The sequence below is a fragment of the Roseovarius sp. A-2 genome, from assembly GCF_002072155.1.
Taxonomy (GTDB): domain Bacteria; phylum Pseudomonadota; class Alphaproteobacteria; order Rhodobacterales; family Rhodobacteraceae; genus Roseovarius.
This window is the reverse complement of the sequence record NZ_BDIY01000006.1, coordinates 57,672-170,939: the sequence shown is the minus strand read 5'-3', so window position 1 is coordinate 170,939 and position 113,268 is coordinate 57,672. Positions and strand designations below refer to the sequence as shown.

107 protein-coding genes, 4 tRNA genes and 1 other annotated feature (2 of these 112 running past the window's edge) are annotated in these 113,268 nt (G+C 63.2%); of the genes, 39 read left to right on the top strand and 72 right to left on the bottom strand.

Annotation, left to right across the window (positions count from 1 at the left end; all coding sequences use genetic code 11):
• Both BHD06_RS10055 and BHD06_RS10050 read right to left on the bottom strand, forming a co-directional pair.
• On the bottom strand, nucleotides 1-716 hold the 5' portion of the coding sequence (locus BHD06_RS10055; RefSeq protein ID WP_080456858.1) for an RlmE family RNA methyltransferase. 1 nt of this gene lie to the left of the window's left edge; the window shows 716 of its 717 coding nt (coding positions 1-716); the start codon lies at nucleotides 714-716; only part of the stop codon is in view: it crosses the left edge, with 2 bases visible at nucleotides 1-2.
• Nucleotides 716-1,825, bottom strand: a complete 1,110-nt coding sequence (locus BHD06_RS10050) for a Ppx/GppA phosphatase family protein (RefSeq protein WP_080456857.1) — start codon at nucleotides 1,823-1,825, stop codon at nucleotides 716-718. Before BHD06_RS10050 ends, BHD06_RS10055 begins: the two co-directional genes overlap by 1 nt.
• 235 nt (nucleotides 1,826-2,060) lie before the next feature.
• On the opposite strand from BHD06_RS10050, the gene BHD06_RS10045 reads away from it, so the two are divergent.
• From BHD06_RS10045 to BHD06_RS10035, 3 genes are read left to right on the top strand one after another with little or no spacing between them, the layout of a single operon-like run.
• Entirely contained in the window at nucleotides 2,061-2,357 is a 297-nt protein-coding gene (locus BHD06_RS10045; protein WP_080456856.1) for a virulence factor, read from the top strand.
• Between the two features lie 30 nt (nucleotides 2,358-2,387).
• Entirely contained in the window at nucleotides 2,388-3,314 is a 927-nt protein-coding gene (locus BHD06_RS10040; protein WP_080456886.1) for a 5,10-methylenetetrahydrofolate reductase, read from the top strand.
• A gap of 9 nt (nucleotides 3,315-3,323) precedes the next feature.
• A complete protein-coding gene (locus BHD06_RS10035; RefSeq protein ID WP_080456855.1) occupies nucleotides 3,324-4,388 on the top strand; it encodes a methyltetrahydrofolate cobalamin methyltransferase in 1,065 nt (354 codons plus the stop codon).
• A gap of 171 nt (nucleotides 4,389-4,559) precedes the next feature.
• Here BHD06_RS10035 and BHD06_RS10030 read toward each other — a convergent pair whose 3' ends face one another.
• Nucleotides 4,560-5,165: a response regulator transcription factor gene (locus BHD06_RS10030; RefSeq protein WP_080456854.1), complete on the bottom strand. Its 606-nt coding sequence runs from the start codon at nucleotides 5,163-5,165 to the stop codon at nucleotides 4,560-4,562.
• 546 nt (nucleotides 5,166-5,711) lie between these two features.
• Here BHD06_RS10030 and BHD06_RS10025 point away from each other — a divergent pair.
• From BHD06_RS10025 to BHD06_RS10000, 6 genes are all read left to right on the top strand, one after another.
• Nucleotides 5,712-8,249 (top strand): ATP-binding protein, encoded by a 2,538-nt coding sequence (locus BHD06_RS10025; protein WP_080456853.1) that lies wholly within the window; start codon nucleotides 5,712-5,714, stop codon nucleotides 8,247-8,249.
• A gap of 114 nt (nucleotides 8,250-8,363) precedes the next feature.
• Complete coding sequence (locus tag BHD06_RS10020) at nucleotides 8,364-9,473, top strand: efflux RND transporter periplasmic adaptor subunit (protein WP_080456852.1); 1,110 nt, start codon at nucleotides 8,364-8,366, stop codon at nucleotides 9,471-9,473.
• Nucleotides 9,470-12,565, top strand: a complete 3,096-nt coding sequence (locus BHD06_RS10015; RefSeq protein ID WP_080456851.1) for an efflux RND transporter permease subunit — start codon at nucleotides 9,470-9,472, stop codon at nucleotides 12,563-12,565. The genes BHD06_RS10020 and BHD06_RS10015 overlap by 4 nt, the downstream gene beginning before the upstream one ends.
• A gap of 107 nt (nucleotides 12,566-12,672) precedes the next feature.
• The gene (locus BHD06_RS10010) at nucleotides 12,673-14,481 is read left to right on the top strand and encodes an autotransporter assembly complex family protein (RefSeq protein ID WP_080456885.1); all 1,809 of its coding nucleotides are present in this window, start codon (nucleotides 12,673-12,675) and stop codon (nucleotides 14,479-14,481) included.
• Nucleotides 14,481-18,725: a translocation/assembly module TamB domain-containing protein gene (locus tag BHD06_RS10005; RefSeq protein ID WP_080456850.1), complete on the top strand. Its 4,245-nt coding sequence runs from the start codon at nucleotides 14,481-14,483 to the stop codon at nucleotides 18,723-18,725. Before BHD06_RS10010 ends, BHD06_RS10005 begins: the two co-directional genes overlap by 1 nt.
• A 98-nt stretch (nucleotides 18,726-18,823) precedes the next feature.
• Nucleotides 18,824-20,413: an FMN-binding glutamate synthase family protein gene (locus tag BHD06_RS10000; protein WP_080456849.1), complete on the top strand. Its 1,590-nt coding sequence runs from the start codon at nucleotides 18,824-18,826 to the stop codon at nucleotides 20,411-20,413.
• A gap of 4 nt (nucleotides 20,414-20,417) precedes the next feature.
• On the opposite strand, the gene phoB is transcribed toward BHD06_RS10000, so the two are convergent.
• The 10 genes from phoB to BHD06_RS09950 all read right to left on the bottom strand — a co-directional run bounded on the left by phoB (nucleotide 20,418) and on the right by BHD06_RS09950 (nucleotide 29,795).
• Nucleotides 20,418-21,107 carry a phosphate regulon transcriptional regulator PhoB gene (gene phoB, locus BHD06_RS09995; protein ID WP_080456848.1) on the bottom strand — a complete coding sequence of 230 codons (690 nt, stop codon included), beginning with the start codon at nucleotides 21,105-21,107 and terminating at the stop codon, nucleotides 20,418-20,420.
• A gap of 17 nt (nucleotides 21,108-21,124) precedes the next feature.
• Complete coding sequence (gene phoU, locus BHD06_RS09990) at nucleotides 21,125-21,853, bottom strand: phosphate signaling complex protein PhoU (protein ID WP_080456847.1); 729 nt, start codon at nucleotides 21,851-21,853, stop codon at nucleotides 21,125-21,127.
• 22 nt (nucleotides 21,854-21,875) lie between these two features.
• Nucleotides 21,876-22,676 carry a phosphate ABC transporter ATP-binding protein PstB gene (gene pstB, locus BHD06_RS09985; protein ID WP_080456846.1) on the bottom strand — a complete coding sequence of 267 codons (801 nt, stop codon included), beginning with the start codon at nucleotides 22,674-22,676 and terminating at the stop codon, nucleotides 21,876-21,878.
• A 15-nt stretch (nucleotides 22,677-22,691) separates the two neighbouring features.
• Nucleotides 22,692-23,975 (bottom strand): phosphate ABC transporter permease PstA, encoded by a 1,284-nt coding sequence (gene pstA / locus BHD06_RS09980; RefSeq protein ID WP_080456845.1) that lies wholly within the window; start codon nucleotides 23,973-23,975, stop codon nucleotides 22,692-22,694.
• A gap of 12 nt (nucleotides 23,976-23,987) precedes the next feature.
• Nucleotides 23,988-25,361, bottom strand: coding sequence for a phosphate ABC transporter permease subunit PstC (gene pstC / locus BHD06_RS09975; RefSeq protein ID WP_080456844.1), 1,374 nt, complete (start codon nucleotides 25,359-25,361; stop codon nucleotides 23,988-23,990).
• Between the two features lie 69 nt (nucleotides 25,362-25,430).
• Nucleotides 25,431-26,465, bottom strand: a complete 1,035-nt coding sequence (locus BHD06_RS09970) for a substrate-binding domain-containing protein (RefSeq protein ID WP_080456843.1) — start codon at nucleotides 26,463-26,465, stop codon at nucleotides 25,431-25,433.
• Between the two features lie 149 nt (nucleotides 26,466-26,614).
• Nucleotides 26,615-27,652 (bottom strand): ATP-binding protein, encoded by a 1,038-nt coding sequence (locus tag BHD06_RS09965; RefSeq protein ID WP_080456842.1) that lies wholly within the window; start codon nucleotides 27,650-27,652, stop codon nucleotides 26,615-26,617.
• A gap of 6 nt (nucleotides 27,653-27,658) precedes the next feature.
• On the bottom strand, nucleotides 27,659-28,180 hold the full coding sequence (locus BHD06_RS09960) for a gamma carbonic anhydrase family protein (protein WP_080456841.1): 522 nt from the start codon (nucleotides 28,178-28,180) through the stop codon (nucleotides 27,659-27,661).
• Nucleotides 28,177-28,818: a guanylate kinase gene (gene gmk, locus BHD06_RS09955; RefSeq protein WP_080456840.1), complete on the bottom strand. Its 642-nt coding sequence runs from the start codon at nucleotides 28,816-28,818 to the stop codon at nucleotides 28,177-28,179. The genes BHD06_RS09960 and gmk overlap by 4 nt, the downstream gene beginning before the upstream one ends.
• Before the next feature lie 56 nt (nucleotides 28,819-28,874).
• The gene (locus BHD06_RS09950; protein WP_307718126.1) at nucleotides 28,875-29,795 is read right to left on the bottom strand and encodes a YicC/YloC family endoribonuclease; all 921 of its coding nucleotides are present in this window, start codon (nucleotides 29,793-29,795) and stop codon (nucleotides 28,875-28,877) included.
• A gap of 222 nt (nucleotides 29,796-30,017) precedes the next feature.
• Here BHD06_RS09950 and BHD06_RS09945 point away from each other — a divergent pair, with 222 nt between their 5' ends.
• Nucleotides 30,018-30,653: a PAS domain-containing protein gene (locus BHD06_RS09945; RefSeq protein WP_080456839.1), complete on the top strand. Its 636-nt coding sequence runs from the start codon at nucleotides 30,018-30,020 to the stop codon at nucleotides 30,651-30,653.
• A 100-nt stretch (nucleotides 30,654-30,753) separates the two neighbouring features.
• Here BHD06_RS09945 and BHD06_RS09940 read toward each other — a convergent pair whose 3' ends face one another.
• A complete protein-coding gene (locus tag BHD06_RS09940) occupies nucleotides 30,754-32,124 on the bottom strand; it encodes a class II 3-deoxy-7-phosphoheptulonate synthase (protein WP_080456838.1) in 1,371 nt (456 codons plus the stop codon).
• Nucleotides 32,125-32,298: 174 nt separating this feature from the next.
• Between BHD06_RS09940 and BHD06_RS09935 the strand changes: the two genes are divergently transcribed.
• A complete protein-coding gene (locus tag BHD06_RS09935; RefSeq protein ID WP_080456837.1) occupies nucleotides 32,299-33,300 on the top strand; it encodes a GlxA family transcriptional regulator in 1,002 nt (333 codons plus the stop codon).
• Nucleotides 33,301-33,313: 13 nt separating this feature from the next.
• On the opposite strand, the gene hflX is transcribed toward BHD06_RS09935, so the two are convergent.
• From hflX to trkA, 4 genes are all read right to left on the bottom strand, one after another.
• Nucleotides 33,314-34,591 carry a GTPase HflX gene (hflX, locus tag BHD06_RS09930; RefSeq protein ID WP_080456836.1) on the bottom strand — a complete coding sequence of 426 codons (1,278 nt, stop codon included), beginning with the start codon at nucleotides 34,589-34,591 and terminating at the stop codon, nucleotides 33,314-33,316.
• Nucleotides 34,588-34,827, bottom strand: coding sequence for an RNA chaperone Hfq (gene hfq, locus BHD06_RS09925; protein WP_008283145.1), 240 nt, complete (start codon nucleotides 34,825-34,827; stop codon nucleotides 34,588-34,590). Before hfq ends, hflX begins: the two co-directional genes overlap by 4 nt.
• Before the next feature lie 119 nt (nucleotides 34,828-34,946).
• On the bottom strand, nucleotides 34,947-36,470 hold the full coding sequence (locus tag BHD06_RS09920; RefSeq protein ID WP_080456835.1) for a TrkH family potassium uptake protein: 1,524 nt from the start codon (nucleotides 36,468-36,470) through the stop codon (nucleotides 34,947-34,949).
• 4 nt (nucleotides 36,471-36,474) lie between these two features.
• Nucleotides 36,475-37,854: a Trk system potassium transporter TrkA gene (gene trkA / locus BHD06_RS09915; protein WP_080456834.1), complete on the bottom strand. Its 1,380-nt coding sequence runs from the start codon at nucleotides 37,852-37,854 to the stop codon at nucleotides 36,475-36,477.
• Between the two features lie 32 nt (nucleotides 37,855-37,886).
• Here trkA and BHD06_RS09910 point away from each other — a divergent pair, with 32 nt between their 5' ends.
• The 3 genes from BHD06_RS09910 to BHD06_RS09900 all read left to right on the top strand — a co-directional run bounded on the left by BHD06_RS09910 (nucleotide 37,887) and on the right by BHD06_RS09900 (nucleotide 40,010).
• Complete coding sequence (locus BHD06_RS09910) at nucleotides 37,887-38,420, top strand: hypothetical protein (RefSeq protein WP_080456833.1); 534 nt, start codon at nucleotides 37,887-37,889, stop codon at nucleotides 38,418-38,420.
• Between the two features lie 210 nt (nucleotides 38,421-38,630).
• Nucleotides 38,631-39,542, top strand: a complete 912-nt coding sequence (locus BHD06_RS09905) for a LysR family transcriptional regulator (RefSeq protein ID WP_080456832.1) — start codon at nucleotides 38,631-38,633, stop codon at nucleotides 39,540-39,542.
• A 60-nt stretch (nucleotides 39,543-39,602) separates the two neighbouring features.
• A complete protein-coding gene (locus BHD06_RS09900) occupies nucleotides 39,603-40,010 on the top strand; it encodes a hypothetical protein (protein ID WP_080456831.1) in 408 nt (135 codons plus the stop codon).
• A 76-nt stretch (nucleotides 40,011-40,086) separates the two neighbouring features.
• Here BHD06_RS09900 and BHD06_RS09895 read toward each other — a convergent pair whose 3' ends face one another.
• The 5 genes from BHD06_RS09895 to dusB form a co-directional block, all read right to left on the bottom strand.
• The gene (locus BHD06_RS09895) at nucleotides 40,087-41,499 is read right to left on the bottom strand and encodes a sigma-54 dependent transcriptional regulator (RefSeq protein WP_080456830.1); all 1,413 of its coding nucleotides are present in this window, start codon (nucleotides 41,497-41,499) and stop codon (nucleotides 40,087-40,089) included.
• Between the two features lie 7 nt (nucleotides 41,500-41,506).
• Nucleotides 41,507-43,759 carry a PAS domain-containing sensor histidine kinase gene (locus BHD06_RS09890; protein WP_139784683.1) on the bottom strand — a complete coding sequence of 751 codons (2,253 nt, stop codon included), beginning with the start codon at nucleotides 43,757-43,759 and terminating at the stop codon, nucleotides 41,507-41,509.
• 120 nt (nucleotides 43,760-43,879) lie between these two features.
• Entirely contained in the window at nucleotides 43,880-45,241 is a 1,362-nt protein-coding gene (locus BHD06_RS09885) for a response regulator (protein WP_080456828.1), read from the bottom strand.
• Nucleotides 45,242-45,244: 3 nt separating this feature from the next.
• Entirely contained in the window at nucleotides 45,245-46,321 is a 1,077-nt protein-coding gene (locus tag BHD06_RS09880) for a nitrogen regulation protein NR(II) (RefSeq protein ID WP_080456827.1), read from the bottom strand.
• A complete protein-coding gene (gene dusB / locus BHD06_RS09875; RefSeq protein ID WP_080456826.1) occupies nucleotides 46,318-47,313 on the bottom strand; it encodes a tRNA dihydrouridine synthase DusB in 996 nt (331 codons plus the stop codon). Before dusB ends, BHD06_RS09880 begins: the two co-directional genes overlap by 4 nt.
• A gap of 161 nt (nucleotides 47,314-47,474) precedes the next feature.
• On the opposite strand from dusB, the gene BHD06_RS09870 reads away from it, so the two are divergent.
• Genes BHD06_RS09870 through BHD06_RS09860 form a run of 3 tightly spaced genes read left to right on the top strand, consistent with a single transcriptional unit; the run spans nucleotide 47,475 to nucleotide 49,578 of the window.
• The gene (locus BHD06_RS09870; RefSeq protein ID WP_080456825.1) at nucleotides 47,475-48,614 is read left to right on the top strand and encodes a bifunctional 2-C-methyl-D-erythritol 4-phosphate cytidylyltransferase/2-C-methyl-D-erythritol 2,4-cyclodiphosphate synthase; all 1,140 of its coding nucleotides are present in this window, start codon (nucleotides 47,475-47,477) and stop codon (nucleotides 48,612-48,614) included.
• Entirely contained in the window at nucleotides 48,605-49,102 is a 498-nt protein-coding gene (locus BHD06_RS09865) for a phosphatidylglycerophosphatase A (protein ID WP_080456824.1), read from the top strand. The genes BHD06_RS09870 and BHD06_RS09865 overlap by 10 nt, the downstream gene beginning before the upstream one ends.
• Nucleotides 49,099-49,578 carry a CinA family protein gene (locus BHD06_RS09860; RefSeq protein ID WP_080456823.1) on the top strand — a complete coding sequence of 160 codons (480 nt, stop codon included), beginning with the start codon at nucleotides 49,099-49,101 and terminating at the stop codon, nucleotides 49,576-49,578. The genes BHD06_RS09865 and BHD06_RS09860 overlap by 4 nt, the downstream gene beginning before the upstream one ends.
• Nucleotides 49,579-49,584: 6 nt before the next feature.
• On the opposite strand, the gene BHD06_RS09855 is transcribed toward BHD06_RS09860, so the two are convergent.
• On the bottom strand, nucleotides 49,585-50,037 hold the full coding sequence (locus tag BHD06_RS09855) for a type II toxin-antitoxin system RatA family toxin (RefSeq protein WP_080456883.1): 453 nt from the start codon (nucleotides 50,035-50,037) through the stop codon (nucleotides 49,585-49,587).
• Between the two features lie 71 nt (nucleotides 50,038-50,108).
• On the opposite strand from BHD06_RS09855, the gene hpt reads away from it, so the two are divergent.
• Complete coding sequence (gene hpt / locus BHD06_RS09850) at nucleotides 50,109-50,651, top strand: hypoxanthine phosphoribosyltransferase (RefSeq protein ID WP_080456822.1); 543 nt, start codon at nucleotides 50,109-50,111, stop codon at nucleotides 50,649-50,651.
• 529 nt (nucleotides 50,652-51,180) lie between these two features.
• Here hpt and BHD06_RS09840 read toward each other — a convergent pair.
• The 4 genes from BHD06_RS09840 to BHD06_RS09825 form a co-directional block, all read right to left on the bottom strand.
• Nucleotides 51,181-51,257 (bottom strand) — tRNA-Arg (locus BHD06_RS09840).
• A 56-nt stretch (nucleotides 51,258-51,313) separates the two neighbouring features.
• On the bottom strand, nucleotides 51,314-52,705 hold the full coding sequence (locus BHD06_RS09835) for a HAMP domain-containing sensor histidine kinase (RefSeq protein WP_080456820.1): 1,392 nt from the start codon (nucleotides 52,703-52,705) through the stop codon (nucleotides 51,314-51,316).
• Nucleotides 52,706-52,729: 24 nt separating this feature from the next.
• Nucleotides 52,730-54,148 carry an NAD(P)/FAD-dependent oxidoreductase gene (locus tag BHD06_RS09830; protein ID WP_080456819.1) on the bottom strand — a complete coding sequence of 473 codons (1,419 nt, stop codon included), beginning with the start codon at nucleotides 54,146-54,148 and terminating at the stop codon, nucleotides 52,730-52,732.
• A gap of 2 nt (nucleotides 54,149-54,150) precedes the next feature.
• Entirely contained in the window at nucleotides 54,151-54,882 is a 732-nt protein-coding gene (locus BHD06_RS09825; protein ID WP_254892374.1) for a TVP38/TMEM64 family protein, read from the bottom strand.
• A gap of 296 nt (nucleotides 54,883-55,178) precedes the next feature.
• On the opposite strand from BHD06_RS09825, the gene rpmH reads away from it, so the two are divergent.
• The 4 genes from rpmH (at nucleotide 55,179) to guaB (ending at nucleotide 57,523) form a co-directional block, all read left to right on the top strand.
• Entirely contained in the window at nucleotides 55,179-55,313 is a 135-nt protein-coding gene (rpmH, locus tag BHD06_RS09820; protein ID WP_012177012.1) for a 50S ribosomal protein L34, read from the top strand.
• A gap of 22 nt (nucleotides 55,314-55,335) precedes the next feature.
• Nucleotides 55,336-55,746: a ribonuclease P protein component gene (rnpA, locus tag BHD06_RS09815; RefSeq protein ID WP_080456817.1), complete on the top strand. Its 411-nt coding sequence runs from the start codon at nucleotides 55,336-55,338 to the stop codon at nucleotides 55,744-55,746.
• Nucleotides 55,743-55,976, top strand: a complete 234-nt coding sequence (yidD, locus tag BHD06_RS09810; protein ID WP_080456816.1) for a membrane protein insertion efficiency factor YidD — start codon at nucleotides 55,743-55,745, stop codon at nucleotides 55,974-55,976. The genes rnpA and yidD overlap by 4 nt, the downstream gene beginning before the upstream one ends.
• A gap of 98 nt (nucleotides 55,977-56,074) precedes the next feature.
• Complete coding sequence (guaB, locus tag BHD06_RS09805; RefSeq protein ID WP_080456815.1) at nucleotides 56,075-57,523, top strand: IMP dehydrogenase; 1,449 nt, start codon at nucleotides 56,075-56,077, stop codon at nucleotides 57,521-57,523.
• 600 nt (nucleotides 57,524-58,123) lie between these two features.
• Here the strand turns inward: guaB and BHD06_RS09800 are convergent.
• The 13 genes from BHD06_RS09800 to BHD06_RS09735 form a co-directional block, all read right to left on the bottom strand.
• On the bottom strand, nucleotides 58,124-59,278 hold the full coding sequence (locus tag BHD06_RS09800) for a sensor histidine kinase (RefSeq protein ID WP_080456814.1): 1,155 nt from the start codon (nucleotides 59,276-59,278) through the stop codon (nucleotides 58,124-58,126).
• Nucleotides 59,279-59,772: 494 nt separating this feature from the next.
• Nucleotides 59,773-59,863 (bottom strand) — a sequence feature (AL1L pseudoknot).
• Nucleotides 59,864-60,018: 155 nt separating this feature from the next.
• Nucleotides 60,019-60,972: a FoF1 ATP synthase subunit gamma gene (locus BHD06_RS09790; RefSeq protein WP_080456812.1), complete on the bottom strand. Its 954-nt coding sequence runs from the start codon at nucleotides 60,970-60,972 to the stop codon at nucleotides 60,019-60,021.
• Nucleotides 60,956-62,494: a F0F1 ATP synthase subunit alpha gene (locus tag BHD06_RS09785; protein ID WP_080456811.1), complete on the bottom strand. Its 1,539-nt coding sequence runs from the start codon at nucleotides 62,492-62,494 to the stop codon at nucleotides 60,956-60,958. The genes BHD06_RS09790 and BHD06_RS09785 overlap by 17 nt, the downstream gene beginning before the upstream one ends.
• On the bottom strand, nucleotides 62,484-63,254 hold the full coding sequence (locus BHD06_RS09780; RefSeq protein WP_080456810.1) for a F0F1 ATP synthase subunit B: 771 nt from the start codon (nucleotides 63,252-63,254) through the stop codon (nucleotides 62,484-62,486). Before BHD06_RS09780 ends, BHD06_RS09785 begins: the two co-directional genes overlap by 11 nt.
• Nucleotides 63,255-63,257: 3 nt before the next feature.
• Nucleotides 63,258-63,545, bottom strand: a complete 288-nt coding sequence (locus BHD06_RS09775; protein ID WP_080456809.1) for a F0F1 ATP synthase subunit C — start codon at nucleotides 63,543-63,545, stop codon at nucleotides 63,258-63,260.
• Entirely contained in the window at nucleotides 63,542-64,237 is a 696-nt protein-coding gene (locus BHD06_RS09770) for a F0F1 ATP synthase subunit A (protein WP_080456808.1), read from the bottom strand. The genes BHD06_RS09775 and BHD06_RS09770 overlap by 4 nt, the downstream gene beginning before the upstream one ends.
• Nucleotides 64,234-64,533, bottom strand: a complete 300-nt coding sequence (locus tag BHD06_RS09765; protein WP_217805655.1) for an ATP synthase subunit AtpR — start codon at nucleotides 64,531-64,533, stop codon at nucleotides 64,234-64,236. Before BHD06_RS09765 ends, BHD06_RS09770 begins: the two co-directional genes overlap by 4 nt.
• The gene (locus BHD06_RS09760; protein WP_080456807.1) at nucleotides 64,530-64,817 is read right to left on the bottom strand and encodes an AtpZ/AtpI family protein; all 288 of its coding nucleotides are present in this window, start codon (nucleotides 64,815-64,817) and stop codon (nucleotides 64,530-64,532) included. Before BHD06_RS09760 ends, BHD06_RS09765 begins: the two co-directional genes overlap by 4 nt.
• The gene (locus BHD06_RS09755) at nucleotides 64,814-65,224 is read right to left on the bottom strand and encodes an ATPase (RefSeq protein ID WP_080456806.1); all 411 of its coding nucleotides are present in this window, start codon (nucleotides 65,222-65,224) and stop codon (nucleotides 64,814-64,816) included. The genes BHD06_RS09760 and BHD06_RS09755 overlap by 4 nt, the downstream gene beginning before the upstream one ends.
• Nucleotides 65,221-66,615: a F0F1 ATP synthase subunit beta gene (gene atpD / locus BHD06_RS09750; RefSeq protein WP_080456881.1), complete on the bottom strand. Its 1,395-nt coding sequence runs from the start codon at nucleotides 66,613-66,615 to the stop codon at nucleotides 65,221-65,223. The genes BHD06_RS09755 and atpD overlap by 4 nt, the downstream gene beginning before the upstream one ends.
• Nucleotides 66,616-66,970: 355 nt before the next feature.
• Nucleotides 66,971-68,092 carry an ABC transporter permease gene (locus BHD06_RS09745; protein WP_080456805.1) on the bottom strand — a complete coding sequence of 374 codons (1,122 nt, stop codon included), beginning with the start codon at nucleotides 68,090-68,092 and terminating at the stop codon, nucleotides 66,971-66,973.
• A gap of 1 nt (nucleotide 68,093) precedes the next feature.
• Nucleotides 68,094-70,826: a ribosome-associated ATPase/putative transporter RbbA gene (gene rbbA / locus BHD06_RS09740; RefSeq protein WP_080456804.1), complete on the bottom strand. Its 2,733-nt coding sequence runs from the start codon at nucleotides 70,824-70,826 to the stop codon at nucleotides 68,094-68,096.
• Nucleotides 70,823-71,803 (bottom strand): HlyD family secretion protein, encoded by a 981-nt coding sequence (locus BHD06_RS09735; protein WP_080456880.1) that lies wholly within the window; start codon nucleotides 71,801-71,803, stop codon nucleotides 70,823-70,825. The genes rbbA and BHD06_RS09735 overlap by 4 nt, the downstream gene beginning before the upstream one ends.
• Nucleotides 71,804-72,113: 310 nt before the next feature.
• Here BHD06_RS09735 and BHD06_RS09730 point away from each other — a divergent pair, with 310 nt between their 5' ends.
• From BHD06_RS09730 to BHD06_RS09710, 5 genes are read left to right on the top strand one after another with little or no spacing between them, the layout of a single operon-like run.
• Nucleotides 72,114-73,823 carry an alpha/beta hydrolase gene (locus tag BHD06_RS09730; protein WP_254892375.1) on the top strand — a complete coding sequence of 570 codons (1,710 nt, stop codon included), beginning with the start codon at nucleotides 72,114-72,116 and terminating at the stop codon, nucleotides 73,821-73,823.
• Nucleotides 73,824-73,841: 18 nt separating this feature from the next.
• On the top strand, nucleotides 73,842-74,600 hold the full coding sequence (fabI, locus tag BHD06_RS09725) for an enoyl-ACP reductase FabI (RefSeq protein ID WP_217805657.1): 759 nt from the start codon (nucleotides 73,842-73,844) through the stop codon (nucleotides 74,598-74,600).
• A gap of 43 nt (nucleotides 74,601-74,643) precedes the next feature.
• The gene (locus BHD06_RS09720) at nucleotides 74,644-74,916 is read left to right on the top strand and encodes a hypothetical protein (RefSeq protein ID WP_080456802.1); all 273 of its coding nucleotides are present in this window, start codon (nucleotides 74,644-74,646) and stop codon (nucleotides 74,914-74,916) included.
• A 26-nt stretch (nucleotides 74,917-74,942) separates the two neighbouring features.
• Nucleotides 74,943-76,340: a bifunctional enoyl-CoA hydratase/phosphate acetyltransferase gene (locus BHD06_RS09715; RefSeq protein ID WP_080456801.1), complete on the top strand. Its 1,398-nt coding sequence runs from the start codon at nucleotides 74,943-74,945 to the stop codon at nucleotides 76,338-76,340.
• The gene (locus BHD06_RS09710; protein WP_080456800.1) at nucleotides 76,337-77,527 is read left to right on the top strand and encodes an acetate/propionate family kinase; all 1,191 of its coding nucleotides are present in this window, start codon (nucleotides 76,337-76,339) and stop codon (nucleotides 77,525-77,527) included. Before BHD06_RS09715 ends, BHD06_RS09710 begins: the two co-directional genes overlap by 4 nt.
• A 206-nt stretch (nucleotides 77,528-77,733) precedes the next feature.
• On the opposite strand, the gene BHD06_RS09705 is transcribed toward BHD06_RS09710, so the two are convergent.
• The 5 genes from BHD06_RS09705 to BHD06_RS09685 all read right to left on the bottom strand — a co-directional run bounded on the left by BHD06_RS09705 (nucleotide 77,734) and on the right by BHD06_RS09685 (nucleotide 80,869).
• Complete coding sequence (locus BHD06_RS09705) at nucleotides 77,734-78,300, bottom strand: HdeD family acid-resistance protein (protein WP_080456799.1); 567 nt, start codon at nucleotides 78,298-78,300, stop codon at nucleotides 77,734-77,736.
• A gap of 67 nt (nucleotides 78,301-78,367) precedes the next feature.
• Nucleotides 78,368-78,850, bottom strand: coding sequence for a bacterioferritin (locus BHD06_RS09700; protein ID WP_080456798.1), 483 nt, complete (start codon nucleotides 78,848-78,850; stop codon nucleotides 78,368-78,370).
• Nucleotides 78,851-78,905: 55 nt separating this feature from the next.
• Entirely contained in the window at nucleotides 78,906-79,481 is a 576-nt protein-coding gene (locus BHD06_RS09695; RefSeq protein WP_080456797.1) for a hypothetical protein, read from the bottom strand.
• Between the two features lie 89 nt (nucleotides 79,482-79,570).
• Nucleotides 79,571-79,915, bottom strand: a complete 345-nt coding sequence (locus BHD06_RS09690) for a chaperone modulator CbpM (protein ID WP_080456796.1) — start codon at nucleotides 79,913-79,915, stop codon at nucleotides 79,571-79,573.
• Nucleotides 79,916-79,918: 3 nt separating this feature from the next.
• Complete coding sequence (locus BHD06_RS09685; RefSeq protein ID WP_080456795.1) at nucleotides 79,919-80,869, bottom strand: DnaJ C-terminal domain-containing protein; 951 nt, start codon at nucleotides 80,867-80,869, stop codon at nucleotides 79,919-79,921.
• Nucleotides 80,870-81,187: 318 nt separating this feature from the next.
• Between BHD06_RS09685 and BHD06_RS09680 the strand changes: the two genes are divergently transcribed.
• Genes BHD06_RS09680 through BHD06_RS09670 form a run of 3 tightly spaced genes read left to right on the top strand, consistent with a single transcriptional unit; the run spans nucleotide 81,188 to nucleotide 84,272 of the window.
• Nucleotides 81,188-82,411 (top strand): efflux RND transporter periplasmic adaptor subunit, encoded by a 1,224-nt coding sequence (locus tag BHD06_RS09680; protein ID WP_176214324.1) that lies wholly within the window; start codon nucleotides 81,188-81,190, stop codon nucleotides 82,409-82,411.
• Nucleotides 82,408-83,583 carry an ABC transporter permease DevC gene (devC, locus tag BHD06_RS09675; RefSeq protein ID WP_080456793.1) on the top strand — a complete coding sequence of 392 codons (1,176 nt, stop codon included), beginning with the start codon at nucleotides 82,408-82,410 and terminating at the stop codon, nucleotides 83,581-83,583. Before BHD06_RS09680 ends, devC begins: the two co-directional genes overlap by 4 nt.
• The gene (locus BHD06_RS09670) at nucleotides 83,583-84,272 is read left to right on the top strand and encodes an ATP-binding cassette domain-containing protein (protein WP_080456792.1); all 690 of its coding nucleotides are present in this window, start codon (nucleotides 83,583-83,585) and stop codon (nucleotides 84,270-84,272) included. Before devC ends, BHD06_RS09670 begins: the two co-directional genes overlap by 1 nt.
• 223 nt (nucleotides 84,273-84,495) lie before the next feature.
• On the opposite strand, the gene BHD06_RS09665 is transcribed toward BHD06_RS09670, so the two are convergent.
• The 7 genes from BHD06_RS09665 to hemA form a co-directional block, all read right to left on the bottom strand.
• Nucleotides 84,496-84,570, bottom strand: a tRNA-Val gene (locus BHD06_RS09665).
• 19 nt (nucleotides 84,571-84,589) lie between these two features.
• A complete protein-coding gene (locus tag BHD06_RS09660; RefSeq protein WP_080456878.1) occupies nucleotides 84,590-85,042 on the bottom strand; it encodes an HU family DNA-binding protein in 453 nt (150 codons plus the stop codon).
• A gap of 180 nt (nucleotides 85,043-85,222) precedes the next feature.
• Nucleotides 85,223-86,566, bottom strand: coding sequence for a DNA-packaging protein (locus tag BHD06_RS09655; protein WP_080456791.1), 1,344 nt, complete (start codon nucleotides 86,564-86,566; stop codon nucleotides 85,223-85,225).
• Nucleotides 86,493-86,843 (bottom strand): hypothetical protein, encoded by a 351-nt coding sequence (locus BHD06_RS09650; protein WP_080456790.1) that lies wholly within the window; start codon nucleotides 86,841-86,843, stop codon nucleotides 86,493-86,495. The genes BHD06_RS09655 and BHD06_RS09650 overlap by 74 nt, the downstream gene beginning before the upstream one ends.
• 221 nt (nucleotides 86,844-87,064) lie before the next feature.
• Entirely contained in the window at nucleotides 87,065-88,192 is a 1,128-nt protein-coding gene (gene ispG / locus BHD06_RS09645; RefSeq protein WP_080456789.1) for a flavodoxin-dependent (E)-4-hydroxy-3-methylbut-2-enyl-diphosphate synthase, read from the bottom strand.
• An 85-nt stretch (nucleotides 88,193-88,277) separates the two neighbouring features.
• The gene (locus BHD06_RS09640) at nucleotides 88,278-89,510 is read right to left on the bottom strand and encodes a helix-turn-helix domain-containing protein (RefSeq protein ID WP_080456788.1); all 1,233 of its coding nucleotides are present in this window, start codon (nucleotides 89,508-89,510) and stop codon (nucleotides 88,278-88,280) included.
• A gap of 115 nt (nucleotides 89,511-89,625) precedes the next feature.
• A complete protein-coding gene (gene hemA / locus BHD06_RS09635) occupies nucleotides 89,626-90,855 on the bottom strand; it encodes a 5-aminolevulinate synthase (RefSeq protein ID WP_080456877.1) in 1,230 nt (409 codons plus the stop codon).
• A 233-nt stretch (nucleotides 90,856-91,088) separates the two neighbouring features.
• Here hemA and BHD06_RS09630 point away from each other — a divergent pair, with 233 nt between their 5' ends.
• The 6 genes from BHD06_RS09630 (at nucleotide 91,089) to BHD06_RS09605 (ending at nucleotide 96,952) form a co-directional block, all read left to right on the top strand.
• Nucleotides 91,089-92,477 carry a M20/M25/M40 family metallo-hydrolase gene (locus BHD06_RS09630; RefSeq protein WP_080456787.1) on the top strand — a complete coding sequence of 463 codons (1,389 nt, stop codon included), beginning with the start codon at nucleotides 91,089-91,091 and terminating at the stop codon, nucleotides 92,475-92,477.
• The gene (locus tag BHD06_RS09625; protein WP_080456786.1) at nucleotides 92,474-93,337 is read left to right on the top strand and encodes an alpha/beta fold hydrolase; all 864 of its coding nucleotides are present in this window, start codon (nucleotides 92,474-92,476) and stop codon (nucleotides 93,335-93,337) included. The genes BHD06_RS09630 and BHD06_RS09625 overlap by 4 nt, the downstream gene beginning before the upstream one ends.
• Nucleotides 93,338-93,476: 139 nt before the next feature.
• Nucleotides 93,477-94,496 (top strand): TRAP transporter substrate-binding protein DctP, encoded by a 1,020-nt coding sequence (gene dctP / locus BHD06_RS09620; protein ID WP_080456785.1) that lies wholly within the window; start codon nucleotides 93,477-93,479, stop codon nucleotides 94,494-94,496.
• Nucleotides 94,497-94,637: 141 nt separating this feature from the next.
• A complete protein-coding gene (locus BHD06_RS09615; RefSeq protein WP_080456876.1) occupies nucleotides 94,638-95,207 on the top strand; it encodes a TRAP transporter small permease in 570 nt (189 codons plus the stop codon).
• Between the two features lie 3 nt (nucleotides 95,208-95,210).
• On the top strand, nucleotides 95,211-96,497 hold the full coding sequence (locus BHD06_RS09610) for a TRAP transporter large permease (protein WP_080456784.1): 1,287 nt from the start codon (nucleotides 95,211-95,213) through the stop codon (nucleotides 96,495-96,497).
• A gap of 17 nt (nucleotides 96,498-96,514) precedes the next feature.
• Nucleotides 96,515-96,952 (top strand): universal stress protein, encoded by a 438-nt coding sequence (locus tag BHD06_RS09605; protein ID WP_080456783.1) that lies wholly within the window; start codon nucleotides 96,515-96,517, stop codon nucleotides 96,950-96,952.
• Nucleotides 96,953-96,986: 34 nt separating this feature from the next.
• On the opposite strand, the gene BHD06_RS09600 is transcribed toward BHD06_RS09605, so the two are convergent.
• Together BHD06_RS09600 and BHD06_RS09595 are read right to left on the bottom strand one after the other, a co-directional pair.
• Nucleotides 96,987-97,063, bottom strand: a tRNA-Asp gene (locus BHD06_RS09600).
• A 34-nt stretch (nucleotides 97,064-97,097) separates the two neighbouring features.
• Nucleotides 97,098-97,174: transfer RNA gene (locus BHD06_RS09595), tRNA-Asp, on the bottom strand.
• A 201-nt stretch (nucleotides 97,175-97,375) separates the two neighbouring features.
• Here BHD06_RS09595 and serS point away from each other — a divergent pair.
• Nucleotides 97,376-98,668, top strand: a complete 1,293-nt coding sequence (gene serS, locus BHD06_RS09590) for a serine--tRNA ligase (RefSeq protein ID WP_176214323.1) — start codon at nucleotides 97,376-97,378, stop codon at nucleotides 98,666-98,668.
• A 257-nt stretch (nucleotides 98,669-98,925) separates the two neighbouring features.
• Here serS and BHD06_RS09585 read toward each other — a convergent pair whose 3' ends face one another.
• Nucleotides 98,926-99,717 (bottom strand): hypothetical protein, encoded by a 792-nt coding sequence (locus BHD06_RS09585; protein ID WP_080456781.1) that lies wholly within the window; start codon nucleotides 99,715-99,717, stop codon nucleotides 98,926-98,928.
• Nucleotides 99,711-100,547, bottom strand: coding sequence for a sulfite exporter TauE/SafE family protein (locus tag BHD06_RS09580; RefSeq protein WP_080456780.1), 837 nt, complete (start codon nucleotides 100,545-100,547; stop codon nucleotides 99,711-99,713). The genes BHD06_RS09585 and BHD06_RS09580 overlap by 7 nt, the downstream gene beginning before the upstream one ends.
• Before the next feature lie 136 nt (nucleotides 100,548-100,683).
• On the opposite strand from BHD06_RS09580, the gene truA reads away from it, so the two are divergent.
• Both truA and BHD06_RS09570 read left to right on the top strand, forming a co-directional pair.
• Nucleotides 100,684-101,457 (top strand): tRNA pseudouridine(38-40) synthase TruA, encoded by a 774-nt coding sequence (truA, locus tag BHD06_RS09575; RefSeq protein ID WP_080456779.1) that lies wholly within the window; start codon nucleotides 100,684-100,686, stop codon nucleotides 101,455-101,457.
• Nucleotides 101,458-101,817: 360 nt separating this feature from the next.
• Nucleotides 101,818-102,249 carry a hypothetical protein gene (locus BHD06_RS09570; RefSeq protein ID WP_080456778.1) on the top strand — a complete coding sequence of 144 codons (432 nt, stop codon included), beginning with the start codon at nucleotides 101,818-101,820 and terminating at the stop codon, nucleotides 102,247-102,249.
• Between the two features lie 23 nt (nucleotides 102,250-102,272).
• Here the strand turns inward: BHD06_RS09570 and hypB are convergent, their stop codons facing one another.
• The 15 genes from hypB to BHD06_RS09495 all read right to left on the bottom strand — a co-directional run.
• Nucleotides 102,273-103,073, bottom strand: coding sequence for a hydrogenase nickel incorporation protein HypB (gene hypB / locus BHD06_RS09565; protein WP_254892373.1), 801 nt, complete (start codon nucleotides 103,071-103,073; stop codon nucleotides 102,273-102,275).
• A 44-nt stretch (nucleotides 103,074-103,117) separates the two neighbouring features.
• Nucleotides 103,118-103,360 carry a hydrogenase maturation nickel metallochaperone HypA gene (locus tag BHD06_RS09560; protein WP_080456776.1) on the bottom strand — a complete coding sequence of 81 codons (243 nt, stop codon included), beginning with the start codon at nucleotides 103,358-103,360 and terminating at the stop codon, nucleotides 103,118-103,120.
• Between the two features lie 63 nt (nucleotides 103,361-103,423).
• A complete protein-coding gene (locus BHD06_RS09555) occupies nucleotides 103,424-104,014 on the bottom strand; it encodes a HupE/UreJ family protein (RefSeq protein ID WP_080456775.1) in 591 nt (196 codons plus the stop codon).
• A gap of 30 nt (nucleotides 104,015-104,044) precedes the next feature.
• Nucleotides 104,045-105,082, bottom strand: coding sequence for a hydrogenase expression/formation protein HypE (hypE, locus tag BHD06_RS09550; protein ID WP_376764847.1), 1,038 nt, complete (start codon nucleotides 105,080-105,082; stop codon nucleotides 104,045-104,047).
• Between the two features lie 5 nt (nucleotides 105,083-105,087).
• Nucleotides 105,088-106,227, bottom strand: a complete 1,140-nt coding sequence (gene hypD, locus BHD06_RS09545; protein WP_080456773.1) for a hydrogenase formation protein HypD — start codon at nucleotides 106,225-106,227, stop codon at nucleotides 105,088-105,090.
• A complete protein-coding gene (locus tag BHD06_RS09540; RefSeq protein WP_080456772.1) occupies nucleotides 106,224-106,517 on the bottom strand; it encodes a HypC/HybG/HupF family hydrogenase formation chaperone in 294 nt (97 codons plus the stop codon). Before BHD06_RS09540 ends, hypD begins: the two co-directional genes overlap by 4 nt.
• Nucleotides 106,508-108,853 carry a carbamoyltransferase HypF gene (gene hypF, locus BHD06_RS09535; RefSeq protein WP_080456771.1) on the bottom strand — a complete coding sequence of 782 codons (2,346 nt, stop codon included), beginning with the start codon at nucleotides 108,851-108,853 and terminating at the stop codon, nucleotides 106,508-106,510. Before hypF ends, BHD06_RS09540 begins: the two co-directional genes overlap by 10 nt.
• The gene (locus BHD06_RS09530; RefSeq protein WP_080456770.1) at nucleotides 108,850-110,028 is read right to left on the bottom strand and encodes a hypothetical protein; all 1,179 of its coding nucleotides are present in this window, start codon (nucleotides 110,026-110,028) and stop codon (nucleotides 108,850-108,852) included. The genes hypF and BHD06_RS09530 overlap by 4 nt, the downstream gene beginning before the upstream one ends.
• Nucleotides 110,025-110,894, bottom strand: coding sequence for a NifU family protein (locus BHD06_RS09525; protein ID WP_080456769.1), 870 nt, complete (start codon nucleotides 110,892-110,894; stop codon nucleotides 110,025-110,027). Before BHD06_RS09525 ends, BHD06_RS09530 begins: the two co-directional genes overlap by 4 nt.
• A 3-nt stretch (nucleotides 110,895-110,897) precedes the next feature.
• Nucleotides 110,898-111,119: a hypothetical protein gene (locus BHD06_RS09520; protein ID WP_139784681.1), complete on the bottom strand. Its 222-nt coding sequence runs from the start codon at nucleotides 111,117-111,119 to the stop codon at nucleotides 110,898-110,900.
• Nucleotides 111,120-111,128: 9 nt separating this feature from the next.
• Complete coding sequence (locus BHD06_RS09515) at nucleotides 111,129-111,323, bottom strand: hypothetical protein (RefSeq protein ID WP_080456767.1); 195 nt, start codon at nucleotides 111,321-111,323, stop codon at nucleotides 111,129-111,131.
• Nucleotides 111,324-111,339: 16 nt separating this feature from the next.
• The gene (locus BHD06_RS09510; protein WP_080456766.1) at nucleotides 111,340-112,341 is read right to left on the bottom strand and encodes a hypothetical protein; all 1,002 of its coding nucleotides are present in this window, start codon (nucleotides 112,339-112,341) and stop codon (nucleotides 111,340-111,342) included.
• A gap of 104 nt (nucleotides 112,342-112,445) precedes the next feature.
• A complete protein-coding gene (locus BHD06_RS09505) occupies nucleotides 112,446-112,760 on the bottom strand; it encodes a hypothetical protein (protein WP_080456765.1) in 315 nt (104 codons plus the stop codon).
• Nucleotides 112,757-113,230 (bottom strand): hydrogenase maturation protease, encoded by a 474-nt coding sequence (locus BHD06_RS09500; RefSeq protein WP_080456874.1) that lies wholly within the window; start codon nucleotides 113,228-113,230, stop codon nucleotides 112,757-112,759. Before BHD06_RS09500 ends, BHD06_RS09505 begins: the two co-directional genes overlap by 4 nt.
• On the bottom strand, nucleotides 113,230-113,268 hold the final stretch of the coding sequence (locus BHD06_RS09495; RefSeq protein ID WP_080456764.1) for a hypothetical protein. The gene runs 273 nt beyond the window's last position; the window shows 39 of its 312 coding nt (coding positions 274-312); the start codon falls outside the window, past its right edge; it ends in the stop codon at nucleotides 113,230-113,232. The genes BHD06_RS09500 and BHD06_RS09495 overlap by 1 nt, the downstream gene beginning before the upstream one ends.

Here is a 113,268-nt window from a genome sequence, read left to right as displayed (position 1 = left end):
CACCCCCGAAACCCGGTCGCCACCACGAATTTCTCGGAACTGTCGGACCGCGATGCGGGTGGTTTGACATTTGCCACCTTGGTGAACCGCTGCTTCAACAGCTTCTGCAACTCGCCCTCGGCGCCCCCGGCCAGCACCTTGGAGACGAAGGTGCCGCCCTCTTCCAGCACGTCGAAGGCCAGATAGGCCGCAGCCTCGCAGAGCGCGATAATGCGCAGATGGTCGGTCTGCTTGTGCCCCGAAGAGGAGGCCGCCATGTCCGACATCACCACATCGGCCTTGCCGCCAAGCCAGTCCTTGACCTTGTCGTCGGCACCATCTTCCATGAAATCGAGCTGATGGAATTCGACACCCGCAATCGGCTCCACCTCCTGCAGATCGACCCCCAGAATGCGCCCCTGCGCCTTGCCCGCCTTCTGCCCGAGCGCGTTGACGCGTGGCACCGCCACCTGACACCAGCCCCCCGGCGCGCAGCCCAGATCGACGACCCGCGCGCCCGGCACCAGAAACCGGAACTTGTCATCAAGCTCCATGATCTTGAACGCCGCGCGTCCGCGATAGCCCTCGACCTGCGCGCGCTTGACATAGGGGTCATTCAATTGCCGTTGCAGCCAGCGCGTCGACGAGGCTCGCCGCCCGCGCGCCGTCTTGACCTTGACCGTCAGGTCGCGCTGCCCACGCCCCGAGGTATTCTTGCCGTCCGGCCCCTTCGCCATCACGCATCTCCGTCCATCAATACACCATCCGCCGCCATCTGCGCGTAGAGCATCCCCTCGCGCAGGCCCCGATCCGCCACGCTCAGCCGGTCCGTGGGCCAGCACCTGAGCAGCGCCTGAAGAATCGCCGCCCCCGACATGATCAATGCCTGCCGGTCCTGACCGATCCGTGGATCGCGCCTGCGCCCGACCGGGCCAAGCGCCAGATAACTGCGAATGACCGTGTCGATCTCGTCGCTGGTCATGGTCAGCCCGTCCACCTTGTTGCGGTCATAGCGTTTCAGCCCCAGATGGCTTGCCGCAACGGTGGTCACGGTGCCGGAGGTGCCGACGATCTGAAAGCCCTCGCGCGTCTGCTCGTCCTTGTAGGGGGCGAATTCGGCGAGGTTCTCTTCAAAAAACCAGCTCATCAGCGCAAAGCGCGCGCTGTCATCATCGACGTCGCGGAATTGATCGCGCAGCGTCGCCACGCCCAACGGCACGCTGATCCAGTCCACGACCCGCGCGCCGGGCCGGTCGTCTGTACATTGAAAGCCCAGATGCATACGCATGATCGCGCGGCGGCGTTCTGATTGCGGCACGTCGCGCAGGTCGATCCACACCAGTTCGGTCGATCCGCCGCCGATATCCACCACCAAAAGCTGTTCGGTCCCGGCACTCACCAATGGCGCGCAGGACACAACCGCCAGCCGCGCCTCTTCCTCGGGCTTGATGATATCAAGCCGCAGCCCGGTCTCGCGCTCCACCCGGGTCATGAAATCGGTGCCGTTCGAGGCCCGGCGGCAGGCTTCGGTGGCCACCAGCCGCATTTGCGTGACCTTGTGCCGCTTGAGCTTTTGACGACAGACCCGTAGCGCCTGAATGGTCCTATAGATCGACGCGCGAGAGAGCCTGCCCGAGCGTTCCAGCCCGGCCCCCAGTTGCACCGACTTCGAAAAGCTGTCCACGACTTTGAACTGAGCGCCCTCGGGACGGGCGATCAGCATGCGGCAACTGTTTGTTCCAAGATCCAGCGCCGCATATAGCGACGGCTGATCCGGCAGGCTCAGTGCGGGGCTCTCATCCGGTTTCGGGAACGCGCCCGCACTTTCGGGACGCTTGGGCGCCATGACGACACGCCCTCCATTTCAAGTTGCGTTCAAGGTAATGTCATCGGCACCCGCACGCAAGCGTTGCTATGTGCCGATGAAGATCATGAATCATTTTCCCATTTCCGCCCGTGGCTCTCGGATTGCACCCGGGCTATTCTCGCGACGTCGCATGACGCTTCCGTTCTGTCGAAATCATGCACTGACACGTGCCCGCCCTGCATTAGGTAGGAGCCCAGAGGAGAAAGGAATCAGCATGGTTGACGTCACCATCGTCTTTTGGCGGGACATCCCCGCGCAGGTCATCGTCGGCAAGGCGCGTCGCGGGGCCAAGGTGCAATTGCCCGAACGCTTCGAGCAGGCCATCGACCGGGCCGCGATGAAAACGGGGGCCGCAGGCACCGACGACTACCTCGCCGAATGGCGCAAGGCTGATCCCTATCCTGTAGAAGGCGAACCCGACGCCGTCGCCAAATCCGAGGCGGCGCGGCTCGATGCAGAGTATGATCAGGACCGCATCAAGGCCCTGATCGCCAACAATGGCTGGGCGTGAATGCGCCACGGTTCGATATGGGAGGCCGCAATGGCACTTTTGAACTTCAAGAAGCGTGAGAAAGTCACCCCGGCCAATGCCCAGCTGGAGGCGTTCCTTCAGGGCTATTCCATCGAGGTGATGCCGCGCACCGCCGAGAAGGTCGAGACTTTCCGCGACCTGCTTCCGCAAGGCACCCGCGTCTACATCGCCCATATCGAAGGCACGCCGATTGAGGACATGGTCGCCACCGCCAAGCGTCTGTCGCGCGAAGGTTACCCGGTGATGCCGCACTTCCCGGCGCGCATCATCAAGGACCGCGCCACGCTGGCTGACTGGATCGCTCGCTATCAGGGCGAGGCTGGCGTGGATCAGGCGTTGCTGCTCGCTGGCGGTGTCGAGAAACCGCACGGCGATTTTCACGCCTCCACGCAACTGCTGGAAAGCGGCGAGTTCGATCGCGCGGGCTTCAAGCGCCTGCACGTGGCGGGCCACCCCGAGGGCAACAAGGACATCGATCCCGACGGCAGCCGCCGAAACGTCGACGAGGCACTGCGTTGGAAGCAGAAGTTTTCCGAGACCACCGACGCGCAGATGGCACTTGCCACGCAATTCGCCTTTGACGCGAAACCCATCATCAAATGGGCCGACGCGCTGCGCGAGGCGGGCATCACCCTGCCCATCCATATCGGTATCGCCGGGCCTGCGAAATTGCAGACCCTGATCAAGTTCGCCATTGCCTGCGGTGTCGGCCCCTCTTTGAAGGTTCTGCAGAAACGCGCTATGGATGTCTCCAAGCTGCTCATGCCCTACGAGCCGACCGACGTGCTTACCGAACTCGCGGCCCACAAGGCTGCCAATCCGGATTTCAACATCGAGCATGTGCATTTCTTCCCGCTCGGCGGGATCAAGGCCAATGCCACATGGGCCATCGAAAACGGTGGGGCCGCAGCCGTGCCCGCCAGCAAACAAGGATAACAACAGAACATGACCCGCACCATCGTCGAGAGCAAGACCAAGACCGCCGTGATCGGCTTTGACGAGCCGTTCTGCGTCATTGGCGAACGCATCAACCCCACGGGCCGCAAAAAGCTCGCCGCCGAACTGGAGGCGGGCGATTACTCCACCGTGGAATCCGACGCCATCGCACAAGCCGCCGCCGGGGCCACGGTGCTCGATATCAACGCGGGCGTGGTCTATAATTCCAACCCCAACCCAAACGAGACCGAGCCGCCGCTGATGACCGCTATTGTCGAGCTGGTGCAGGGGTTGGTCGATCTGCCATTGTGCATCGACTCATCGGTTCCCGCCGCCCTCGAGGCCGGGCTTCAGGCCGCCCATGGCCGCCCGCTGCTCAATTCGGTGACCGGTGAGGAAGAGCGTCTCGAATACGTGCTGCCGCTGGTCAAGAAATACAACGTGCCGGTGGTAGCGATCTCCAACGACGACACTGGCATTTCCGAGGATCCCGACGTGCGCTTTGCCGTCGCCAAAAAGATCGTCGAGCGCGCCGCCGATTTCGGCATCCCCGCGCATGACATCGTGGTCGATCCGTTGGTCATGCCGATCGGTGCCATGGCCACCGCCGGTCAGCAGGTCTTCACCCTCGTCCGTCGCCTGCGCGAGGAACTGGGCGTGAATACCACTTGCGGGGCATCGAATATCTCGTTCGGTCTGCCCAACCGTCACGGCATCAACAACGCGTTTTTGCCCATGGCCATGGGCGCGGGCATGACATCCGCCATCATGAACCCGATCGCGCTGCCGGTGAAACAGGCCGAGATCGAGGCAAAAAAGGCCGAGATTACCGCCGCCGGTCTGATCCTGCCCGAGGGCATGGACGACGAAACCTTCTGCCAGCTGTTTGGTCTGGGTTCGATGAAGCCGCGCGCGGGCAAGGAGATGGAGGCGATCATGGCCGCCAATTTCCTGACCAACAACGACCCCCACGGTGGCAATTGGATCAAGTTCAACAAGGCGCCGCCGAAACCCGGCGATGAGGTCCGCACCGGTGGTCGCGCAGGGAGCCGCAGCCGCCGTCGCCGCGCCTGATCAGGGTTTTTTTGACCACACACTGAAAAACCCCGCCGGATGGCGGGGTTTCTCGTTGAGTTCCACACCGAAGAAACCGCATTTGACTGAGCGAGATCCCGACCGTCACACCTGTGGATCAAGGTCGCATCTGCGCCACGTGACGCTCCCGCGCTCGCCCTTATCCGCGTTTCAGGCATAGCCCAGATCGCGGGCGATCATCGCGGCATGGGTGCGGTTGCGCGCGCCCAGTTTGCGCGACAGGGTCTTGAGATGCAGCTTTACCGTCACCTCCTGGATGTCGAGGTCACGGGCGATTTCCTTGTTAGATTTGCCCTCTGACACCGCCACCAGAACCGCGCGCTCGCGCGGTGTCAGCCGCGGGCTGTTCACCTCCGGCTCGCTCTCCAGGAGAAATTCCAACGGCGCGTAGACCTTGCCCGCCAACATGTGATGAACGGCGGCAATCAGCGATTGCGGGTCGAGTGTCTTGGGCAGGAACCCTGCCGCCCCCGCGCGCAGCGCCCGCCGCGCCACGTCGGGCGGTGCCGTGCCCGACAGGATCGCGACCGGACACCCCGCCTGCGCCTGCATCTGCTCCAGCCCGCTCAGCGCCTCCATTCCGGGCATCTGGAAATCCAGCAGCACCAGATCGAACGGCCCCGCCTGTTCCTCCACCGCCAGCGCCACATCCAGACATGCCGCGACATCGACGGAAAACCCGCCCTGCCTGCGCAGGAACTCGGCGATCATCTCGCGGACGAGATCATGATCGTCGGCCAGCAGGAGCCTAGCCATGTCCTTCCCTTTCCTTGTGCCGGAACCGGGCGCGCACAGGGGTCGCGCCATCGAAACCGTCGTGACACTTATGCCTCCGCCCGGAACGATAACAACAACTTGATCACATTTTGTCGTCGCAGCCCATGCAAATGCGGGTTTCGCTCAAGCGGGTATTACCTCGAGAAGGCAGATGTGATCTGTTACAAAAAAACGCGCAATTCAAGCGCAAGTGTAGCATGGATGCAGTCTCTTTTCGGTAACAATCATGGTCTAGCAGGTTTTGAAGGCGGTGCGTTCCGCAGGCACGTCCCGGGACGCCGCGGAAAAACTGGAACTCGGGGCGCAAAACGGCTATTTCAGCGGCATGTCCGTCCCGATATCCTGACAGGCAAGCCGAACAGCGCCCATGCGCGAAATGCCGCAGGGGGAAGACGAGCGGCGTCCGGGCCTGCGCCAACATGTCCGAGCCGACCTTTGGGCCATTGCCGCGCCGACCGGCAATCCCTGACGGCCTGACCGAATCACCGCCCGCCGCGCATGGCGTGCGCCCTGGAATGAAACCGGATGAGTGCCACGACCGATCCAAACGTTCCTGCCCGTGAACGGCTGGTCCTGACCGTCCTGAGCATCTTTGCGGCGGCCTGCATGCTGGCCGCCGCCCTTCTCACGGCGCAGGTTATGGGCAAGCTCGATCAGTATGGCCGCGCCAAGCAGGATAACCTGCACTGGACGATGTCGCAGCTCGAAGTCGATCTCCTGCGCTTTCAGCTGTCGCTCGAACGGTTGCCAGACATCAATCCGGGCTCGTTCGTTCAATTGCGCCGACAGTTCGACCTGCTCTACAGCCGGATCATGACCCTGCAACGCGGCGATGTCTATCCACGGGCGATCCGAGACGCCCTGTTGGAGGACGAGCTGACGCTGATCTTGTCGTTGCTGGCGGAGATGGTTCCAGTCATCGACGCGCCCGACCCGCAATTCGAGGCCGGTCGCGATCGGCTTGCGGCACTTGCCGGTCGCATGATGGCGCCGATCCGCACCGTGGCCACCGAGGCGATCACCGTCGATGCGCGCCGCTCGGATGCGGAGCGCGCGGCGCTTACTTCGCAAATCGTCACCCTGACGATCCTGATCCTGCTGATGGTAACGGCGCTTTTCACCCTTCTGATCACCCTCTGGCGGCTCTACCGGAACCATCGCCTGCGCGCCGAGGACAGCCGCCGCACCTCGAACCGCCTGGCAACGATCCTCAACACCTCGCAGGATGCAATCCTGGTGATCGACAGCCAGGGTCGCCTGCTCGAGAGCAACGGGCGGGCCCGGCGCATGTTCGATCTGCCGCCGCAAGGAGCCGACGATGTCCGGTTCGCCGACCTCGTGACCGAGGCAGAGGATGGGCGCATGGACACCGCGCGACTGATGGAGGCCTGCGCCGAGCGTCCGTTCCGCTCAGACAGACTCACCGGGCACAGCCTGAGCGGGCGCAGCTTCGCGGCGGAGCTCTCCGCCGATCTCGCCGCGCGCGGCGATGCACCGGTCTGTATCTGCTTTGTGCGCGATATCTCGGCACGGCGCGCGGCACATGCGGAAATCGCCTCGGCGCATGACCGCGCGCTTGCGGGCGAGCAGGCCAAGGCGCGTTTTCTCGGTATGATCAGCCACGAGATGCGCACCCCGCTCAACGGCATTCTCGGCGCCCTCGATCTGCTTGAAGATACCGGCATGGACAGCGAACAGCAAAGCTATACGCGGATCATGCGGTCCTCGGGCAAATTGCTCCTGACGCAGATCACCGATGCGCTCGACATCACGCTGGCCGAATCCGGCAAGCTGCGGCTGAATTTCACCGAATTCAATCTCGATCAACTGCTGTCCGATTTGCTCGACAGCCAGTCTACCGCTGCGGCAGCCCGCGGCAACCGCCTTCGCCTTCTGACGCCCGCTGGACAGTTGGGCATGGTCACAGGCGATCCGGATCGCCTGCATCAGGTGCTGCTCAACCTGCTGTCCAACGCGATCAAGTTCACGCGGAACGGAGAGATCACGCTGGAGGCGTGGCGGCAGGATCAGGCGGATGAGGTGGAGTTTCAGGTCGCCGATACCGGCGTCGGAATATCGGAGGTCGATCTGCCGCATGTGTTCGACGATTTCATGCGCGCCGACCCCCCCGGCGAGGAGCAACCCGAAGGAACCGGGCTGGGCCTCGGCATTGCCCGACAGCTGGCGGGGCTGATGGGTGGCAGCGTCGGTGCCGAGAGCGAGCTGGGCGAAGGCAGCCTGTTCTGGCTGCGCCTTCCCCTGCCCTCCCCCGCGGCGCGCCCTGTAACTTCTCCGGTTCGCGCCGATGCATCCCCTGGCCCTGCCATGGCGGCCCGGGTGCTGGTGGTCGAGGACAATCCGAACAACCGGATGGTGGTCGAGACGATGCTCAGCCGCGACGGCCACCAGGTGACCTTGGCGCATGATGGCATCACGGGTGTCGCGGCCGCGCAGGCGGCGTTCCACGACCTGATCCTGATGGATGTGAACATGCCGCGCATGGACGGGATAGAGGCGGCACGCGCGATCCGGTCAGGCGATGGTCCCTGCGCGCAAACCCGGATCGTGGCGCTGACCGCCCATGCCGGGACAGAGGTGGCTGAGACCCTGCTTCAGGCCGGGATCGACGAGGTCCAGACCAAGCCGCTCAGTCGAGAGGCATTGCGCCGGGTCTTGGCGGGCGGTGCGGTCGTGTCACCGGCGCAACCCACCGCCGAGGCGCTGCCCTGTCTCGATCATCACTATCTCGACCAGTTGGGACACAGCATGCCAGACGCGCGCATCGCTGAGATCCTGCGGATGTTCGAAACCGAAGGCGGCGCCCTGATCACCGCGCTCGACCGGGACTATACCCTGCCTGATGATACGCTTGTCGATCGGCTGCATCACCTGGCGGGCACTGCGGCCACCTGCGGCGCGCGCGCCTTTCAGGCCGCCCTTGCCGAGAGCGAGGCGGCCGTTCTGTCGGGCGACCACAGGGCACGGGCGATGCGGTTGGCGACGCTTCCGGTCCTCTGGACGCGAACCCGCGCCGCGCTTCGGGCCTATCGCGACGGCCGTTGAGGACGCGCTCACAAAGAGTTGCCTTTCACGCTGCTTACTATAGGTTCCTTATCGGTTAGGGTCGCGGACGAGGTCTCGTCAGTCGTCCAGCCGCCCAAGGAGAGGCACGCGTATATGTCCATTCTCAAACAGCTTCTGCTGCTCTGCGTTCTCGTGGGGCTGTCCTACGGGGGCTACGAGTATTACCGGACCCAATATGCTGGCGCCCCCGAGGAGCAATCCGGGCCCGAGGGTGCCCGCCCGGTCACCGTAGAGCTGACGCACGCCGAGATCCGGACCCTGCGCCGCACCGTCGAGGCCGTCGGCACCACCCGCGCGGTTCGCTCTATCGACATCGTCCCCGAGGTCGATGGCCGTCTCGTCGAGCTGACCATCTCGCCCGGCACGCAGGTCTCCGAGGGTGACGTGCTTGCCCGGCTCGAAGATACCATCGAGCGCGCCGACCTTTCGGAGGCCGAGGCGGTGTTGACCGAACAACGCCAAGCCGTGCAGCGCGCGCGTCAATTGCGCGAGACCAATGCCGTCTCCCTCGCCACCCTGGAAGAGGCCATCGCCCGCCTTGCCGAGGCAGAGGCCGATGTCGACCGCGCCCGCCGCAGGCTGGAGGATCGCCGCATTACCGCGCCGTTCGGCGGCGTTGTGGGGCTGACCAATTACGACTCCGGTGCGCGCGTGGAAGAGGGAGAGATATTGACCCGCCTTGACGATCTGAGCGAGGTCGAGGTCGAATTCTCGCTGCCCGAAACAGTATTTGCCCAGGTCAATCGAGGCCAGCAGGTGATTGCCCGAAGCGCCGCCTTTCCCGACCGCGAGTTCATCGGCACCATCGACGTCGTGGACAGCCGCATCGACCCGGTCAGCCGTGCCTTCCGCACGCGGGCCGTTGTGCCCAACCCCGACAGCACCCTGCCTGCGGGCATGTTCCTGTCTCTCACCCTCGTTCTGTCGCAGGACGACCGCGTCACCGTCCCCGAAGAGGCGATCATCTTCCAGGCCGCCGAAACCTATGTCTTTGTCGCGCGGGACAACGTCGCGCAACGCCGCGTGGTCAGGACCGGGCAGCGGCAGGACGGGCGCATCGCGATCCTCTCGGGCCTCGACGAGGGCGAGGCCGTAGTGGTGCGCGGCTTGCAGCGGGTGCGCGACGGCAGTCCGCTCAACATTCTTCAAACCGACGATGCCGCCACCGCCTCCGCTGAGGCAGAGCCGGAGCAACCCACATGACACTGTCTGACATTTCGGTGCGCCGTCCCGTCCTCGCGGCGGTGATGAGCCTGCTGATCGTGATCTTCGGCCTTGCTGCCCTGCTCGGCCTGCCGGTGCGCGAATTGCCGGACGTGGACAACGCCGTCGTCACCGTCACCACCACCTATCGCGGCGCCGCGCCGGAGGTGATCGACACCGATCTGACCGAGACCATCGAGGGCGCCATAGCCACCATCTCGGGCATCCGCACGATCAGTTCAGAGAGCCGTCAGGGCCGCAGCCGCGTGACCATCGAGTTTGACAGCGGCGTCGATATCGACGTGGCCGCCAATGATGTGCGCGACGCCGTGGGCCGGGTGCGCGGCGAGTTGCCGGAAGAGGCGGACGAACCCGAGGTTGTCAAATCCGATGCCGATGCCGACCCGGTGATGCGCATCGCCGTCACCTCGGACCGGATGACCACCGCCGAGATCACCGATTACGTCGACCGGCTGATCGTCGACCGCATCGCCACGCTCGACGGGGTGGCCAATGTCAATTTGGTGGGCGAACGGCCCTTCGCGGTACGGATCTGGCTTGATCGGCGTGCTTTGGCGGCGCGCAACCTGACCGTTGCGGATGTCGAGGCGGCGCTTCGGCGCAACAATATCGAGCTGCCCGCGGGCGAAGTGGAATCCTTCAACCGGCAACTCTCCGTGCGCCTCAACAGCCGGCTCGACAGCATCGAGGATTTCCGCGCCATCGTGCTCGACCGGGTGGCGGGCTACCCGGTGCGCTTGGGCGATGTCGCGCGGGTGGAACCGGGCGTGGCCGACGACACTACCGTGGTGCGCACCAACGGCACCGACGCCGTGGGCCTGTGGATCCTGCGCCAGAGCCAGTCCAACACGCTCGAAATCTCCAAGGCGGTCCGCGCCGAGATGAAGGCGATGGAGCGCAGCCTGCCCGCAGGCATGAAGATCATCGTCGGTTCGGATGACGCGCTCTTTGTCGGGGCCTCGATTCGCGAGGTGGTGACGGCGCTCTTCATCTCGTTGGCGCTGGTGGTGGCTGTGATCTTGCTGTTTCTGAAGAGCATCCGCGCCACGCTTATTCCCGCCATCACCATTCCGGTCGCGCTGGTCGGCAGTTTTCTTCTGATCGGTCTCTGGGGGTTTTCGCTTAACACGCTGACGCTTCTGGCGCTGCTTCTGTCGATCGGCCTCGTGGTCGATGACGCCATCGTCGTTCTGGAGAACATCCAGCGCCGCATCGAGGAGGGCGAAAGCCCGCTGGTCGCGAGCCTCAAGGGCGCGCGACAGGTGACTTTCGCGGTGATCGCCACCTCGCTCACGCTGATAGCCGTCTTCGTGCCGCTGTCGTTCATGCCCGGGCAGGTCGGGCGTCTGTTCGTGGAATTCGGCTGGGTCATGGCGGGCACGGTCGCGATCTCGACCTTCGTGGCGCTGACAGCATGCCCGGCGCTGGCCTCCAAGGTGCTGCGCGCGCCCAAGGCCCGCAAGGATGGTCGCGCACATGGTGCCCCATTCATCCAGCGTGCCTATCGCGTGCTTCTGACCCGCGCCATCGGCATGCCGCTGGTGGTGCTGCCGGTGACGCTTGTTATCACGGCCGGCGCCGCGCTTTTCTACGACGGCCTGCCGCGCGAACTCGCCCCGCGCGAGGATCGCGGCGTCGGTTTCGTGCCGCTCACCGCGCCGCAAGGCTCGACCGTGCCGCATTCCGACATGGCCGCGCGTCAGGTCGAAGAACTGCTCGTGCCCTACGTCGAAAGCGGCGAGATCGAGACCGTTTTCACCTTCACCGGCTGGGGCGGGCGCGCGTGGCGCTCCTTCGTGGTATTCCGCCTCGCGCCCTGGGAAGAGCGAGACCGCCCCGTCTCGGCACTGGTCGGCGATCTCGCGCCGCAAATGGGTCAGGTAACCATCGCGCGCGGCTTTCCGGTAACTCCGGCCGGGCTTGGGTTGCGGGGCAGCTCGACCCCGGTACGGGTGGTGATCGGCGGCCCCGATTTCGAGAGCGTCGAGGGCTGGGCGACCGAGTTTCTCAAACGCGCCGAACAGGTCGATGGGCTGGTCAATCCCGAGATCAACTTCGAGGAAAATCTGCCTCAGCTCGATATCGAGATCGACCGCGAACGCGCCGACGATCTGGGCATTTCCGCCGAGGTGATCGCCACCACGCTGCAAACCATGCTGGCCTCGCGCGAGGTGACGACCTTTGTCAGCCGGGGCCGCGAATATCCTGTTCTGGTGCAGGCCGAGGACGAGGACCGGCGCACGCCCACCGATATTGAAAACATCTTCATCCGCGCCTCCGACGGCGAGACGCTGGTGTCCTTGGGCGCACTGGTGACGCTCAAGGAGAACGCGGCCGCCCCATCGCTGCGCCGCTTCGACCGACTGCCCTCAATCCAGCTTTCGGGCGCGCTTGCCCCCGACGCCGAACTGGGCGACGTGCTGGCGAAGCTGGAAACCATCGCCGCCGAAATCCTGCCCGCCGAGGCCAAGCTGGGCTATGACGGGCAGTCGCGCACGTACAAGGACACCTCGGGCGGGCTCGGCGTGGTGTTCATGTTGGCACTCGTGATCGTCTACCTCGTGCTTGCGGCCCAATTCGAGAGCTTCCTGCACCCGGTGGTGATCATGCTTACCGTGCCCACCGGCGTGGCGGGTGCTATCTATGCCATGGTCGTGGGCGGGCTGTCGCTCAACGTCTACAGTCAGATTGGCATCATCCTGCTGATCGGGCTGATATCAAAGAACGGGATCCTGATCGTCGAATTCGCCAATCAGTTGCGCGACGAGGGGCGCGATGTGCGCGATGCGGTGGTCGAGGCCTCGGTGCTGCGCCTGCGTCCGATCATGATGACCGCGATCTCCACGTTGCTTGGGGCGCTGCCGCTTGTGCTGGCCACCGGCGCGGGTGCGGAAAGCCGGATCGCCGTGGGCACCGTGATCGTCGCCGGGCTCAGCCTCGCGACGCTGCTGATGCTGTTCGTGACCCCGATCCTCTATGACCTTCTCGCCCGTTTCACTCGGCCCAGGGGCGCGGTGGAAAAGGCTCTCGAAGACGAACTCGGGGCCCCTGCCCCACAACCGGCTGAGTGATTTTTCGCCAGTGTCGCAACTGGAGCGGAATTTCCCCTCGCCCCGGTCTGGTAATCACCTAGATGTGATGCGATACACGAGAAAGCGAGCCGGGGGGTGTGTCACGCGTGATCGAACGGTATCTGAAGACCTGCGGCTCAGTCGCATTGGCCTGGTCGCTATCGGCTCTGCCAGTTGCGGCAACCGATGTAACGCTCACCGTACCCGGTGCTTCTGACGATTTCACCGAGCGGATGCGCACTGCTTCGCTCAGCGTGAGTACCGCCGGGCAGGAGGAAGCGACCGCGCAAGACATCCTGGCGGCGGCGCAGGCAGATTATGGACGGCTGGTCGGCGTGCTTTATGGCGAAGGCTATTACAGCCTCGACATAAACATCCGCGTCGATGGACAGGAAGCTGCAGCTATTCCGCCGCTGCGCGCACCCGAACAGATCGAGCGTATCGACATCACCATTGACCGGGGCAAGGGCTTCTTTTTTGACAGGGCGCGCGTGGCCCCGGTCCCACCCGGGACCAAACTGCCGGAAAAATTCGCCGCCGGCGAACTGGCCAGGGGCGACCGGATCGGAGAAGCCACCCGCACCGGCATCGCGGCCTGGCGCGACGCCGGCCACGCCAAGGCCGAAGTGGCCGAGCAGAACATCGTCGCCGATCATGCCAACCAGACGCTCGACGCCGACATTACTCTCGCGCCGGGGCCGCAACTGCGCTTCGGGGCCCTGCTGATCGATGAGGGCGACAGGCCAAGCCGTGTCCGCGAGGCCCGCATTCGTGAGATAGCGGGCTTGCCCACCGGCGAGACCTTTTCACCCGAGGAACAGGAGCGTGCCGCAAATCGTCTCCGGCGCGCGGGGGCCTTCCGCTCGGTGGTGATGCGCGAGGCCAAGACGCCCAACCCCGACGGCACGCTCGACATGGAAACACAGGTGGTCGATGCCAAGCGCCGCCGCATCGGCGCGGGCGCGGAACTGTCCTCGCTCGAAGGTATCACGCTCTCGGGTTTCTGGCTGCACCGCAATCTTCTGGGCGGGGCCGAGCGGCTGCGCATCGACGCGCTTGTCGGCGGTATCGGCGGTGATTCGGGCGGCATGGATTTCCGCCTTGGTGCACGGATCGACCGGCCCGCCACCTTCACTCCCGATACCGGGGCCTTCCTGCTCGCCAATATCGAAGATAATGACGAGCCGGATTACAAGGAGCGCAAGGCCGAGATCGGCGGCGGCCTCACCCATATTTTCAGCGACCAGCTGACCGGCGAGACCGGCCTCACCTACCGCTATTCCGAGATCACCGACGATCTTGGCAAACGTGAATTGCAGCACCTGCTCTTTCCGTCGCGCCTGACATGGGATCGCCGCGATGACCTGCTGAACCCGACCGAGGGGCTGTTCGTCGATCTGTCTGTCACGCCCTTCATCGGGCTCGACACCGGTGGCAGCCTCGGCAGTCGGTTCTTTGCGGATGTCCGCGATTACCTGAGCTTCGGCAGTGCGGATCGCGTCACCCTCGCCGGGCGCGCGCAATTCGGCTCGGTCGCGGGTGCCGGCATCTCCGAGGTGCCAGCCGACATGCTCTTTTATTCTGGTGGCGCGGGCACGGTGCGCGGCCAGCGCTATCAATCGCTCGGCGTCACTCTGCCCTCGGGGGCCGAAATCGGCGGGCGCTCCTTCATGGGCTTCTCTGGCGAGGTGCGCACCATGGTGGCGCGGGATATTCAGGCTGTGGCCTTCGCCGATACCGGCTTTGTCGGCGAAGACGCACTTGGCTCGGGATCCGGCGAATGGCACAGCGGTGCCGGGTTCGGCGCGCGCTATTTCACCGCCGTGGGGCCGGTGCGTGTCGATCTCGCCACGCCGCTCGATGGTGACGCGGGCACCGAATACGAACTCTATATCGGGATTGGTCAGGCATTCTGATGCGCATTCTGTTGTTCATATCGCTGGCGCTCACCCTGTTGGCTGCACCGCTCCACGCACAGGACAGCGACGACGATCGCGGTTTCCTGCAATCGCTGATCGAGGACAATCTATCAGGTGCCGGACGCGAGGTGCGGATCACCGGATTTGCCGGGGCGCTATCGTCCGAGGCCACGCTGGAGGAGCTGACCATCGCCGATGAGGAGGGCGTCTGGCTGCGACTGCAAGACGTGGCGCTGAACTGGACGCGCTCGGCGCTGCTCGCGGGTCGGGTCGAGGTCAACAGCCTGACCGCCGCCGAGATCACCCTCTCGCGCCTGCCCGAGAGCGAAGAGCCCGTCACCCCCGAGGATGCCGAGGCCACGCCCTTTACGCTCCCCAACCTGCCCGTCTCGGTCAATATCGGCGAGATTTCCGCCGAAACCCTGAACCTCGGCGCACCCATTCTGGGCGAGGAAATCCGGCTGGAGCTTTTCGGCAGCCTTTCGCTCGGAGGCGGCGAGGGCACCGCCGATATCGAGGTCAACCGGCTTGACGGACGCGGCGAAATCTCGCTCGATGCGAGCTTCGATAATGAGACCCGCGAACTGGCCCTCGACCTCACCCTTGACGAGGCCCCGGGCGGCATCGCGGCCACGCTGCTGAACCTGCCTGACAGCCCGGCCATCGCCCTCACCCTTCAAGGCGAGGCACCGCTTGATGACTACGCCGCCGACCTTCGGCTCGCCACCGACGGCACCGACCGGTTGACGGGGCGCGTCACGCTGCAAGGAAGCGAGGCCGGCACCCGTTTCGAGGCCGGGCTCGACGGCGATCTGACCCCGCTGATGGCCGAGGAGTACCGCGCCTTCTTCGGCGGGCAGAGCGCACTCAGCCTGAACGGCACACGCGCCCCCGACGGCGCGCTCGAGATCGAGCAGCTCAACCTTTCGGCGGCGCAACTGGCACTGGACGGCACGCTGGCGCTCGATGCTGCCGGTTGGCCCACGCGCTTTGACCTCAATGGTAATATCGGTGATGGCACGACACCCGTCCGCCTGCCCGTCGCAGGCCCGCCTGTCACGCTGGAAAAGGCCACGATCAGCGCCCGCTACGACGCGGCCCAAGGCGACCGCTGGCGCGCGACCGTGCAACTGACCGACCTCACTCAACCTGATCTCCGGCTCGACAGCGCCACACTCTTGGGACGCGGCGCGCTGCGGCGCACCGCCCCGCGCGGGGTGACGGCACTTGCGGAATTCGACGTTGCGGGCCTCGATCTGGTCGACCCCGCACTGGCAGAGGCGGCCGGTGATACCCTTTCGGGCCATCTCAGCCTTGACTGGACCGAGGGCAAACCGCTGCTGCTGCGCGCCCTGCGCGTGGCCTCCGGCGCCGCAACCCTGGCCGCCAATGGCCGGATCGAGGCGCTCTCCGATGGCTTTCCGGTCTCCGGCACTGCCCAGATCGACGCCCCAAACCTGGCACGTTTCGCCGTCCTCTCGGGACAGGAACTGGCGGGGGCGGCCAATGCCACGCTCTCAGGCTCGGGCAGCCTGCTGGGCGGCGATTTCGACCTCACGCTCGACGCCACCACCGATGGACTCTCGCTCGGCATTCCGCAAGCCGATCCGCTGATCGCGCCCGAAACCACCCTCACGGTCAAGGCCCGGCGTGACACCACCGGCACCGCGCTCGACCGCTTGGAGCTGGCGAACCGCCACCTGCGCGCGCGCACCTCGGGGCGTCTCGACAGCACATCTGGCACGCTCGACGTGGCCGCAAACCTGTCCGATCTCAGCCTGTCGGACCGCCGCCTCGACGGTCCCGCCGAAACGCGTGCGCAGGTAACATGGTCGGCGGGCGGCGATGTCACGCTCTCTGATCTCTTGGTCGAGGCCATGGGCGCCCGCATCTCGGGCACCGCCACCCTCTCGCCCGAGGCCGAGGGCCTGCCGGTCTCGGGCCAGATCGAGGCCGAGGTCGCCGATCTCGCGCGCTTCGCGGCGATCACCGGCCAGCCGCTCGAGGGCCGTATCGACGCCACGCTCGGCGGCGGTGGCGTGATCGAGACGCAGCAGCTCGACATCACGCTGGAGGCCGCGACCTCGGGCCTGGGCACCGGGATCGCGCAGCTTGACGGGCTTATTGGCAGCGACGGCACGCTGCTCATCGAGGCAGCGCATGAGGCTGGTGAAGTCACCCTGCGCGACCTGCGCCTCGCCTATGACGCAGCGCGCATCGACGCCTCGGGCTCGGCCATCATCGCCGAGCAAAGCGGTCTGCTTGTGTTTGACGCCAGCCTCTCCGATCTGGCGCTGATCGACGACCGCCTGAGCGGCCCGGCCGAAGCGCGCGGCATGATCGCCCGCGACGCCGACGGGGCGATTACCGCCACCGGCCTTGCCGCAGAACTGATGGGCACCACGCTCGACGCCACAGGCACCGTGCAGCCCGACCCCGAGGCCTTTGCCGCCACAGGCACCGTCGAGGCGAACATTTCGGACCTTTCGCGCTTTGCCGCTCTCGCCGGACAACCGCTGCGCGGCAGCCTCGACCTTACGGCAGAGGGTGAGACCAGTAATGGCGGCAACTCACTCTCGCTCAAAACCATGCTGGAGGGCCGCGATCTCGCCACCGGCATCGCCCAGCTTGACCAGCTCATCGCGGGGCGGCTGTCGCTCAACGCCCGGGCAGGTCGCACGCCGGATCGAATTGAAATTCGCAACATCGCGCTGGAAACACCCCAACTCAGCCTCACCGCAGAGGGCGATGGCACGGGCGGCCCGATCGAGATCGACGCGCGGCTCGCCAATCTCGGCCTCTTTGCGCCCGAATTTTCGGGCCCGCTTTCGGCCACCGGCAGCGTCACTCTGCAGGGCCCGGAGGCGCGCCGCGTCAACCTCGATCTTAACGCCACCGGGCCGGGCGGCACCACCGCCGCCGTCTCGGGCGATGTGATCGACCATGGCGCGCGCCTTGATCTCAACGCCTCGGGTGCCCTGCCCCTCGCGCTTGTCAACAGCTTCATCCAGCCCAATGCGATCAACGGCACGGCGCGCTACGACCTACGAGTCAACGGCGCGCCCGCGCTGGCCTCGGTCACGGGGACCGTGACCACCGAAGGCACGCGCGTGGCGCTTCCCGAAACCGGGCTTGCCATCGACAACCTCAGCGGCACTGCCACGCTCGGGCAATCGCGCGTGCAGACCGATTTTACCGCCCGCATGCGCGACGGCGGTCAGGTCACGGTTTCGGGACCGATCTCTCTCACCCCCGGCTACGATGGCGACCTCAACGTGGACCTTGCGGGCCTCGTGCTGACCGATCAGTTGATCTACACCACCACCGCCAATGGCGACGTGACGGTGAACGGCCCGCTCACGGGCGGCGCGCGCATCGGCGGCGCTATTACGCTGGAAGAGACCAATATTCGCATCCCGTCCGGGCTTGGCCCCGCCTCGGTCTCGCTGCCCGACCTGCAACACGTGAACGAGTCCGCAGCCTCGCGCGCCACGCGCCGTCGCGCGGGGCTCGTGCAGACCGAGCAAAGCGGTGCCGCATCGCGGCCCTTCGCGCTCGATCTCGCCATCAACGCGCCGAACCGCATCTTCGTGCGCGGGCGCGGGCTTGATGCCGAGCTTGGCGGGCGCCTGCGCATCCGTGGCACCACCGCCGACGTTGCCCCCGACGGGTTTTTTGAACTGATCCGGGGCCGCATGGATATCCTTGGCAAACGCCTCATCCTTACCGAGGGTCGTGTGACCATGCAGGGATCGCTCGATCCCTACCTGCGCTTCGTCGCCGAGACCGAGGTTGAGGACACCGTGCTTCAGATCATCATCGAAGGGCTCGCGAGCGCGCCCGAGATCACCTTCGCCTCCAACCCCGATCTGCCGCAGGAAGAGGTCGTCTCGCGGCTCATTTTCGGGCGCGGGCTCGACAGTATTTCGCCCTTTCAGGCCGCACAGATGGCCTCGGCCGTGGCCACGCTCACGGGCAGCGGCGAAAACGACGTGGTGGGCCGGTTGCGCGGCGCGGTAGGGCTTGCGGATCTCGACGTGTCTCAGTCCGAAGACGGCGCAACGCAGGTCAGCGCGGGCGCCTATATCTCCGACAACATTTACACCGAGGTGACCGCCGACAGCGCTGGCAAGCAGCGCATCAACCTCAACCTCGACGTCTCGAAATCGGTCACGCTCAAGGGCGGGGCCTCGAATGACGGCGACAGCGGTGTCGGTGTGTTCTTCGAACGGGACTACTGATCCTGCCCCCTGCCCATAAATTGGGCGCAAAAAGACTCGCTTTGTCATGTCGCCATCTGCCACAGTGACCCGGTGCGACATGGTTCAGGGAGGGTCTCTTGCGTTATATTCCGCTGCTCATCAGTTTGTTGCTCGTGCCTGCGGGTCTTGTCCTTGCGCTGTGGCTGCCGTTCTGGGGCGGTGTCCTCGCCGCTCTGGCCGGGATTATTGCGGGCGTCGGCCTCTATGACATTTCCCAGAGCAAGCGCGCGGTGCTCAAGAACTATCCGATTTCCGCCCGGCTGCGCTTTCTCTTCGAGCATTTCCGCCCCGAGATCCGCCAATATTTCCTCGAGAGCGACCACGAGGAAACCCCTTATTCCCGCGAACAGCGCGCGCTGGTCTATCGCCGCGCCAAAGGCATCGAGGGGCTGCGCCCCTTCGGTACGCTGCGCAATGTGAACGCTGTAGGGCATGAGTGGATCAACCATTCCATGGCCCCCACCCATCTCGACAGCCACGATTTCCGGCTGCGCATCGGCGGCCCGGACTGCACCCAACCCTATGACAGCTCACCGCTCAATATCTCTGGCATGTCCTACGGGGCACTCTCGCCCAATGCGATCGAGGCGCTCAATTGGGGGGCAAAGCTCGGCGGTTTCGCCCATACCACCGGCGAGGGATCGATCTCGCGCTTTCACCGCAAGCATGGCGGCGACCTGATCTGGCAGGTCGGCTCGGGCTATTTCGGATGCCGCACTCCCGAGGGCGCGTTCAATTCCGAGATGTTTTCCGAGACCGCCGCCGACGATCAGGTCAAGATGATCGAGATAAAGCTGAGCCAGGGGGCCAAGCCCGGTCATGGCGGCATTCTGCCCGGTGCCAAGGTGACCGAGGCCATCGCCGAGGCGCGCGGCGTGCGTGTGGGCGAGGATTGCATCAGCCCGCCGGGTCATTCCGAGTTTTCCACCCCTGAGGGGCTGTGTGCCTTCATCGCCCGGCTGCGGTCGCTTTCGGGGGGCAAACCGGTGGGCATCAAGCTCTGCGTCGGCCACCCGTGGGAGTTCTTTGCCATGGCCAAGGCGTTTCACGAGACCGGCATCACCCCCGATTTCATCACCATAGACGGAGCCGAGGGCGGCACCGGCGCGGCACCGGCAGAATTCGCCGATCACAAGGGCGCGCCGATCCGCGAGGGGTTGATGCTGGTGCATAACACGCTGGTGGGCATGGGGCTGCGAGATCGCATCCGGCTCATCGTCTCGGGCAAGCTGATCAGCGCATTCGATCTGTGCCGCATGTTCGCGCTTGGCGCGGATGGCTGCAACATCGCGCGCGGCTTCATGTTCGCGGTGGGCTGCATTCAGGCGCAGGTCTGTCATTCCGGCAAATGCCCGACCGGGGTGACCACTCAGGACCCGGGCCGCTACCGAGCGCTGGTAGTGGCGGACAAGTATCAGCGCGTCGCCAATTTTCACCGCAACACGATGATGGCCCTCAAGGAGGCGGTGGAATCCTCCGGTCTGCAAACCCCGCAGAACTTCACCCCGCACCACCTGATGATCCGCGTCAACAGCCGCGAGGTGCGCTCTGCCGCGAGTCAGTATCTGTGGCTGGAAGAGGGAGAGTTGCTCTCGGGCACGGTCGATCACCCGGCCTTTGCCAAATACTGGGACCGTGCGCGCGCCGATACCTTCGACTTCGCCTGAGCCCTCAGCCGAGCGCGTAGCCCGCCCCGCGCACCGTGCGCAGCGGGTCATCGCCGCCATGCTGGCAGAGCACCTTGCGCAACCGCCCGATATGCACGTCCACGGTGCGCGTATCGACATAGATGTCGCGGCCCCAGACCCGGTCGAGCAGTTGCTCGCGCGACCAGACGCGCCCGGGCTTTTCCATGAAGGTCGACAACAGCCGAAATTCGGTCGGGCCCAGCTTCAAAGGCTTGTCGCAGCGCGTCACGCGATGCGTCTCGGAATCGAGAACGATATCGGCATATTCCAGCCGCTCGCCCACCGTGGCGGGCCGCGTGCGGCGCAGTTGCGCGCGCACCCGCGCCATCAGTTCGACCAATGAATAGGGCTTGATCACGTAGTCATCGGCCCCGGTTTCCAACCCGCGCACGCGGTCCACCTCTTCGGAGCGCGCCGAGAGCATGATGATGGGAATCGCGCGCGTCTCGGAGCGGGTCTTGAGCTGGCGGCACACCTCGATGCCCGAGACATTGGGCATCATCCAGTCGAGCACGATGATATCGGGCGGCATTTCCGACACCATCAGAAGCGCCTCTTCGCCATTACTGGCCGTCATCACGCGGAACCCGTCGGCCTCAAGGTTATAGCCCAGAACCTCGCGCTGCGCGGGCTCATCCTCGACCAGCAGCACGGTGGGTTGATCGGCGGACATCGGCGGTCTCTCCTGTCTCAGACGTTGATATCGGGCGCGATACTGGGATCGACCGAGGTTGTGTCCCCCTTGGGGCGCGGTTCCTCGGGCATTTCGCCCGACACCAGATAGATCACTTGCTCGGCGATCGAGGTCACAAGATCGCCCATCCGCTCGGTGTTCTTGGCGATGAAATGCAGATGCATGCAGGGCGTGATGTTGCGCGGGTCCTCCATCATGAAGGTCAGGAATTCGCGGAAGATCGCGTTATACATCTGATCGATGTCCTGATCGCGGTGCATCACCTCGAGCGCCAGATCGGCATCGCGCTGGATATAGGCGTCGAGCACGTCCTTGAGCATTTCCTCGACCTCACGCGCCATCCGGCGCAGCGCGGCCGGAGAGCCGTTGACCGCGGCCATGCTCGACAGGACCGAGGTGCGCTTGGCCATGTTCTTGGCATAGTCGCCGATCCGCTCAAGGCTTGCGGAGACCTTGATCACCGTCAGCACGAGACGCAGGTCGCGTGCGGCCGGCGCGCGCAGTGCGATCACGCGGGCGGCCTCTTCGTTGATCTGCTCCTCGAGCGCGTCGATGGCCTTGTCGCGGCCGCGCACTTCCTCGGCCAGTTCCTCGTCGCGGGTTTCTAGCGAGCGGGCGGCGTCGGCGATGGCGCGCTCGACCATGCCGCCCATCTTCATGATCTGTGCCTGAATGGTTTCGAGATCGCGGTCGAAGGACGAGACGATATGCTGCTGGTCTGACATTGGAATGATCCTGATCCTGGCTTCAGCCGATGCGCCCGGTGATGTAGCTTTCAGTGCGCTCATCTTCGGGGTTGGTGAAAATGGTGCCGGTGTCACCGTATTCGACAAGGTTGCCGAGGTGGAAAAACGCGGTTTTCTGGCTGACGCGCGCGGCCTGCTGCATGGAGTGGGTGACGATCACCACGGAATAGTCCTGCCGCAATTCGTCGATCAGTTCCTCGACCTGCGCGGTGGCGATCGGGTCGAGCGCCGAGCACGGCTCGTCCATCAGCAGGACCTCGGGCGCGGTTGCCACGGCGCGAGCGATGCACAGGCGCTGTTGCTGGCCACCCGAGAGGCCGGTGCCGGGCTGGTCAAGCCGGTCCTTGGCCTCATTCCACAGCGCGGCGCGGCGCAGCGACTTCTCGACGATCTCGTCAAGATCGGCCTTGGTCCGCGCGAGCCCGTGAATGCGGGGGCCGTAAGCCACGTTGTCATAGATCGACTTGGGGAACGGGTTGGGCTTCTGGAACACCATGCCCACCTTGGCGCGCAACTGCACCGGATCGACCCGTTTGTCATAAATATCCTGACCGTCGAGCAGGATATCGCCCTCGACCCGGCAGATGTCGATCGTGTCGTTCATCCGGTTGATACAGCGCAGAAAGGTCGACTTGCCACAGCCCGACGGGCCGATAAAGGCCGTCACCGTGTTGTCGAGGATATCCACATCCACATCCTTGATGGCGTGGTTGTCGTCGTAATAGACCTGCACCTTGCGCGCGGCGATCTTGATATTGTCCTGGGTCACTTTGCTCTCCGCAAGATTGGGGGCGTCATACATCGTCTCAATCCTCTCCTACCATTTCCGCTCGAACTTGCTGCGCAGATAGATGGCGATGGCGTTCATGGCGATCAGGAAGGTCAGCAGCACCAGAATAGCGGCCGAGGTGCGGCTGACAAACCCGCGTTCGGGGCTGTCGGCCCAAATGAAGATCTGAGTGGGCAGCGCCGTGGCGCTGTCGAGCGGCGAGTCGGGTGCCGAGGTGATGAACGCGTTCATCCCGATCAGCAAAAGCGGCGCGGTCTCGCCCAAGGCCTGCGCAAGGCCGATGATCGTGCCGGTCAGGATGCCGGGCATCGCGAGCGGCAGGACATGTCCAAACACCACCTGATGCTTGGACGCGCCCACCCCGAGTGCGGCCTCGCGGATTGAGGGCGGTACCGCCTTCAATGCCGCACGCGTCGCGATGATGATCGTCGGCATGGTCATCAGCGCCAGCGTCATGCCACCCACCAGCGGGGCCGAGCGCGGCATGCCGAACCAGCCAATGAAGACCGCCAGCGCCAGCAGGCCGAAGACGACAGACGGCACGGCGGCAAGGTTGTTGATATTCACCTCGATCAAGTCGCTCCACTTGTTCTTGGGTGCGAACTCCTCGAGGTAGATCGCAGCCCCGATGCCGAGCGGGAACGAGATCAGGAAACATACCAGCAATGCCCAGAAACTACCAACTAACGCCCCCTTGAGACCGGCAAGCTCGGGAAAGCGCGAGTCGGCATTGGTCAGAAGCGCCCAGTTGATCGGCTGGGTGATGGCTCCCGCCTCATCCAGCGTGTCGAACCATCCGATCTGGATATCGGATAGCTTGCGCTGGTTTGCCGGGCTGTCGCGGTCGACCATGCCCTTGGCAAGCTGATCATAGTCATCCGATACCGGGACGTTGACGGTCACGGTTTCACCGATCAGACTTGGATCCGCCTGCACCCGGTCGCGCAGCTTAAACTGCGCGCCGTTCGAGAGGATAGACTCGAGTTTCCGTAGATTCGCGCGGCCCTCCACGTCCGGAAAATATACTTTCAGGCTGTCGAGCAGCACATCGTCAAAATTGCCACGCTGGAGATTGTCGGCAGAGATTTGTTCAGGATCAATGAACACCTCAAGCTGAATATGCGTCTGGTAGAACGCTTTGTAACCCGTACTCACCAGAGAGGAGATCAGGATAAAAAGCATCAGCGCAGCAAAGCTGATCGCGGCGATCCCCAGACCTTGCAGCACCTTCTGGTGGCGGTTGCGCTTCTTCATCAGCGCACTGCCGGACGAGGCAATGGAGGACGGCGGGGTTGCGGAATGATCGGTCATGTCCTTGGGTCCTCAGTCATAGGCTTCGCGGTACTTGCGGACAATGCGCAACGCGAAAATGTTGATCACCAGCGTGACGATGAAGAGCATCATGCCAAGCGCGAAGGCGGCGAGCGTCTTTGGGTTGTCGAAGGACGTGTCCCCGATCAGCAGCGTCACGATCTGCACCGTAACGGTGGTCACGCTATCGAGCGGGTTGATTGTCATCCTGGCGATCAGGCCGGCAGCCATCACCACGATCATCGTCTCGCCGATGGCGCGGCTCACGGCGAGCAGCACGCCCCCGACGATCCCCGGGATCGCAGCAGGAAAGAGGACATTCGTCATCATCTCGGCCCGCGTGGCCCCAAGCCCGAGTGCACCGTCGCGCAGCGATTGCGGCACCGCTGAGAGCGCGTCATCGGCAAAGGACGAAATGAAGGGAATGAGCATGATGCCCATCACGCTGCCTGCCGCAAGGGCGGTGTTGGGCGAGACATCCAGCCCGATGCCCTGGCCGAAACTGCGGATCGCGGGCGCCACTACAAGAATGGCGAAGAACCCGTAAACCACCGTCGGCACGCCCGCGAGAATTTCGAGGAAGGGTTTCGCGATGGAGCGAACGCGCCTGGGCGCGAATTCATTGAGATATATTGCCGACATCAGGCCGATTGGCACGGCAAGCAGCAAGGCAACCACCGTGATGACAAGCGTTCCCAACATGACCGGCAACCAGCCAAATGCACCTTCCGCCGCAACCTGATCCTCGCGCAGCGGGATCTGCGGCTCCCAGTTGGTGCCGAACAGGAACTCGGCGACCGAGACCTTTTCGAAGAACCGGAAGGTTTCGAACATGAGAGATGCAATGATCCCGATAGTGACGAAGACCGCGACCACGGAACAGAAGATCATCAGCCCCGATACGATCCGCTCGACGCCGTGACGCGCGCGGAATTCGGCGGCCACCTTGCGGCGCGAAAAGAAAAGCAAGGCCAGCGACATTGCCAGCACCGCCACCAGCAAGAGCTGCCCACTGCGCACGTTCAGCGTGTTATACCGCTCCGCCGCATCCAGCTTCCATTGCTCGGGCGTGCCAAAGATCGAACCACCAGCGATTGACTTGATCTCGGCGACGATCAACTGCGTCTCACCTGTGCTCAGCCCGTCCAGCCTATCCGAAAGCCCGGATTTCAGGACTAGGTCGATCACCGGACCCTCGAGAACAAGCCATAGCAAAATCAGCACGACAACCGGCACGAAGATCATCAGGAGAGAATAAAACCCGTGAAAGCCAGTGAGCGAGTGGAGGCGTGCGCCGCCGTTCCTGATCGCAGACGCCGCTTGGCGGTTCCAGACATAGCCCACGATTGAAAGAACGAGGAGGCAGAGAAAAGCTGCGGTGGTCATGTCGCCCTCAATTCAGGTAAAAGCAACCGCCCGGCTACGAAAGCCGGGCGGCCATGTTGTCAGAGCCGATCAGGACGACTTCGGAGCCATGTTGACGGCTTCGACAGCCTCTTTCTGCTCTTCGGCGCGCTTCTCGTCACCCAGCGGAACCATGCCGCGCTCGGACAGGTAGCCGCCCGGGCCCATTGCGTCTTCGGTGGTGTACTCCTCGATGAACTCCTGCAGGTTCGGGATCACACCGCGATGCGCGTTCTTGACGTAGAAGAACAGCGGGCGCGAGATGCCGTATTCGCCGCTTTCGATGGTGTCGAAGCTGGGCGTGACGCCACCGATAGCAACAGCCTTGAGCGTATCCTGGTTCTCGTAGAGGAACGAGTAGCCGAAGATACCGACCGCGTTGGCATCAGCCTGAAGGCGCTGAACGATCAGGTTATCGTTTTCGCCGGCTTCCACAAAGGGGCCGTCCTGACGCAGACGTGCGCAGTTCTCTTCCGCCCAGTCCTCGCCCTTGTCGGCGATCATCGGGAGTTCCATGCAGCCTTCAACGATGGCAAGTTCAACGAACGCGTCGCGGGTGCCCGAGGTGGGCGGGGGGCCGTAGGCGAGGATTTCTTCGTCCGGCAGGCTGGAATCGACATCCGACCACTTCATGTAGGGGTTGGCGACCATTTCTCCGTCAATCGGAACTTCTGCGGCCAGGCCGAGATAGACCTGCGTTTTGGTCATGTCCCAGTCATGCTCGCTGTCGCGGGACACGGCGATGGACAGACCGTCCGAGCCGATCTGCACTTCGGTGATGTCGGTCACGCCGTTCTCTTTGCAGAGTTCGTATTCAGACGCCTTCATGGCACGCGATGCGCCGGTCAGATCGGCATGCGCCTCACCGATACCACCACAGAAAATCTTCATACCGCCGCCGGTGCCGGTCGATTCGACGATGGGCGATGGTGCGCCGGTCACGTTGGCAAAGTTTTCAGCCGCTGCTTGGCTGTAAGGAAACACGGTGGACGAACCGACAACGCGGATTTCGTCACGTGCCTGCGCCACGCCTGCGGAAAGTGCGGCCAGTGCGGCTGCGGAAACGGTCGTTTTGAGAAGAGACATGGATTGCTCCCTGAGTTCGGTTTCACAGGGTCACCCGGCAAGGCGACCTTGGAGGCGGTGCTAAGCCCTTTCAGCGACGCTTTTGTTACACTTATGTAACCGTATTATGACAGTCGCCGATTTGCCGGAAATCGTTTGAAAAAAGAGGCTCAGACGGTCCAGCGCGGCAGGATCACGGTGAATTCGCTGCCCTCTCCGGGCGTCGAGGAGATTCGCAGCCGCCCGCGGTGGCGGTTGACGATATGCTTGACGATCGCCAGGCCCAGCCCGGTGCCCCCCATTTCGCGCGAACGGTGCGTATCGACCCGGTAAAAGCGTTCGGTCAGGCGCGGGATATGCAACGGGTCGATGCCCGGCCCGGTATCACTCACCCGCGCCACGATGGCGGGCATGCGCAACGTGGCGTCCTTTGGGTGCCGGTCGAGCGTGATGGTGATCCGGTTCTCGGCCCCGCCATATTTGATCGCGTTCTCGATCAGGTTCGTAAAAACCTGTTGCAACTGATCGGCATTGCCGGACACTTGCATACCCTCGCTGCCCTCGAAGATCAGTTCCGTGCCGCGCTCGCGCGCCAGCGGGCGCAGCATGTAGACGACCGAGCCGATCACCTCCGAAAGATCCACCGCCTCGCGCGGGCGCACCCGTTCCTCGCCCTCGACACGGCTGAGCGACAGCAGATCGCGCACCAGCCGCTCCATGCGCGCGGCCTCATTCTGCATGATGCCGAGAAACCGGTCGATGGCGGTTTCGTCGCGGCGTGCAGGGCCCTGCAGCGTCTCAATGAACCCCATCAGCGCGGTAAGCGGCGTGCGCAACTCGTGGCTGACATTGGCGACGAAATCGCGGCGCATCTGTGCGGCCTGCTCACGCTCGGTCATGTCCTCGAACGACACCAGCACGCCGCGCGTGCTGTCGGTCTCGACATAGGCGACATGCACCTCGAAGCTGCTGTCGCGCCCGGCCTCGGACATCTGGTAGCTCGTCTTGCGCCGGGCGCAGTCGCGCAGCGTGCCCTCGATCGCCTCCAGTACGTCGGGTTGGCGCAGGGCGGTCAGGAAATGTCGCCCGACAATGCCCTGCCCCATCATCTCGCGCGCCGCGTCGTTGGCCGCCGCGATGCGCTCGTCCGGGCCAATCAGCAACGCCGCCAGCGGCATCCCCGCCAGAACCGAGGCCAGACCCTGCATGACGGCTCAGACCGCGCGCAGCCCGGTGCGATACCGGCGCATGTTGTCCTGATAATGCTGTGCGGCGGCGTGCAGCCCCTCGATGCCTGCGGCATCAAGACTGCGCACCACCCGGCCCGGCGCGCCCATCACCAGGCTGCCCTCGGGGATCTCCTTGCCCTCGGTAATGAGCGCCCCCGCCCCGATCAGGCAATTGCGCCCGATCCGCGCCCCGTTGAGCACGGTGGCCCCCATGCCGATCAGCACATTCTCCTCCAGCGTGCAGCCATGCAGCATGACCTTGTGCCCGATGGTGCAGCCCGGCCCGATCACCAGCGGATAGCCCATATCGGTGTGCAGCACGCAGTTTTCCTGCAAATTGCTGCCTGCGCCCACGCGGATTTCCTCATTGTCACCACGCAGCGTGCAGCCGAACCAGACCGAGGCGCGATCCTCGATCACCACCTTGCCGATCAGATTGGCATCGGGCGCGATCCATGTGTCATCGGCGATCTGCGGGCTGTGGCCGTCAAGCGTGTAGATGGTCATTGCGTCTCCTCGAACTCGGCTTGCAGGTGGCGGACATGATCGGTCAGCCAGGGTTGCTGGCCACGGCGCAGGCGTGTGGCCTCGATGATGGTCCTCAGGCGCGCCTCGGTGGCGTCGAGATCGTCATTCACCAGCACGAAATCATACCCGTCCCAATGGCTGATCTCGTCCCAGCTCTTTTGCATGCGGCGCGCAATCACGTCAGGGCTGTCCTGCCCTCTCTCCTCCAACCGCCGGTGCAATTCGCGGATCGAGGGCGGTAGCAGAAAGATTGACAGCGTATGCCCGCCGAGGGCGGAATTTCGGATCTGCTGCGCGCCCTGCCAGTCGATGTCAAAGAGAACATCGCGCCCGGCGTTGATCGCGGCCTCGACCGGGGCCTTGGGCGAGCCGTAGAAATTGCCGAACACATGCGCATGCTCCAGCATCCCGCCGCCCGCCACCTCGCGCTTGAACCGGTCTTCGCTCAGGAAATGATAATCCTGCCCATCGACCTCGCCCGCACGCGGTGTGCGAGTGGTGGCCGAAACCGAAAAGGAAATCGTCGGATCCCAATCCCGCAATCGCCGCGACAGCGTCGACTTGCCGGCACCCGAAGGCGAGGACAGGATGATAAGGAGACCCCTGCGATCACTCATGCCACTGCCTTTCACTGTTCTTCAAATACTCATTTGCAACCGCGCCGCAAAGCCCATCACTCGACATTCTGCACCTGTTCGCGCATCCTCTCGATCACCGTCTTGAGCGTGAGGCCAATCTCGGTCAGCCCGGCATGCTGCGCCTTGGAGCACAGTGTGTTGGCCTCGCGGTTGAATTCCTGGGCAAGGAAGTCGAGCTTGCGCCCGACCGGAGAGCCCTGCGCAAGAAGCGCGCGGGCGGCGGTGACATGGGCGCGCAGCCGGTCTATTTCCTCGGTCACATCGAGCTTGATCGCCAGCAGCGCCAGTTCCTGCGCGATCCGCGCGGGATCCGCATCCCCCGCCGCGTCGATAACCCGCGCGAGCGCCGCGCGATGCTGACGCGCGATATCCTCCTGTCTCACGTCCAGCAGATTGGCGGCGGCATCGGTCAGCCGCGAAATCTCATCAAGATGACCGCCGAGCACGTCCCCGAGCACCGCACCCTCGCTGGCGCGCATGGCAATGAAACCCTCCAGAACCGGTTCGAAATCGGCGAGGATCGCACGGCCAAGCGCGGCCGTATCGGGATCGGGCAAGGCTACATCCAGAACCCCTCGCAGCGCCAGAACATCGGCGGCATTGGCGGGCGCCAACGTGAGGCCCCGCGCCATGGCGCGGGCCTCGACTTCGGTCAAGGCATCAAGAACCGCGTCGAGTGCGTCCGATTGAAGCCCGACCGAACTCGTCTCCGATGCGTTCTGCACACGCAGCGTCACCGTCACATTTCCCCGCCCGAGCGCCTCGCTCAGCCGCGCGCGCAGCCCCGCCTCCAGCCCCTCGATCCAGTCCGGGACCCGCAGGCGCAGGTCGAGCCCCTTGCCGTTGACGCCGCGCAGATCCCAACTCCAGCCACGCGCGGCGTGGCCGCCCTGACGGGTGGCAAAGGCGGTCATCGAATTGATCATCGGCATCGGGCCTCGCGAAAACTTGTGCACAGACCCTCCTAGAACGCCCGCGCCGGGCTGGCAAGCCACGGCACCGCGCGTGGGCCGCGCGGAGGCGGTTAACCAACTGCCGAAAATTTTAGACAGTTGCGTAACAATTTGTGGCAATCTCAACGCAGCGAACGGCACCACAGGCCGGATTTAACGGGGCTCCGCGAGGCTGCTGACAGGCCGGACAGCACCGGTGCGGGGGCGCAAGACGAGGGTGAGACCATGCAAGACGAGATGAAAACGGTTACCGGGAACACGCAGGAGGCCCGCACCGAAGCACATCTGCGCGCGCTCCACGCCTATTGGAGTGAGGCCCGGCGCGGCCATGATGTACCGAACCGCGCCGATATCGACCCGCGCCGCATCGAACCGCTCTTGTCCAATGCCTTCATCGCCGAACGCATCGCGCCCGGGGTGACCCGGCTGCGGGTCGCAGGGATGCATCTGAGCGAGATCATGGGCATGGAGGTGCGCGGCATGCCGCTGTCGTGCCTGATCTCGCCACCCGCCCGAGACGCCTTTGCACTGCATCTGGTCGATCTGTTCGACGGGCCCGCAACGCTGCGCATGGAGCTGCGCAGCAAAGGCGGTCTCGCACGATCCGACCTGCCCGCCACGCTGGTGATGCTGCCGCTACGCAGCGATCTTGGCGATGTGTCGCGCGCGCTCGGCTGTCTGGTGACGCGCGGCCCACTTGGCCGCACCCCCCGCCGGTTCGAGATCGCGGCCTGCCGTGTATCGCCGCTCGATGACAGCGCGGGAATGGGCAATCTGCGCATTCTCCCCGGCGGGCTCAGCGGTACGGATCGCGGGCGCAACAGCAATCGCAGTCGCGAATATCTCCAACTGGTAAAATAGGCCGCAGGGCCCTTGCACGGGCCTTCCACCGCGCTTTGCATAGCGCGGACCAAGCCGTTTGCAAACGGCTTGGCGCTTAGGTCGCGGGCGGCGCGGTCTGTCAGACCGCCTGCGCTTGCTTGCGGTCGTCGCGCAGCGCCTTGAGTTCCTCGGCCACAAGGAACGCAAGTTCCAGTGATTGCGAGGCGTTGAGGCGCGGATCGCAGGCAGTATGATAGCGGTCGCTGAGATTTTCGTCCGAAAGTGCCCGCATCCCGCCGGTGCATTCGGTGACGTCCTGGCCGGTCATCTCGAAATGCACCCCGCCCGGGATCGTGCCCTCTGCGCGGTGAATGCCAAAGAACTCCTGCACCTCGCGCAGCACCGCCTCGAACGGCCGGGTCTTGTAGCCGGTTGCCGATTTGATCGTGTTGCCATGCATCGGATCGCAGACCCAGAGCACCTTCGCGCCTTCTTCTTCGACCGTGCGGATGAGGCGCGGCAGGTTGTCCGCGACCTTGCCCGCGCCGAACCGCGCGATCAGCGTCAGCCGCCCCGCCTCGTTGCCCGGGTTGAGCGTCGCCAGCAGACGCTTGAGATCTTCCGAGGTCATCGTCGGCCCGCATTTCAGACCGATCGGGTTCTGTACCCCGCGCAGGAATTCGACATGTGCGCCGTCGGGCTGCCGGGTGCGGTCGCCGATCCACAGCATGTGTCCCGATCCTGCCAACCACTTGCCTGAGGTCGAATCAAGCCGCGTCAGCGCCTCCTCGTATTCCAGCAACAGGCTCTCGTGCGAGGTGTAGAAATCCACCGTCTGCAGCGTGTGCGCCTGCGCGCTGTCGATCCCCGCCGCCGTCATGAAGTCCAACGCATCGGCAATATGATTGGCCATTTCGCGGTATTTCGCGGCCTTCTCGCTCTCGGTGAATCCCAACGTCCACTGATGCACCTGGTGCATGTCGGCATAGCCGCCCTTGGAAAAGGCGCGCAGCAGGTTTAGCGTCGCCGCCGCCTGGGTGTAGGCCTGCAGCATCTTTTCCGGGTTCGGAATGCGGGCCTCTGGGGTGAAGGCCAGCTCGTTGATGATGTCGCCCCGGTAGCTGGGCAGTTCCAGCCCTTCGACCGTCTCGGTCGGCGCGCTGCGCGGTTTGGCGAACTGGCCTGCCATGCGCCCCACCTTCACCACCGGCACCTTGGCACCGTAGGTCAGCACCATCGCCATTTGCAGCATCACCTTGAACGTGTCGCGAATGGCATCGGCCGAGAACTGATCGAACGCCTCGGCACAATCGCCGCCCTGCAACAGGAACGCCTCACCGCGCGACGCCGCGCCAAGCTGCGTCTTGAGCCTGCGCGCCTCGCCCGCAAAGACCAGCGGCGGATACTGTGTCAGACGGGCCTCAACCGCCGCGATGGCGGCCGCATCGGTATAGTCCGGCATCTGCACCCGCGGCTTCGCGCGCCAGCCCGTTTTCTGCCAATCCGTCATTTTCAGTCTCCGCTTTCTCGAATGTCAGGCCCGGTCTATACTAAAGCCATGCCCAAGAGGCCATACAGGAGTTGTCAGGAATCGCCTGCGATCACAACCTCATGTCTTGTCAATCGCGACGGTTTCGTGACACAGGCGAAGGATGATCGGAATGTCCGGGGATTCGGAAGAGCTATGAAACCTGAGACCGCGAAAATCGATGTCGACGCGCCGAAAGCGCCCAAGCGCTTTATCTTCGTGCTGCTCGACAATTTCACCCTGCTGAGTTTCGCCTCGGCGGTGGAGTGCCTGCGCATCGCCAATCGCATGGCCGAGGCAGAGCTGTACAGCTGGGCGTTGACCGGGGATACCGACGAGATCATCACCTGTTCCAACGGCGTGCGGTTCCAGGTTGATTTCCCCCTGGCCGAGCTCAATCGCGACGATGTGGTAATCGTCTGCGGCGGGGTCGATATCCAGAAGGCCGCCACCAAGAAGATGCTCAACTGGCTGCGCCGCGAGGCGCGCCGGGGGCTGCGGATGGGCGGGCTCTGCACTGCGTCCTACGTGCTCGCCAAGGCGGGTCTGCTCGACGGCAAGCGCGCCACGATCCACTGGGAAAACCACGACGCCTTTCTCGAGGAATTCGACGAGGTGCAACTGACCAAGTCTGTTTTCGTGATCGACGGGAACCGGATGACCACGGCGGGCGGCACCTCCTCCATCGACCTGATGCTCAGCCTGATTGCCGACGATCACGGCGAGAAGCTGGCCAATGCGGTTGCCGATCAGCAGATTTATTCCTCGATCCGCACCGATCAGGACACACAACGCCTGAGCGTGCCAACCCGCATCGGCGTGCGCCACCCCAAGTTGAGCCAGGTCATCCAGATGATGGAGGCCAATATCGAAGACCCGATCAGCCCCTCGATCCTGGCGCGCGAAGTCGGCATGTCGACGCGACAGCTGGAACGCCTGTTTCGCCGCTACCTCAGTCGCAGCCCCAAGCGGTATTACATGGAACTGCGCCTGCAAAAGGCACGTAACTTGTTGATGCAGACCGACATGACGGTAATCAACGTGGCGCTTGCCTGCGGCTTTGCCTCGCCCTCGCATTTCTCGAAATGCTACCGCGCGCATTACAATACAACGCCCTACCGCGAACGCGGGGCGCATACCTCACGATTGTCGGTCTGACAACGCCTGGCCGTCACATCTCGTTGAACTGCGCCTGTTGCCGCGGCGACCAGCGCACGGTCAGATCGAAACCGTCCTCAGTCTGGCGCTCGTCCTCGACCAGATCCTTCTCGAAGAGCCAGGCCCGCTTGCGGCCTTCGTCAAAGCGCAGCTGAACCTCGCTCAGATGCCGCACTTCGGCGAGCGCGCGGGCGATCCCCTCGACCAGTTCGTCGATCCCCTGCCCGGTGATCGCCGAGAGCGCCTGCACCCCGTCCTGCCGACTCGCCTGTGTCGTCGCGGCGCCGCGCGCCTCATCGTCCAGCCTGTCGATCTTGTTCCAGACCTCGATCTGCGGCACGCTCTCCTTGACCCCCAGACTTTCGAGGATCGTCGCCACGTCGCGCGCCTGTGCCGTGCTTTCGGGATGCGAGATGTCGCGCACGTGGCAAATCAGGTCCGCCTCCAGTACCTCCTCCAGCGTGGCGCGGAACGCGGCGACCAGTTCGGTCGGCAGATCGCTGATGAAGCCCACGGTGTCCGACAGGATCACCTCGGGGCCGCCGCCGGGCAGTTGAATGCGCCGCATGGTCGGATCGAGCGTGGCGAAGAGCATGTCTTTGGCCATCACCTCGGCGCCAGTCAAGCGGTTGAAGAGCGTCGATTTTCCGGCGTTGGTATAGCCCACGAGTGCGACGATCGGGAACGGCACCTTGGCGCGCGCCGTGCGATGCAGGGTGCGGGTTCTGACGACCTTTTCCAGTTGTCGACGCAGGCGTACCAGCTGCTCGTCGATTGCGCGGCGGTCGGCCTCGATTTGCGTCTCGCCGGGGCCGCCGACAAAGCCCAGACCACCACGCTGGCGCTCAAGGTGGGTCCAGGCCCGCACCAGCCGGGTGCGCTGATAGCTGAGCGCCGCCATCTCAACCTGCAACACGCCTTCGCGGGTCGCCGCGCGATCGCTGAAGATCTCAAGGATCAGGCCGGTCCGGTCGAGGATCTTGACGTCCCAGTCCTTCTCCAGATTGCGTTGCTGCACCGGTGTCAGCGGGCCATCGACCAGCACCAGATCGGCCTCGGCGGCGGTTATCGCCTCTTTGAGTTCTTCGCGCTTGCCCTTGCCGAAGAGTCGCCCGGCATCGGGCTTGCGCAGTCGCACGGCCTGCGCGCCCACAACCTCCAGATCGGGCAGCGCATGGGCAAGCGAGACCGCCTCTTCAAGCGCGAGTTCAGGGTCGCGCGCGCTTCCGGCGGCGACAATCTCGGGGTGGATGACCCAGGCCCGGGTGATCGGGCGCGCATGTTCCTTCAATTGGCGTCGTCACCGTCATAGAGGTTCACGGGTTGCGACGGCATGATGGTGGATACGGCATGCTTGTAGACCAGTTGCGATTGCCCGTCACGGCGCAGCAGGATGCAGAAATTGTCGAACCAGGTAATCACACCTTGCAACTTGACCCCGTTGATCAGGAAGACCGTGACCGGGATCTTGGTCTTACGCACCTGATTGAGAAACGCATCTTGCAAATTTTGTCGATCAGAAGCCATTCAATATCCTGCCTTTTTTTCTTGCGCACGCCGCGTATCGACGTGTCTTACAACCCTGACACGCAGCCAAGTATGTCCTGCCCGCGTCAGAGTTTCCAGTCCAAAATTGCGTGCCCCTGTCAATCCCGCCAGACGCTCGGATTGAGCAGGGCTATCAGTGCCAGCGTCTCCAGTCGGCCCAGTGCCATGGCCGCCGCATAGACCAGTTTCGCCGCAGAACTCAATTCCACAAGGCGGATCGGGTTTTCGCTGGCCATCTCAATCAGCGGCCCGGTCGTGGATAACCCCGACAGCGCCAGAATGAGCGCCGATTCAAAGCTCTGTCCGACCAGTGCCAGCAAGGCCGTGAGCGCAGTCAGCGTCAGCGCGAAGAGCATGAAGAATATCCAGGCGATATAGGCGCCCTGCCGCCGGATGCGCCGCCCCGGCCCCGACGCACGCCCGACCGAGGACGGGTGGATCAGCCGGTCCACCTCGCGCTGCGCATGCAGGTAGAGCGCATAGACCCGCAAGAGCTTGACCCCGCCTGCGGTCGTGGCCACGCCGCCGCCCACCATGGCCAGCCCCATAAGGATCAGTCCGGGGGTCTTGAGCCCCGACCAGTCGCGCGCCGCCTGCCAGTCGGCGCTCTCGAATCCGGTGGTCGAGAGGAACGACATCACAGTGAAAACCGCCCCCCAGAGCGAGCGCAGAGCACCCTTCCAATCGGCAGGGTCAGAGACCTCGTAGGCCCCGATCCAGTGCCGCATGAACAGCAACAGCGGCACCACCGCCACCAGCGTCAGACCCAGCCGGAACTCCGGATCATTAAATAGCCCCTGCCGCACCGTAGGGACCGTGTCCGACGAAAAGGTGAGCCGCGACAACGAAAAGAACAGGAACAGGAAAATCGCGGCTTCGCCCGCAAATCCCGACATCCCGTTCTCCAGCCCGCCGATCGAGGAAATGCCGCTCGTCGCCAGTGTCGACATCGCATGCACCAAGGCCACGAAGGCGCGTTCTCCGCCGGCCATCAGGATGATCCAGAGCGCGGCGGTCAACCCCACATAGACCGGCGCGAGCAATGCTGTCGTCTGCGCCAACCGCCGCTCGGTACTGGCCCGCTCGAACCGGCCCAGAAGCGCGTCATCTTGCCCCGGCTCGGCGCGCACCGTCACCTCGAAGCCACCAAGGCTCATCGGCGCGAGCACCGCCGAGGCGGACACCCAGATCAGCAACCCCCCGGCCCAGCCGACCAGCGCGCGCCACAGGTGCAGGCTGTCCATGATCCGCCCCGGTTGATCGAACAGGCTCGCCCCGGTGGTGGTGAAACTCGACACCATCTCGAAATAGGCATTGAGGAACGTGGTCGTCTCCAGCCCCTCGTAGAACGGCAGCGCCAGATAGACCGGCAGGATCAGATAGGCCAAAAGCAGCGAGCCGAGATTGCGCGCATCGCTCATCTGGCGCGCACCGCCGCCGCCCGATATGGCCAGCCCGATCACCACGATCAGCGCGAGCCCCAGCAGCCCCGAATAGCCAAAAGCGCGCGCCACGCTGGTGTCGTCGCGCATCAGCGCGTCGATCATCGGCAGGAACATCATCAGCGCCGCGAGGCCTGCGAGAATGAGAATCAGGGGAAAGCTCAGGAGACGCGCGGTCATCGGATCAGAAATAGTCGATCGAGACCTGTAGCAGCTTCTCGACCGCCGCCACATCCGCCGCCAGCGCGAAGATCACCACCGAATCCCCCGCCTCGATCCTGAGCCCGCCGCGCGGCTTGTGTATCTTGTCGCCCTTCCTGACCCCGCCGATCAGCACGCCTTCGGGAAAGTCGATGTCGCGCAGCGCCGCACCGGCGATAGAGGAGGTCGACATCACCTCGGCCTCGATCACCTCGGCCTCGGCATCACCGATCGAATAGACGCCGCGCACCCGCCCGTGCCGGATATGGCGCAGGATCGAACTGACGGTGGTGGCACGCGGGTTGATATAGGCGTCGATCCCCAGGGGATCGAGCAGCGGCACCATCGTGGGATCGTTGATCAGCGAGATCGCGAAGGGGCAGCCCTCGGACTTGGCGCGAACCGCCGCGAGCATGTTGGTCTTGTCGTCATCGGTCACCGCCAGCACCGCGTCGGCCCGCGAGATCCCGGCCTCAGACAGCAGCGCCGCGTTGAGCCCGTCACCGTTGAGAACGATGGTCCGCTCCAGCGCATCCGCCGCGCGTTCGGCACAGGCGCGGTTCTTTTCGATCACCTTGGCGCGAATCCGCCCGCCGGTCCGGGTCTCCAGCGCCTGCGCCACCGCAAGGCCGATATTGCCACCGCCGATGATCACCACGCGTTCCTGTTTCTTCTGCGACTTGCCAAAGACTTCAAGCGTGCGCGGCACGTCCTCGACAGGGGCGAAGAGATAGCACTCGTCGCCCTCAAACAGCTGATCGCCCGACTCGGGCGCAAAAAGCCGCCCCTCGCGGCGCACCGCCAGTACCACCACCCGCAGCGTCGAGAACAGATCGCTCAACTGCCGGAGCGGCGTGTTGAGCACCGGGCAATCCTCTTCCAGCCGGATCCCCATGAGCTGCGCGGTGTCGTCCATGAAGGTCACGGTGTCAAAGGCGGCAGGTGCCGCGAGCCGCTGCAACGCGGCCTGCGCGACCTCGCGCTCGGGGCTGATCACCACGTCGATGGGCATGTGATCGCGGCGGTAGAGGTCGGAATAGATCGCGTCGAGATAGGACTGGCTGCGCAGCCGGGCAATCTTGCGCCGGATATCGAAAACCGAATGCGCCACCTGACAGGTCACCATGTTGACCTCGTCGGAATAGGTGGCGGCTATGATCATGTCAGCATCGCGCGCGCCCGCCCGGTCCAGCACATCCGGATAAGAGGCAAAGCCGGTCAGCCCCTGCACGTCGAGCGTATCGGTGGCCCGTCGCACCAGATCGGGATTGTTGTCCACGACCGTGACATCGTTGCGCTCGCCCGACAGGTGCCGCGCGATCTGCCAGCCCACCTGGCCGGCACCGCAGATGATGACCTTCATCTCTCTCGCCTCATCCTGTCTGAACAAGTTGCATGACAGAAGGGTCAGGGGCGGTCAATTGCTTTGTACCCGGCACCGGACGCAGTTACGATGCGCGCATGATCCGCCTTGTACGCTCTCTCGCCCTGCCCCTCGCCCTGATCGCCTGCGCGCCGCCCGCGCTCTATCACAAGCCCGGCGCCGTGCCTGCGCAGATCGAGTCGAACCTGACCGACTGCCAGGTGGCAGCCCTCGAACGTGTGCCGCGCGACATCCGGACCCGTTACATTCCGCCGCAATACGCACCCTATACCTATTGCGACGGTCACGGCTATTGCTACACGCGCACCCGCCTGGTGCGCGCGGGTTATACCGAGAGTTATGATGCCAATGACGGTCTGCGTGCGCGGGTCGTTGATCAGTGCATGGCACAGGCGGGCTATCGCCCCGTTGCGCTGCCGCAATGCGACCCCGACCGCGTGCGCGCCGCCGAAGTGGCGGCCGAAGCCCCGCAGCCGCGCCTCGACAAAACAAGCTGCACGGTCCGCCTGCCGTCGGGCGCATGGCGCATCGTGACGCCGGGCTAACCCCGCCGGCGGCGCAATTTTTCCCGTATCTGTCGTTGCGCCGCTAGCGTTCTTCGCGCTTTGCATGTATCACAAAATCGTGAAAATTTGAACCGAACCCTACTGAAACGACATGGCGGGTATGCGCGGTTCGCGCTTGTTCTTACCGGCATACTCATCATATGCGCAGCTTTCGCAACCAATCCTTAAGCCGAAGAGGTGCCTCCTGAATTGCCCAACTCGTCCTCCGCCCCATCCTTCGCGCGCATCTATGACGACCTGCGCGTCGTTCTGACCGTTCAGCGCTGCGGCTCCATGACCAGCGCCGCGAGCGAGATCGGCACCACCACCTCCACCGTCTCTCGGCAGATCGCCCGGTTGCGCGATACGCTCGGGATCTACCCGTTCGTGAAATCCGAGGGCGAGTGGCGGCTGAACCCGGCACTCTCGGATCTCGTCGCCACGTTCGAACAGGCCGACGGCATGCTCGAGTCCGAACTGGCCCGGCTCCAGGAGTACCAGCCGACGACGCGCCGCGATGTCAAGATCGGTGCACCTCCTACGGTGCTGTCGCATATCCTCGCCCCCGGGATGCGCGACTTCGTGAGCAAGAATGCCGGTATACGCCCGGTCCTCGATAGCCGCATCCACGAGAGCGGGCTCGGTTCAACGGATATCAGCGTGGTTTTCCACCCGCCCGAGTCGGGTCGCGTCCGGGTCAAGCGCTGCGGGGTGCTGCATTTCTCGATTTTCGCGCCCGAAGGGTGGCGTGAGGGCGATGGCTGGGTCAGCCTCGGAGAGCGGATCGCAGGCCCCTATATTGAGGCCCGGCGGCATTTCTTCACATCCGATCCGACTGTGCTGGTCGACAGCTTTCCGCAAGCGGTGCGCATGATGCGCGAGCTGGGCCTGGCCGGGGCGCTGCCCGTCATTCTGGCGGCGGACACCCCCGAATTCCGGCCCCTCGGGCCGCGCGATCTCGATATCAGACGGGATCTCTACGTGATCCACCACGAAAGCCGCAGCACCGACCCCGACATCCGCGCCACCGTCGATTGGGTCAGCGCGCAACTTGTCGAGGCGAAAATCCGCACGCGCGCCTTGCAGGATACGCAACAACGCCTTTGCGGGAGCATGTATTGATATACTATCCTTTTGGTTGCACTGTTGCAGAAAAGAAAACAATACAGGCAAGCAATCAATATGGACCACGTATCTCAGGTGGCCGGCCTCGTGAGTCGGCTTTACCTCGCATTTTTCTTCGCCCTGCACGCGGCCTACCATGCCGCCCCACAAGCCATTCAGCCGTTCACGCAGCATGCCGACCTTACCGGCGCACCCTTGCTGGATGCGGCCATCGTGGCGCTTCTGAGCCTGATCGCGATCTGGCTGGTGCTTGGGCTGCGCAGCCGTGTCGTGGCCGTTCTGGGCTTCGTTATCTGCAGCGCGGCGCTTTTGTTGCAGGGCGGCTCGTGGACCCATACGCCCGTCATCGAATTCTGGTCCTGGGACCGGATGATCGCAATCGGTGCGGTGCTGATCCTAAGCATCACCGGCGGCGGAATGTACCGTCTGCATGCCGGCGGATGGCGTCTGAAAGATTGCCTGTAATCCGCGCATTACCCATCGCGAGCGGCGCACGCGCCGCCCGGTCCTTCAAGAGTTACCTGCCAGCGACCACCACTCGCTAACTGGCCGCGCGCGCGGCGTCGTCTTCGTCGTCCTCGCGCGCGGCACCTTTCGTGCCGGTCATCACGCCAAGCGACTTGAGCTTGCGGTGCAGCGCGCTCCTTTCCATGCCGACGAATTCCGCCGTGCGGCTGATATTGCCGCCGAAACGGTTGATCTGCGTCATCAGGTATTCCCGCTCGAACGCCTCGCGCGCCTCGCGCAGGGGCATCGTCGCCACAGTGCCCGACAGCACCACGCGCCCTTTCTCGGCGGGTGCGCTGGTCTCGCCCGGCAACTCGGCCACGCCGATCGGCCCGCCCGCCTCGCCCAGGATCAGCACGCGCTCGATCACGTTGCGCAATTGCCGCACGTTGCCGGGCCAGTGCATGGTCTGCAAGAGCGCCGCCGCCTCCTCGCTCATCTCGCGCAGGGGCAGGCCTTGCGTCTTGTGCAGCATCTCGATGAAATGTGTGGCCAACGCCGGGATATCCTCGCGCCGTTCCTCCAGGCTCGGTACGCTGATCGGCACCACGTTCAGCCGGTGATAGAGTTCACGGCGAAACCGGTCGGCGGCAATTTCGGCCTCCAGGTCGCGGCTGGTCGACGAAATCACCCGCAGATCGACCTTGATCTTTTCACTGCCCCCGACCCGCAAAAAGGTCTGATCGATTAGCACCCGCAGGATCTTGGATTGCGTGCCGGCGGGCATGTCTGCGACCTCGTCGAAATAGATGACCCCGCCGTTGGCCTCCTCCAACAGGCCCGGCGTCACCCCCGCCTCGGTGCTCTCGCGACCAAAGAGCACCTCTTCCATCCGGTCCGCCGCGATAGACGCACAGCCCACGGTGACGAACGGTCCCTTGGCCCGCATCGATTGCGCATGGATATAGCGCGCCGCCAGTTCCTTGCCCGATCCGGCAGGCCCTGCGAGCATCACCCGGCCGTTCGACTTGGTGACCTTGTCGAGTTGGCTCAGCAGGTTGCGAAAGGCGGGCGCGTCGCCCAGCATTTCCGACGGCGCGGTCTCGCGCCGCTTCAGCGCCTGGTTCTCGCGCCGCAACCGACTGGTTTCCATGCCGCGCCGGATCACCACCATCAGCTGGTCGATGTTGAACGGCTTTTCGATAAAATCATACGCGCCCTGCTTGATCGCCGCGACCGCGATTTCGATATTGCCATGGCCCGAGATGATAACCACCGGCACATCGGGGTAGTCGCGCTTCACGGTCTTGAGGATGTCGATGCCGTCCATCTGGCTATCCTTGAGCCAGATATCGAGGATCAGAAGGCCGGGCTGTTCGGCGGCAATCGCCGCCATCGCCTCGTCGGAATTGCCCGCTCGGCGGGTGCTATAGCCTTCGTCCTCCAAAATATCCGAGATCAGTTCACGGATATCGCGTTCGTCATCGACAATCAGAATGTCACTCATTGGTCCCTCACCCGGCCGTCCTGGCCTTTACAGTCTCATCTCGTGCCGCCAGCAGCGGCAGGCGCACCACCGCACGGGCCCCGGCATGCGCGCCCGGCGTGAACGGCATTGCATCTTCGAGCGTGAGCGTGCCGCCATGCTCCTCAATGATCTTCTTGACAATGGGCAGGCCGAGGCCGGTACCCTTGTCCCGTGTCGTCACATAGGGTTCGAACAGCCGCGCGCGATCCGCAGGCAGGCCGATACCGTTGTCGGAAATGCGGATCACCGCCTGCCCCGCCTCCTCACCGCTCTCGATGCGGATCATCGGCTGATGCCCCTCCGGCGCGCCCTTCTCAATCAGGCTCTCAATCGCTTCGCCCGCGTTCTTGATCAGGTTGGTCAGCGCCTGCCCGACCATCGCCGGGTCAATCTCTGCGGTCAGGGCTGCGTCGCTCAGGTCAAGCACGAACCGCACCTCGGGTTGGCCGTTTTCCTGCAACAGCGCCGATTCGCGCAGCACCTGGCTCAGACTCAGCGGTTCGGTCTGGGGCTCTGGCATACGCGCGAATTTGGAGAATTCATCGACGATCCGGCGCAGGTCATTCGTCTGGCGCACCACCACGTCGGTCAATTGCTCCAGGCTCTCGGCCTGATCCGGTTCCAGCTGCCGGGCGAACTTGCGCTTGATGCGCTCGGCGCTCAGTTGAATCGGCGTCAGCGGGTTCTTGATTTCATGCGCGATGCGTCGCGCCACGTCGCCCCATGCGGCCATGCGCTGCGCCGTCACCAGATCGGTCACGTCATCAAAGGCCACCACATAGCCCTCGCGCCGCCCGCCCTCGCCCATACGGGTGGACATGCGCACCAGCAGGTTTTCCTGCCGCGCGCCACGGCTGACCTTTATCTCTTCCTGCACGAAACCGCTCGGAACCGTGCGCAGCCGGTCAAACAGCGGGCCGAACTCGGGCACCGCCACCGAAAGCACCGTCGATTGCTGATCCTCCTGCCAGTCGAGCAGCCGTTCGGCCGCACGATTGACGAAGGTCACGCGCCCCTTGGCATCAAGCCCCACAACTCCTGACGAGACCGAGCCCAGCACAGAATCGAACAGGCGGCGGCGGCGCTCGATCTGTTGGGTATTGGCCAGCAGGCGTTCGCGCTGGCCCTTCAGCTGCCGGGTCATCTGGTTGAAATAGGTGCTGAGCTGCGCAATCTCGTCATCGCCGTCCTCCTCGCGCACCTGTGTGTCGAGATCACCCTCACCCACACGCTGCGCGGCCGAGGTGAGCCGCCCGACGGGGAGCGACAGACGCTCGGCGAACCACATGCCCAGCCAGATCGCCGCCAGAATCAGGATCACCGCAAAGCCAAGATACAGCAGCCCGAACTCGAACAGCAGCCGACCGCGCTCGCTCTCGCGTTGCTTGTAGAAACGCGCGGTTTCCTGCGTGTCGTCGAGCAGGTTTAGGATCGCGCCATCGACATTGCGGCTGACATAGAGCAACCGGTCGGGAAAGGCGTCGAGCGGCATCAGCGCGCGGAACTCGTTATTGTCCCAGTCCCGGATCACGGTGACACCTTCGTCGCGCGCCTGCGTGATCTGCTCGGGCGTCGGTGCCTCGTAATCGAAGAGGTATGAGCGCTCGCCGCGCGCCCGGATTTCGCCGGTCCCGTCGATCACGAACGCCTCGCGCAGCCCGCGCTGAATCTCGCGCTGCCCCGAGGACAGGACCTGTCTGATATCGCCATCGCTCATGAAGATCGCCGCGCGCTTGGTGGCATTGATCACCCGTGCCAGCACCCGTGCATCGGTCTCCAGATCGCGGCGATGCTCATCCTCATAGGCTTGGGCGGCCGCGACAGAGCTGTCGACCACGCGCCCCACCCGGTCGGAAAACCACGCCTCCAGCCCCATATTGACCGACAGCGTGGCAAAAACCGCAACCGTGATCGTCGGCAACAGCGCCATGAGCGCAAACACGCCGGTCAGCCGCAAATGCAGCCTTGAGCCCGCCGAGCGCGACCGGCGCGCCGCGATCATCCGCGCCACCCGCTGCAGCACCAGCCCGGCGACCATGAGCACATAGACCATGTCTGCCAAAAGCACGAGCCGCAGCCCGTTCGACGATGTCCCCTGATCCAGCGGACCAAGCAGCAGATAGGTGGCAAAGGCCAGAACGGGGCCAAGGATCACAAGGCCCAACGTAGCCCAGTTCTGCAACTGCCGCAGCCGTCTCAGGTGGGTGATCCCCTCCCATGACAGGCGCCTGCCGCGCATTCTGCGTGTCCGCGTTGCCACGCATGCCCCCCATCGCCTTGTGGGGCGGCCACGCCTGCCCCGCAACATCTGGACCTAATAGGCGCGAAGCACCTCTCAGGTCACAGTTCTGTTGCAGTTTTACATCAACTTGCGGCGGCGTGTCACGTGAATATCCAGATCGGTGATCTTCTTGCGCAGCGTATTGCGGTTGATGCCAAGCAGATCGGCGCATTTCATCTGATTACCGCCGGTGGCATCAAGTGCGATTTCGATCAGCGGCGTCTCCACTTCACGAAGGATGCGACCATAAAGCCCGGGCGGCGGCAGGTCCGCACCGTGCAGGTCGAAATAGCGTTGCAGATGTCCCGCCACCGAGGCCGACAGGCTCTCGCCCCGCCCCGCGCGCATCACCGGCTCGGCGCGCGGCTGATTGCCCAGCACCGCCTCCACCTCCGAGCGGGTGATCTCCTGCGCCAATGCAGTGAGGCCGATCCGGCGCACCGCGTTTTCCAGCTGCCGCACGTTGCCCGGCCAGCTATAGGCGCGCATCAACTCCACCGCGCCGTCCGACAGGTGTCGCGCAGGCTGTCCCTCGCGCTCGTCCCGGGCTAGGAAATGCGCAGCCAGCAAGGGAATATCCTCGATCCGCTCCCGCAAGGACGGCACATCGACCACCGCCCCGCTCAGCCGGTAATAGAGATCCTCGCGCAGCGTGCCATCCTCCAGCGCCTGTGCCGGGGGCACGCGGCTGGTGGCCATGAAGCGTGGTACGTGATCGCCCGGCGCGTCCATCATCCGCACCACACGGCCCTGCGCCTCGAGCGGCAGATCGCTCACCTCATCAAGCACCAGCGTGCCACCCTTGACCCGCGCCATCACCCGCGACGGGCCATTGAGCTCGCTCAGATCGCTCGCCGTCACCGTCACGAAAGGCAGCGTGCGCCGGTCCGAAAAATCATGCAGCGCCTTGGCAATAAGTGACTTGCCGGTGCCCGACTCGCCACAGACCATCACCGGCAGATCGCTATGCATGACCCGCGCCACCACGCGGTAAAGGGTTTGCATCGCAGGCGTGCGCCCGATCAGCGGCAATTCCTCGGGCCGGTCCTCTTCGGGGGCGGCCACGCTGCGCCGGGCCCGCGCCTCGAGCGCCCGCGCGGTGCGCTTCATCAGGTCGGGCAGATCGAACGGTTTGGGCAGGTAATCATAGGCCTCGGCCTCGGCGGCCTTGATCGCCGTCATGATCGTGTTCTGCGCCGAGATCACGATCACCGGCAGGCCGGGCCGGTCCTGCGCGATCTTGGGCAGCATCTCCAACCCATTGCCATCCGGCATCACCACGTCAGAGATCACCACATCGCCCTTGCCCTCGCCCACCCACCGCATCAGCGTGGTCAGGCTCGAGGTGGCATGCACCCGGCACCCTGCCCGCGTCAGCGCCTGCGTCAGAACCGTCCTGATCGTGCGGTCGTCGTCAGCGACCAATATCGTGCCGTCCATGTTCTAGCCTCCCTGGCCTGTCGTCGTCTGCGCGCGTTGCAATGAGATGCGGAACACCGTGCGCCCGGGAACCGAGCTTACCGAGATCCAGCCGTCGTGATCCGAGATGATCTTGGCCGCGAGCGCGAGGCCAAGGCCCGTGCCGTTCTCGCGGCCCGACACGAATGGATCGAACACCTCTTCGGCGATCTCCGGCGGCAGCCCCGGCCCATCGTCGATGATCTCGATCTGAAGCGGCAGCGCCTTGCCCTTGCCTTCACCTCGTCGCACCCGCAGCGATTGTTCGTAATAGCTGTGCAGCCGGATCGTGCCGGGCTGTCCCTGTGCCGCCTCCGCCGCGTTCTTCAGCAGGTTCAGCACCACCTGCAACAGCTGATCCGCATCGCCAAGCGCCAGCGGCAGCGACGGGTCGTAATCCTCGATCATCGTCATATGCGCGGCAAAGCCCAGCATCGCCGAGCGCCGCGCCCGATCCAGCACGTCATGCAGGTTGACCGGTTTCAGATCCGGCGCGCTGATATTGCCGAATTGCTCGACCCGCTCCAGCAGACCCACGATGCGGCGGCTCTCACTGACGATCAAGTCGGTCAGCTCCAGATCCTCCTGCCCCAGCGTCATCGACAGAAGCTGCGCCGCACCCGTGATTCCCGCCAGCGGGTTCTTGATCTCATGCGCCAGCATCTCGGCCATGCCGATCGCCGATTTCGCCGCCGATTTCACGTTGCTGTTCTGCACCATGCGCCCGGCCAGCTCTCGCGGGCTGATCAGCATGATCATATGACCGGGCCTGCCCGCCAACGGGGCCACCTGAAGGTTGCACTGCATTGGCGCGCGTTCACCAGTGCCCACATCCACGTCATTGACGAAAAGCGGTGCATTGTTTTCGCGGGCCCGTTCGAAGGCATCCTCCAGCGGCGCGTTGACCGCCAGCCTGTCCCAGAGCGGCTGACCGGTCAGCGCGCGCTCGGAACTCATCAAGAACCCTTCGGCGGCAGGATTGATCCGCGTGATGCGATCCTCTGCGTCGATCACCAGCGCGGGCACCGGCAGCGAGGTCCAGATCCCCTCTTCGGTGCTCATGCCGCACGCCTCTCGCGGACACAGTCCTGCATGGCATCGGGCAAGAGGTGCAAAACCTCTTCAGGCCCTGCCGTCAGCACCCGGCGGCGCAGATCGGCCCCTGTCCCGGCGTGATCCATGTACCAGCCCAGATGCTTGCGCGCGACGCGCCCGCCCAGAGCGCGGCCGTAAAAGCCCAGAATCGCCTCGTAATGCCCTGCCACCAGGTCGGCCAACGCTGCCCCCTGCGGCACCTCGGGCGCGGGCGTGCCATATAGCGCCGCCGCCACCTGCGCCAGCAGCCAGGGCCGCCCTTGCGCACCCCGCCCGATCATCACGCCATCGGCACCGGATTGTTCCAGCGCGCGCCGCGCGCTTGGTGCGTCGATAATGTCGCCATTGGCCAGCACCGGCATGCGCACCGCCGCCTTGACCGCGCGGATGGCCGCCCAATCGGCGCGCCCCTTATAGAACTGACAGCGCGTGCGCCCGTGAATGGTGATCATCTGCACGCCCGCCGCCTCGGCGCGGCGTGCAATCTCGGACGCGTTCAGGCAATCATCATCCCAACCCAGCCTCGTCTTGAGGGTCACCGGCACGCTGACGGCACCGACCACCGCCTCGATCAGCCTCAGCGCGTGATCCGGTGTGCGCATCAGGGCCGAGCCCGACGCCCCTGCCCCGCTCGCGCTCGTTACCTTCTTGGCGGGGCAACCCATGTTGATGTCGATGACCTGCGCACCGCGATCCGCGACCATGCGTGCGGCCTCCGCGATCCAATAAGTGTCACAGCCGGCAAGCTGCACCACCGTGTTTTCCACCCCGAGCCCCAACTCGGCCTTCTCGCGCACACCGGGCTTGGCCTGCACCATTTCCTGGCTCGCGACCATTTCGCTCACCACCAGCCCCGCGCCAAAGCGCGAGACCAGCGAACGAAACGGCAGGTCGGTGATTCCCGCCATCGGGGCGAGAGCCACAGGCGGGGTGAATCCCATATCGGCAAGTGACAGCATGTGTGTGCCTAATCCTTGTGCAACATCGCCGTTGTAGCCCTGACATGGGCGCAAGACAACGCTGCAAGGGATGTTTCCTTGGGTGTGACAGCTTTACTGCCTATTAATTAGGCACATGCTCAGCCATTGCGCTCCTCTCGGACGCGCCGTAATCAAGGGGCATGACAAGCGCTGCTCTCATCGTCGCCGCAGGTCGCGGCACCCGTGCTGGCGGGGACCTGCCAAAGCAATGGCAGCCGCTGGCCGGTCGCCGCGTGATCGACTGGACGCTTGATGCCTTTCTCGCAGTCTCAGAGATAACCCGGATTACCGTCGTTCTGCACCCCGAAGATATGGATCGGCTCGCCTCGCATCCACGGATCAATGTCACGGCAGGTGGGGCGACGCGCGCGATCTCCGTGCGCAACGGGCTAGAGAGCATGGCGGACGACCCGCCCGATCACGTCCTGATCCACGATGTTGCGCGCTGCTGCATCACGCCCGAACTGATCACCGCCGTGCTCAATACGCTGCACATCGGGGCAGTTGCCGCCGCCCCGGCCCTGCCCGTCACCGATGCGCTCTGGATCGGGGCTGAGGGCCGTGTCGTCGCCACCCGCGACCGCATCGGTCTTTATCGCGCGCAGACACCACAGGGCTTTGAATTTTCCACCATACTCGCCGCTCACCGCGCCCATGCGGGGGATGCGGCCGACGATGTCGCCGTCGCGCGCGCTGCGGGCATCGCGGTGGCCATCGTCGAGGGACATGAGGACAACCTCAAGATCACCCACCCACAGGACTTTGCCCGCGCCACAAAAATACTGGAACATCAGATGGATATACGCATTGGCACCGGGTATGATGTGCACCGTTTCGGCCCCGGCGATCACTGCATGCTCTGCGGCGTCGCGGTGCCGCATGACCGCAGCCTTCAAGGCCATTCGGATGCAGATGTCGGCATGCACGCGCTCACCGACGCGATTTACGGGGCCTTGGCCGAGGGCGATATCGGGCGGCATTTCCCACCCTCCGATCCGCAATGGAAAGGCGCCGAAAGCCATATCTTCCTGCGGCACGCGGCTGACTTGGCTACGCATAAAGGGTTTGCGATCAATAATATAGACGTCACTCTTGTCTGCGAACGCCCGAAAGTCGGGCCGCACGCGCGAGCGATGCAAGAGGCGCTGAGCACGATCACCGGTGTCGTCCCCGACCGGATCTCGGTCAAAGCCACTACGTCCGAGCGGCTCGGCTTTACCGGGCGCGAGGAAGGCATCGCCGCGCAGGCCGCTGTAACATTGGTGAAGACATGCGCGTAACCCATTTGATTGCCACGTTTTTTCATGTCGGCCACCTGCGCCCCGCGTCCGGCACATGGGGTTCACTCGCAGCCTTGCCCTGCGCCTGGGCACTGCATGTTGCGGGCGGCCCGCTCCTGCTTGGATTTGGCGTAATTGCGGCATTCACATTAGGAACGTGGGCTACAGCGCAAGAAACAAAGGGTAAAGACGATCACGACCCATCCGAGATTGTGATCGACGAGGTGGCCGGTCAATGGCTCGCCTTCCTGCCGGTTTCTATCGGGGCGGCACATGCCGGGGTAGCGCTGACCGCGCTTTGGCCCGGCTGGATCACGGCGTTTCTCGCCTTTCGCCTGTTCGACATCTGGAAACCCGGCCCCATTGGCTGGGCCGACCGCCGCGGCGACGCGCTCGGCGTGATGCTTGACGATATCCTCGCCGGGCTCGCGGCCGCGCTCTGCGTTATGGCAGGCGCGGCGTTTTCGCACGGGGTGCTGGGACTATGAAGATTGCCGAAATCCTCGATGCGGCCCGCGCACAAGGGGTGATGATCGCCACTGCCGAAAGCTGCACCGGGGGCATGGTCGCGGTTGCGCTCACCGACATTCCCGGCTCCAGCGCGGTGGTTGAATGTGGCTTCGTAACCTATTCAAATCAGGCGAAAATCGAGATGCTAGGCGTGTCGCCCGAGACGCTTGCCACCTTTGGCGCCGTCTCCGAAGAGGTCGCCCGGGAAATGGCCCAGGGGGCGCTGCGCCACAGCCACGCCGATCTCACCGTTTCGATCACCGGAATCGCCGGGCCCGGCGGGTCAGAGCACAAGCCCGAGGGCCGGGTCTGTTTCGGCCTTGCGCGGGCCGGGCACGCCACCTTGGCGGAAACGCGGGACTTCGGCGCAAAGGGCCGCGACGCGGTGCGCCGCCTATCTCGCGACCATGCGCTTGAATTGTTGAAAAACGCTCTGGATCAATCTGTTACCTGACAATTCTCAGGTGTCACCATACAGCGTATCGGCCCGCTCCTCGAAGGCCCGCACGACCCGTTTCATGGCCTCATAAAAGAACAGTTCCGCCGCCGATTGCAGCAGCCGGTTCTTGAAGGCGAAATCGACATCGAAATTCACCTCACATCCACCATCCACATCGCGAAATCCCCAATTGGAGCGCATGTGTTTGAAAGGACCGTCGAGATACTCCGTCTCGATCCGCCTGTCTTCGGGCCAGAGCATCACCCGGCTTCCGAACCGCTCGCGAAAGACCTTGAAACTTATGACCAAATCGGCTTCCATCAGGTCCGATCCATCGGCCTGCGGCGTTACCTTGCGCACCCGCGCCGCCGCTGTCCAGGGCAGGAATTGCGGGTAGCTCGCCACGTCCGCCACCAGCGCATACATCTGGTCAGCCGAATAGCTTAGGGTTCGGGTCTCGGAATGTGATGGCATGGTGGCCCCGGTTTGCACGTGACAGTGGCGCGCTTTTTCATAGACTGGGGCGAAAAGTGCAAGGGGAACACATGCCACATCGCGCCTATGTCATCGACAAACTGATTTCAGCCAAGAGCATCGCCGCCCGGATCGAGGCCCTCTCGCACGAGATCGAGGCCGAGTTTTCCGGCACCAGCAAGCTGGTCGTCGTCGGCCTCCTGCGTGGCTCCTTCATCTTCATCGCCGATCTTGTGCGAGAGTTGGACCTGCCCGTCGAAGTCGATTTCGTCGAAACCTCGTCTTACGGAAATGCGATGGAAAGCAGTCGGGAAGTACGTATTCTCAAAGACTTGCGCGGCGATATTGAAGGTCGTGACGTGCTTGTGGTCGAAGATATCGTCGATACCGGGCACACTCTGGCCCATGTTCTGCACCTGCTCGAGAGCCGCCGCCCGGCGCGGCTACGCACCATCGCGCTGCTCGACAAACCCTCGCGCCGCGAGGCCGATATCCGTGCCGATTGGACCGGATTCGAGATCCCCGATGAATTCGTGGTCGGCTATGGCATCGACTATGCGCAACGCAACCGTAACCTGCCTTATATCGGTACGGTGAGGTTCATTGATCCATGAATATCTTCTGGTTCCTGCGAATGGCGAGATGGGCCCGCAACCCGCCGGGACCACGACAGGTGAGGCTTGTTCTGATCGTGATCGCCATCACCCTCGTGGTTGTCGGAATCGAATACTTTTTCGGCTGGCCTGACGCCCTGAGCGTCGAGCCGCGCAACCGCCGCATTCTTCCCTGACGGTGCAGCGCCGGGGCGCCTCATCCGATGCCGCCACAGTCACCCGACGGCGACTTCTGACCCCATCGGCACTTGAGACAGGCAAGTTTCTGTGACCGTTTTTGCCGAATGGAACCGCCTCATTGTGAGGCGGTTTTTTCTTTCTGGGAGATATCGCTTCATCTCTGAGCTTCACTGCTAGCAGGCCAACCCGGCGCAGCTGAAACATCACACCGATCGAAAAGATTCTTCCATCAAAACCTTACCACCCGACATGCGCCGGAAAGCGTAGTTCGTAAAATTGTCTAACACCTACATCCAGTTAGACAAAATTTCCGCAACCACCTGGTTCTCATGACGAAATTTTTGGGTGGTGGCGGACCGAGGAGGATTCGAACCCCCGACCCCTTGATTCGTAGTCAAGTACTCTATCCAGCTGAGCTATCGGTCCGTCGAGGGCAGCAATTAGACTCTGCGGCCCGGCAATGCAAGGGCGTTTTGGAAAATTCATGACGCATCCGCGAAATTTCCCTTGGGCAGGGTAATGCAGAAGGATGTGCCCGTCTCGTCGCTGCGTTCGAGCGAGAGTGTGCCACCGTGGCCGCGCACCAAATCCTGCGCGATGGTCAGGCCAAGCCCCGTGCCACCCTTGGTCGCGCCCCCCTGAAACGGCTTGAACAGATGTTCGCGTGCACGTGCCGGAAGGCCGGGTCCGGTATCGGCAACGCGGATGATCCATTCCCGGGAATCTTCGTCCGAAATAACGGTAATCTCACCGGGTTTTTTCGAGTTAACAATAGCTTGCCGGGCGTTCCTCACAAGGTTGGCGATCACGCGGTAAAGCTGCTCGGCATCGGCGCGCAACACCATGTCGCCCGGCACGGCCTGGGAGAATCTGACCTTGGCCTGTCCGACCGAGAGCCGCTCGCTGTCGATCACATCGGCCACGATATCGACGAGCCGCACACGCGAAAGGGTCGGGCCGGGTTCCTCGGCCTTGCCATAGGCCAGTGTCGCCTCGCACAGGTGCACCGCGCGGGTGAGCGAATTCACCAGTTTGGGGGCCATGCGCTTCACGGCGGGGTCTTCGCTCATCTCGATACGGTCGGTGAAAAGCTGCGCCGAGGTGAGGATGTTGCGCAGGTCATGGCTGACCTTGGCCACCGCACCGCCCAGTTGTGCCAGATGCTCCTTTTGCTTGAGCGCGCCGGTCAGTTGGGTTTGCAGGGTTTGCAGCGTCTCCTCGGCCTCGCGCAATTCGCGGATGCCCGAGGAAGGGGCGATCACGCGTCGGGCATCCTCGGGGGCGTTGGCATAGGCCTGCATGTTGCCCACCACGCGGCGGATGGGACGCACGAGAAGGCACTGCACCGCCCAGAACAACAGCACGGCAGTAAAGACCGAAATCACCAATGACAGCCAGAGGATGCGCAGCCCGTAGTCGATCATCGCGACGCGCAGATCATCGGTTTCCAGCGTGACCTCGATCAGCAGCCCGCCCATGCGCACCGGCTGACCGATCACCCGGATTACCTGCTCCTCCGGGGTGGTGAGCCGGGCCATCGCGTCGCGGATGAGGGTAAGGGCGGGCGCGTCGCGCAGATCGAAAGTTGCGGATATCGGGCGCGGCACGGGCGAGGACAGCACCAGTTGCCGCGCCTCGTCGCGCCGCATGACCACGTTGAACACGCCCGCATTGTGCAAAAGTTCCTCTTGCAGGTCAGGGGTCACCTCTTCATCGGCCAGAAGCACGAGAGATGCGATCTGCGCGCGTTCCAACCGGGTGAGCAGGAATTCCTCTCGAAAGCGGGCGATGGAGGGGACGAAAATCAGGACTTCGGCCAGCATCACGAAGATGGCCGTCAGGATCAGGAAGCGTCCCGAAAGTGAGTTGAGCAAGCCGTCCCCTCCCTTGACTGCCGTTCAGGGCAGCCAGCGCTGTATGAAGCCTACAACACGTTTGATCATAGGGTTATCAAACAGCTTTGGCGAAAAATAGGCCCCGGCTACGCGCTTGTTGATTTCACCGAGGGTCGGATAGGGCGCGACCATGTTTGCCACGTGTTTCATCTTGAGCTGGTTGGCGAGGATGAAGGCCCAGAGATTGATCAACTCGCCTGCCTGCGCGCCTGCAACCGACGCCCCCACAGGCCGCCCGCGCACCACCATCACCTTGATCAGGCCATCGGTCTTGCGTTCGGCGATGGCGCGGTCGTTATGGTTGTAGGGAAAGCGCACCACGTCGAGATTTCCGCCATGTTCCTTGCGCGCGGCCTCTTCGGTCAGGCCGACATGCGCGATCTCGGGGTCGGTATAGGTGGCCCAGGGGATGTGATCGGTGCGTTCCTTGGCGGGCAGACCAAGCAGTGCCTGCCGGATGATCAGACCCGCGTGATAGCCCGCCATGTGGGTGAATTGAAGCCCGCCCGCCACGTCGCCGATGGCATAGACCCGGCGGTTGGTGGTGCGCATCGAGGCGTCGACCTTGATGCCGCGTTTCGTGGTTTCGATCCCGGCGGCGTCGAGGTTGAGGCCGTCGATGTTGGGTTTGCGCCCCACGGCCATCAGCAGATGCGTGCCCTTGAAGACGCGCCCGTCCTTGGCCTCGACCTCGATGGCGCCCGCCTTGCCGCGAACCTCGGACGCCAGTGCGTCTTCCTCGATGGCTATCCCTTCGGCCTTGAACTGCTCGATCACGACCTGTGCCAGTTCCGGATCGTCCTGACCCAGCACCTTGGCCCCCTCGATCACCGTGACCTCGCAGCCCATACGCCGATGCGCCTGCGCCATTTCCATGCCGATCGGGCCGCCGCCAATTACCAGCAGGTGAGCCGGCTTCTCACGCAGTTCAAAAATCGTCTCGTTGGTCTCATAGGGCACCGTGTCGAGCCCCGGGATGGGCGGCACGAAGGGCGAAGAGCCGGTGGCGATGATCACCCGGCGCGCGGTGATCAGGTGATCGCCTGCCTTCACCTGCTTGGGCGACACGAATGCGCCGAATTCGCGGATCACCCGCACGCCAAGGCCTTCGAAGCGTTCCTGGCTGTCGACCGGCTCGATCTGGGCAATGACACCGGCCACGTGATCCTTGGCGGCGGCGTAATCCACATCCGGGGTCACGTTCGCCACACCGTATTGCGACGCATGCGATTGCGCATAGGCCGCCTTGCCGCTGGCGATCAACGCCTTGGACGGCACACAGCCGAAATTCAGGCAATCGCCGCCCATCTTGTGGCCCTCTAGCAGGACGACGCTCGCCCCCATCTGTACCGCGCCCGCCGCGACGGACAGCCCGCCAGAGCCGGCCCCGATGACCAGCAGATCCGTCTTAATCTCTTGCATGCTCAAATATCCTTCTTGCCACGAATGCTCTTGATGAGGATGGGGAGTGCTGCGAGCGCGCACAAACCCAGAATTGGCCCGATGATCTGCGGCTCCCACAGGAGCGAGAGATCGGGACTGCCGCCGCGGTCGAACACCTCGCCCAGTCCAACGCCGATCCAGGTGAAGACGATGGCACCGGGGACGATTCCCAGCACGGTGGTGATCGCGAAATTGACGAACCGCACGCCTACCAGCGCGGGCAGCAGATTGGCCACGAAAAACGGCACGGCGGGCACGAGGCGCATAAGAAAGAGCACGCTGATTTCATTGTCGTGCAGCCCGGCCTTGAGCCGTTTAAGCGTGCCCTCGGAGGTTTCGATGCGCGCGGCAAGCGTTTGCCCCAGACCCCACCGGGCGGCCAGAAAGATCGCGAAGGCGCCGAGCGAGGCGGCGATCACGTTGAAGGCGGTGCCCGATACGAGGCCGAAGAGAAATCCGCCGGTGACCGAGGCCACCGCCGCACCGGGCAGCGAAAAGGCCACGATCAGGAAATAGATCGCGACGAAACTCAGCACCATCAGCCCGAAATTGGCGTCGCGAAAGGCCAGAAGCGCCTCGCGGTTGTCGCGCAGCGTGTCGAACGTGATGTAGTCGCGCAGGGTGAAAAAGCCAATGACGGCCACGGTGAGAATGATGGCCAGCGGCGCGTGTCGCGCCCAGCCTCCGGATTTCTGCTCGGTCGAGTGCTGCATTCTGCTATCCATGATCCTGCTCGGGTTTGACTGCGTTGTCCTCTACTTGCACAGTCGCTTGCCGCTCTGCCAGTGGCCTCACGTGGGGGTGATCGCGGGTGATGATCGGGGCCTTGTTGTGCGGATAATTCGCACCGCTTGTAACATCATCGCGCGGATCCCGCAGGATTTTGTTGCAGATAGGCGTCGCGGGGGTTTGACTTGGCCGAGGACCGCTACTATAGACCGGGCTTCGGATACATCAGGGCCGTGCGCGATTCCGATTGCAGCGTGTCCCCAAAGTCGGAGACGGAGCGATGAAACGCACCTTTCAACCCTCGAACCTGGTTCGCAAACGCCGCCACGGGTTCCGCGCGCGCATGGCCACCAAGGCCGGTCGCAAGATCCTGAACGCACGTCGTGCGCGTGGCCGCAAGTCGCTGAGCGCGTAAGCGTCAGCCAGTTGTGACGATCATGACACCGCCGGAGGCCCCTGACCGCAAGCCAGGGAATACGCCCCCGGCGGTTTCGTCATGCGCGCATGGCAGATTGTACGTGCTGCGCAAACGCTCCGATTTCCTTGCGGCTGCGCGTGCGCGCCGTCAGGGAACGCCCGCGATGATGGTGCAGGGGCGCGACCGGCGCGATGACGATCCGGCGATCCGGGTGGGCTTTACCTGCTCCAAGAAGGTCGGCAACGCCGTCGCGCGCAACCGGGCCAAGCGCCGATTGCGCGCCGTCGCGCGCGAGGTCGTGCACATCTACGGGCAGCCCGGCTGGGATTATGTGCTGATCGGTCGGGCGCAGGAAACGGCGGCGCGCCCCTACGAGGCGCTGCACAATGATCTCATCCATGCGCTGCGCAAGTTGCGGGGGGCGAAATGAGCCCGCTTGCCCGTATTCTGGCCCTGCCGATCAAGGGGTACCGGCTGATCCTGTCGCCCTGGGTCGGCTATCACTGCCGCTATCATCCGACCTGTAGCCAATACGCGCTCGAAGCGCTCGAAAAACATGGCGCGCTGCGCGGCGGATGGCTTGCGGCCAGGCGCATCGCGCGCTGCAACCCGTGGGGTCAATGCGGCCATGATCCGGTGCCGGACCGCGATCCGCGTTAACCGCGTGACACATGACCGCTGCGCGAGAATGGCTCTTTCGCCCGGAGGCCATCCATGTAATAGGGACGTGCCAAACGAGATATCCATGGAGAACCGGAATGGAGATTCGCGAGGCGCTCACCTTTGATGATGTTCTGCTGGTGCCTGCGGCATCGAGCGTGCTGCCTAACACGGCAGACACGCGGACCCGAGTGACCAGCACGATCAGCCTCAATATCCCGTTGCTGAGTTCGGCCATGGACACAGTGACCGAATCGCGCATGGCGATCAGCATGGCGCAATTCGGCGGCATCGGAGTGATCCACCGCAACCTGACGTTAGAGGAACAGGCCCGCGAGGTGCGCCGCGTCAAGCGTTTTGAGAGCGGCATCGTCTACAACCCGGTCACGCTGCGCCCAGATCAGACGCTTGGCGACGCCAAGGCCCTGATTGAGCGGTATAATTTCACCGGCTTTCCGGTGGTCGACGACAACGGCCGCGTTGTCGGTATCGTGACCAATCGCGACATGCGTTTTGCCTCCAGCGACGACACGCCGGTGCATGTGATGATGACCAGCGACAACCTCGCCATCCTTCAGGAACCCGCCGACCGCGATGAAGCCAAGAGCCTGATGCGCGCGCGCCGGATCGAGAAGCTGCTGGTGACGGACAAGACTGGCAAGCTGACCGGCCTGCTGACGCTCAAGGATACCGAGCAGGCGGTGCTCAACCCGACGGCCTGCAAGGACGATCTGGGGCGGCTGAGGGTCGCTGCCGCCTCGACCGTGGGCGACGCGGGTTTTGAGCGCACGCAGGCGCTGGTCGATGCGGGCGTCGACATGATCGTGATCGACACCGCGCATGGCCATTCCGAGGGCGTAGCGCGGGCTGTGGAGCGCGCCAAGACGCTTTCGAACCAGGTGCAGGTCGTGGCAGGCAATGTCGCCACCGCCGAGGCAACGCGCGCGTTGATCGGCGCAGGCGCGGATGCGATCAAGGTGGGCATCGGGCCGGGCAGCATCTGCACCACGCGGATGGTGGCGGGGGTCGGCGTGCCGCAACTGACCGCGATCATGGATTGCGCGCAGGCGGCGGGCGACGTGCCGGTGATTGCCGATGGCGGCATCAAGTTCTCGGGCGATTTCGCCAAGGCGATCGCGGCTGGGGCATCCTGTGCGATGGTGGGTTCGATGCTTGCCGGTACGGATGAAAGCCCGGGCGAGACGATCCTCTATCAGGGCCGGACCTTCAAGGCCTATCGCGGCATGGGCAGCCTTGGCGCGATGGCGCGCGGCTCGGCCGACCGCTATTTCCAAAAGGACGCTGCCAGCGATAAACTCGTGCCCGAGGGGATCGAGGGACAGGTGGCCTACAAGGGCGCAGCCGCGAATGTGCTGCACCAGCTTGTGGGTGGGCTGCGGGCCGCCATGGGCTATACCGGCTGCGCCACGGTCGAGGAGATGCGCCGCAACTGCACCTTCGTGCACATCACGGGATCGGGGCTCAAGGAAAGCCACGTGCATGACGTGGAAATCACTCGCGAGTCTCCGAACTACCGGATAGGGTAGAGCCATAATTCATTGGTGTTTACGCGGTCTTGGTGTGTTTGAAAGCCGTGGAAAAATCAAAAGAACAGGTCGGAACATACCCAGAACCGGACGCTGCATCAGTAGATGAACTGATGCAGCGAGGCTGGCGCAGGGGATCTGTATACTTGTCAGGCCGTGGCATAGGGGGCCTCGATATGAATGCCGGCTTCCCGATCATGCTGCCAGAGGGACAAAACGGGCACGCTTTAGCGTCAATGGAAGCGTGGTGACGCGACCTCCGAGCGATCACTTGGGTGGCGCTGTAGGATAAAGAATCCTGCCGTGCGGATACCCGGACACGACGCGGCGCACGGCTATTCAACTCGCGTTCACCGACAACGCAAACCCCCAAGTTGCGGCCTGAGATGTCGCGCCATGGACGTGAGTTGAACCTGAATATCTAAGGAAACGGCGGTTGACGGAAGTTGAGGCGACCGGGATGAAGCCAGAATTTCCCAGGAGATCCGGCGAACGGTGCCGAAGCGAGCCCGACACTGGTCAGACATTGGCCAGACACGGTCCAGTCCTTGAATACTGCACAATTCATGGCTGCACGCAGGACATGGCGGACCGTGTAGATCATTCCATGTTGATGCCTGGCGTTTCAATCCTCCGATCATCTTTGCCGACCACTTGGTGCCCTTCACAGGCCGCGACGCCCGTCACGGCCGCCAAGTCGAGATCCAGAGTCGCCGTCATGCCCTCCGGGTCGAAATCCCGGGAAAACGTTCCGCCAAGTGACGACCCGACAGTGCTCTGGCACATGCGCGTTCCGAAACCCACATGATCGGCGTCGCCTGACCCGGGCGCGGTAGCGCAGGATTCTTGCCACCGGATGATCAAACGACCCTCGTGTCGCTTGACCTGGATCGAGATGCCGTCTCCCGCCTCGGAAAGACCTCCGTATTTCACGGCATTGGTGGCCAGCTCGAACAGGACGAGTGAAAGTGGCGTGATGGCGGCAGGGCTGATGTGGATCTCTGGCATATCTACGCGCGCCGAGTCGTCGCTAGTGAAAGGCTCTAGGATCGAGCTTACGAGATCTGCCAGGGCGGTGCCCTCCGGTGTCGCACCGGAGGGATCATTGACGGCCTGCGCATGAACCGATGCCAGGGAAATGAGCCGTTGGCGCATCGCCGCAACGAACTCTGGCACACTCTCCACGTGGCGCGCCGCGATGGAAAGAAGCCCGCCGGCCACTGCGAAGGAGTTGCCAACCCGGTGGCGCATTTCAGACAGGAGAAGTTGCTGCTGCTCAATGGCTTGCCGTTGCAGCGTGATGTCCCGCGCGATCTTCGACGCACCGACGATGTTGCCGCCGGAATCCCGCACCGGCGAAACTGTCAGAGAAATCGGCACGAGAGTGCCGTCCTTCCGTTTCCGAACCGTCTCGAAATGGGAGATCCGTTCACCCCGGCGCAGTCGAGAAATGAAATCAGCCTCCTCGTCGATCCGGTCGGTCGGGAAGAGCAGGGTTATTGGTTGCCCGACCGCCTCCTCGGCAGAATAGCCGAAGATATGTTCCGCACCTGGGTTCCAGCTCCGGATGATACCGTCGAGCCCTTTCGTGATAATCGCATCGTCCGACCCCTCGACGACGGCAGCGAGGTGCTGCTGGAGGCTTGCCTCAGAGTCCATTTCGACACATTCATCCTGTTTCAAAACCCGCACAGCATCCAGAAACTCACGGTAGCAAAAAATTTCCTCGGTATGGTTCGAAATGTCAATGTGCATTCAAAACTGACCCGGTCTGATTATCCATAATGCCCCCCTGCCCCAGCACAGCAGATCCCAATCTACCACCATTGGCGTCACCTCCGAGATCTCCGTCGCGACATTGCCGCGAAACCGATGAATCGGCACTCTCACGCCAAGTTCTCGAAGCGTGATATCCCCGGTGATCTGCCCAACTTGTTGCTGCGAAACCCCCTGCATGGGCGCATGAAACGACGCAAACAGCAGACAGCAGTCATCGAAAATGGGCCAGAATTCACGTGAGTATTCCTTTACGGCCGTGACAAGTGCCCTGTTGCGGATCACCTCGTCGCAGGGGCGGCCGGTTTTCAGATGTTCACGCTGCTAGATCAAGCGGCCAGAGATGTGGATGTGTATCGATGCGTCATCGAGAATTGTCAGTCTGCGATCCAGCTCCAACACCGACAAGGCCGGCACCCGCTATGGCAGGGTCACAGCGATCACGAGGAAGATGCCGTAACGGAAATCCAGCGCGGCCCGCATACCGCTGATGTCGTGCTGATCCTCAATGAAGGAGATTATCGTTTCAGTGGGCGGTCAAGTTCCGGCTGCGCAAAATAAGCTGATGCCTTGTGGAGAATTTCATTCGCGTGGCACCGCGCGCGAACCTCTGGAGAGTAGCGAATTGCCATTTTGACTTTCGTCATAACCATCATCCTTACGTAAGCTGATGGTCTGCGACAAACCCGGCACGATTCATCCGGCCAGAGCGGCAGGAATCATGATGCCGAAGAAGATCGTAAGGGAGTTCCTTTCGTTTCCTGTTTCTGACTGGTGGCTGTTTTCGACCTTTTGTCTTTCTTCAAGGCCTCAAAACCGATGATCACATCAAGCAATTCTGTCGTTATTTCAGATTGACGCAAAGCGCGGGTTTCGGATTTCAGCTCTTCAAGCTGCTCATCGACCGATTGTTCCGCCTGCTGCATGAGCGCCAGCCGCGCGGCATTCTCCGTGACCAGCGCCTCGGCCGAGGCCCGAAACAGGCTTGCGAACAAATACCCCCGGATCAATGACATGAAAAGGTCACCCCGAGGCATCGAAAAATACGGCAGGCTGCGTGAGACCCATGGCTTTGCCTGAAGCTCGGCGATGAGTGCAGGATCGAGCGGCAGCAATGCCGCGATTTCGGCGGCCTGCGTTCCGCCTTCGCCGCGCGCAAAATAGGCGAGAGAGACAGCAACGTCATGGGGGTGGCTATCACGCCGGATATCGTCGAGCTTTTGCGTCAGAAGGTTCGCCAGCCGCCCGATCCCATCGACAGAGGCGGGCGGAAAAAACGTCCTTTTCACCCTGAGCCCCAGATCGGCGAGCGCATCCGCCATCTGCGCCCCGACACAAAGAACGGTTGTGGCGCGGCCTGCATCGGCGTTGATGTGGCGCCCGACATGCCCGGCAAGCGCCTCGTTATAGTTCCCGCACAAGCCGTGATCGGAGCCGAACACCACCATGACCCGCGCGCCCGCGCCGGGCGTCTCTGTATGGATTGGCCCCGACTGCGACAGGAAGGCATGCAGCCCCTCAAGCACCGTGTCGTGATAGGCCTCGATGGCGCGGGCCGCATGTTCATAGGGCGCGGAATTTATGACAGACAGCGTCTTCATGGTGTGAACCATGCTGCGGATGCCCTGCATGCTGGTTGTGCGCCGCGCGAGCGTCTCAAGGGTTTGCGCCATGCCGCTCCCCCAGTGTTCTTCGGGCCTGTTGGCCGAGGGCCACCATACGGGCACGGGCGTCGTCGTCCAAGGGGTCGTTCTGCGCGATTTTTTCCGCAATCTCGCCCAGATCGCGCGCCGCGGCCGTTCGGATCGCGGCCATCACGGCAAAGGTCTCCGCCTCGCTCAACCCGTCAAGCTGCCCGTCCATCGCCGCGACAAGAACGGCAAGTTGTTCGACCGCCGGAATGGGGTCGCGCTCGGCCTGTCGCAGGGAGGCGCGCACCGCCGCGCCGCGGGTCAGCCGTGCGCGGGTCGCATCGTCAAGACGGGTGCCGAACCTGGCGAAATCCTCCAACTCTTCGAATTGCGACAGGGTGACGCGCAGGTTGCCCGCCACCGAGCGGAACGCGCGGCTTTGCGCCTTGCCGCCGACACGGCTGACCGACACGCCAAGATCGACTGCGGGAAACTGGTTTTTGCGCACCAGACGCGGCGACAGATAGATCTGCCCGTCGGTGATCGAGATCAGGTTGGTCGGGATATAGGCCGACAGGTTTTCGGCCTGGGTTTCGACAACCGGAAGCACGGTAATCGACCCGCCGCCAGCGGCCTCGGTGAACTGTCCGGCGCGCTCCAGCAACCGCGCGTGGATATAGAAGATATCGCCGGGAAACGCCTCGCGCCCCGGCGGGCGGCGCAGCAACAGCGACAACTCCCGGTAGGAGCGCGCATGATGCGTCAGATCATCCAGAACCACCAGCACATCGCGGCCCTGAGCGGCGAAGTATTCGGCCATGCTCAGCGCCGCATAGGGCGCGATATAGGCCAGCCCGGCGGCCTCTTCGTCACCAGCGGACATGATGACCGTGCGCCCCAGCATACCACCGTCGGTGATCGCCCCGATCACCTTGGCCACCGCATCGCCGCGTTGCCCGATCGCGCAATAGATGCACGTCACATCGGTGGATTTCTGGTTGAGGATCGCATCCACCGCCAGGGATGTCTTGCCGGTTTGCCTGTCCCCGATCACAAGTTGGCGTTGCCCAAGCCCGATGGGCACCGCCGCATCAACCGTCTTGATCCCGGTGGCCAGAGGGCGGGTGATCGCCTTGCGGTCAAGAATTTCGGGCGCCTCGGCCTCGACGGGTTGCATCGCCTCGACCTTGATCGCGCCCTTGCCATCCTGCGGATTGCCAAGCGCATCCACGACCCGGCCCAGAAGCGCCGGACCGACCTTGGCGCTCACCACCTTATGGGTGCGCGCAACGCCTGTGCCGACGGCAACACGCTCGGACGGCCCCAGAAGGACAACGCCAAGGCGCCCCGGCTCCAGATCAAGGACGATGCCCTGGACGCCGCTTTCAAAGCGCAACAGCTCGTCGGACAGGGCACGTTCCAGCCCGGTGACGATGGCGATGCCGTCGGCCACTTCGGCGACCTGCCCGATCTCGCTCAGGTGGGGGCCGGGCGCGGGGTTGTCGAGAAGCGCCTGCAACAGGCCCTCGGGATTGGCGCCGATGTCGCTGGTTTCACCGCTCATGGTCGTGCGCCTTCAACTCGGTGCCCTTGGCCAGTTTTTCCGAAATCATCGCGTCCAGCCCGTCGATGTAGGACTCGACCGTCCAGGCCACCTGCGCGCCGCCGATGCGCAGCATCAGGCCCGGCGCCTGCTCCGGGTCGCTCTCGAACCTTACCGAGACATCCGGAAACAGGGCGTTCAATTCGCCGCTCACGGCTTGCTGTGCCGCTGGTGGCAACGGGTCATGGCTTGTAATCGTCGCTGCCCTCGCCTGCCCTGCGGCGCGGGTTAGATCTGCGGCCATCGGCTTGATCTTTTCGACAAGGTGATGCGCGATGCGCGCCTCCAGCGTCTCATCGGCAAGGTCGCTCAACGCCTTGCGGGTCAACGACAAAAGCGCGCTTGCCCCGACGTGGTGCATCTGGGCGGTGTATTTATGCGCCTCATCGTCAAGATGCGCCCGCCAGTTCGCGTGTTCGCGCTCCATGCGCTGCTGCGCCTCTGCCAGCAACGCATCGCGCTGTTCCTCGGCCTGTTTTTGCACCGTTTCGGTCATCTCGGACTGCGCGACATGCAGCGCGCGAACCTTGTCATGATACTCCGCCTCGATGGCGGCCGCCTTGTCTTTCTCTCGCTCCGCTTCCTGCATCCGGGTGGCGATTTCGGCCTCGCGGGCGTCGATGCCATCCAGAATGGGCCGGTAGAGGAACCGCTTCAAAAGCCAGACCAGCACCAGAAAGTTGGCGATCTGCGCCGCGACGGTGATCCAGTCGATCGACATCGCTCAGCCGCCCGCCGCCTGCGCCGCTTCCACCGCCGCAGTCCAGAACGGGTTTGCGAAGATCAGGATCATCGCGACGACAAAGCAATAGATCGCCGTGGATTCGATCATCGCAAGGCTGACGAAGAGGGTCCGCGAAATGGTTGGGCCCGCGTCAGGCTGTTGTGCAATCGCGCTCAGCGCCGCCGAGGCCGCGCGCCCTTCCCCCAAGGCCGGGCCGATGGCGCCGAACGCAACCGTAAGGCCCGCCGTGAAGATTGAAACGCCTGCAATGATACCAAGATCGGTCATGGATTGTCCTTTTCGGAAAGCGGGAGTGATGGGGTCGCGGTGGCACTTGAGATATAGACCGTTGCCAGGATCGCGAAGATATAGGCCTGGATCATGCCGGTCAGAAGCCCGAGCACATCCATCACCACGGGAAAGAAGAATGGCGCGACGCCAAGCAGGATCGCCGCGATAACGGCACCGCTCATGATGTTGCCGTAAAGACGAATGGCGAGCGAGATACCGCGCGAGAATTCCGAGATGATGTTGAACGGCAGCATGATCGGCGATGGTTGCAGATAGGTCTTGAGATAACCGCCAAGGCCGCGGCTGCTTACGCCGAAAAGCGGCACCGCGATCAACACGGAAATCGCCAGGGCGGTCGTCGTCGACAAGGAGGATGTCGGCGGCCGGAACCCCGGAATGACCAGCAGCAGGTTCGACAGCGCGACAAACAAAAACAGCGTCCCGGAAAAATACAACAGGTGCCGCGACGGGCCTTGGGCGATTTCTTCGATCTGGCCCTGAATGCCCTGCACGATCACCTCCAGCATCGTGCGCCAGCGGTCCGGCGGCACATCGGCGCGCAGGTTGCGGGTGATCAGCATCGAGGCGACGGTCAAAAGGCCCATCACGATCCAAGTATAGAAGATGGTGGCATTGATCGGCACGCCCCAAGCGTCAAACATGACGATCTGATCCGGCGTAAGGTTCATGATGCGCGACCTGCGGGCGCCCCGACACGGGCGATGGTCGTAGCGATGATGCGCACCACAAGGAACGCGATGGCATAGCCAAGCGCGGCCCATGGCCCGCCCTGCCCGATCACAACCCATCCCACACCGAGCAAGGCCGCGATCCGCACCGCCGCACTCAGCGTCAGGAGTTTGACCGGGCTCACGCTGCGCAATGCCAGCCGCATTCCCAGGGCCAGCCCGACAAAGAAAAGCCCCCCCATGACGAGGCCAGAGGCCCCGCCCAGAACCAGCGCAGTCCAGTCAATCGCGATCATTTGTCGCCCCCTTCCTTGTTGATCCATGACGCGGCAATGAACGCGCCCAGCACCACGCCGCCAAGGATCAGGGCGATGGTCCATGAAAACCCCTGCGGCGCCACACGGTCAAGCCAGAGGCCGAGAAATGCCCCGCCAACCGTCGGCACGGCGATTGACCAGCCGATCATTCCGAATGTGCCGATACCGCGCAACGGGCTTGGCCCCGGATTGTCGCGTGTCGATTTCATCCGCCTGGCCTGACGCGCGATGTCCTCGGTGGATTTGTCGGGTTTGGGCGTCATGGCAGCGGCCTTTGCAATTCGGCAAAGCGGCGCACCATATCCGCCTCAAGCCGCGACAGCGCAGAGCGGGCCTGACGTTCCTCTTCATCCATCTGGACAAAGCTCTCCTCGACCGTGTCTTGCAGGCTACCCAGATCGTCGCCCTGCACCCCGCGCAGGGCGATCACGCAAACGCTATGCCCCTTCTTGACCAGCAACCCCTCATCAAGGCCAAAGATATCCTCGGACCCATCGACAAGGCGCAGCGTCATGACCGAGGGCACAAGGGCAGTGACAAAATCGACATGGTTGGGCAAGATCCCGAAGGCCCCGTTCGGCGCGACCGCCGTCAGGCGCGTCGCCTGCCCCTCGAACAGGGTGCGGGTCGGCAGGCGCAGGGTGACGGTCATCTCACCGGCCATGCTCATGATGCCGCCTCCAGATCACCGAGACCGCCGATCATGTAATAGGCGCTTTCGGGCAGATCGAATTGGGTCTGTTCAAGGATCGTCTCGCAGCCCTCCAGCGTCTGCGCAATCGGCACACGCTTGCCCTCCACACCACTGAACGATCCGGTGGTAAAGAACGGTTGGGTCAAAAACCGCTCCAACCGCCGGGCGCGCGCGACGGTGGCGCGGTCGTTCGACGACAGCTCCTCCAGCCCCAGCATCGCGATGATGTCGCGCAGTTCCTCATACTCCGCCAGCGTCCGGCGCACTGCGCGGGCAATATCATAATGCCGCTGGCCAACCACCGAGGGCGTCAACATTACCGAGGCCGAGGCCAACGGATCAAGCGCCGGATAAAGCCCCTCGCTGGCGCGTTTGCGCGACAGGACCACCGAGGCCGACAAATGCGAAAAGATATGCGCCGCCGCCGGGTCGGTGAAGTCATCGGCGGGCACATAGACCGCCTGTATCGAGGTGATCGCGCCGCGTTTGGTCGAGGTAATCCGCTCCTCAAGGCCCGCAAGTTCGGTGGCCAGCGTCGGCTGATAACCCACGCGCGAGGGCATCCGCCCCATCAGGCCCGACACCTCAGAGCCGGCCTGAACAAAGCGAAAGATGTTGTCGATCAACAACAGCACATCCTGGCCTTTGTCATCGCGGAAATATTCGGCCATGGTAAGCGCGGTATTGCCCACCCGAAAGCGCACGCCGGGCGCCTCGTTCATCTGGCCAAACAGCATCACGGTTTTCTCGCGCACGCCCGCCTCGCCCATCTCGCGGTAAAGTTCCTCGGCCTCGCGCGAACGTTCGCCAATGCCGCAAAACAGGCTGACACCCTTGTGGTTCTGGACAGTGTTGTTGATCAACTCGGTGATCAGCACGGTCTTGCCCACACCTGCCCCGCCAAAAAGCCCGGTCTTGCCGCCGCGCTCAATGGGCGACAACAGATCAATCGCCTTGATCCCGGTCTCAAGGATTTCGGAATGCAATACCCGCTCGCTCAGCTTGGGCGGCGGGCGGTGAATCGAGCGGTGCTCCACAGCCGTTACCGCAGGCCGCCCATCAATCGGTGCGCCAAAAACATCCAGCATCCGCCCCAGAACGCCCTCTCCCACCGGCACCCGGATCGGCCCGCCGGTGGCCGTAACGGTCATGCCAAGGCCAAGCCCGCGCACCGGTGCCAATGCCATGGCCCGCACCATGCCCGCGCCGATCAGGCCCGAGACCTCAAGCGCGACCTCACCGGCATAAAGCAGATCGTGGATGTGAGGGACGGCACCATCGAACATCACATCGACAACCCCGCCGCGAATGGCGGCGATGCGACCATCGGTTTTGGTGTCGTTTTCGGCATGGACCTCTGGCGTCATCTTGCGACCCATTCTTGTCCTAAGCCTACAACGCTGAGAGCGGGGCTCATGAAGGCGGTCGGCATCAGCAGCAGTGGCCCGATGAAACCCGACCGGCGATCATAGGAAACCCCCTGCGGGTTCGGGTCTACCTCCGGGTAGGTTCTGGCGGTGCGGCGTCTGGAACTTGTTTGCTCTTGCGGGGTTGGCGGGGCTTGCGCGTCATCTTGCATGAAACTCTCCCTTCTGCTTGGCATGCCAACACCCCCCAAAAGCGATGACTGATCCGCATTTTCGGTAAGAGAGAATTAACAGGAAAAATCCTTGCGGCATTGACCTGCATCAATAGGCGAACAGCGAGTCGTGGTATCCAGATTCAGGCCGACATGGTTTGACGAAACCGCAATAGCGCGATGGTGAAAAAGACGCCGCCCAGCCCGATCATCACAAGCATATCCGGCCAGACGGTTTGCAGACCGGCGCCGCGATAGAGGATGGCCTGTGAGAAGGACACGAAATGCGTGGATGGCGCGATCTGCATGACGGTTTGAAGCCAGCCCGGAATGCTCTCCATCGGGGTGGTGCTGCCCGAGAGCAGATTCATGACCACCAGCACCGGCAGGGCCAGCAAACCGAACTGTGACATCGAGGTCGTGAAGGTTGCCAACAGAATGCCAAGCCCTGTAACCGACACCAGATAGAGCACCGTACCCGTCACGAAAAGCGTGAGCGATCCGGCAATTGGCACCCCCAGGATGCCCTGCACCACCAGCCAAAGCGACAAGACGGCGGCGACAATGATCGCCAGGCCATTGGCCCAGATCTTGGCCAGCATGATCTCGGACGGCGTGACCGGCATGACCAGCAAATGCTCGATCGTTCCGTGTTCGCGCTCGCGGATCAGGGCCGCGCCGGTCAGCAGAATTGCCAGGATCGTGACGTTGTTGATCACCTGCATCACAGAGGAAAACCATGTCGATTGCAGGTTTGGATTGAACTGTGCCGTGACGATCAAATTTATCGGCAGCGTGCTCGATGTGTCGTCGCCTGCCACGAATTTGGTGATTTCGGTGGCAATGATTTCCTGAAGGAAAACAGACCCGTTCCCGGCCTGCACCATCGCCGTGGCATCCACGTTCAACTGCAAGGACGGCTGCAATCCGGCGATCACGTCTGCCTCGAAGCGCGGCGGAAAGGACAGCACGAAAACATAGCTGCCATCGTTCATGACGCGATTAACATCCGAGGCTGCGATTTCCTGCGGGGTGTCAAATTCCGGCGGCAGGATCGCCCCGACAATCCGCCCGCTCAGGTCAGAGCGGTCAAGATCGACATAGGCCACCGAGGCATTGATCACCTCAAGCTTGGCCCCGGTCGCAACTGCATAGACCGCAAAGCTGAAGACATAGGCAATCAGGAACAGCAGAACCGGATCGGCCCGCAGGCTGCGAAGCTCTTTGAGACCGAGCCGGTAGATGTTGGACAGCCATTGCCGCATCTCAGGGTTCCTGTTTGCTAAGGGCAAGGATCGACACCACGACAAAGAAAACGGCAAAGCCTGCCAGGGCGAGATGGTTTTGCCAAAGCTCCGCGAACCCCAGATCCTTGGTGAATGTGCCAACGCTAATCTGTTGATACCAACCCGACGGAAAGCTTAGCCCGATCATCTGCCCGCTGCCCGAAAGCGAGGAGACCGGAACCAGAAGCCCCGAGAAATTGACCGCCGGAATGATGGCGATGATCGCTGTGGCAAAGGTGGCCGCGACCTGCGTTTTGGTGAAGGTCGAGACCAGAACCCCGAAACCGGTCGTCGCCAGAACATAGAGAAAGGTGCCGATCACAAGCGTCAGGCCAGAGCCCTTTATGGGCACGTTGAACACCCCATATGCGACCATCAACAGGGTCACAAAGCTAAGCATCGCGATGACCACATAGGGCAGCTGTTTGCCCAGAAGAAACTCTGCCCGCGTCACGGGGGTTGAGCGGAAATTGGCGATTGATCCGGTCTCTTTTTCGCGCACGACGCCCATCGCCGCCATCATCGACGGGATGAGAACAAGCATCAGCATGATCACCGATGGCACCATGGCAACGACGCTTTTGAACGCCTGATTATACCGAAAACGGGTCTCGATATCGGCAGCCCCCGTATCGACACCTTCGCCGGAGGTGCGCTCGATCTGATCCGCCATATAGGATTGGGCCAACCCGAGCAGATAGCCGCGTGTCGTTTCCGCCCGAAACGGCATTGCGGCATCGACAGCGGCGCGCACTTCGGGGGTTTTGCCGCCTAACAGATCCCGACCAAAGTCAGGCGGGATTTCGATGGCAATAGCGATCTCTGCGTCGCGCAGGCGCGCTGCAAGCTCGGTCGCGCTTGTTGCCGGGGCGAGTTCTTCAAAATAACGCGAGCCGGAAAATGCTTCGAGAAGGGTTCGGCTCTCCGTGGTCTGGTCCTGATCCAGTACCGCATAGGGCAGATCGGTCACGTCAAACGAGATGCCATAGCCAAACGTCAGCATCAGAATGACCGGCCCCAGAAAGGCAAAGGTCAGCCGCAACCGGTCGCGCAGGATTTCCATCGTTTCGCGGCGCGCAAACGCCCACATGCGCGCCAGACCACCGCGAGACCGCGCGCGATCGCCGGTTTGCGCCTTTGACGGCAGTGTTGGCACCTTGGGTTTGCCGGTCGGCGCGTCGGCTTCGGCGGCGTCCTCAAGATAGCTGACAAAGGCCTCATTCAGGTTTTCCGTGCCCTTGGACGCCGCGATTTCAGCAGGCGTGCCAACGCTCAGAACCCGCCCCGCATGCATCAGGGATATCCGGTCGCAACGCTGCGCCTCGTTCATGAAGTGGGTGGAGACGAATATCGTCACCCCGTCATTGCGCGACAGCGCGATCAGATGCTGCCAGAACGCGTCGCGCGCGACCGGATCGACACCTGATGTCGGCTCGTCAAGGATCAGCACCTCGGGGGAATGGATCATCGCAACCGCAAGCTGAAGCCGCTGGCGGATGCCAAGCGGCAAGGCGTCGGGCCGCACCTCGGTAACATCGACGAGATCGAATGTCTCCATCATCTCGGTGACACGCCCTGCCCGCTTGGCGATTGGCAACTGGTAAAGTTCGGCGTGCAGATCGAGGTTCTGGCGCACGGTCAATTCGCTATAAAGCGAAAAGGATTGCGACATATAGCCAACCCTCTGGCGGGTGCGCATGTCGCGCGCATCCAATGTCTCGCCAAACAGGAGCGCCTCACCGGAACTGGCAGGCAGCAACCCGGTCAGCATCTTCATGGTCGTCGTCTTGCCGCAGCCGTTCGAGCCCAGAAACCCGAAGATTTCGCCGCGCTCGATCTCGAAGTTCACCCGGTCGACCGCAACAAAATCCCCAAATTTGCGGGTCAGGGCCTTGGCCTGAATGGCGGGGGGACCGCCAAGGTCTTGCCGGGGCGGCACCACAACCTCGCTGTGCCCGCGGCGCTCATCCTCTGGCAACATGGCGATAAACGCCGCTTCAAGAGTTGGCTGGTTGCTTTGTTCCAGAATCTGCGCCGGGCATCCGGTCGCGATCACCTTGCCGTCCGACATCGCCGCCAGCCAGTCAAAGCGTTCGGCCTCTTCCATATAGGCGGTTGCCACGATCACGCTCATTTCCGGGCGTTGCCGACGGATACGGTCGATCAGTTCCCAGAATTGCTGCCGCGACAGCGGATCGACGCCGGTCGTCGGCTCGTCGAGGATCAACAGGTCAGGATCGTGAATAAGCGCCGAACAAAGTGACAGCTTTTGCTTCATGCCGCCCGAAAGCTTGCCAGCGGGGCGATCCGGGAACGGGTCAAGCCCGGTCGCGCGCAGCAAATCGGCAATCCGGGCGGCGCGCTCGGCCTGCGGTTGGGCAAACAGCCGCCCGAAGAAATCCAGGTTCTCGGTGACGCTCAACGTCGGATAAAGATTACGCCCCAGACCCTGCGGCATATAGGCGATACGGTGGTTGCAGGCCCGCAGATGCCTGCGATCCCGAACATCGCCGTTCAGTACCCGTAGATCGCCGGTTTGAAGCCGCCGAACCCCCGCCAGCAGGGCCAGAAGCGTCGATTTGCCAACACCGTCCGGGCCAATCAGACCGGCCATGCAGCCCGCAGGCACATCCAGCGTGATATCGTCAAGGGCCGCAGTCCCGCCATAGCGATGCGTGACCGCCGAGAGCGTCGCAACCGGGGACGGGATCATTGTGGCAATCTCACCGCAAGCTCCGGCGGCCAGGCCGTGTTTTCATCGACCAGCACATAGCCGACACCCGGCACCCCGCCGCGTGCGCGGTCCTGATACTCGGCCAAAAGCTCGGGTGCGATTGTCAGCTTGACGCGAAACATCAACTGATCGCGCTCATCGCTGGTTTCAACCGATTTTGGAGTGAACTGTGCCGTGCTGGCGACAAATGTTACGCTGGCGGGGATCACATAGTCGGGAATCGCGTCCAGAATGATCCGGGCCTCGGCACCAATCGCCAAGCGCCCGACATCACGCGATGGCAGGAATATCGTCATATACATGTCCGACAGGTCGGTCAGCGTAACAACGCTGCTGCCTGCCGCCACGACTTCGCCGACATGTTCCAGAACGTATTGCACACGCCCGGCACGCGGCGCTTGAAGGTGCGAGTCGTCGATCAGGCTTTGCACCCCCGCGACCGCCGCCTCGGCGGCGGCGATGGTCGCCTCGGCCAACGGAATGCCCGCTTCGGCGGCTGCAAGGGCGGCTTCCGCGCTCTCCAGAACGGTGCGCTGCGCATCCAGTTTCGCCTGACTGTTGAACCCGCTGTCCGCCAGCTTTTCGACCCGGGTAAATTCGGCCCTTGCCGTGGTCAGTTCCGATTGGCGCTGCCGCAACAGGGCTTCGGCCTGGAGTTTCTGCTGCTGCGCCTGAAGAACGCTTGCCTGCGCCTGACGCAACTCTGCCTCAAGATCAGCGGTGTCCATCTTGGCAATCAGTTGCCCTTTTTCGACCCAATCCCCTTCGTCAACGAGAACCTCGGCCACGCGACCGGCCAATTTGGTCGCAACGGCAATCCGTTCCGCCTCAATCCGCCCATTGGACCGGCTGATGCCATCCGGAAGGGTCGAGCCCTGTGATATCTGCCACCACGCGGCACCGGCAATGCCGACCGCAATCAACAGGACGGCCACAGCCAATGTGGTTCTTTTCATGATCTCGATCCTATTCATTGGGCAAACACGGAAAAACAGGCGCGTTTTCGCTCGCTTTTTATCGCTTACGTTAGTTAGTCATCGGCGACAGCGCATACATTGACGCAGATCAATCACGGACAGCTCGCAGTCAGATATCACGCACTCAAGTTTTCATTGAACAAGAAAGGTTTGGGCAATGGCGCGCGTTACATCACTTCACAACAAGAAGCCCTCCGCTGAGAAAAGCGCCGAAGTCGCCCCGAAAGGCGGCAAGCTGGCATTGGCCCCCGCCTTGGGCCCGGAGCCTTTGGCGCACACGCATACGACCATGGAGCAGGCTTTGGACAAGGGGCTGAAGGCCGCGCAGGCGCGTTTTACCGGCGGGTTGTCTCCGATTGCCCTTGCCGCGGCCTATTCGGATTGGGCGCTGCATCTGTCGTCGGCCCCCGGCAAGCAATTGCAACTTGTGGAAAAGGCCATCAAGAAAACATCGCGTTTTGCCAATTATGCGGGGATGTGTGCCTGCAATCGCGATACGACCGAGACCTGCATAACACCGCTGCCCCAAGACAAGCGGTTCACTGGGGAGGCCTGGCAAAAGTGGCCCTTCAATGTCATGTCGCAGGCGTTCCTTCTCAACCAGCAATGGTGGCACAACGCGACCACCGGGGTGGAGGGCGTTACCGAACAGCATGAGAATGTCGTGGAATTTGCGACCCGCCAGGTGCTGGATGTATTCTCACCGTCGAATTTTGCGATGACCAACCCCGAGGTGCTGTCGAAGACCTATCAGCAAGGTGGCATGAACCTGCTGCGCGGCTGGCAGAACTTTCTGGAGGATGCCGCGCGCGTTAATACAGGCAAGAAACCGGTCGGGGCCGATGCCTTCGAGGTCGGGCGCAACCTGGCGACAACGGCGGGCAAGGTTGTCTATCGCAACCACCTGATCGAGCTTATCCAATACGCACCAACCACCGACAAGGTCCGCCCCGAACCCATTCTGATCGTCCCGGCCTGGATCATGAAATATTACATTCTCGATCTGTCCGAGCAAAACTCGCTTGTGCGCTATCTGACATCGCAGGGGTTCACCGTTTTCATGGTGTCCTGGAAAAACCCCGACGCCGAAGACCGCGATCTGGGGATGGATGATTACCTTTCGCTCGGCATCATGGATGCGGTCGATGCCGTCAGTGCCATCACCGAGGGGCAGAAAATTCACGCCGTGGGATATTGCCTTGGCGGCACCCTGCTTTCCATCGCGGCGGCTGCAATGGCACGCGACAATGACAAGCGCCTGCAAACTCTGACGCTGCTGGCCGCCCAGGTCGATTTCACCGAAGCGGGCGAATTGACATTGTTCATCAACGAAAGCCAGCTCACCTATCTGGAAGATATCATGTGGGACAAGGGCTATCTGGACACGACCCAGATGGCCGGCGCGTTCCAGCTTTTGCGCTCGAACGATCTGATCTGGTCACGGGTGATCCATGATTATCTGATGGGCGAGCGCTCTGAGATGAACGACCTCATGGCCTGGAACGCCGATGCAACGCGGATGCCCTATCGGATGCATTCGCAATATCTGCGACAGCTGTTTCTGAAAAACGATCTTGCCGAGGGGCGCTATCATGTCGGTGATCGCCCGATTGCAATCACTGATATCCGCGCGCCGGTGTTCATGGTCGGCACAGAACGCGACCACGTCGCGCCTTGGCATTCGGTCTATAAATTCAATCTGCTGTCTGACACGGACGTCACCTTTGTTCTGACCAGTGGCGGGCATAATGCCGGGATCGTTTCGGAGCCGGGCCACCCGCATCGCCACTATCGGATGCAATCCAAGACCAAGGATGCGCCCTATACCGACCCGGATCGCTGGATGGCGCAATCGCAACCGACCGATGGATCCTGGTGGCCTGCGCTTGTCGATTGGCTATCTGACAAGTCGGGCGATCCAACGGATCCGCCGTCGCTGGGATCAAAAGAGTATGAGCCGCTCTGCGACGCGCCCGGCACATATGTTTTCCAGGAGTGAGTGGTGATGCTGGAAACCCTGCTCAGCGGCAAACGCGGGCTCATCGTCGGGATCGCGAACGAGCATTCCATCGCAGCGGGCTGCGCCATGGCGCTACGTGCCGCTGGCGCAGAGCTTGCCGTGACCTATGCCAACGAAGAATCCAAACCCTACATTTCCCCGGTGGTGGCTAAGCTCGAGGCACCGTTGTTTCTTCCTCTGGATGTCGAGGTTGACAGGCAGATGGAGGCCGTTTTCGACGCGATCAGATCGCAATGGGGCCAGCTCGACTTTGTGCTGCATTCCATCGCCTATTGTCCGAAAGACGACCTGCATGGACCGGTGAGCGAATGTTCCAAGGAAGGCTTTGCGCAGGCGATGGATATCTCGGTGCATTCGCTGATCCGCATGACCCGGCTGGCCGTGCCCTTGATGAAAAACGGCGGCAGCATCCTGACGATGAGCTATTATGGTGCCGAGAAGGTGGTCGATCATTACAACATCATGGGGCCGGTCAAATCGGCGCTTGAGGGCACCGTGCGTTACCTCGCAGCAGAGCTTGGGCCGAGGCAAATCCGCGTCAATGCCATCTCGCCCGGCCCGTTGCAAACGCGCGCCGGGTCGGGCATTTCCCATTTCGACGAACTAATCGACGCGGCGCAAAAACGTGCGCCAGAGCAAAGCCTCGTCAGTATCGATGATGTGGGCCACATGGCTGTTGGGCTGGTCAGCGACCTGTCGTGCAAGGTGACCGGCAATATCGCCTATGTCGACGGCGGGTATCACGTGCGCGCCTGACGACGCACGCCCAATTCACACACCACTGCGAAAGGAACGCAATATGTCCAAGAAACCTATCCACTGGAATCCCGACCTCAGCTATCCCACCGGCAAAGGCGCCACCGAACAGCGGTTTACCGCAACGGTCGATGGCGATGAGTTGGAGATCGACACCCACCCCTGGGGCGAGGCCGATCTCAAGATCAACGGCAAGGCCGAAGCCCATGTCGAAGGCAAACCATCCGGTGGCGATGCGTTTCGTGAGATCGAGGATATTGCCGAAGAGATCGAGGAGCACCGGGCCGAGGGCGGTCAATCACCCTCCGCCACATAAACCGGTTTCGCGAAAAGGCTCCTGCCATGCAATTCATTGAAAACAAGACCTTCGACGAAATCCAAATCGGCGACTGCGCAGAGCTTACCCGCACGCTGAAACCAGAGGACATCGAATTGTTCGCGGTCATGTCGGGCGATGTGAACCCGGCCCATGTCGATGCCGAATACGCCAGTTCGGATATGTTTCACAAAGTCATCGCTCATGGCATGTGGGGCGGCGCGCTGATTTCCGCCGTTCTCGGGACCGAGCTTCCGGGGCCGGGAACGATCTATCTGAATCAGAATTTCAGCTTTCGACGCCCCGTTGGCCTTGGCGATACGGTGACCATTCGGGTGAGTGTCGCGCAAAAGAGCGCCGAGCACCATCATGTCACTCTCGATTGTGTCTGTACCAATCAGAACGGCGAGACCGTGATCGAAGGCCAGGCAGAGGTAATCGCGCCGACAGAAAAGGTGCGCCGACCTCGTGTTGCCCTGCCCGAGGTGCATCTTCATGAACGCGGCGCTCGCTTCAATGATCTGATCGCGGCAACATCCTCGCTTGCGCCGGTCTCCACGGCTGTGGTCCACCCCTGTGATGCGCTCTCGCTTGAAGGCGCGCTAGAGGCGGGCGCGAAAGGCATGATCGTGCCCGTTCTGGTCGGCCCCAAGGCGAAGATTGAAACCACCGCCGCCGAGATCGGGCGCGAACTGAGCGGTGTTGAAATTGTCGATGCGCCCCACAGTCATGCCGCTGCGGAAACCGCCGTTGCCTTGGCGCGCGCGGGCAAGGTTCATATGTTGATGAAAGGCAAGCTTCACACCGACGAATTGCTGGAACCCGTCGTCAACAAGGACACCGGCCTGCGTACCGAACGGCGGATGAGCCATGTTTTCGTGCTCGATGTTCCAAGCTATCCCAAACCGCTGTTGATCAGCGATGCCGCGATCAACATCTTTCCCGACCTGCAAACCAAAGCCGACATCGTGCAGAACGCCATTGATCTGGCCCTCGCCCTTGGCATCGACGTGCCAAAGGTCGCGGTGCTGTCGGCGGTCGAAACCGTGACGCCAAGCATCCCCTCGACACTCGATGCGGCGGGCCTGTGCAAGATGGCGGAGCGTGGTCAGATCACCGGCGGAGTGATTGACGGGCCGCTGGCCTTTGACAACGCCGTGTCCACATCCGCCGCTGACGCCAAGGGCATTCAGTCGCCGGTCGCCGGTCAGGCAGATATCCTGATCGTTCCCGATCTTGAGGCCGGAAACATGGTAGCCAAGCAACTCATCTATCTGGCCGGGGCAGATGCGGCGGGCCTTGTTCTTGGCGCCCGCATCCCGATCGTGCTGACCAGCCGGGCGGATGGCGTCATGTCGCGCCTCGCCTCGGCCGCGATGGCGCAGCTGTTCGTGCATCACCGCGCGGCCGGGGGCCTGTCGTGACGGGGGTATTTCTGACGCTGAATGCCGGGTCGTCCAGCATTAAGTTTGCGGTATTTGACAGCGATAACCCGTCTACAACGCCGCTGACCAAAGGCACTATTGCGGGGATCGGCGGAACGCCGGTTTTTTCGGCGCGCGATACCGATGGCAATGCTCTTGACGCGGGCGCTATGACCGCGCTTGACGTGGCCTCTGACCACGAGGCAGTGATTGCGCTCTTGCTGCCTTGGCTGGAAAACCATTTCGGGGGGCTGCCGCTTTTGGCGGTCGGGCACCGGGTTGTGCATGGCGGCCAGAACTATCGCGAACCGACATTGGTTTCACCTTCGGTTCTGCAATACTTGGAAACGCTTGTTCCGCTGGCCCCGCTGCATCAACCCCATAACATCGCGGCAATCCGCGCCGTCGCAAAATGGCGACCCGACATTCCCCAGGTCGCCTGTTTCGACACCGGCTTTCACCGCAGCCAGAACCATCTGGCCCAGCTGTTCGCCCTACCCCGTGATCTGACGGACGAGGGGGTGATCCGCTATGGGTTTCACGGGCTTTCCTATGACTATATCGCCAGCATCCTGCCGAACCACCTTGGCGACCGCGCCTCGGGCCGGGTGATCGTGGCGCATCTTGGCAACGGGTCGAGCATGTGCGCGATGAAGGATCGCAAAAGCGTGGCAACCACGATGGGGTTCACCGCCCTCGACGGGTTGATGATGGGGCGCCGCTGCGGGGCGCTTGACCCCGGTGTCGTGCTCTACCTGATGCAGGCCAAGGGCATGGCCGCGCCCGACATCGAAACCCTGCTCTACAAGCACTCCGGTCTTCTGGGGGTGTCGGGCATGACCAACGACATGCAGGTCTTGCAGGACAGCGACAACCCGCACGCCCAAGAGGCCATCGCGCTGTTCTGTTACCGGGCCGCCAGTAGCCTCGCCGGGCTGTTGCCCGCTATCGGAGGGCTGGATGCCCTGGTCTTCACCGCCGGTATCGGTGAGAACTCCGCGCCGATCCGAAAAGCAATCTGCGATCATCTCGGCTGGTTGGGTGTCACGCTCGACGACGCGGCAAACAACAAGAACGTCACTCGCATCAGCGCAGCCCATTCACAGGTCGCGGTCCTCGCCCTGCCGACAAACGAGGAAACCGTTGTTGCCGACGCCTGTCGGGATTTGCTGTCCCGGGTCGGATAGCCGGTTCAATCAGACTGGAGATGAGTGGACGGGCGCCCCGTTGCGGGCAGCTATTGGAGGGTTTTACTATGTTGCCGCGTGCAGCATTTGCTTTGTCCGCTCAAAGACCACGGCATCACGATAATCCGTGAACTCCGGATAATATGCGTGCAAGTCTTGGCCGGTTTTCGCAAACCTTTCGCAAAAATCTACCCGTCACAGGGTGCCTAGATGCCCGGACGAAGAGATCGCGCGATCAACACCAAAGCGGTGCCGGTGCTGACAAAATCAACCCCAACAAATAGACCCAAAATTATCGCCGACGCGTCTGGCAGGGCAAAAAGGATAAAGCCCCCCAAAGCCCCGCTTACAATTGCCGACAATGCGCCCCAGCCCCATCCCGGCGCCGGGCGAGCCCAAAAGGCAAAGGCAAGCTGCGCAATCCCAGTCATCACGAGAACCACAGCAATGATGAGGGTCAACGCAACAAGCCCCTGTAGCGGGTAAGCGAGCATTAACACGCCAATAACACAGGTAATCAGACCTGCGGCCAATTCCCAAACGAACAGTCCCGTCTTGCGCAGAGAAAATGCGCCAACGACTGTCACCAAGCCGCTAACGGCAAGAAGCCAGCCAATCAGAACCTCTATGACCAGAGAACCGAAAAACGGCATGATCAACGCCGCAACCCCCAACACGATCATCACGACCCCGGCCCCGAACATCCCCTTACGCAACTTCGTCAGGATTGTTGGTGGGTCAATATCAAAGAATACGTCCGGCGTTGGTGTCATGAAAAATCCCTCGTGGTGAGGTCGTGCTGCGCTTATTCAGATGCGCAGCACGCGTGTTGCCACCATATTAATCAGCTTCGGTCTCTTTAACCTGCATGGCGATAAATGCGGGCTCTCCCATCCGGTCCAGAAGCGTGAGTTGCAGTTTAAGCCAAGTCATATGTCCTTCTTCGTCCAAAGCCGTCTGTTCAAACAAATCGCGGGTTCCGATGTCACGGGCTTGGTCGGCTTCGCTCGCCGCAGTCGTGTAGAAGTCGAGCGAACTCTTCTCGTCAGCCAAGTCGGCCTCGAACATCGCTTTCAAAGATTTCGCGGCAGTTGGCACCTTGGCCGACTTCAATTCCGGGCTGCCGCCCAGAAACACCATCCGGCGCGAATATGCTTCGGCATGGCCAAGCTCTTCCAACATTTCAGACCGCATTTTCACGGCAAGCTTGTCCAGCCCCCAGCTCTCGGCTGTCAGGATATGCAGCATATATTGGCTTACCGCTGCCAGTTCCATTGAAACCGCTTGCTGAAGATTTTCGAGCGTCTTGGTTGTCTGTGCCATCAGTTTTCCATTCATATTTTTGAGTTTGTATTTTCGGGCAGGGCGTCAGTCGATTTTATTCGCTCCAGTCATGCACATGCACGTCACGCCCAGAATGCCCCTTCAGGATCTTGACCGCGAGGTCTTCCTTCTCTTTGTCGCCAGTGCGAACCCAGAGCAGGATACCGCCCTGGCGGATTTGATCGGCGTAGTAATCCTTGTGGTGCTTATCCACACGACGAGCCAGCAAGGCGCCGATGACCCCGGCAGGCCCGCCACCAATCGCGATAGCGGCAATCGAAGCGGCCAAAGTGCTGAGCGGTGTCAGCATGGCCGCCATGGCAATATAAGATCCCAGGAAAAAGAACCCGCCTGCAATCGCCCCTACAAGTTCGCCCATTGCTTCTTCTGAAACAAATGCGGCGCGGGGGGCATCGGGGTTATCTTCAAGATCCGCGGCCTGCCAATAGGCAGAGCCAAGCTTTTCCGTCATCGCCTCCTTGCTGCCCAACAGGCTGATGTCATAGCGGCTGAACCCCGACATCCGCAGATCGTAGATCGCGGCTTGCAGGGTCTCAAAGCTGTCAAATACGCCGACGGCCTCGGGGAGGTTGATATAGGTCGAATGATGCGGCTTCGGGTCAGTGGTCATGGTCTACCTCGCAGATTTTCCATGATACCTTAAGACCGCCAGTCCAATTGCGGATTGACTCACATCAAACTGCAAACATGCACCCCGGATTATTCGTCGGGCCCCGGCATTCGGATCGGATAGCGAGAATCGTGTTCCAAAAGCTGCAAATGCCGTTTCAGCCGCGCGTTCTCATCGACCAGCGACAGCACCAGCGCGACCCCAGGCATGTTAAGCCGCAAATCCGCCTGAAGACGTTGCACCTTGCGCACGATTGTTATGCTGGTGCTTTCAAATCGCCACCGGGTGCGGGTTTCGCCCTCGGGCTCCAGAATGCCCTCCTCCACCAGGTCGATGACCCATTCTGCGGATGATCCGCAAATACGGCACAGGTCAATGAGGGTCAGGCGTTCCACCACTTCGCTTGCGGGCACCAATGCATTTGATTCAGGCATCTTTTATCCTCCCAATCTCGCGCGCGGATCGAAATCTATCTCGCGGGCCATCTGTTCGTAAAGCGCGCGGGCTTTCTCGCTTTCAATTGGCGGGATGACGATCTTGAGCACCGCATAGAGATCACCGGGGCGTTTGCCCGGAATACCGCGCCCCTTCAGGCGAAGCTTTTTGCCGGCCTGCGCGTGTTTCGGCACCGTCAACTCTACCCCGCCGCTTGGGGTTGGCACGCTGATACGGCCACCAAGCGCGGCCTCCCACGGGGTGATCGGCAGATCCATGTAGACGTCCCTGCCCTCGACGCGGTACGCCGGGTCTTCCTTGATGGCGACCTCAAGAAACAGATCCCCCGGCTTGCCACCGCCAAACCCCGGCGCGCCCTTGCCCGCAAGGCGAATATGCTGCCCTTCGGCGACACCTTTCGGGATGGCGACCCGGATCGAGCGTTCCTGCAGCACCACATGGCCGCTTGCATCAAGTTCCGGGGCGCGCAGCGTAAAGTCGCGCGATCCGCCCTCATAGGCCTCTTTCAGGTCGATCACGATCTTGGCGTGATGATCCTGCCCCGGTGCCCTGAACTGACGCTCCGAGCGCATATTGGGTGACGCCCGGCCCTGACGCGCAAAAAGCTCGTCAAAGAACGACCCGAAGTCACTGGGGTCGGCCTCGGTATAACCACCGCCGGAAAACTCGAAACCTTCATCCCAGTCGGGGGGCGGGCGAAACGCCTGCCCCTCTTTCCAGTTGGCGCCGAGTTGATCATAGGCGGCGCGCTTTTCCGGGTCTTGCAGAACTTCATAGGCTTCGCCCACATCCTTGAAGCTCTGTTCTGCATCGGCCCCGGCATTCACATCCGGGTGATACTTGCGCACCAGTTTGCGATAGGCGCGCTTGATCTCGTCTTGGCTCGCCGTCCGCTCGACACCCAGAACCTTGTAGTAATCCTTGTAGTCCATTTCTCTTTGATCCTCGGCTGATGCCTATCAGGCCGCCCGAGTGACAAGCACTCTCTCAATCTGCGTCCACTTTACGACCGTCCGACCATTCCCGCGCCAAGCACCCAAGGTCGCTGACAGGATCGGCCTGCGTCTGAGACTGACATGCCAGAAATTGACGCTGGAAAAATTGATCCAACGCAAAGCGCGCGCAAACGTCGCGCGGTCAGGGCCCGTTCCCGCAGACAATCGTCTTTCCGGGCGGTCTTTCAGCCCTTTATGATGTAAAATTAGGAAATTCGACAAAACCCGTTTCCGATCCAGCTTGAAAGAATGACCATGACTTCCGACTCCGCCGACAAACCGCCCGCGCTTCCGCTGGAAGACAACGGGCTTGCGTCGACCTCGCCAAAACAGAGATCCCGGAAAACCGGGCGGAGCCGCCTGTTGCTGATCCCGGTGTTGATGCTTGCGCTGTTTACCGGCGCGGTCATCGGGATGTATTTCCAGCCTCCGGGCCTCAGGGTGTTCTTCAAGGCAACAGGGCTTGAGCCGGGGGCCGGCACGAATACCCCGATTGCCGTCGCGATTCAGCAGGTGACGACCCAACAGCAGGTTGCGGTGGTCAGTGACGGCGATGTGGTGGCCCTGGGCCGGATCATCCCGCGTGGCGATATCATCAGCGTGGCCACACCATCGGGCGCCGGCGACGCCCGCATCGCCGAGATCAGGGTTGCGGAGGGTGACGAGGTCGAGGCCAATGAAATCCTGGCCGTTCTCGACAACCTCCCGCAACTTCAAAGCGCGATTTCCTCTGCCGAAGCAACGCTGCGCGTGCGCCAGGCGACGCTGACCCAGACCCGCGCATCGAACCGGGCCAGCCTGGCCGAGGCCCAGGCATCGCTGGAGCGCGCCGAGGCCACGGCAATAGCGGCCCGCGCCGATCTTGCGCGCATGACCTCGCTTTTCGAACGTGGGGTGACGACACGTGCGCAATTTGACCAGATCGTTGCGACGGCCACCGAAGCAGAGCGCGATGTGGAGCGCGCCCGCGCCACGCTTTCGCGCTATGCGACCGGCTCAGAGGCCATTCAGGCCGACATTGCCGTGGCCGAGGCCAATCTGGATGCCGCCCGCGCAGAACTGGCGCGCGCGCGTCAGGATCTGGAACGCGCCTATGTCCGGGCGCCCGATCGTGGCCGGGTGCTCGACATCAAGGTGCGGGCCGGCGAACGCCCGCCGAGCGACGGGATCATCGACCTTGGCGACACCTCGCAGATGACCGTAGAGGCCGAGGTCTATCAGACTATGATCGGCCGCGTGACCATCGGCGATCCGGTGACAGTCTCGGCCAAGGCCCTGGCACAGCCCCTGACCGGCATCGTCTCGGCCATCGGCCTTAAAATCGGGCGCCAGTCGATCACCTCGGACGATCCGGCCAGCAACACCGACGCGCGGGTCGTGGATGTTATCGTCGTGCTGGATGCCGCGTCGTCAGAGCAGGCGCGCAACCTGACCAATCTTGAGGCGATCGTGCGGATCGACGCGGGCCGGGCGCAATGAGCAGGCTGCTGACCTTGCTCTTTGGGCGTCTGCCCATCGGCTGGTTGCAGCTGTCGCACAACCGGGGCCGCTTGCTTGCCGCGGTGTCCGGCGTGGCCTTTGCCAATCTGCTTGTTTTCATGCAACTCGGGATCATGGGCGCGCTGAATGGGTCGACCCTTGCGCCCTATGCGCTCTTGAATACCGACATCATTTTGTCCTCGCAGGAGGGCAACACCCTGACCGATAGCGAGCATATCGCCCGCGTGCACATGTTTCAGGCGCTCGGCGTCGCTGGTGTTGCAGACGCCACACCGCTTTACATCGGCGACCTGCCTTTCACGCTCGACGACGGAACATCGGTTGCCTTGCTGACCTTCGGTGTGGACGTCACACAGCCCAGCTTCGTCTCGCCCGCCGTCGCCGCATCTCTGGAGCGGCTGACCATCGAGAACACTGTCCTGCTCGATGAAGATACCCGAGGCATGCCGGCCCCGGTGCTCGAAAGCCTGTCGAGCGGGGCCAGCTATTCCTTCGAGGCAATGGGCGAAACCCTTACCGCCATCGCCACCATGACAGTCGGCGGCGGGTTTCTGGCGGACGGTATGCTGGTGACCTCAGACCAGACGTTTCTTCGTGTCTTTCCAACGCGATACAGCGGTGCGCCCGATCACATTCTTTTGCGGATCGACGATGGCGTCTCTGCCGATACCGTGGCCACACGCCTGCGCGCCGCGCTGCCCTCTGCAAGCGTCAGGGTCCAGACCACGCAAGGCGCGAAATCCGCCGATCTGGCGTTCATGTCGTCAGAGCGCCCGACCGGCATCATCTTCGGCTTTGGCGTATTCATGGGCATTCTCGTCGGGCTTGTCATCGTCTATCAGGTGCTGTCCACCGATGTGGCCGACCACCTGCGCGAATATGCAACCTTCAAGGCCATGGGATACGGGCAGACATTCTTTCTGGGCATCGTCTTTGAAGAGGCCATCGTTCTGGCCGTCTTCGGGTTCATTCCCGGATTTTTCGTCTCGATGGGGCTTTATGCCGGGTTGGTGGCGGTGACGGGCCTGCCGGTCAGCATGGAGGCCAGCCGGGCGATATTCGTCTTTCTGGGAACATTGGCCGCCTGCACGCTGTCGGGGGCCATCGCGACACGGCGGCTGGCGAACGCCGATCCGGCGGACCTGTTTTGATGACGGGTTCACCAATCGAGGTGCGCGGCCTCAACCATTTCTTTGGAACCGGAGAGGCGCGCAAGCAAGCCATCTTCGATATCAACCTGTCGATTGCCCGTGGCAGTCTGACCATCCTCATGGGGCCATCCGGGTCCGGCAAGACCACGCTTCTTACGCTGATCGGGGCGCTGCGTGACATCCAGGAGGGAAGTGTCGTGCTGCTGGATCACGAGCTGCGCGGGGCCCCCGAGGCGGAACTGGTGGCGCTGCGCCGTCGGCTGGGGTTCATCTTTCAGGCTCACAACCTGCATGAAAGCCTGACCGCCACCCAGAACGTCCTGATGGGCCTTGAGGTGCATGGCAAGGGCAATGCCGCGAAACAACGCATCGCCAGCCATCACATGCTTGATCTGCTCGGCCTTGCGGCTCGCCGGGATTATTTTCCAGCCAACCTGTCGGGCGGGCAGAAACAGCGGGTCGCGGTAGCGCGCGCCCTTGTATCGAACCCCGAGATCGTTCTTGCGGATGAACCCACGGCGGCGCTGGACAAGGCCTCGGGTCATACCGTGGTTGAAATGCTCAAATCACTGGGAAAAACGCGGGGGACAACCACGGTCATGGTCACCCATGATGCGCGTATTCTGGAAATGGCGGACAGGATCATCACGCTGGAAGACGGGCGCGTTGTCACGGACAAGAGCCAATAAGGTATCGCGCAGTCTGACAGGTCAGGCCCGGTGCAGGGCAAGACTGGGATAGAGCTTGCCCGGCGACTCGAACACCACCGGCACGCAGCGGCGCGTTGTAGGTCGGCTGTGCGATGCCGTTTGTGCGGGCCTATCCGGTCCGAAGCAAAGGTTCGTTGCACCCACGCGCACCTTGGACTTTGGCACGACTACGATGCCAAAGTATTATTCATCACGGGCGTGATGGTGGGTGATAAGAGATTCGAACTCCTGACATCTTCGATGTGAACGAAGCGCTCTACCACTGAGCTAATCACCCGTTGCGGCGGCTTTTAGCCTCACTCCGCGCGCTCTGCAACCTCATCTTTCATGTCGATGTCATTCTCTGTTCCCGCATCCTCGGGAAGCACATTACCGCCCTGTTTGGACTGTCGAATCTTGGCCACGATGATGCGGGCCCGCGCGCCTTCCTTGATCCGGTTGAACTTGACCTTGCCCAAAGGCGGCAGATTGAGCTCGCGACCTTCGGCCAGCGCCTCGCCGAGAACCTCAAGCATCGCCTCAAGCGCAGGCTTGGCGAATTTCTTGCGGATCTCGGAGCGCTGGACCACCTTGTCCAAAAGCTCCTGCTTTTTCATCTCGGGGCCTGCGCTCGTCGGAGATGTCTCGGTCACAATCACCGCAGGCTCGGGCGCGCTGGCACGGGCTCGGGGCTGCCCTTTGCGCGGCGCGGACTTGCTGGTTGTCTTGACGCCTGTCTTGGGTTTGCTCGGTGTTCTGCTGGTTGCCATGATCTGCCTCGAAATCTCCATCCGGGCCGGTATTGTCCCAAATATGGAAACACGCTAGCGCGAGATCGCGGACATTACCAGCCGCAGTTGACGGGCGCAGCCGCATGCCTCCGGTGTCGCCCAGCGTTTCAAAGCGGCCAATCCGGGTGGCACGGCAACCGCCCCCCGCGCGGGATCGCATCACACCGCCCGCACGCTTGGCCGCCGCCATTTGGCCCCAGGTTCCACGATCAACTCGGTCAGTGCCCAGACCAGCGCATCGACACGGTCGGGGCTGCCCTTTCCCTCATAGCCGCGCGCGGTCATCGCGCACATCTGATCCTCCAGCGGCCCGAGGCCCCGCAGGTGATGAACCCGACCCTGTTCGTAAAGCGCCGCCACCGGCTCGGCGCGCGCGACCTTGCCCCGGCTGGCATGCACCGAACGGAATGGCACCAACGGATCGACCTGCCGGATCACCTGTTCGACCAGATCGCCGCCCTGGTTGACCTCGGCCACCAGCCGTTCGGCACCCCATTGCTCCATCGCGCGAATGGCGGCCCTGGCCCAGCTTGCGGGGCTTGCCGCGCGCACGCTCGCATCAGCCAGCACATAGGCGCGCCAATCCTGCACCGGGCCGCGCGTGACCGCCCCCACCACCACGATACCGCATTCGTCCGAGCCCGCATGCCCGGTCACCGGCGGATCGACCGCCACCACGATCCGGTCCATATCGGGTGTGACCTCGACCCGGCCTGCCTCCAGCATCGCGGGCGTCCAGAGCGCATCCTCGGCGGCATCGACCAGCACCCCGTCCAGTTCCTGCCGCCCCAGCCGCGTGCCCGCATAACGCGCGCGCACCTCTTCGAGAAAGCCTTCGGCCAGATAGGCCGCATTGGCCTCGGTCGGCGCACTCGTCACCACCGTGCTCGGGGCCGCCAGAATATCCTTGAGCACGCCGACATTGCGCGGCGTCGTCGTCACGCAGACGCGCGGATCATTCCCCAGCCGCAGCCCGAATTGCAGCATGTCCCAGGTCTCGCGCGCCTTCTTCCACTTGGCCAGCTCATCCACCCAGGCCCCGTCGAATTGCGGCCCGCGCAGCCCCTCGGGATCATGCGCCGAAAACGCCTGCGCGATCGCCCCGTTGGGCCAGACAAGCCGCTTGCGCGTGGCCTGCCATTCGGGCCGACGGTCGGGCGGGGAACAGGCCATGATCCCGCTCTCGCCAAAGATCATCACCTCGCGCACCTGATCAATGGTCTCGCCCAGAAGCGCCAGCCGCTTGCAGCGGCCTTCATCAAGCGGTCGCGACCCCTCGACCTGCGCGCGCACCCATTCCGCCCCGGCCCGCGTCTTGCCCGCACCGCGCCCTCCCATGATCACCCAAGCGCGCCAGTCACCCTCGGGCGCCAACTGATGTTCCAGCGCCCAGAACTCGAAGATATACGGCAGCGCCAGCAATTCCCCCTCAGTCAGTGCATCTAGGAACTGGTCCTGAACATCTTGCCCTTCTGAGACGATCCATGCGGCACCCGATCTCATCCCGGGCGGCGTCGAAATCAATGGCGTATCCGTGGACGATTCCACGCTCGTGTCGTTTGCGTTTGTCAAGTTGCGCCTCCGCTTCAATCGCGATCTTCAGCCATTGCCGGATCTCGGCGGTGGCCTTGGTCGCGTTCTTCAGTTCGTCGAGTTCCCCGGACTTGATCCGGTGATAGAGGTCCTCCAGTTCCTGACGCATATCCGCCAATTGACCCTCCAGCGCGTTGATGGAGGTGGTCAGGCCCGAAGGCCCCTCATCGGGGGTGATCAAAACCATGCGTGCTCATGCCTCGTGTGGTTGTCTGATGCTGTTGCTGCGTGCCTCCGCCCGCCCGACATGAAAAAACGGCCTCCGGGGTCACCCCCGGGGCCGCTCGCCCAATTCGTCCAGCATGCCACAACCTCTACGCGAGAGCGTGCGCAGCGTCAATTAAGATCACCCGCCAAGCGCCCGCTATCATTACGTTTTGTTAATCTTCAGCAAGGGACGGGCCCGATCTATTCCGCCGCCTGCGTCGCGGTTTCTGCCTCGATCTCGGCGGCGCGTTTCTCGACCTGTTCGACGATGTGCTCGATCATCTGCGCGTTGTCCATGCGGTGGCTCTGCTTGCCCGCCAGATAGACCATGCCGTTGCCCGCCCCGCCGCCGGTAAATCCGACATCGGTCATCAACGCCTCGCCGGGGCCATTCACCACGCAGCCAATGATGCTCAGGCTCATCGGCGTCTTGATATGCTCCAGCCGCTCTTCCAGTGCCTCGACGGTCTTGATGACGTCAAAGCCCTGCCGCGCGCAGGACGGGCAGGAGATGATGTTAACGCCGCGATGCCGCAGCCCGAGGGATTTCAGGATCTCGTAGCCGACCTTGACCTCCTCGACCGGGTCGGCAGAGAGCGACACGCGAACCGTATCTCCAATGCCCATCCACAGCAGGTTGCCGAGGCCGATCGCGCTCTTGATCGTGCCCGAGGTCAGCCCCCCCGCCTCGGTGATCCCGAGGTGTATGGGCGCATCCGTGGCCTCGGCCAGTTGCTGATAGGCGGCGGCAGCCATGAACACGTCCGACGCCTTCACGCTGATCTTGAATTCGTGGAAATCGTTGTCCTGCAGAATGCGGATATGCTCCAGCCCCGACTCGACCATCGCATCGGGGCACGGCTCGCCATACTTGTCCAGCAGGTGCTTTTCCAACGACCCGGCATTCACCCCGATCCGCATCGAGCAGCCATGATCGCGCGCCGCCGAGATCACCTCGCGCACGCGGCGCTCATCGCCGATATTGCCCGGGTTGATCCGCAGACAGGCCGCCCCCGCCTCGGCTGCCTCGATGCCGCGTTTGTAGTGAAAATGGATATCCGCCACGATCGGCACAGGGCTTTCGCGCACGATCTCCCTCAGCGCCTTCGACGACGGCTCATCCGGCACCGAGACGCGAACGATATCGGCGCCTGCCTCTGCAGCGGCCTGCACCTGAGCCACCGTGCCCGCCACATCGGTGGTCAGCGTATTGGTCATGGTCTGTACGGAAATCGGCGCGTCGCCGCCCACGGGGACATTGCCCACCATGATCTGACGGCATTTGCGGCGATAGATATTGCGCCACGGGCGGATATGGTTGAGCGACATCGCTTTGGCCCCGTTAGGTCTGAGAGTGGCTTTCCAGGCTACAGATAATACGCCAGGGCCCTCGGGGCAATCACGCGATGAGCCTTCAGTCCTGTGCGGCAGGCTCCGAGATCAACTCGGCCACGTATTGCATCAGGTCCTGATCTGCCTCGATATCGGCCACGGCATAGCGCTCTGTCAGGGCCTCGGGTGTGAGTGCGAGGTTTGAGGTAACCGAGCCGCGCGCTCCGGCAGGCCCGTAATGTTGCCCGCTGACCGCAAAATAGACAGCCCCGGATTCGCCAACCCGCAGGGTCGGCGGCTCTTCGGTGGCGGGTACTTCGTAACTGTCTCCGGCATTCATGATGCCTTCGAAAATCACGCTGCCATCGGCGGCACGCACCCGCACCCACGACGGGCGCACCGCCACGACCTGCAATTCCGGGGGGGCATCGGCCACGACCTTGGGTGTCGCGGGGGCTTCGGCGTCCAGACCCTGCGCCTCGCGCAGGGCCAGTTCGATCCCGCTTGCGCGATCGGCCTCGGGCGTCTGCGGGCTGAACGTGCCCACCTCGCGCGGGTCAAGCGTGGAAATTGGCGCGTCGCGCGCAACCATCACCGGAACATCCAGCGCCTTGGGGCGATAAAGACGGCTCAGGCGCTCGTCCCGCGGCGGTTGAAAGACGCCAGCGGCATCGCCCGCATCCGCCATCGCCTCGTCCCGCGTCACCGCCGCCCCGCTCAGCGGATCGAGATCGGCCAGCACGATAGGCGTGTTCTCCACCGGTGCAAGCTGTACCTGCTGCACCTGGCGCAGCACACTCCAGCCACCGTAGCCGATGGCGCCGATCAGCGCGACGAGCACCAGCGCCGATCCGATGGCACCGGGCTCGATCCGCGCCAGAAAACTTTCCGAGGCCGGCAGGAACGGCGTGTTCGGCATCATCAGAGGATCGTCGTTGCGCGGCTTGCGCAGCGGGGCCTTGCCCGGCTTGCGGACCGAGGACGCCTCTGCCGACATGCCATGCGCGATGGAAAAGCCAGACTCGGCGCAAAACGTCTTGAATGCCTGATCAGGGTCCATGCCCAGGTAGCGTGCATAGGAGCGCACATAGCCGGGAATGAAACCGGGGGTGTCAAAGGCCGTGGGGTCGCAATTCTCGATCGCGGCCACGTAATTGGCCCGGATCCGCAACTCCCGTTCCACATCCAGAAGGGACTTGCCGAGCGTGGCGCGTTCGCCCCGCATCAGGTCACCCAGGCGCAATTCGAAAGCGTCAAAGCCGCGCATGTCAGCCTCATTCAATTCGACATTGCGCGAAAAACGCCGCCCGATCATGCGTTCTGTGCCTCTTGCGTGTCCCTTGGCCCCATACGAATCTCACGATTCGACCATAGGCCTTATCTTTAGGTCAGATTAGCACAGCGCAAGGTTTTTTGCACGTCCGCTTGCGTCACCCGGCCATTTCGGCGCGATTTAGCGCGCAGTGCGACCAAAGAGCGTCTATCGCGCGCACAAGCGCGTCCATTTCGTCGGGTCCGTGCACCGGCGAGGGAGTGAATCGCAGCCGCTCAGTGCCACGCGGGACAGTGGGGAAGTTGATCGGCTGCACGTAGATGCCATAACCCTCGAGCAGCATGTCCGACAGTTTCTTGGTATGCACCGGGTCGCCGACGATCACCGGCACGATATGACTGCCATGATCAATAAGCGGCATGCCCAGACCCTTGAGCCGGGTCTTGAGGATCTTCGCCTGCGTCTGATGCTGCTCGCGCAGCTTTTGCCCCTCTGCGGTCTTCAGAAACGCCACCGAGGCCGACGCACCCGCCGCCAGTGTCGGTGCCAGCGATGTCGAGAAGATGAAGCCCGGCGCGTAACTTCTTACAGCATCGCACATTTTTGTGCTCGCCGCGATATAGCCGCCCATCACGCCATAGGCCTTTGCCAGCGTGCCGTTGATGATGTCCAGACGATGCATCAGCCGGTCCCGCTCGCAAATACCTGCGCCGCGCGGGCCGTACATGCCCACCGCATGCACCTCGTCGATATAGGTCAGCGCGCCGAACTCGTCCGCGAGATCACAGATCGCCTCGATAGGGCCGAAATCACCATCCATCGAATAGACGCTCTCGAACGCGATCAGCTTGGGCGCGTGCGCGTCGTCCGCCGCCATCAACTCGCGCAGATGCTCGACATCATTGTGCCGGAATATCCGCTTGGCCCCGCCATTGCGGCGCACCCCCTCGATCATGCTGGCATGGTTCAGCGCGTCGGAATAGATGATCAGGCCGGGGAACAGCTTGGGCAGCGTGCTCAGCGTCGCGTCATTGGCAATATAGGCCGAGGTGAAGAGCAGCGCCGCCTCCTTGCCATGCAGGTCGGCAAGCTCCGCCTCCAGCTGCTTGTGATAGACCGTGGTGCCGGAGATATTGCGCGTGCCGCCAGACCCGGCCCCAGTGGCGTCAATCGCCTCGTGCATCGCCGCCAGTACGACCCGATGCTGCCCCATGCCGAGATAATCATTGCCACACCAGACCGTGATCGGCTGCTCGTTACCATCCGGCTTGCGCCAGGTGGCGTGCGGGAAATTGCCGTTTTTCCGCTCGATATCGATGAAGGTGCGATAGCGCCCTTCATCGTGCAGACGTTCGATCGCTTTATCCAGCTTGGCCGCGTAATCCACTGGCAGGTCCTTCCCTTCGGCGCCCACGGGCAGCCTTGGCCACCGCTTGGGGTCTTTGGCAGCGTGTTCCACGCTACTTATTCAATATTTGGAATGCATATAATACACATCCCTTTCACACAACAGGCTACAAATTGCCGCCCCCACCTTCCTTGACCTCGGTCAAGTGCTGGACAGTGCCGCGCGGCCTGATACCCTCGCCACAATACATAGACCAGACTCAAAGGCCAGCCATGTCCCTTTCCGCCGTTCTCACCCGCATCGACGACCAGTTGCCCTCAGCCCTCGACCGGCTGTCGGGGTTGCTTCGCATCCCCTCAATCTCCACCGACCCAGCCTATAACGCAGAATGCAATGCGGCGGCGGACTGGCTGGTCAAAGATCTGCAAAGCCTTGGTGTAAAAGCAGAAAAACGCCCCACATCGGGCCGCCCTATGGTCGTGGGCCATGTCGATGGGCCGGATGGCGCCACCGGCCCGCACCTGCTGTTCTATGGCCATTACGATGTGCAGCCGGTCGACCCGCTCGACCTGTGGCATACTGACCCGTTCACCCCTGAAATCCAGGACACGCCCCACGGAAAAGTGATCCGCGCACGCGGTGCCTCGGATGACAAAGGCCAATTGATGACCTTTGTCGAGGCCTGCCGCGCCTACAAGGACGTGACCGGCACCCTGCCCTGCCGCATCACCTTCTTCTTCGAGGGCGAGGAAGAATCAGGCTCACCTTCGCTCATCCCTTTCATGCGCGACAACGCGGACGAACTCACCGCCGATCTGGCGCTGATCTGCGACACCTCGATGGTCGCCCCCGGCGTGCCTTCCATCGCCTCGCAACTGCGCGGCATGCTCAAGGATGAATTCACCATTACCGGCCCGCACATCGACCTGCATTCGGGCCACTACGGTGGCCCCGCCCTCAACCCCTTGCGCGAAATATCCCGCCTTATCGCGTCCTTCCATGACGATCAGGGCCGCGTTGCGGTCGAGGGTTTTTACGAGGGCGTCCACGAGGTGCCCGCCGACTTGCTTCGCCAATGGGAGAACTGCGGTTTCGACGAACACGACTACCTTTCCTCGGTCGGCATGACGCGTGCGCATGGCGAGGCGGGCTACTCCACACTGGTCCAGCAATGGGCGCGCCCGACGCTGGAGATCAACGGCCTCTGGGGCGGCTATCAGGGGGCCGGCACCAAGACCGTCATCCCAAGCGAGGCGCATTGCAAACTGACCTGCCGCCTCGTCGGTGACATGGACCCCGACACGTTGCGCAGCAAGATCCGCAAACATGTCGAAGACCGGCTGTCCCCCGACGCGAAAGTGACCTGGAACCAGGATCTCGACGGCTCCCCTGCCGCCGTGATGAACACCGGCCGCCCCGAATTCGAGGCCGCGCGTCAGGCGCTGTCGGACGAGTGGGACCGCGAGGCGGTGCTCACCGGCATGGGCGGCTCCATCCCCATCGCGGGATATTTCAAGGAGATTCTCGGGCTGGATGGGATGCTCATCGGCTTCGCGCAGGAGGATGACGCCATCCACTCTCCCAACGAGAAGTACAATGTGTCGAGCTTTCACAAGGGCATCAGGTCATGGGCACGGGTGCTTGACGCGCTCGCCGGATGATCCCCGGCTTCACCGACCACCACACTGGCCCCCTCGCCTACAGCATCGGCGGCGAGGGCCCGCCGCTTCTGCTCCTGCACGGCTTTCCGCAGACCCGCGCCATGTGGGCGCGGATTGCGCCTGTGCTGGCGCAAACCCATACCGTGATCTGCCCCGACCTGCCGGGCTATGGTGCGTCAAACAAGCCGCAAGACCTCGCCGCCTACAGCTTCCGCGCCATGGCGCGCGCGATGCTGGCACTAATGGACAGCCTCGGCCACGCAACCTTTGATCTTGTCGGTCATGATCGCGGCGCGCGGGTGGCGCATCGGTTGACGCTCGACGCGCCCGACCGCGTGACGACCCTCACCCTGATGGACATCATCCCCACCCATACGCTGCTCTCGGACCTGCGCTGGCAGGTGGCCAAATCCTACTATCACTGGTTCTTTCTCGCCCAGCCCGAACCCTTTCCCGACACCATGATCGCCGCCGACCCGGACCGCTATTTCCAGTCCTGCCTGCTTGGCTGGGGCGGCGCGCAATTGTCGGATTTCGACGCGCGCCAACTCTCGCAATATCGCGCCGCCTGGCGCGACCCGGACGTGATTCGCGGCATGTGCAACGATTACCGTGCCACGCTCACCCTCGACATCGCCGATGACGAGGCGGACTCCGAGGCGCAAATTTCCTGCCCCGCGCTCGTCCTCTTCGGGGCCTCCGGAGCCATGGCCGAGCACTTCGACGTGGCCGCCACATGGGCACCGAAATGCCGCCATATGCAGGCCCAGGCGATCCCCGGCGGGCACTTTTTCCCGGACACCGACGCCACCGCGACCTGCGCCGCCCTACAGTCGTTTTTGACCGCGCGCGCGCGTTGAATAAGGCGAAAAGCGACACGCGCAACTCTCCTGAAAACCAGTATATGCCATGTTTTTTCAACGGCTTACGAGTCCCATTTGACAACGCGGTCAGTTCGCGACAGGCTCAAAGGGATAGGTTATTTGCAGGGAGAAGATCATGACCACAGTCGTCAAACGTACATTCACGGCGCTCGCCACCACCAGTATTCTGGCCCTTAGCGCGACCGCCGCGACGGCAGATACATGGCGCTACGCCTTCGAAGAGGCGCTTGAGGACGTGCAGGGCGTCTTTGCCCAGAAATTCAAGGAAGAAGTCGAGGCCAATACCGATCACACGGTGCAACTCTTCCCCTATGGCACGCTTGGCGAATCCGCCGACACGATGGAACAGGCGCAGGCCGGAATCCTGCAATTCGTTGACCAGAGCCCGGGCTTCACCGGCTCGCTTATCCCCGAGGCGCAGGTCTTTTTCGTCCCCTATCTGCTGCCGCAGGACACCCAGGAACTCGGCGAATTCTTCCGCACATCGAAGGCAGTCAACGAGATGTTCCCCGAGCTTTACGCCGAACAGGGGCTGGAACTGCTGACCATGTTCCCCGAAGGCGAGGTCTGCGTGACCACGCAGAAGCCGGTGACCGAACCCGCCGACCTCAACGAGGTCAAGGTGCGCGTGATGACCAACCCGCTGCTTGTCGAGAGCTATCGGGCGTTTGGCGCGACACCCACGCCGCTGCCGTGGGGCGAGGTTTACGGCGCGCTCCAGACCGGCATCATCCAGGGCCAGGAAAACCCGATGTTCTGGAACTGGTCCGCCAACATGTATGAGGTCTCCGCGGTGATCACCTGTCTGGGCCACAGCAACTTCACCACTGCCGTGATGGCCAATCAGGACTTCTATGACGGTCTCTCGGACGAAGAGCAGCAGGTCGTGCAGGATGCCATCGACGTGGCATTCGATCACATCATCGACTACCAGCAAGGGCTGCACGAAGAGAGCATAGAGAAGATCAAGGAAGCCAAGCCCGAGATCGAAATCAACGTGCTGAGCGAAGAGCAGCGTCAGCCGTTCATCGAGGCGGGTGAAAAGGTCGATGACCGCTTTATCGAGATGACCGGCGACAGCGGCAAGGCAATCCTTGACCAGATGAAGGCCGACCTTGAGGCCGTGACCGAATAACAGCGGCACCATATCGGGGGCGGCCCGCATTGCGCCGCCCCCGCACCCATAGTTGACAAATGATTTTCACGGGGAGGGTCAGCCGTGAGCGACAAGCCTGAAACGGACGGCGCGGCACCGCCGGAACAAAACGCCCGGGGCTTGCCTCCGCCAGATACCTATGTCTCCACGCTGCCCGGCGTTCTGGGCACCATCGACACGCTGATCGCCCGCGTCGAGGCGATCATGCTCGCCGTCGGCGTGCTGCTCATGGCCGCCAATACCGTTGCCAACGTGATCGGGCGCTTCGTCTTTCAGAACAGCCTGTTCTTTTCCGAGGAACTCAACCGCATCCTGATCATCCTGATCACCTTCGCGGGCATCAGCTATGCCGCGCGACAGGGCCGTCACATCCGCATGTCGGCGATCTACGACGCATTGCCCTCCAAGGTGCGCAAAGTCATGATGATCGTCATCGCGCTGGTGACGGCGGTGTTCATGCTGGGGCTGTGCTATTACTCGTTCCAGTACATCCTGACGCAGGCGGGTCGCGGTCGTGTCCTGCCCTCGCTGCAAATTCCGGTCTGGATCACCCTCGTCTGGGTGCCGGTCGGCTTCTTCATGACCGGGCTGCAATACCTGCTCACGGCGATCAAGAACATCCTGTCCAAGGATATCTACCTCTCGACTGCCGTGCTTGAGGGATATGACGACAACGAGATGGAGGTCTGAGCCATGGCCGCAACGATTTTCTCGATCATGATCGTCCTGCTGCTTCTGGGTTTTCCGATGATGATCCCGCTCATCGTAGGCGCCTTCGTGGGCTTCTACACGCTCTTCGGCGGCTTTGGTCAGCTTGAGACGATGATCCAGCAGATCATGGCGGGCATCCGCCCGGCTTCGCTCATTGCGGTGCCGATGTTCATCTTTGCCGCCGATATCATGACGCGCGGCCAATCGGCGGGGCGGCTCATCGACCTCGTGATGGCCTTCGTGGGCCACCTCAAGGGCGGGCTCGCGGTCTCGACGGCGGCGGCCTGCACGATGTTCGGCGCGGTTTCGGGCTCCACCCAGGCCACGGTCGTGGCCATCGGCTCGCCGCTGCGGCCCCGGATGCAGAAGGCCGGCTATAACGACAGCTTCATCCTCGCGCTGATCGTCAATTCGTCCGACATCGCCTTCCTGATCCCGCCCTCCATCGGGATGATCATCTACGGCGTCGTCTCCAACACCTCGATTGCGGAGCTGTTCATCGCGGGCATCGGGCCGGGGCTGCTGATCCTGCTGCTCTTCTCGATCTATTCGTGGATCTACGCGGTGCGCAACAATGTGCCCACCGAACCCAAGACAAGCTGGCCCGACCGCGCCCGCGCCATCCAATACGCGCTTTGGCCGCTCGGCTTTCCGGCGATCATCATCGGCGGTATCTATGGCGGCATTTTCTCGCCCACCGAGGCGGCGGCGGCCTGCGTGCTCTACGCTCTCATCCTCGAAGTGCTGGTGTTCCGCTCTCTCGACCTTTCGGGCGTCTATGACACGGCGAAGTCCACCGGGCTGATCACGGCGGTGGTGTTCATTCTCGTGGGCGTGGGTGCTGCATTTTCCTGGGTGATTTCCTTTGCCCAGATCCCGCAGGAAATCCTCGGCTCCATCGGCATCGACGAGATGGGACCGGTCGGCGTTCTCTTCGTCATCTCCATCGCGTTCTTTGTCGGCTGCATGTTCGTCGATCCGATCGTTGTGATTCTCGTCATGGTGCCGATCTTCGCACCGGTGGTGAACTCGGTGGGTCTCGACCCGGTGCTTGTGGGCACGATCATCACGCTACAGGTCGCCATCGGCTCAGCGACGCCACCCTTTGGCTGTGACATCTTCACGGCTATCGCGGTCTTCAAACGCCCCTATTGGGAGGTGATCCGTGGCACGCCGCCCTTCATCCTCATCTTGTTATCGGTGGCCGTGGCACTGATCTATTTCCCGCAGATCGCCCTCTTCCTGCGCGATCTGGCCTTTGCGAAATAACCCCGAGGAGAACACCCATGTTCAAATCGATCCTTGTTCCTTTCGACGGCTCGCCCAATGCAAAAGTGGCGCTTGACCACGCGATGGAAATGGCCCGCCTTACCGATGCGGCGCTGACCATCCTGACGGTCTATCGCCACCATTCGATGCTCGAGGCGTCGCTCTCGATGGTGCGGCCCACCGATCCCGGAAATCTCGACGACATCATGTCGACCCATGCCAAGGAAGTCGCCGATTACGCCAAGAAACACGCGATTGATGCGGGCTTCAGCCGGGTCCGCGCCTTCGTCAAATCCGGCCCCACCTCGCGCACCATTGTGCGCTTTGCCAAGGAGCACGACAACGACCTAATCGTGATCGGCAGCCGCGGCATGGGTTCGGTGGAAGGCTACCTGCTGGGCAGCGTCTCGCACAAGGTAACGGGTCTGTCGGAAGTGCCGGTGCTGGTGGTCTGAGCCACTGCCAGATGGTCGGGATTTTCGAGGAGAGTGGCGCGGTTGACGGGGCTCGAACCCGCGACCCCCGGCGTGACAGGCCGGTACTCTAACCAACTGAGCTACAACCGCGCATCTCACGCATCGGGATCATCAAGGGCAGCGGTGGCGCGGTTGACGGGACTCGAACCCGCGACCCCCGGCGTGACAGGCCGGTACTCTAACCAACTGAGCTACAACCGCTCACTGCCCACCCGATCCCTCGGGCGTGGTGCGCTTCTATGCGGCAGACCGGCCCTCGTCAAGCGCCCCATGCGCGAATTTTCATTTTTCGCGCCAGGCCTCGGACCCCGACATGACGCGCATCGAAACGCACCCTACACCTGCGCCGAAATCTCGGGTATGAGGCGCGAAACGAATCCGAGCCTCATGAGGACCAAGCCCATGCATGACATCCGCGCGATCCGCGAGAACCCCGCCGCTTTCGACGCCGCGATGGCGCGGCGCGGGGTGCAGAACGCCTCCGGCCCGGTGCTCTCGCTCGATGAGGCGCGGCGCGCCCGGATCAGCGCCGCCGAGACCGCGCAGGCCGATCAGAACCGCGCCTCCAAGGAGGTGGGTGCCGCCAAGGCGCGCGGCGACGAGGCCGAGTTTGCCCGGCTGCGCGTGCTGGTGGGCGAGAAGAAGGCCGAGGTGGCGGCGATGCAGGCCGAGGCCAAGGATCTCGACGCGCAGCTGACCGAGATGCTGATGGGGATGCCCAACCTGCCCCATGACGACGTGCCCGATGGCGCGGACGAGGCCGACAATGTCGAGCTGCGCCGCTGGGGCACGCCCCCGGTGCTCGATTTCGACGCGCGCGAGCATTACGAGATCGCGGGCGTCAGGCCGGGCATGGATTTCGAAAGCGCCGCCAAGCTCTCGGGTAGCCGCTTTGTCGTGCTCTCGGGGTCGGTGGCGCGCCTTCACCGCGCCCTCGCGCAGTTCATGATCGACACGCATGTCGAGGAGAATGGTCTGACCGAGACCTGGACACCGGTGCTGGTGCGCGACGAGATGATGCGCGGCACCGGGCAGTTGCCAAAATTCGGCGAGGACAGCTATCGCACCACCAATGGCTGGTGGCTGGTGCCGACGGCCGAGGTGACGCTGACCAACCTCGTGCATGGTGAGACGGTGGACGAGAACAACCTGCCACGCCGGATGGTGGCGCACACGCAGTGCTTCCGCTCCGAGGCAGGCTCGGCGGGGCGCGACACGGCAGGCATGCTGCGCCAGCACCAGTTCGAGAAGGTCGAGATGGTGTCGATCACCCATCCCGAGGCCAGCCGCGACGAGCTGGACCGCATGACGGCTTGCGCCGAGGGCATATTGGAACGGCTCGGCCTGCCCTATCGCACCGTCGTGCTGTGCACCGGCGACACGGGCTTCGGCGCGCGGCGCACCCATGACATCGAGGTCTGGCTGCCCGGACAGAACATGTATCGAGAGATTTCGTCAGTCTCGGTCTGCGGCGATTTTCAGGCCCGGCGGATGAACGCGCGGTTCAGGCCCGCAGGCGGCGGCAAGCCGGAATTCGTGCATACGCTGAATGGCTCGGGGCTGGCCGTGGGGCGCGCGCTGATCGCGGTGCTGGAGAACGGCCAGCAGGCGGACGGCTCGGTGCGCCTGCCAGAGGTGCTGCACCCTTATCTGCGCGGCAAGAGCGTACTGGGCGCGGATGGGCATCTCGTCTGAGACGGGTTTGACCTGTTGCTGCCGTTTGCGCATCCCGCGCGAAACGCACTGAAGGTGCCGCGCGATCGCCGGGCCGTCCCGCGGCCTGGCGATTTGATAGGGTGCGCAACGTGTCGAGGCTACAATGACTAGGCTGGCATAAAGCACGTGCCACGACCGTCGCATCGCCAGTCCCCGGCCCTGCGATCACGCGGCACCTTCTGGCGGGGTGCTATGTCCGCTTCACGCCATAAGCATCCGGCAACATGCTACCGCCATCACGGCAGGTTCAGCCAATCCGCACAGCTGCTATCCCCAAATTCGGGGCGAAAATAGGCCACCATGCGCCCCTCGGGCGGGGCCTCTGCCCCGCGCTCCCACGGGGCCACGCCATGCAACGCCATCCGGTGCACCAGATAGGCCGCACCAGGACTCGCAGGCAAGGGCACACGCGCGCAGGTCTCAAACGCCTCACGACGCGCAGCATGATAGATCTCCGTCAGATCGACCGCACCCCAGTCGCGCGGCTCCACCTGCTCCAGCGCCCCGGCAAAGGCGCGGCGCATGATGTGATGGCTGCCCTCCCAGACCACCATCGGGCTGGCCCCTGGCCCGGCCTGCGTCAGCGGCAGCCCAAGGATGTAGGCGTGACGCTCGCGCAGCATGCGCCGACGCGCATCGCCTACGGCCAACAGCCCGTCGACATGCGCCGCATCCCGCTTCTGGCGATACCGAAAGGCACCCTCGCCCTCGCCCTTGCGCGGCCGGGGATAGCCGGGATAGATCACCGACACCTGTCCCCGGTGCAGCGGCAACCGGCCGTAAAGCGCCGTGGCCACCGAAACCGCGATCCCAGACAGCGCTGGCGAGCCGTCCACCCTCCCCTGCGCATCATTGGACAGCGTGTCGATACCAACGAACCACGTCCCCTCGCATTGCAGCCATTGCGCGCGCTCCTCAGGCTCGGCAATGCGCGCCAGCGCCACCCTGCGCGCAACCTCCGACCAGTCGCGCAGCGCCGGCTCGGGCGGGAACTGCGCCCAGCCCTTCTGCACCAGTTCCTCTACCATCCCAGGGCCTTGCGCAGCATGTTGAGCGCCACCAGCGTCAGGAACAGCGCAAAGACCCGTTTGAGCGGTTTGGGATCCATTGCATGCGCCAGCCGCACGCCCCAGGGCGCGGTGATCAGCGTCATGGCGATGACCACGGTAAAGGCCACAAGATTGACCGCCCCGACAGTGAGCGGCGGGCGCTGCCCGGGCGCGATCTCTAGAAAGAGAAACGCCAGAACCGAGGGTGCGGCGATGGTCACGCCGAACCCCGCCGCCGTGGCCACCGCGCGGTGCAGCGGCACGTTGTAAAGGCTCATCACCGACACCCCGATCCCACCTCCGCCGATCCCCATCAGCACCGAGATAAAACCCAGCACCGGCGCGATCAGCGCGCGCGCGATCCCGCCCGGCATCGCTTCGCCCAACCGCCAATCCGACCGGCCAAAGCCGAGATGCAGCCCGATCACCACGCCCAGGGCACCGAACAGCCCCTGCAACGTGGTCGAGCGCAGGTTGGCCGCGATCAGCACGCCAACAAGTGCCCCCGCCGCAATCCACGGGGCCCATCCACGCAGGATCGCCCAGTCAACGGCCCCTTTCCGATGATGGCCGAGCACCGAGCGCAGCGAGGTGACGATGATCGTCGCAAGCGAGGTGGCAAGACAGATCTGCATCAGCTGCGGTCCGTCATAGCCAAGCGTCTTGAAGGCGTAGAAGAACGCCGGCACCAGCACGATACCGCCGCCCACACCCAGTAGCCCGGCCAGCGCACCGGCGACCCCGCCGATCACCAGCAGCATCGCCAGCATCTGCAACAGCAGGCCTGTCTCGGGAAAGGGAACGTCCATGCACGGCACTCCAAATCGGCTCAAATCCCGCTTACACCGCCGCACGACCGAGGGAAAGCACCGAAAATTGCGCTTGCCCCACGCCCCGGATCCACGACAAAAGGACCGAACCACGTTGCAACCCCGCCGGAGGACCATGCCCCGCTACGCCCTACAGGTCGAATATTACGGCGCGCCCTTTGCCGGATGGCAGCGGCAGGCCGATCAGCCCTCGGTTCAGGGCGCGATCGAGGCCGCGCTGGCCCGACTGGAACCGGGGCCACATACCATCGCCGCCGCCGGGCGCACCGATGCGGGCGTGCATGCGCTGGCGCAGGTCGCGCATTGCGATCTGACGCAGGACTGGTCGCCGTTCCGCCTGTCCGAGGCGCTGAACTACCACCTCAAGCCCGCGCCGGTGGCGATTACCGCCTGTGCGCGGGTGGCCGGGGATTGGCACGCACGGTTCTCGGCCACGGGGCGGCGCTACCAATTCCGGGTCAGCACCCGTCGCGCGCCGCTCACCATCGAGGCGGGGTGCGTCTGGCAGGTGCGGCGCGAGCTTGATATCGCGGCGATGCGCGCGGGCGCCGCGCATCTGGTGGGGCATCACGATTTCACTACCTTCCGCTCGTCAATCTGCCAGGCCGCGAGCCCGGTCAAGACGCTCGACCGGTTGGAGATCGAGGAGGTCGCGACGCCCACCGGGCCGGAATTGCATTTCCGCCTCGCCGCACGATCCTTCCTGCACAATCAAGTGCGCAGTTTCGTCGGCACGCTGGAGCGCGTCGGTGCGGGTGCCTGGCCCCCCGATCAGGTGCGCGCGGCACTCGTGGCGCGCGACCGAGCGGCCTGCGGCCCGGTCGCCCCGCCGCACGGGCTCTACCTTGCAGGGGTGGTCTATCCCGGGGACCCGTTCGCGCAAGATTAAGCTTTGATCTCGATCCCAAAGCTCAACTGGATCGAGCAGCTGACTTCTAATCATTACTGCCCAACTACCGACATTATGCGATGTTCGGTGTCCACCTTGTATTTCAGAAACTTACCCCCTGATTTCGGTTGTGGCATCTACCGACAAGGCCCGACAACGATGGCGACTTAGGGGGCAAAACTCCGTCAAGCTCGGAGCGCGACCATGCCGCACACTAAGATCACCCAGGCCTTTGCGGACGGCCTGCCATTCCAGGATCCCACCGACTGATATCACGACACGGGCCTTGCAGGGTTCAACCTGTCGTTCGGACGTCGAACCAAGACCGACTACGCGGCGGCGGAAAGCGAGGGGAGTTTCATGCGCGTCAAGATCGGCCGCGCCGACGTGACCAAGGCAAACGAGGCGCGCGCCATCGCCCGTGACATCCTGCTTCCTGAAATCCAGCGCGGTGTCGATCCACGCGCCCGCTACAATGACGATGACCGCGACGCGACCTATGGCCAGATCATGCGCGGCATCCGCATGTCAAACGAGAAGGCGGCACTCGCCCTGCGCGGTCGCCATCGCCGCGACGTGGAAAATACCGCAATCGGGCACCTCTGGGCGATGTATGAGGACTACCACCCTGCCCGTCCGATCGAGGATCAAGGATCGGAGAGGGCTAATTGGGCGAAGAAACATATCGCGGTGCAGCGCCGTGTGCTTGGGGGGGCGGAAAAGTATATCAAGGACGCCCCTCCCGCGTCAGCGGGTTCGTTCAATCCTGAATCACATCAACCGCGACGCTGAACAGAATGGTCATCTCACAGCAGTCAAGCCCCGGCTCTTGCAAACTCCTTGAGCAAGTTAGCCAACCTGCTACACCACGCGTCCATGCCATCACCCGTCCGCGCCGAGACGCAGAGTATCTCCGCCTTTGGATTGACGTCCAATATGTTCTGGCGGCAGGATGCTTCGTCAAAGTCGACATGGGGTGCGAGGTCCATCTTGTTGATCACGACCCAGTCCACGGCGCGGAACATATGTGGATATTTCGTCGGCTTGTCCTCGCCCTCGGTGGTCGAGATAACCGCGATCTTCATCTTTTCACCCAGATCGAACATCGCCGGGCAGACCAGGTTGCCGACATTCTCGATCATCAGAATGGTCCCTGCCGCTGGATCGAGCGATTTCACCGCCGAGGCGATCATGTCCGCCTCCAGGTGGCATCCCGCCCCGGTATTGATCTGGATCGCGCGGGCCCCGGCCTCGCGGATCCGCTCGGCATCATTCGATGTCATCTGATCGCCCTCGATGACGGCGATCTCGGCGCGGCCGCGCATCCGCCGGATCGTCGCCTCCAGCAACGTCGTCTTGCCGGAACCCGGCGAGGACACGATGTTGAGCGCAATCACGCCGCGCCCCTCGAACCAGCCACGATTGCGGGTCGCGATTTCATTGTTCTTGCCCAGAATCGCGGTTTCCAGCGAAATGACCTCGCCACCGGGGCCATGCACATGCGGTGCGTCATCGCCTTCGTGATGATGATCATGCGCCTGCGCATGGTTGTGGCCGTGCTCGTGCTCGTGCTCGTTCCTGATCAGCGTCTTCAGTCCGGTCTCCGGGTCGGTCATTGAAACCTCGTTCGCCGGATCGGCGCAACCGCATATGCCGCACATCAACTGTCCTCCATGAATTCAATTTCGCGCACCACGAATGTATCGTTTTCGGCCTCGAGAAAGCCCAGCGACACCCCCGCGACGGCGGTTTCCTCGGTCACAAGGTCCCAGCAAAAGGCCAGCGCGCCGCGTTCCACACAGGCCAGCGGCCCGATCGCAACGCGGACTTCCCTGATCCTTCGGCCATGCGCGTTTTCCTCCGCGATGGCGGCGATACTGCGCGCCAGTCCCAGCTCATGCATGCTCGGGCCCTCGCTGTTTCAGGATAACGCGCGGGCAAGGACACTCCCGGCCCGCGCACTCCATCATCCAATCAGGATCGCAGCCCCGGCCAGCGCGCCCGCGCTGCCCATGAGGCGTTTCGAATTGAGCGCCGCGGACCCGCTCATCCGGTCCAGCAACAGGCTCAGCACGATACCCGCGCCATGCAAGAGGGCCGTTGCCGCGACGAAACCGACAGCGTAACCCGCGAACGATCCCGCCCCCGCGCCCTCGGCGCCATGAGCATGTCCATGAAACACCGCAAAGACAGCGACCAGCGCCATCGCGGCCCCCATCGGCAGCCTCAGCCCCGCCGCCACGGCAACGCCCATAACGATCACCGACAGCGCGATCCCCGGTTCGACCATCGGCAAGGTCATGCCAGCATAGCCCAGAGCGCCGCCCGCCACCATGGCAAGCACGAAGGCCACCGGCACCGCCCAGAGTGCCCGGCCCCCAAGCTGCGCGGCAAATACACCGACGGCGATCATCGCGAGAACATGGTCCAGCCCGCTCAGCGGGTGCAGAAACCCGTGCGTCGCGGCGAGAGTGCCACCGGTGCCGGTATGGGCCATCGCGGCAACGGGCGCGAGGGCCATGAGGGCGGCGATGCCGCCAGTCAGATATCTGTTCATTTTGGGTCTCCCTTGGTTGGTTCGGTTCATTCAGCAGATCCTCGGAAGCTGCTCGCCGACGAGCATGTCGACGACGCGCAGCCCGCCAAAGACGGTTTTCATCACCACGGTTCGGGGATGTCGGGCGGTGGCCGTGCCGATGATCACCGCGCCGCGACCCGCAGCATCGGCGCGCATCGCCGCAAGCGCGGCATCCGCCTGATCCTCGGGCACGAAAATCACCAGCGTGCCCTCATTGGCGAGGTAGAGCGGGTCGAGCCCGAGAATCTCGCACACCCCCTTGACCTCGGTGCGCAGCGGCAGCACCTCCTCGCCGATCTCGATCCCGACGCCGGCGGCCTCGGCGATCTCGTTGAGGGCCGAGGCCAGCCCGCCACGCGTCGCGTCCCGCGCCACCCGCGTGCCCGGCGCGGCCGCCAAAACCGCCGCCATCAGATGGTTGAGTGGCTGACAATCCGACGGAATCTCGGTGCTGAGCGCCATATCGCCCCGCGCCGCCAGAATCGCCGCGCCATGATCCCCCAGCACGCCGTTGACGATGGCAACATCGCCAGGCTGCACGGTTTCGGCCCACATCTCGCAGCCCGCCGGGATCACGCCAATGCCTGATGTGGTGATAAACACCCCATCGCCAGAGCCCTTGCCCACGACCTTGGTATCGCCGGTCACGATGCACACCCCCGCCGCCTCCGCTGCAGCCTGCATTGAGGCGGCGATCCGGCGCAACGTGGCGATCTCGACGCCTTCTTCGATGATGAAGGCTGCCGACAGCCACAGTGGCCGGGCCCCGCCGACCGCCAGATCGTTCACGGTGCCGCAGACGGCGATCTTGCCGATATCCCCACCGGGAAATTCCATTGGCGAGACGACAAAGGAATCCGTGGTAAAGGCCACTCGCGCGCCGGGCGCGGCGAGGGCCGCATCTCTCAGACGGGCCTGATCCTCCATGCTCTGCGGGGCGAACACGGATGTGAACACATCCTCGATCAAGTCACGCATCGCCTTGCCGCCACCGCCATGGGCCAGGGTCACCTTGTCGGCGATCACGCGTCTGGGCTGGCGGCTCATCCGGTTCATTCGACCGGCTCCAGATCAAGGCTGCCATATTGATAATAAGCGGCACAGGCCCCTTCTGAGCTGACCATCAGCGCACCCAGCGGCATTTCGGGCGTGCAGCCCGTGCCGAATTGTGGGCAGGCATGCGGCTTGATCCGCCCGGTCATGACATCGCCGCAGGCGCATCCCTCCTGCTCTTCGGTGAAGGACGCATTGCGCCCATAGCCGATGTCGAACCTGATCTCGGCATCATAGGCCCGGTAGCGGTCGCGAATACGCAAGCCGCTGGCTTCGATTTCGCCCAGTCCCCGCCATTCGAAGCTCGGGCGCGGTTCGTAAACCTCGGCGCAGGCCGCGATCGAGACCGGATTGCCCTCCTCCGGCACGATCCGCGCATACTGATTTTGCACCTCGGCGCGCCCGTCGCGGATCTGTTCCAGTACCATCAGCACCGATTGCAACAGATCGAGCGGCTCGAACCCCGCCACGACAATTGGCTTGCCGTAATCGCGCGCGATGAACTCGTAGGGTCTTGTGCCGATCACCATCGACACATGGCCGGGACCGACGAACCCGTCGAGCACCATATGCGGATCATCCAAGAGCGCCTTGATGGGGGGCGGCACCGTGATGTGATTGCAGAAGATCGTGAAATTCGTCAGCCCCTCGGCATCGGCCTGCAGGATCGACAGGGCAGTCGCGGGGGTGGTCGTCTCGAACCCGAGGCCGAAGAACACCACCTCGCGCTCCGGGTTGCGGCGCGCCAGTTCCAGCGCGTCGAGCGGCGAATAGACCATACGGATATCCGCGCCGTCCGCCTTGGCCTGGATCAGTGATTTTCGCGTGCCCGGAACCCGCATCGCATCGCCGAACGTAGTGAATATCACTCGAGGGTCCTCGGCGATCTGGACGCACTCATCGACCCGGCTCATCGGCAGCACGCAGACCGGGCAACCCGGCCCATGGATGAATTCCAGCCCCGGCGGCGTCAGCTTATCGAGCCCGTAGCGAAAGATCGCATGGGTGTGCCCGCCGCAGATTTCCATGATATGCACCGGCTTGTCGCGTGTCGCGCCGATCTCGTCGATCACGCGGGCAATCGCGGCCAGCACGCCGCGCGCGGCTACCGGATCGCGGAATTCGTCGGCATATCTCATGACGCGGCCGACAGCATGGCCGCGCTGGCCCGCATCGCCTCGATCTCTTCCTGCGCCTCGCCGAGTTCACGCAGAACCTCCAGCGTCAGCGCCGCCTCTTCCTCGTTGATCCGGCTCATGGCAAAGCCGACATGGATCAGCGCCCATGCGCCGACCAGATCCTCCAGCGGGGCATCACCGGCGATGCAGGCGACATTCACCTCGCGCGTCACCCCCGAGATATCGACCGTGGCCAGCTTGCGCACCGGGTCCGATATCCCGGTGATCTGTCCTGGTATTCCTAGGCACATGATGCGTCCTCCGCTTGCGTGGTTGCCAGGGCGATCACGGCCTGCCCCAGTGAAATGCCGCCGTCATTCGCCGGATAATCGGCATGGCTCAGCACCCTGAGCCCGGCCCGCTCCAGCCCGTGATGGATCAGCTCGAACAGCGTCTTGTTCTGAAAACAGCCGCCCGACAGGGCGACGGTGTCGATGGCCGTGTCGGCAGTCAGCCGCCGCGCCATGTCGACAACGGCCTGCGCCAGCCCGCGATGAAACCGCGCCGACATCGTGCCGACCGGGGTCTGCAAGACCAGATCACCCAGCATCGCCCGCCAGACCGCCAGCGGCTCGATATAGGGCAGGCCCCTGCCCCCCATCAGCGGGATCGAGAACGGGTAGGCCAGGTCATCCGACTCATTCAGCGCAGCCGGGTCGAGCGCCGCCTCGAACCGCATCGCCGCCTCGCCCTCGTAATCCTGCCGATCCCAGGCCAAGCCCGCGATGGCCGCCGCCGCATCGAACAACCGCCCGCAGGACGAGGCCAAGGGCGCATTGGTACCCGACCGGATCATTGCGTCGAGCGTGTCACGGGGCAGCGCTTGCATCCGCTCGAAAAGCGGCAGTTCGGCAAAGTTCATCGCAAACTCCGCCCAGCCCATCTCGGCCATCAAATGGGCATAGGCATTGCGCCACGGTTCGCGCACCGCCGCCGCACCGCCGGGCAAGGCCACCGGCTTCAGACATCCCGCCCGCCGATATCCGCGATAGTCGCAGATCAGGAATTCACCGCCCCAGATCGTGCCGTCATCGCCCATCCCGGTCCCGTCGAGCGCGATTCCGAGCACCGGCGCAGCCGCGAGTGGACGCGCGTTCTCGGCCAGGCAGGCGGCAATATGCGCGTGGTGATGCTGCACCTCGATCACCGGGCGGCCATCCGCCATCTCGAACCCGCGCTGCGTCGAGAGATATGCCGGGTGCAGGTCCACGGCGACCACCGCCGGCGCATGATCGAAAAGGTTTGCATAGAGATCGAGGTTGCGCGCCGTATCCGCATGCGTCGCCGCATCCTCCAGATCGCCCATATGCTGGGACAGGATCGCGCGCCCGTCCTTGATCAGGCAGAACGTGTTCTTCTGCTCCGCCCCGAGCGCCAGAATATCCGGCGCAGTGGCAAAGCCGTCGGGCAATTCGAGCGCTTGCGGCGCATAGCCCCGTGCCCGGCGCAGCACCCGCGCCCGGCCCAGATCGACGCGGACAACACTGTCGTCGATCCGGTTGGCGATGTCGCGGTCATGCAGGCAGGCGAAATCCGCGATCCCGGCCAGCCGCGTGCGGGTGTCGTGGTTGTCGGTGCATTGCGGCTGCCCGGACGGATTGCCGCTGGTCATCACCACCGGGCGTCCGATGCGCCGCAGGATCATATGATAGAACGGCGTGTAAGGCAGCATAACGCCCAACCGGTCCAGCCCCGGCGCGATTCCCTCGGGCAGGCTGTTGGGGCGCGCCTTGAGCAGAACAATGGGGGCCGCCGGGCCAGAAAGTATGTCCGCCTCGACATCCGACACCTCGCAATAGGCGCGCAACACGTCGAGATCGCGCACCATCAGCGCAAAGGCCTTGCCCGCGCGCGCCTTGCGTCGGCGCAACTCGGCCACCGCCCGGGAATTGGTCGCATCACAGGCCAGATGCACCCCGCCCAGCCCCCGGATCGCGACGATATGCCCGTTCAGGATCATGCCGCCTGTGGCATCCACATCATCGAGCATCGAAAACGCTTCGAGATTGACGGCACCACACCCCAGCTTCTCGATCCAGATATTTGGCCCGCAGCGACCGCAGGCAATGGGCTGCGCATGAAACCGGCGATCGGCCGGATCGCCATATTCGGCCGCACAGGGCGTGCACATGTCGAATGGGGCCATGGTTGTCTTGTCGCGGTCATAGGGGGCCGCGCGCACGATGGAAAAACGCGGGCCGCAATTGGTGCAATTGGCGAAGGGATAGCGATAGCGCCTCGCGAAGGGATCGCGAATCTCTGCCAGACAGTCGGCGCAGGTCGCGGCATCGGGCGTAACGCTGCCACGCATCTCGCCACCCTGCGAGGCGGTTATCTCGAAACGGCACGGGGCCGGGTCGCTCAGCGGGGTCATATCGAGCCGTTCGATCCGCGCCAGCGGCGGCAGCGCGCCGTGCAGCTTATCGGGGAATGTCGCCACCCCCTCACCCCACAGCCGGATGACCACCCCCTCACCGGTATTGCTCACATCGCCGGTCAGTCCCATCTCCTGCGCCAGCCGCCAGACAGTGGGGCGAAAGCCGACGCCCTGCACCTGACCGCACACGGTGATGCGCGCGCCGGTCATAGGGCCGCCTCCCAGATCAGAACGCGGTTGTTGCCGCTGTCGGCGATGGCCAGCGTCGAGCCGAGCGCCGACAGACCGTAAGGCCAGCACAGCGTGTCGCGCCCCGCGATGCCCCAACGGTTGTCACCCTTGGCGGCAAAATCGGGCTGCGCGCTCAGCCGGTCGGCAGGTTCGGCCATCGCCGTCGTCCCGAACCCCAGCAACCGAGAATTGGCCGTGTCCGCCACCACCAGCCGCGAGCCCAGAACCGCCAGAGCATAAGGCATGTTCATCGCCTGTGCGCTTGGGTAATAGGCCGCCATGTTGTGGTCGCAGGCCGCCATATCGGCCTGCCCCAACACGCTTTGACAGGGCGCGCCGTTCTCCTTGGGAAAGCCCTCCCAGATCATCACGCGGTTGTTGCCCGCATCCGCCACGGCCAACCCGCCCCGCCAGACCAGCGCCATATGCGGCCAGCGCATCGAGAATTCCGACACCGCTTCGCCCGCGTTCTCATCTCGGCAGGTAAAATCGCGCTGCCCCAGAACCAGATCCGCCGGTTGACCGGTGGATTGCGGATCATTCCAGATCAGCACACGGCGGTTCCCGGTGTCACAAACGATCAGCCGGTCACCATCCGCCGACACCCCGTAAGGCCAGTGCAGGCTGTCCGCCCGCGCATGGGCCAGGCCCGCATTCGCCTGCGCACTTGCGGCATCGGGTTGGCCCAGAACGATATCCGCGCCATGATCCGGGCCTGTCGGCGTCTCGCGCCAGATCAGCACCCGGTGGTTCCACGGGTCGGCCACCGCCAGCCCGCCGCGAAAGGCGGTGATCCCGGTGGGCACGTTCAGCGTGTTGGCCGCGACCGCACCCTTGGCATTGCGGCCCTCACGGCCAAATGCGGGCTGACCCATCAGGATGTCGGCGGGCGTATCATCGCCGGTCGGCACTGTCTTCCACCCCAAAACGCGGTGATGCCCGGTATCGCTGACCCAGAGCGAGCCGTCAGGATGCAGGCACACGCCGCGCGGCCCGAACATCAGGTGCCGCGCCGGGGTGATTGCCTGCACCAGCGCGCCGCCGTCACTGCCCAGAATGACCCGCGCGCCCTGCCCCTCCAACAAGGGCGCGCCGGGAATGGCCGTGCCCGGTGCCTTTTGCGGGGTGAACGAACGCGACAGAGAGACCCTCATGCGATCAGCCTCACTTCGATATTCGCGCCCTTGACGCGCACTGCATGGGGTTGCAGCTGAACCTCGGGCGCGGTCAGGCATTCACCGCTGTCCAGCGCGTAGCGAAAGCCGTGATGCGGACAGGTCAGGATCGTGTCGCGGATCTCTCCTTGCGTCATCTCCAGCGCCATATGCGCACAGGCATTGCGGAAACAGCTGACCTTTTCGGCAAAACGCGTCAGGATCACGGAATGGTTTGCGATCTCGACAAACCGGGTCTCGCCCTCGGCCAGATCGCTCAGAGGCAGCGCCGTGATCCATTCAGTCTCGGCGTAATTGGCGAAAGGCGAGGTGAATTGCACCGTATCAGAGCCGCCACCGCCCAGCCCCTTGGCCTGTTTCACCTCGGTGACCTCGGGCACCTGATCCTGGATCGCTTTCTTGACCCCGGCATAGAAGGTCAGTTGCGACGCCGGGCAGCCATCGCAGGCACCGAGGAACCTGATTTCCGCCCGGTTGCCCGTCACCGATACAACCTCAGCATCGCCGCCATGGCTGGCAAGACCGGGACGCACGCTGTCAAGCGCCGCCTCGACCCGTTCATACAGCGATGGGCGCAGGATACCGTGTCGGCGCAGTACCGCATAGACCACCTCGTCGCGCGCCGCCTCCTTCAAGGCCGCGCCAAAGCCAGGCTGATCCTTCAGCGCACGGATCAGGCGGCGGAACGCCTCCCTGTTGAGCGCATCGACCGCCTCGGCCCTTGCCCGCGCGCCGCCCTGCGCCGCCTCGTCCCAGCCCTCGGCCAGCATCTCCAACGCGGTCAATTCGCCGATCAGATGATCGAGCGTCGGGCGTTGCGCGTCATGGGGCGAGGCGTCGGTCATCGGTCAGGCGTATTTCAGGTCTTTGTAGAGGACCGGAAGAGCGGCCCCGCTCACCGCACCCGCCGCAATCGCACCGGCCCAGACCGGCGCCACCAGTCCGACCAGAACCCCGGCGACAACACCCAGAGCCGCCGCGATCATAAGCTGCCGTATCGCGGCCTTGTTGTCCTTGAACAGTGTGCCCGCGAAAAACTGCCGGGCGGAATTCATGACCATTTCAAGCATGATAGCACCTCAAATTATCAACAGGATGAGCGTCGTCACGACGACCGAAATACTGCCTGCCAGCACGCCGTAAAGCGCGCCCATATACGCGGCCAGGTCCGCGCCAAGCGCCGCCTTGCCGATGCGCAGACCCGATACGGCCCCGGCTCCAAGCGCGGCCAGTAGGCCCAGCACCAGGGCCATGATCACGATCAATCCGATCACCTCAAATCTCCAGTTCTCATTGCAGTCCACTCCGTTCCAGAATTGTCGACGGCCCAAGCGCCGTCGTAAACTCGGCAATGGCCTCCGCCACCGCCTGCGCCTTGTCAGATGCCCCGCGCGCCGTGAACACGCCCCGCGCCTCCTCCAGCAGGCGCACCGCCTCGGTCAGGTTGCCGAAATTGCCGCCATCGGGGTTCGACGGATCATCCGGCAGGTTGGACAGGCAGTTCGCCTTGTTGGCGATGGTATTGGCGTATTCCTCGGGCGTGTCGCGGGGCGTGCGCACCTTGAGCGCCTCGTCATAGGCCTCCAGCGCGCGGTAGCCGTTCTCCAGCCGATGTGACGACGAGACATATTGCAGCGCGTTGCCGAGGTTGTTTTGCAGCATCGCGTATTCGCTGGGATGGTCGATCAGGTTGACTACACCCAATGCCTCTTCGAAGGCCTGTACCGCCAGCGCCTCACGCATCTTGCCACTCTGGTCGGTGAACGGCATCGACAGAAACGCTGTGGCCAGATTGTTTTGCAGGATCGCGAATTCCTTGGGGTAGCCTAGCTTGTCAAAGGTCCGCGCCGCGCGCTGATAGGCGCTGATCGCAGGCTGGATGGGCAAAAGACGCATCCCCGCGAGCGTCTGGCAGATCAGACCGAGATTCATCTCCGCCTCGGCCACTTCGGCATCCGAGCCTTCGGCGGTCAGGGTCGCCAGCGCCAACTCGATTTCCGCCTTCGCCCGTTTCAGAGGTGCCGCATCTTCGGCGGGCAGCGCCATCAGGGCGGTGGCCAGACGGGCGCGGATGCGGGCGATGCCCAGCACCTCATCCGCAGGCGCAAGATCCATCGCACGCTCGTACAGATCGACCGCGGCATGGAGATCTTCGGCACGCTCGGGCTTTTGTTGCAGCCCCATCGCAATCTCCATCAGCATCTCGGCCTTCTCGGCCTCGCTCGCCGCTGCCGTCTCGACGGCTTTCATGGCGGCCTGAACCTGCTGCTCTGCGCGACTGACGCTACTCACGCCACCCCTCCCTCGAATCAATCAACATCCTACTTCCCTCTCTCCGGAGTACAGCCGCCGCGAAACCTGTCAACAATCTTAGTTTTGTGTAAACTTAATTTGCTTTATTTTATTTGCGACACGGGCGGCAGTTTGGCGCAAAGCGCGCCCTTGTCGGCCTGCCACCCAACCGCCAGGGCCTCGGTCGCAAACCCCAAAAGATCGCGGTCCTGAAACACGTCGCGGGCCTGCACCACCCTGTCCCCGGCGGCATTCCTGATCTTGAGCAGGCAGCCCCCGGCAGTGGCCTGATGCACCGGGATCACCATCAGCTCGCCCTCTTCGATCAGTACGATGACCGCATCAATCCCGCTGAAATAGGTGTCGACCACGGCGCGGGGCAGATAGATCGCACCCTCCCTGACAGCGATGCAGGTCATGCGCAGCTCCAGCCCTTGATCAGCTCGCGGATCCGCGTCTCGACCGCCTCGGTGGCGTGCGACACCGCCGCGCTAAGGCCAAGGCCCAGCTCTAGTGTGGCGGCCTCGATCAGGAACACCGACACATCGCCGGGAAAATCTTCGCCATAGATGCGACGCCCGGCAAAAAGCGCGTGATCCCAACGGAAATCATGCAAGTTGAGGCTTTGCTTCGGCGGCGCCTCCAGCACCTCGCCCGGCACTTCGAAGATGGCGCCGGGATTGCCGTCGGGGACACGCGCATCGACAATGATCAGATGCGTGGCCCCCCGGGCGCTGTACATCACCGACATGCCGTCGGTGCCACCATCGAAAATGCGGGTATGCTCGGGCACACCATGTTCCCGCATCCGCGCGATCAGATGGGGGCCTGCGCCATCATCGCTCCGGTTCGGGTTGCCACAGCCGATCACCACGACGTCGGGGGGCATCAGATGCGCCACAGGCGGCAGGACCACTCCGGCTCGAC

Bases quoted from the DNA above. Each gene is read 5' to 3' on its own strand.
- BHD06_RS09940 (WP_080456838.1), bottom strand. From the start codon at position 32,124: ATGACGGATTGGCAGAAAACGGGCTGGCGCGCGAAGCCGCGGGTGCAG.
- BHD06_RS09685 (WP_080456795.1), bottom strand. From the start codon at position 80,869: ATGGACTACAAGGATTACTACAAGGTTCTGGGTGTCGAGCGGACGGCG.
- BHD06_RS09910 (WP_080456833.1), top strand. From the start codon at position 37,887: ATGACAGAAGGGTCAGGGGCGGTCAATTGCTTTGTACCCGGCACCGGA.
- BHD06_RS09965 (WP_080456842.1), bottom strand. From the start codon at position 27,652: ATGCAGGGTCTGGCCTCGGTTCTGGCGGGGATGCCGCTGGCGGCGTTG.
- BHD06_RS09700 (WP_080456798.1), bottom strand. From the start codon at position 78,850: ATGGCACAGACAACCAAGACGCTCGAAAATCTTCAGCAAGCGGTTTCA.
- rnpA (WP_080456817.1), top strand. From the start codon at position 55,336: ATGACACCGCCGGAGGCCCCTGACCGCAAGCCAGGGAATACGCCCCCG.
- atpD (WP_080456881.1), bottom strand. From the start codon at position 66,615: ATGACGCCAGAGGTCCATGCCGAAAACGACACCAAAACCGATGGTCGC.
- BHD06_RS09800 (WP_080456814.1), bottom strand. From the start codon at position 59,278: ATGCACATTGACATTTCGAACCATACCGAGGAAATTTTTTGCTACCGT.
- BHD06_RS09640 (WP_080456788.1), bottom strand. From the start codon at position 89,510: ATGATCGGGCGGCGTTTTTCGCGCAATGTCGAATTGAATGAGGCTGAC.
- BHD06_RS10005 (WP_080456850.1), top strand. From the start codon at position 14,481: ATGCGCATTCTGTTGTTCATATCGCTGGCGCTCACCCTGTTGGCTGCA.
- BHD06_RS09970 (WP_080456843.1), bottom strand. From the start codon at position 26,465: ATGTCTCTTCTCAAAACGACCGTTTCCGCAGCCGCACTGGCCGCACTT.
- BHD06_RS09900 (WP_080456831.1), top strand. From the start codon at position 39,603: ATGGACCACGTATCTCAGGTGGCCGGCCTCGTGAGTCGGCTTTACCTC.
- devC (WP_080456793.1), top strand. From the start codon at position 82,408: ATGAGCAGGCTGCTGACCTTGCTCTTTGGGCGTCTGCCCATCGGCTGG.
- BHD06_RS09770 (WP_080456808.1), bottom strand. From the start codon at position 64,237: ATGAACCTTACGCCGGATCAGATCGTCATGTTTGACGCTTGGGGCGTG.
- BHD06_RS09610 (WP_080456784.1), top strand. From the start codon at position 95,211: ATGGCCGCAACGATTTTCTCGATCATGATCGTCCTGCTGCTTCTGGGT.
- pstA (WP_080456845.1), bottom strand. From the start codon at position 23,975: ATGACCGATCATTCCGCAACCCCGCCGTCCTCCATTGCCTCGTCCGGC.
- BHD06_RS09680 (WP_176214324.1), top strand. From the start codon at position 81,188: ATGACTTCCGACTCCGCCGACAAACCGCCCGCGCTTCCGCTGGAAGAC.
- trkA (WP_080456834.1), bottom strand. From the start codon at position 37,854: ATGAAGGTCATCATCTGCGGTGCCGGCCAGGTGGGCTGGCAGATCGCG.
- BHD06_RS09690 (WP_080456796.1), bottom strand. From the start codon at position 79,915: ATGCCTGAATCAAATGCATTGGTGCCCGCAAGCGAAGTGGTGGAACGC.
- ispG (WP_080456789.1), bottom strand. From the start codon at position 88,192: ATGTCGCTCAACCATATCCGCCCGTGGCGCAATATCTATCGCCGCAAA.
- BHD06_RS09530 (WP_080456770.1), bottom strand. From the start codon at position 110,028: ATGAGGGTCTCTCTGTCGCGTTCGTTCACCCCGCAAAAGGCACCGGGC.
- yidD (WP_080456816.1), top strand. From the start codon at position 55,743: ATGAGCCCGCTTGCCCGTATTCTGGCCCTGCCGATCAAGGGGTACCGG.
- hypD (WP_080456773.1), bottom strand. From the start codon at position 106,227: ATGAGATATGCCGACGAATTCCGCGATCCGGTAGCCGCGCGCGGCGTG.
- BHD06_RS09735 (WP_080456880.1), bottom strand. From the start codon at position 71,803: ATGAAAAGAACCACATTGGCTGTGGCCGTCCTGTTGATTGCGGTCGGC.
- BHD06_RS09755 (WP_080456806.1), bottom strand. From the start codon at position 65,224: ATGAGCATGGCCGGTGAGATGACCGTCACCCTGCGCCTGCCGACCCGC.
- BHD06_RS09505 (WP_080456765.1), bottom strand. From the start codon at position 112,760: ATGACCTGCATCGCTGTCAGGGAGGGTGCGATCTATCTGCCCCGCGCC.
- guaB (WP_080456815.1), top strand. From the start codon at position 56,075: ATGGAGATTCGCGAGGCGCTCACCTTTGATGATGTTCTGCTGGTGCCT.
- rbbA (WP_080456804.1), bottom strand. From the start codon at position 70,826: ATGATCCCGTCCCCGGTTGCGACGCTCTCGGCGGTCACGCATCGCTAT.
- BHD06_RS09895 (WP_080456830.1), bottom strand. From the start codon at position 41,499: ATGAGTGACATTCTGATTGTCGATGACGAACGCGATATCCGTGAACTG.
- BHD06_RS09585 (WP_080456781.1), bottom strand. From the start codon at position 99,717: ATGGTAGAGGAACTGGTGCAGAAGGGCTGGGCGCAGTTCCCGCCCGAG.
- phoB (WP_080456848.1), bottom strand. From the start codon at position 21,107: ATGTCCGCCGATCAACCCACCGTGCTGCTGGTCGAGGATGAGCCCGCG.
- BHD06_RS09625 (WP_080456786.1), top strand. From the start codon at position 92,474: ATGATCCCCGGCTTCACCGACCACCACACTGGCCCCCTCGCCTACAGC.
- BHD06_RS09745 (WP_080456805.1), bottom strand. From the start codon at position 68,092: ATGCGGCAATGGCTGTCCAACATCTACCGGCTCGGTCTCAAAGAGCTT.
- BHD06_RS09790 (WP_080456812.1), bottom strand. From the start codon at position 60,972: ATGGCGCAAACCCTTGAGACGCTCGCGCGGCGCACAACCAGCATGCAG.
- BHD06_RS09935 (WP_080456837.1), top strand. From the start codon at position 32,299: ATGAAACCTGAGACCGCGAAAATCGATGTCGACGCGCCGAAAGCGCCC.
- BHD06_RS10050 (WP_080456857.1), bottom strand. From the start codon at position 1,825: ATGGCGCCCAAGCGTCCCGAAAGTGCGGGCGCGTTCCCGAAACCGGAT.
- BHD06_RS09945 (WP_080456839.1), top strand. From the start codon at position 30,018: ATGCAAGACGAGATGAAAACGGTTACCGGGAACACGCAGGAGGCCCGC.
- BHD06_RS09765 (WP_217805655.1), bottom strand. From the start codon at position 64,533: ATGATCGCGATTGACTGGACTGCGCTGGTTCTGGGCGGGGCCTCTGGC.
- BHD06_RS09870 (WP_080456825.1), top strand. From the start codon at position 47,475: ATGACAAGCGCTGCTCTCATCGTCGCCGCAGGTCGCGGCACCCGTGCT.
- BHD06_RS09705 (WP_080456799.1), bottom strand. From the start codon at position 78,300: ATGACACCAACGCCGGACGTATTCTTTGATATTGACCCACCAACAATC.
- BHD06_RS09655 (WP_080456791.1), bottom strand. From the start codon at position 86,566: ATGAGATCGGGTGCCGCATGGATCGTCTCAGAAGGGCAAGATGTTCAG.
- hypB (WP_254892373.1), bottom strand. From the start codon at position 103,073: ATGACCGACCCGGAGACCGGACTGAAGACGCTGATCAGGAACGAGCAC.
- BHD06_RS10045 (WP_080456856.1), top strand. From the start codon at position 2,061: ATGGTTGACGTCACCATCGTCTTTTGGCGGGACATCCCCGCGCAGGTC.
- BHD06_RS09670 (WP_080456792.1), top strand. From the start codon at position 83,583: ATGACGGGTTCACCAATCGAGGTGCGCGGCCTCAACCATTTCTTTGGA.
- BHD06_RS09855 (WP_080456883.1), bottom strand. From the start codon at position 50,037: ATGCCATCACATTCCGAGACCCGAACCCTAAGCTATTCGGCTGACCAG.
- BHD06_RS09760 (WP_080456807.1), bottom strand. From the start codon at position 64,817: ATGACGCCCAAACCCGACAAATCCACCGAGGACATCGCGCGTCAGGCC.
- BHD06_RS09605 (WP_080456783.1), top strand. From the start codon at position 96,515: ATGTTCAAATCGATCCTTGTTCCTTTCGACGGCTCGCCCAATGCAAAA.
- BHD06_RS09830 (WP_080456819.1), bottom strand. From the start codon at position 54,148: ATGCAAGAGATTAAGACGGATCTGCTGGTCATCGGGGCCGGCTCTGGC.
- BHD06_RS10035 (WP_080456855.1), top strand. From the start codon at position 3,324: ATGACCCGCACCATCGTCGAGAGCAAGACCAAGACCGCCGTGATCGGC.
- serS (WP_176214323.1), top strand. From the start codon at position 97,376: ATGCATGACATCCGCGCGATCCGCGAGAACCCCGCCGCTTTCGACGCC.
- BHD06_RS09525 (WP_080456769.1), bottom strand. From the start codon at position 110,894: ATGACCGACGCCTCGCCCCATGACGCGCAACGCCCGACGCTCGATCAT.
- BHD06_RS09660 (WP_080456878.1), bottom strand. From the start codon at position 85,042: ATGGCAACCAGCAGAACACCGAGCAAACCCAAGACAGGCGTCAAGACA.
- BHD06_RS09555 (WP_080456775.1), bottom strand. From the start codon at position 104,014: ATGAACAGATATCTGACTGGCGGCATCGCCGCCCTCATGGCCCTCGCG.
- dusB (WP_080456826.1), bottom strand. From the start codon at position 47,313: ATGCTGTCACTTGCCGATATGGGATTCACCCCGCCTGTGGCTCTCGCC.
- BHD06_RS10025 (WP_080456853.1), top strand. From the start codon at position 5,712: ATGAGTGCCACGACCGATCCAAACGTTCCTGCCCGTGAACGGCTGGTC.
- BHD06_RS09630 (WP_080456787.1), top strand. From the start codon at position 91,089: ATGTCCCTTTCCGCCGTTCTCACCCGCATCGACGACCAGTTGCCCTCA.
- BHD06_RS09960 (WP_080456841.1), bottom strand. From the start codon at position 28,180: ATGACCATCTACACGCTTGACGGCCACAGCCCGCAGATCGCCGATGAC.
- BHD06_RS09780 (WP_080456810.1), bottom strand. From the start codon at position 63,254: ATGTCGATCGACTGGATCACCGTCGCGGCGCAGATCGCCAACTTTCTG.
- BHD06_RS09500 (WP_080456874.1), bottom strand. From the start codon at position 113,230: ATGCCCCCCGACGTCGTGGTGATCGGCTGTGGCAACCCGAACCGGAGC.
- pstC (WP_080456844.1), bottom strand. From the start codon at position 25,361: ATGACCACCGCAGCTTTTCTCTGCCTCCTCGTTCTTTCAATCGTGGGC.
- BHD06_RS09865 (WP_080456824.1), top strand. From the start codon at position 48,605: ATGCGCGTAACCCATTTGATTGCCACGTTTTTTCATGTCGGCCACCTG.
- BHD06_RS09920 (WP_080456835.1), bottom strand. From the start codon at position 36,470: ATGACCGCGCGTCTCCTGAGCTTTCCCCTGATTCTCATTCTCGCAGGC.
- hypF (WP_080456771.1), bottom strand. From the start codon at position 108,853: ATGACCGGCGCGCGCATCACCGTGTGCGGTCAGGTGCAGGGCGTCGGC.
- gmk (WP_080456840.1), bottom strand. From the start codon at position 28,818: ATGAGTGATCGCAGGGGTCTCCTTATCATCCTGTCCTCGCCTTCGGGT.
- BHD06_RS09860 (WP_080456823.1), top strand. From the start codon at position 49,099: ATGAAGATTGCCGAAATCCTCGATGCGGCCCGCGCACAAGGGGTGATG.
- BHD06_RS09785 (WP_080456811.1), bottom strand. From the start codon at position 62,494: ATGAGCGGTGAAACCAGCGACATCGGCGCCAATCCCGAGGGCCTGTTG.
- BHD06_RS09540 (WP_080456772.1), bottom strand. From the start codon at position 106,517: ATGTGCCTAGGAATACCAGGACAGATCACCGGGATATCGGACCCGGTG.
- hfq (WP_008283145.1), bottom strand. From the start codon at position 34,827: ATGGCTTCTGATCGACAAAATTTGCAAGATGCGTTTCTCAATCAGGTG.
- BHD06_RS09560 (WP_080456776.1), bottom strand. From the start codon at position 103,360: ATGCATGAGCTGGGACTGGCGCGCAGTATCGCCGCCATCGCGGAGGAA.
- BHD06_RS09880 (WP_080456827.1), bottom strand. From the start codon at position 46,321: ATGAGCACCGAAGAGGGGATCTGGACCTCGCTGCCGGTGCCCGCGCTG.
- BHD06_RS10015 (WP_080456851.1), top strand. From the start codon at position 9,470: ATGACACTGTCTGACATTTCGGTGCGCCGTCCCGTCCTCGCGGCGGTG.
- BHD06_RS09885 (WP_080456828.1), bottom strand. From the start codon at position 45,241: ATGGACGGCACGATATTGGTCGCTGACGACGACCGCACGATCAGGACG.
- BHD06_RS09520 (WP_139784681.1), bottom strand. From the start codon at position 111,119: ATGCTTGAAATGGTCATGAATTCCGCCCGGCAGTTTTTCGCGGGCACA.
- BHD06_RS10040 (WP_080456886.1), top strand. From the start codon at position 2,388: ATGGCACTTTTGAACTTCAAGAAGCGTGAGAAAGTCACCCCGGCCAAT.
- hypE (WP_376764847.1), bottom strand. From the start codon at position 105,082: ATGAGCCGCCAGCCCAGACGCGTGATCGCCGACAAGGTGACCCTGGCC.
- BHD06_RS09720 (WP_080456802.1), top strand. From the start codon at position 74,644: ATGTCCAAGAAACCTATCCACTGGAATCCCGACCTCAGCTATCCCACC.
- BHD06_RS09570 (WP_080456778.1), top strand. From the start codon at position 101,818: ATGCGCGTCAAGATCGGCCGCGCCGACGTGACCAAGGCAAACGAGGCG.
- BHD06_RS09580 (WP_080456780.1), bottom strand. From the start codon at position 100,547: ATGGACGTTCCCTTTCCCGAGACAGGCCTGCTGTTGCAGATGCTGGCG.
- dctP (WP_080456785.1), top strand. From the start codon at position 93,477: ATGACCACAGTCGTCAAACGTACATTCACGGCGCTCGCCACCACCAGT.
- rpmH (WP_012177012.1), top strand. From the start codon at position 55,179: ATGAAACGCACCTTTCAACCCTCGAACCTGGTTCGCAAACGCCGCCAC.
- BHD06_RS09825 (WP_254892374.1), bottom strand. From the start codon at position 54,882: ATGCAGCACTCGACCGAGCAGAAATCCGGAGGCTGGGCGCGACACGCG.
- phoU (WP_080456847.1), bottom strand. From the start codon at position 21,853: ATGTCAGACCAGCAGCATATCGTCTCGTCCTTCGACCGCGATCTCGAA.
- BHD06_RS09650 (WP_080456790.1), bottom strand. From the start codon at position 86,843: ATGGTTTTGATCACCCCCGATGAGGGGCCTTCGGGCCTGACCACCTCC.
- pstB (WP_080456846.1), bottom strand. From the start codon at position 22,676: ATGTATGACGCCCCCAATCTTGCGGAGAGCAAAGTGACCCAGGACAAT.
- BHD06_RS09715 (WP_080456801.1), top strand. From the start codon at position 74,943: ATGCAATTCATTGAAAACAAGACCTTCGACGAAATCCAAATCGGCGAC.
- BHD06_RS10030 (WP_080456854.1), bottom strand. From the start codon at position 5,165: ATGGCTAGGCTCCTGCTGGCCGACGATCATGATCTCGTCCGCGAGATG.
- BHD06_RS09775 (WP_080456809.1), bottom strand. From the start codon at position 63,545: ATGACCGATCTTGGTATCATTGCAGGCGTTTCAATCTTCACGGCGGGC.
- BHD06_RS09890 (WP_139784683.1), bottom strand. From the start codon at position 43,759: ATGCGCGGCAGGCGCCTGTCATGGGAGGGGATCACCCACCTGAGACGG.
- hpt (WP_080456822.1), top strand. From the start codon at position 50,109: ATGCCACATCGCGCCTATGTCATCGACAAACTGATTTCAGCCAAGAGC.
- BHD06_RS09730 (WP_254892375.1), top strand. From the start codon at position 72,114: ATGGAGCAGGCTTTGGACAAGGGGCTGAAGGCCGCGCAGGCGCGTTTT.
- BHD06_RS09695 (WP_080456797.1), bottom strand. From the start codon at position 79,481: ATGACCACTGACCCGAAGCCGCATCATTCGACCTATATCAACCTCCCC.
- BHD06_RS10020 (WP_080456852.1), top strand. From the start codon at position 8,364: ATGTCCATTCTCAAACAGCTTCTGCTGCTCTGCGTTCTCGTGGGGCTG.
- truA (WP_080456779.1), top strand. From the start codon at position 100,684: ATGCCCCGCTACGCCCTACAGGTCGAATATTACGGCGCGCCCTTTGCC.